104 protein-coding genes and 20 pseudogenes (1 of these 124 only partly in view) are annotated in these 114,139 nt (G+C 59.5%); 59 read left to right on the top strand and 65 right to left on the bottom strand.

Annotated features, from left to right (window positions below; genetic code table 11):
- The 4 genes and pseudogenes from C0Z16_RS04220 to C0Z16_RS04205 all read right to left on the bottom strand — a co-directional run.
- Positions 1-108 (bottom strand): annotated as a pseudogene (locus C0Z16_RS04220) (nitroreductase family protein) (it extends 495 nt beyond the left edge of the window).
- 150 nt (positions 109-258) lie between these two features.
- The gene (locus C0Z16_RS04215; protein ID WP_102630910.1) at positions 259-1,176 is read right to left on the bottom strand and encodes a LysR substrate-binding domain-containing protein; all 918 of its coding nucleotides are present in this window, start codon (positions 1,174-1,176) and stop codon (positions 259-261) included.
- A 199-nt stretch (positions 1,177-1,375) separates the two neighbouring features.
- Complete coding sequence (locus tag C0Z16_RS04210) at positions 1,376-1,876, bottom strand: flavin reductase family protein (protein WP_102630909.1); 501 nt, start codon at positions 1,874-1,876, stop codon at positions 1,376-1,378.
- 27 nt (positions 1,877-1,903) lie between these two features.
- Positions 1,904-3,229, bottom strand: coding sequence for an LLM class flavin-dependent oxidoreductase (locus tag C0Z16_RS04205; protein WP_102631013.1), 1,326 nt, complete (start codon positions 3,227-3,229; stop codon positions 1,904-1,906).
- 270 nt (positions 3,230-3,499) lie between these two features.
- Here C0Z16_RS04205 and C0Z16_RS04200 point away from each other — a divergent pair, with 270 nt between their 5' ends.
- The 3 genes and pseudogenes from C0Z16_RS04200 to C0Z16_RS04190 all read left to right on the top strand — a co-directional run.
- Positions 3,500-5,092, top strand: a complete 1,593-nt coding sequence (locus tag C0Z16_RS04200) for an MFS transporter (RefSeq protein ID WP_244201161.1) — start codon at positions 3,500-3,502, stop codon at positions 5,090-5,092.
- 17 nt (positions 5,093-5,109) lie between these two features.
- Positions 5,110-6,399, top strand: coding sequence for an NAD(P)/FAD-dependent oxidoreductase (locus C0Z16_RS04195; protein WP_102630907.1), 1,290 nt, complete (start codon positions 5,110-5,112; stop codon positions 6,397-6,399).
- Positions 6,400-6,515: 116 nt separating this feature from the next.
- Positions 6,516-6,869: pseudogene (locus tag C0Z16_RS04190) on the top strand (transposase); the annotation flags it as partial.
- A 278-nt stretch (positions 6,870-7,147) separates the two neighbouring features.
- Here the strand turns inward: C0Z16_RS04190 and C0Z16_RS04185 are convergent.
- The 4 genes and pseudogenes from C0Z16_RS04185 to C0Z16_RS04170 form a co-directional block, all read right to left on the bottom strand.
- A pseudogene (locus C0Z16_RS04185) lies at positions 7,148-8,226 on the bottom strand (gamma-glutamyl-gamma-aminobutyrate hydrolase family protein).
- Between the two features lie 248 nt (positions 8,227-8,474).
- Complete coding sequence (locus C0Z16_RS04180; RefSeq protein ID WP_102630906.1) at positions 8,475-9,626, bottom strand: porin; 1,152 nt, start codon at positions 9,624-9,626, stop codon at positions 8,475-8,477.
- A 447-nt stretch (positions 9,627-10,073) separates the two neighbouring features.
- Entirely contained in the window at positions 10,074-11,495 is a 1,422-nt protein-coding gene (locus C0Z16_RS04175) for an amidohydrolase (RefSeq protein ID WP_102630905.1), read from the bottom strand.
- A 67-nt stretch (positions 11,496-11,562) separates the two neighbouring features.
- Entirely contained in the window at positions 11,563-12,891 is a 1,329-nt protein-coding gene (locus C0Z16_RS04170; protein WP_102630904.1) for an MFS transporter, read from the bottom strand.
- Between the two features lie 305 nt (positions 12,892-13,196).
- On the opposite strand from C0Z16_RS04170, the pseudogene C0Z16_RS04165 reads away from it, so the two are divergent.
- A pseudogene (locus tag C0Z16_RS04165) lies at positions 13,197-13,477 on the top strand (IS3 family transposase); the annotation flags it as partial.
- Positions 13,478-13,646: 169 nt separating this feature from the next.
- Here C0Z16_RS04165 and C0Z16_RS04160 read toward each other — a convergent pair.
- Positions 13,647-15,239, bottom strand: coding sequence for an FAD-dependent oxidoreductase (locus tag C0Z16_RS04160; protein ID WP_102630903.1), 1,593 nt, complete (start codon positions 15,237-15,239; stop codon positions 13,647-13,649).
- 1,390 nt (positions 15,240-16,629) lie between these two features.
- Between C0Z16_RS04160 and C0Z16_RS04155 the strand changes: the two genes are divergently transcribed.
- The 5 genes from C0Z16_RS04155 (at position 16,630) to C0Z16_RS04135 (ending at position 23,657) form a co-directional block, all read left to right on the top strand.
- Positions 16,630-18,039: an amidase gene (locus tag C0Z16_RS04155; RefSeq protein ID WP_102630902.1), complete on the top strand. Its 1,410-nt coding sequence runs from the start codon at positions 16,630-16,632 to the stop codon at positions 18,037-18,039.
- 272 nt (positions 18,040-18,311) lie between these two features.
- Positions 18,312-19,283, top strand: coding sequence for an ABC transporter permease (locus tag C0Z16_RS04150; protein ID WP_102631012.1), 972 nt, complete (start codon positions 18,312-18,314; stop codon positions 19,281-19,283).
- A 3-nt stretch (positions 19,284-19,286) separates the two neighbouring features.
- Positions 19,287-20,204, top strand: coding sequence for an ABC transporter permease (locus C0Z16_RS04145; RefSeq protein WP_102630901.1), 918 nt, complete (start codon positions 19,287-19,289; stop codon positions 20,202-20,204).
- On the top strand, positions 20,201-21,856 hold the full coding sequence (locus C0Z16_RS04140; protein ID WP_102630900.1) for an ABC transporter ATP-binding protein: 1,656 nt from the start codon (positions 20,201-20,203) through the stop codon (positions 21,854-21,856). Before C0Z16_RS04145 ends, C0Z16_RS04140 begins: the two co-directional genes overlap by 4 nt.
- Positions 21,857-22,052: 196 nt before the next feature.
- A complete protein-coding gene (locus C0Z16_RS04135; RefSeq protein WP_208638622.1) occupies positions 22,053-23,657 on the top strand; it encodes an ABC transporter substrate-binding protein in 1,605 nt (534 codons plus the stop codon).
- A 14-nt stretch (positions 23,658-23,671) separates the two neighbouring features.
- Here C0Z16_RS04135 and C0Z16_RS04130 read toward each other — a convergent pair.
- Positions 23,672-24,124: pseudogene (locus tag C0Z16_RS04130) on the bottom strand (transposase); the annotation flags it as partial.
- A gap of 88 nt (positions 24,125-24,212) precedes the next feature.
- Complete coding sequence (locus tag C0Z16_RS37330; RefSeq protein ID WP_146014278.1) at positions 24,213-24,677, bottom strand: hypothetical protein; 465 nt, start codon at positions 24,675-24,677, stop codon at positions 24,213-24,215.
- A 58-nt stretch (positions 24,678-24,735) separates the two neighbouring features.
- On the opposite strand from C0Z16_RS37330, the gene C0Z16_RS04125 reads away from it, so the two are divergent.
- Positions 24,736-26,133 (top strand): IS30 family transposase, encoded by a 1,398-nt coding sequence (locus C0Z16_RS04125; RefSeq protein ID WP_167403483.1) that lies wholly within the window; start codon positions 24,736-24,738, stop codon positions 26,131-26,133.
- Between the two features lie 7 nt (positions 26,134-26,140).
- Here C0Z16_RS04125 and C0Z16_RS38605 read toward each other — a convergent pair.
- The 10 genes and pseudogenes from C0Z16_RS38605 to C0Z16_RS04070 form a co-directional block, all read right to left on the bottom strand.
- Positions 26,141-27,018: pseudogene (locus C0Z16_RS38605) on the bottom strand (IS3 family transposase); the annotation flags it as partial.
- A 21-nt stretch (positions 27,019-27,039) separates the two neighbouring features.
- Positions 27,040-28,023 (bottom strand): IS630 family transposase, encoded by a 984-nt coding sequence (locus C0Z16_RS04110; protein WP_102630898.1) that lies wholly within the window; start codon positions 28,021-28,023, stop codon positions 27,040-27,042.
- A gap of 132 nt (positions 28,024-28,155) precedes the next feature.
- Entirely contained in the window at positions 28,156-29,151 is a 996-nt protein-coding gene (locus C0Z16_RS04105) for an aldo/keto reductase (protein WP_102630897.1), read from the bottom strand.
- Between the two features lie 54 nt (positions 29,152-29,205).
- Complete coding sequence (locus C0Z16_RS04100; protein WP_027196563.1) at positions 29,206-30,378, bottom strand: pyridoxal phosphate-dependent aminotransferase; 1,173 nt, start codon at positions 30,376-30,378, stop codon at positions 29,206-29,208.
- A 145-nt stretch (positions 30,379-30,523) separates the two neighbouring features.
- Positions 30,524-31,780 (bottom strand): ATP-grasp domain-containing protein, encoded by a 1,257-nt coding sequence (locus C0Z16_RS04095; RefSeq protein WP_102630896.1) that lies wholly within the window; start codon positions 31,778-31,780, stop codon positions 30,524-30,526.
- Positions 31,756-32,856, bottom strand: a complete 1,101-nt coding sequence (locus C0Z16_RS04090; protein WP_102630895.1) for a saccharopine dehydrogenase — start codon at positions 32,854-32,856, stop codon at positions 31,756-31,758. The genes C0Z16_RS04095 and C0Z16_RS04090 overlap by 25 nt, the downstream gene beginning before the upstream one ends.
- Before the next feature lie 75 nt (positions 32,857-32,931).
- Positions 32,932-33,963 (bottom strand): annotated as a pseudogene (locus tag C0Z16_RS04085) (nitrogenase component 1); the annotation flags it as partial.
- Positions 33,964-34,495: 532 nt separating this feature from the next.
- On the bottom strand, positions 34,496-34,855 hold the full coding sequence (locus tag C0Z16_RS04080; protein WP_102630894.1) for a hypothetical protein: 360 nt from the start codon (positions 34,853-34,855) through the stop codon (positions 34,496-34,498).
- Positions 34,852-35,205, bottom strand: coding sequence for an ATP-binding protein (locus C0Z16_RS38600; RefSeq protein ID WP_244201159.1), 354 nt, complete (start codon positions 35,203-35,205; stop codon positions 34,852-34,854). The genes C0Z16_RS04080 and C0Z16_RS38600 overlap by 4 nt, the downstream gene beginning before the upstream one ends.
- A 470-nt stretch (positions 35,206-35,675) precedes the next feature.
- Positions 35,676-36,087, bottom strand: a pseudogene (locus C0Z16_RS04070) (tyrosine-type recombinase/integrase); the annotation flags it as partial.
- A gap of 1 nt (position 36,088) precedes the next feature.
- Between C0Z16_RS04070 and C0Z16_RS04065 the strand changes: the two are divergent.
- From C0Z16_RS04065 to C0Z16_RS04045, 5 genes and pseudogenes are all read left to right on the top strand, one after another.
- Positions 36,089-36,331 (top strand): annotated as a pseudogene (locus tag C0Z16_RS04065) (transposase); the annotation flags it as partial.
- Between the two features lie 693 nt (positions 36,332-37,024).
- Positions 37,025-37,648 (top strand): polysaccharide deacetylase family protein, encoded by a 624-nt coding sequence (locus C0Z16_RS04060; protein ID WP_244201158.1) that lies wholly within the window; start codon positions 37,025-37,027, stop codon positions 37,646-37,648.
- A gap of 53 nt (positions 37,649-37,701) precedes the next feature.
- Positions 37,702-39,060, top strand: coding sequence for a chitooligosaccharide synthase NodC (gene nodC / locus C0Z16_RS04055; protein WP_102630893.1), 1,359 nt, complete (start codon positions 37,702-37,704; stop codon positions 39,058-39,060).
- 272 nt (positions 39,061-39,332) lie between these two features.
- Positions 39,333-40,247, top strand: a complete 915-nt coding sequence (nodI, locus tag C0Z16_RS04050) for a nodulation factor ABC transporter ATP-binding protein NodI (protein ID WP_102630892.1) — start codon at positions 39,333-39,335, stop codon at positions 40,245-40,247.
- Positions 40,248-40,250: 3 nt separating this feature from the next.
- On the top strand, positions 40,251-41,039 hold the full coding sequence (locus C0Z16_RS04045) for an ABC transporter permease (RefSeq protein ID WP_071336654.1): 789 nt from the start codon (positions 40,251-40,253) through the stop codon (positions 41,037-41,039).
- Positions 41,040-41,461: 422 nt separating this feature from the next.
- On the opposite strand, the gene C0Z16_RS04035 is transcribed toward C0Z16_RS04045, so the two are convergent.
- The 15 genes from C0Z16_RS04035 to nifH all read right to left on the bottom strand — a co-directional run bounded on the left by C0Z16_RS04035 (position 41,462) and on the right by nifH (position 54,297).
- Positions 41,462-41,950 carry a DUF2325 domain-containing protein gene (locus tag C0Z16_RS04035; RefSeq protein ID WP_146014276.1) on the bottom strand — a complete coding sequence of 163 codons (489 nt, stop codon included), beginning with the start codon at positions 41,948-41,950 and terminating at the stop codon, positions 41,462-41,464.
- 53 nt (positions 41,951-42,003) lie between these two features.
- A complete protein-coding gene (locus C0Z16_RS04030; RefSeq protein ID WP_322786927.1) occupies positions 42,004-42,255 on the bottom strand; it encodes a hypothetical protein in 252 nt (83 codons plus the stop codon).
- 130 nt (positions 42,256-42,385) lie between these two features.
- Entirely contained in the window at positions 42,386-42,946 is a 561-nt protein-coding gene (locus C0Z16_RS04025) for a nitrogen fixation protein NifQ (RefSeq protein WP_102630890.1), read from the bottom strand.
- 11 nt (positions 42,947-42,957) lie between these two features.
- Complete coding sequence (gene fdxB, locus C0Z16_RS04020; RefSeq protein WP_102630889.1) at positions 42,958-43,269, bottom strand: ferredoxin III, nif-specific; 312 nt, start codon at positions 43,267-43,269, stop codon at positions 42,958-42,960.
- 25 nt (positions 43,270-43,294) lie between these two features.
- Positions 43,295-43,495, bottom strand: coding sequence for a CCE_0567 family metalloprotein (locus C0Z16_RS04015; RefSeq protein WP_018423155.1), 201 nt, complete (start codon positions 43,493-43,495; stop codon positions 43,295-43,297).
- A gap of 24 nt (positions 43,496-43,519) precedes the next feature.
- Positions 43,520-44,005, bottom strand: coding sequence for a NifX-associated nitrogen fixation protein (locus C0Z16_RS04010; protein ID WP_027193738.1), 486 nt, complete (start codon positions 44,003-44,005; stop codon positions 43,520-43,522).
- Positions 43,998-44,411: a nitrogen fixation protein NifX gene (nifX, locus tag C0Z16_RS04005; protein ID WP_027193739.1), complete on the bottom strand. Its 414-nt coding sequence runs from the start codon at positions 44,409-44,411 to the stop codon at positions 43,998-44,000. The genes C0Z16_RS04010 and nifX overlap by 8 nt, the downstream gene beginning before the upstream one ends.
- Before the next feature lie 22 nt (positions 44,412-44,433).
- Positions 44,434-45,825, bottom strand: a complete 1,392-nt coding sequence (gene nifN / locus C0Z16_RS04000; RefSeq protein ID WP_102630888.1) for a nitrogenase iron-molybdenum cofactor biosynthesis protein NifN — start codon at positions 45,823-45,825, stop codon at positions 44,434-44,436.
- 52 nt (positions 45,826-45,877) lie between these two features.
- Positions 45,878-47,335, bottom strand: a complete 1,458-nt coding sequence (gene nifE / locus C0Z16_RS03995; protein ID WP_102631009.1) for a nitrogenase iron-molybdenum cofactor biosynthesis protein NifE — start codon at positions 47,333-47,335, stop codon at positions 45,878-45,880.
- Positions 47,336-47,835: 500 nt separating this feature from the next.
- Entirely contained in the window at positions 47,836-47,997 is a 162-nt protein-coding gene (locus C0Z16_RS37710; RefSeq protein WP_158244471.1) for a hypothetical protein, read from the bottom strand.
- A 318-nt stretch (positions 47,998-48,315) separates the two neighbouring features.
- Positions 48,316-49,734, bottom strand: a complete 1,419-nt coding sequence (locus C0Z16_RS03985; protein ID WP_102630886.1) for an AAA family ATPase — start codon at positions 49,732-49,734, stop codon at positions 48,316-48,318.
- A gap of 248 nt (positions 49,735-49,982) precedes the next feature.
- Positions 49,983-50,198 (bottom strand): hypothetical protein, encoded by a 216-nt coding sequence (locus C0Z16_RS38595; protein ID WP_244201157.1) that lies wholly within the window; start codon positions 50,196-50,198, stop codon positions 49,983-49,985.
- A 16-nt stretch (positions 50,199-50,214) separates the two neighbouring features.
- The gene (gene nifK, locus C0Z16_RS03975) at positions 50,215-51,774 is read right to left on the bottom strand and encodes a nitrogenase molybdenum-iron protein subunit beta (RefSeq protein ID WP_102630885.1); all 1,560 of its coding nucleotides are present in this window, start codon (positions 51,772-51,774) and stop codon (positions 50,215-50,217) included.
- A 74-nt stretch (positions 51,775-51,848) separates the two neighbouring features.
- On the bottom strand, positions 51,849-53,312 hold the full coding sequence (gene nifD / locus C0Z16_RS03970; RefSeq protein ID WP_102630884.1) for a nitrogenase molybdenum-iron protein alpha chain: 1,464 nt from the start codon (positions 53,310-53,312) through the stop codon (positions 51,849-51,851).
- Between the two features lie 103 nt (positions 53,313-53,415).
- Positions 53,416-54,297, bottom strand: coding sequence for a nitrogenase iron protein (gene nifH, locus C0Z16_RS03965; RefSeq protein ID WP_102630883.1), 882 nt, complete (start codon positions 54,295-54,297; stop codon positions 53,416-53,418).
- Between the two features lie 379 nt (positions 54,298-54,676).
- On the opposite strand from nifH, the gene C0Z16_RS03955 reads away from it, so the two are divergent.
- The 3 genes from C0Z16_RS03955 to C0Z16_RS03945 all read left to right on the top strand — a co-directional run bounded on the left by C0Z16_RS03955 (position 54,677) and on the right by C0Z16_RS03945 (position 56,330).
- On the top strand, positions 54,677-55,096 hold the full coding sequence (locus tag C0Z16_RS03955; RefSeq protein WP_102630881.1) for a group II truncated hemoglobin: 420 nt from the start codon (positions 54,677-54,679) through the stop codon (positions 55,094-55,096).
- 36 nt (positions 55,097-55,132) lie between these two features.
- Entirely contained in the window at positions 55,133-55,741 is a 609-nt protein-coding gene (locus C0Z16_RS03950; protein WP_102630880.1) for a hypothetical protein, read from the top strand.
- Between the two features lie 76 nt (positions 55,742-55,817).
- On the top strand, positions 55,818-56,330 hold the full coding sequence (locus C0Z16_RS03945; RefSeq protein WP_244201156.1) for an ankyrin repeat domain-containing protein: 513 nt from the start codon (positions 55,818-55,820) through the stop codon (positions 56,328-56,330).
- 9 nt (positions 56,331-56,339) lie between these two features.
- Here C0Z16_RS03945 and C0Z16_RS03940 read toward each other — a convergent pair whose 3' ends face one another.
- The 6 genes from C0Z16_RS03940 to hemN form a co-directional block, all read right to left on the bottom strand.
- The gene (locus C0Z16_RS03940; protein WP_244201155.1) at positions 56,340-57,422 is read right to left on the bottom strand and encodes a fatty acid desaturase; all 1,083 of its coding nucleotides are present in this window, start codon (positions 57,420-57,422) and stop codon (positions 56,340-56,342) included.
- A 103-nt stretch (positions 57,423-57,525) separates the two neighbouring features.
- A complete protein-coding gene (gene cyoD, locus C0Z16_RS03935; RefSeq protein WP_102630877.1) occupies positions 57,526-57,858 on the bottom strand; it encodes a cytochrome o ubiquinol oxidase subunit IV in 333 nt (110 codons plus the stop codon).
- A complete protein-coding gene (cyoC, locus tag C0Z16_RS03930) occupies positions 57,859-58,467 on the bottom strand; it encodes a cytochrome o ubiquinol oxidase subunit III (RefSeq protein WP_102630876.1) in 609 nt (202 codons plus the stop codon). It lies immediately after the preceding gene.
- 3 nt (positions 58,468-58,470) lie between these two features.
- Positions 58,471-60,477: a cytochrome o ubiquinol oxidase subunit I gene (cyoB, locus tag C0Z16_RS03925; RefSeq protein WP_102630875.1), complete on the bottom strand. Its 2,007-nt coding sequence runs from the start codon at positions 60,475-60,477 to the stop codon at positions 58,471-58,473.
- Positions 60,478-60,480: 3 nt separating this feature from the next.
- Positions 60,481-61,377, bottom strand: coding sequence for a ubiquinol oxidase subunit II (gene cyoA, locus C0Z16_RS03920; RefSeq protein ID WP_167403482.1), 897 nt, complete (start codon positions 61,375-61,377; stop codon positions 60,481-60,483).
- A gap of 477 nt (positions 61,378-61,854) precedes the next feature.
- Entirely contained in the window at positions 61,855-63,258 is a 1,404-nt protein-coding gene (hemN, locus tag C0Z16_RS03910) for an oxygen-independent coproporphyrinogen III oxidase (protein ID WP_102631007.1), read from the bottom strand.
- Positions 63,259-63,713: 455 nt separating this feature from the next.
- Here hemN and C0Z16_RS39535 point away from each other — a divergent pair, with 455 nt between their 5' ends.
- Complete coding sequence (locus C0Z16_RS39535; RefSeq protein WP_146014283.1) at positions 63,714-63,941, top strand: aldehyde dehydrogenase family protein; 228 nt, start codon at positions 63,714-63,716, stop codon at positions 63,939-63,941.
- Positions 63,942-64,119: 178 nt separating this feature from the next.
- Here the strand turns inward: C0Z16_RS39535 and C0Z16_RS03905 are convergent.
- Positions 64,120-65,126: pseudogene (locus C0Z16_RS03905) on the bottom strand (IS110 family RNA-guided transposase).
- Between the two features lie 211 nt (positions 65,127-65,337).
- On the opposite strand from C0Z16_RS03905, the gene C0Z16_RS03900 reads away from it, so the two are divergent.
- From C0Z16_RS03900 to C0Z16_RS38350, 4 genes are all read left to right on the top strand, one after another.
- Complete coding sequence (locus C0Z16_RS03900; protein WP_102630873.1) at positions 65,338-66,012, top strand: OmpW/AlkL family protein; 675 nt, start codon at positions 65,338-65,340, stop codon at positions 66,010-66,012.
- A 290-nt stretch (positions 66,013-66,302) separates the two neighbouring features.
- Entirely contained in the window at positions 66,303-66,440 is a 138-nt protein-coding gene (locus C0Z16_RS38585) for a thioredoxin domain-containing protein (protein ID WP_244201152.1), read from the top strand.
- Between the two features lie 185 nt (positions 66,441-66,625).
- Complete coding sequence (locus C0Z16_RS03890) at positions 66,626-66,862, top strand: FmdB family zinc ribbon protein (RefSeq protein ID WP_018423182.1); 237 nt, start codon at positions 66,626-66,628, stop codon at positions 66,860-66,862.
- A gap of 30 nt (positions 66,863-66,892) precedes the next feature.
- Positions 66,893-67,234: an OsmC family protein gene (locus tag C0Z16_RS38350; protein WP_175130653.1), complete on the top strand. Its 342-nt coding sequence runs from the start codon at positions 66,893-66,895 to the stop codon at positions 67,232-67,234.
- Positions 67,235-67,432: 198 nt separating this feature from the next.
- On the opposite strand, the gene C0Z16_RS38580 is transcribed toward C0Z16_RS38350, so the two are convergent.
- The 16 genes and pseudogenes from C0Z16_RS38580 to C0Z16_RS38575 all read right to left on the bottom strand — a co-directional run bounded on the left by C0Z16_RS38580 (position 67,433) and on the right by C0Z16_RS38575 (position 76,758).
- On the bottom strand, positions 67,433-67,894 hold the full coding sequence (locus tag C0Z16_RS38580; RefSeq protein ID WP_146014275.1) for an NAD(P)/FAD-dependent oxidoreductase: 462 nt from the start codon (positions 67,892-67,894) through the stop codon (positions 67,433-67,435).
- A 16-nt stretch (positions 67,895-67,910) separates the two neighbouring features.
- Positions 67,911-68,198: pseudogene (locus tag C0Z16_RS03875) on the bottom strand (2Fe-2S iron-sulfur cluster-binding protein); the annotation flags it as partial.
- A gap of 55 nt (positions 68,199-68,253) precedes the next feature.
- Positions 68,254-69,096: an SIR2 family NAD-dependent protein deacylase gene (locus C0Z16_RS03870; protein ID WP_102630870.1), complete on the bottom strand. Its 843-nt coding sequence runs from the start codon at positions 69,094-69,096 to the stop codon at positions 68,254-68,256.
- A gap of 10 nt (positions 69,097-69,106) precedes the next feature.
- Positions 69,107-70,270 carry a DegT/DnrJ/EryC1/StrS family aminotransferase gene (locus C0Z16_RS03865; protein ID WP_102630869.1) on the bottom strand — a complete coding sequence of 388 codons (1,164 nt, stop codon included), beginning with the start codon at positions 70,268-70,270 and terminating at the stop codon, positions 69,107-69,109.
- Positions 70,257-70,535: a hypothetical protein gene (locus tag C0Z16_RS03860; RefSeq protein ID WP_102630868.1), complete on the bottom strand. Its 279-nt coding sequence runs from the start codon at positions 70,533-70,535 to the stop codon at positions 70,257-70,259. The genes C0Z16_RS03865 and C0Z16_RS03860 overlap by 14 nt, the downstream gene beginning before the upstream one ends.
- A 1-nt stretch (position 70,536) precedes the next feature.
- Complete coding sequence (nifT, locus tag C0Z16_RS03855) at positions 70,537-70,755, bottom strand: putative nitrogen fixation protein NifT (RefSeq protein WP_007177241.1); 219 nt, start codon at positions 70,753-70,755, stop codon at positions 70,537-70,539.
- Between the two features lie 30 nt (positions 70,756-70,785).
- Complete coding sequence (locus C0Z16_RS03850) at positions 70,786-71,175, bottom strand: aminotransferase class V-fold PLP-dependent enzyme (RefSeq protein ID WP_244201151.1); 390 nt, start codon at positions 71,173-71,175, stop codon at positions 70,786-70,788.
- Between the two features lie 77 nt (positions 71,176-71,252).
- A complete protein-coding gene (locus C0Z16_RS03845; RefSeq protein ID WP_102630867.1) occupies positions 71,253-71,624 on the bottom strand; it encodes a DUF3024 domain-containing protein in 372 nt (123 codons plus the stop codon).
- The gene (locus C0Z16_RS03840) at positions 71,621-71,896 is read right to left on the bottom strand and encodes a nitrogen fixation protein NifZ (RefSeq protein ID WP_102630866.1); all 276 of its coding nucleotides are present in this window, start codon (positions 71,894-71,896) and stop codon (positions 71,621-71,623) included. The genes C0Z16_RS03845 and C0Z16_RS03840 overlap by 4 nt, the downstream gene beginning before the upstream one ends.
- The gene (locus tag C0Z16_RS03835) at positions 71,893-72,273 is read right to left on the bottom strand and encodes a nitrogen fixation protein NifZ (protein WP_102630865.1); all 381 of its coding nucleotides are present in this window, start codon (positions 72,271-72,273) and stop codon (positions 71,893-71,895) included. Before C0Z16_RS03835 ends, C0Z16_RS03840 begins: the two co-directional genes overlap by 4 nt.
- On the bottom strand, positions 72,266-73,102 hold the full coding sequence (locus C0Z16_RS03830; RefSeq protein ID WP_102630864.1) for a 4Fe4S-binding leucine-rich repeat protein: 837 nt from the start codon (positions 73,100-73,102) through the stop codon (positions 72,266-72,268). The genes C0Z16_RS03835 and C0Z16_RS03830 overlap by 8 nt, the downstream gene beginning before the upstream one ends.
- Positions 73,099-73,680 (bottom strand): hypothetical protein, encoded by a 582-nt coding sequence (locus C0Z16_RS03825; protein WP_102630863.1) that lies wholly within the window; start codon positions 73,678-73,680, stop codon positions 73,099-73,101. The genes C0Z16_RS03830 and C0Z16_RS03825 overlap by 4 nt, the downstream gene beginning before the upstream one ends.
- Positions 73,681-73,695: 15 nt before the next feature.
- Positions 73,696-74,100: a HesB/IscA family protein gene (locus C0Z16_RS03820; protein ID WP_102630862.1), complete on the bottom strand. Its 405-nt coding sequence runs from the start codon at positions 74,098-74,100 to the stop codon at positions 73,696-73,698.
- A 50-nt stretch (positions 74,101-74,150) separates the two neighbouring features.
- The gene (locus tag C0Z16_RS03815; protein WP_102630861.1) at positions 74,151-74,345 is read right to left on the bottom strand and encodes a 4Fe-4S binding protein; all 195 of its coding nucleotides are present in this window, start codon (positions 74,343-74,345) and stop codon (positions 74,151-74,153) included.
- A 41-nt stretch (positions 74,346-74,386) separates the two neighbouring features.
- The gene (nifB, locus tag C0Z16_RS03810) at positions 74,387-75,982 is read right to left on the bottom strand and encodes a nitrogenase cofactor biosynthesis protein NifB (protein WP_102630860.1); all 1,596 of its coding nucleotides are present in this window, start codon (positions 75,980-75,982) and stop codon (positions 74,387-74,389) included.
- Between the two features lie 554 nt (positions 75,983-76,536).
- On the bottom strand, positions 76,537-76,758 hold the full coding sequence (locus C0Z16_RS38575; RefSeq protein ID WP_244201150.1) for a hypothetical protein: 222 nt from the start codon (positions 76,756-76,758) through the stop codon (positions 76,537-76,539).
- Between the two features lie 563 nt (positions 76,759-77,321).
- Between C0Z16_RS38575 and C0Z16_RS03800 the strand changes: the two are divergent.
- The 12 genes and pseudogenes from C0Z16_RS03800 to C0Z16_RS03745 all read left to right on the top strand — a co-directional run.
- Positions 77,322-78,105: pseudogene (locus C0Z16_RS03800) on the top strand (aminotransferase class V-fold PLP-dependent enzyme); the annotation flags it as partial.
- 191 nt (positions 78,106-78,296) lie between these two features.
- A complete protein-coding gene (gene erpA / locus C0Z16_RS03795) occupies positions 78,297-78,671 on the top strand; it encodes an iron-sulfur cluster insertion protein ErpA (protein WP_102630859.1) in 375 nt (124 codons plus the stop codon).
- A gap of 23 nt (positions 78,672-78,694) precedes the next feature.
- Positions 78,695-78,845, top strand: a pseudogene (locus tag C0Z16_RS38570) (2Fe-2S ferredoxin); the annotation flags it as partial.
- A gap of 396 nt (positions 78,846-79,241) precedes the next feature.
- Positions 79,242-80,522, top strand: a complete 1,281-nt coding sequence (gene nifV / locus C0Z16_RS03785) for a homocitrate synthase (RefSeq protein WP_244201149.1) — start codon at positions 79,242-79,244, stop codon at positions 80,520-80,522.
- A 5-nt stretch (positions 80,523-80,527) separates the two neighbouring features.
- Positions 80,528-80,866, top strand: a complete 339-nt coding sequence (gene nifW, locus C0Z16_RS03780) for a nitrogenase stabilizing/protective protein NifW (protein WP_102630858.1) — start codon at positions 80,528-80,530, stop codon at positions 80,864-80,866.
- 34 nt (positions 80,867-80,900) lie between these two features.
- The gene (locus C0Z16_RS03775) at positions 80,901-81,749 is read left to right on the top strand and encodes an electron transfer flavoprotein subunit beta/FixA family protein (RefSeq protein WP_102631006.1); all 849 of its coding nucleotides are present in this window, start codon (positions 80,901-80,903) and stop codon (positions 81,747-81,749) included.
- Positions 81,746-82,849: an electron transfer flavoprotein subunit alpha/FixB family protein gene (locus C0Z16_RS03770; RefSeq protein WP_102630857.1), complete on the top strand. Its 1,104-nt coding sequence runs from the start codon at positions 81,746-81,748 to the stop codon at positions 82,847-82,849. Before C0Z16_RS03775 ends, C0Z16_RS03770 begins: the two co-directional genes overlap by 4 nt.
- Positions 82,850-82,860: 11 nt before the next feature.
- On the top strand, positions 82,861-84,171 hold the full coding sequence (locus tag C0Z16_RS03765; RefSeq protein ID WP_102630856.1) for an FAD-dependent oxidoreductase: 1,311 nt from the start codon (positions 82,861-82,863) through the stop codon (positions 84,169-84,171).
- Positions 84,168-84,467 carry a ferredoxin family protein gene (locus tag C0Z16_RS03760; protein ID WP_102630855.1) on the top strand — a complete coding sequence of 100 codons (300 nt, stop codon included), beginning with the start codon at positions 84,168-84,170 and terminating at the stop codon, positions 84,465-84,467. The genes C0Z16_RS03765 and C0Z16_RS03760 overlap by 4 nt, the downstream gene beginning before the upstream one ends.
- 11 nt (positions 84,468-84,478) lie before the next feature.
- Positions 84,479-84,805: a (2Fe-2S) ferredoxin domain-containing protein gene (locus tag C0Z16_RS03755; RefSeq protein ID WP_102630854.1), complete on the top strand. Its 327-nt coding sequence runs from the start codon at positions 84,479-84,481 to the stop codon at positions 84,803-84,805.
- A complete protein-coding gene (locus C0Z16_RS03750) occupies positions 84,802-85,281 on the top strand; it encodes a hypothetical protein (RefSeq protein WP_102631005.1) in 480 nt (159 codons plus the stop codon). The genes C0Z16_RS03755 and C0Z16_RS03750 overlap by 4 nt, the downstream gene beginning before the upstream one ends.
- Before the next feature lie 11 nt (positions 85,282-85,292).
- Positions 85,293-86,074, top strand: a pseudogene (locus tag C0Z16_RS03745) (IclR family transcriptional regulator).
- Positions 86,075-86,859: 785 nt separating this feature from the next.
- Here C0Z16_RS03745 and nifA read toward each other — a convergent pair.
- Positions 86,860-88,755 carry a nif-specific transcriptional activator NifA gene (gene nifA, locus C0Z16_RS03740; protein WP_208638621.1) on the bottom strand — a complete coding sequence of 632 codons (1,896 nt, stop codon included), beginning with the start codon at positions 88,753-88,755 and terminating at the stop codon, positions 86,860-86,862.
- Between the two features lie 145 nt (positions 88,756-88,900).
- Between nifA and C0Z16_RS38345 the strand changes: the two genes are divergently transcribed.
- The 3 genes and pseudogenes from C0Z16_RS38345 to C0Z16_RS37705 all read left to right on the top strand — a co-directional run.
- The gene (locus tag C0Z16_RS38345; protein WP_175130654.1) at positions 88,901-89,050 is read left to right on the top strand and encodes a hypothetical protein; all 150 of its coding nucleotides are present in this window, start codon (positions 88,901-88,903) and stop codon (positions 89,048-89,050) included.
- A 124-nt stretch (positions 89,051-89,174) separates the two neighbouring features.
- On the top strand, positions 89,175-89,468 hold the full coding sequence (locus tag C0Z16_RS39450) for a group II intron maturase-specific domain-containing protein (RefSeq protein WP_175130655.1): 294 nt from the start codon (positions 89,175-89,177) through the stop codon (positions 89,466-89,468).
- A gap of 143 nt (positions 89,469-89,611) precedes the next feature.
- Positions 89,612-90,082: pseudogene (locus tag C0Z16_RS37705) on the top strand (transposase); the annotation flags it as partial.
- Between the two features lie 279 nt (positions 90,083-90,361).
- On the opposite strand, the gene C0Z16_RS03725 reads toward C0Z16_RS37705, so the two are convergent.
- On the bottom strand, positions 90,362-90,637 hold the full coding sequence (locus tag C0Z16_RS03725) for a hypothetical protein (RefSeq protein ID WP_146014274.1): 276 nt from the start codon (positions 90,635-90,637) through the stop codon (positions 90,362-90,364).
- Positions 90,638-90,650: 13 nt separating this feature from the next.
- Positions 90,651-91,598: a LysR family transcriptional regulator gene (locus C0Z16_RS03720; protein ID WP_102630851.1), complete on the bottom strand. Its 948-nt coding sequence runs from the start codon at positions 91,596-91,598 to the stop codon at positions 90,651-90,653.
- Positions 91,599-92,096: 498 nt separating this feature from the next.
- On the opposite strand from C0Z16_RS03720, the gene C0Z16_RS03715 reads away from it, so the two are divergent.
- The 9 genes and pseudogenes from C0Z16_RS03715 to C0Z16_RS03675 all read left to right on the top strand — a co-directional run bounded on the left by C0Z16_RS03715 (position 92,097) and on the right by C0Z16_RS03675 (position 98,288).
- The gene (locus C0Z16_RS03715; RefSeq protein WP_146014273.1) at positions 92,097-92,744 is read left to right on the top strand and encodes a response regulator; all 648 of its coding nucleotides are present in this window, start codon (positions 92,097-92,099) and stop codon (positions 92,742-92,744) included.
- Positions 92,741-93,373: a NodA family N-acyltransferase gene (locus C0Z16_RS03710; protein WP_102630849.1), complete on the top strand. Its 633-nt coding sequence runs from the start codon at positions 92,741-92,743 to the stop codon at positions 93,371-93,373. The genes C0Z16_RS03715 and C0Z16_RS03710 overlap by 4 nt, the downstream gene beginning before the upstream one ends.
- Positions 93,370-94,062: a chitooligosaccharide deacetylase NodB gene (gene nodB, locus C0Z16_RS03705; RefSeq protein WP_102630848.1), complete on the top strand. Its 693-nt coding sequence runs from the start codon at positions 93,370-93,372 to the stop codon at positions 94,060-94,062. The genes C0Z16_RS03710 and nodB overlap by 4 nt, the downstream gene beginning before the upstream one ends.
- Before the next feature lie 250 nt (positions 94,063-94,312).
- Positions 94,313-95,050 carry a glycosyltransferase family 2 protein gene (locus C0Z16_RS03700; RefSeq protein ID WP_244201148.1) on the top strand — a complete coding sequence of 246 codons (738 nt, stop codon included), beginning with the start codon at positions 94,313-94,315 and terminating at the stop codon, positions 95,048-95,050.
- Between the two features lie 164 nt (positions 95,051-95,214).
- Positions 95,215-95,655, top strand: a complete 441-nt coding sequence (locus C0Z16_RS03695; RefSeq protein WP_244201147.1) for a glutamine synthetase — start codon at positions 95,215-95,217, stop codon at positions 95,653-95,655.
- A 249-nt stretch (positions 95,656-95,904) separates the two neighbouring features.
- Positions 95,905-97,041, top strand: a complete 1,137-nt coding sequence (gene nifV / locus C0Z16_RS03690) for a homocitrate synthase (protein WP_102630847.1) — start codon at positions 95,905-95,907, stop codon at positions 97,039-97,041.
- A 42-nt stretch (positions 97,042-97,083) separates the two neighbouring features.
- A complete protein-coding gene (locus tag C0Z16_RS03685; RefSeq protein ID WP_102630846.1) occupies positions 97,084-97,431 on the top strand; it encodes a nitrogenase-stabilizing/protective protein NifW in 348 nt (115 codons plus the stop codon).
- A pseudogene (locus tag C0Z16_RS03680) lies at positions 97,428-97,725 on the top strand (ferredoxin family protein). Before C0Z16_RS03685 ends, C0Z16_RS03680 begins: the two are co-directional and overlap by 4 nt.
- A gap of 77 nt (positions 97,726-97,802) precedes the next feature.
- Positions 97,803-98,288, top strand: a complete 486-nt coding sequence (locus C0Z16_RS03675) for a hypothetical protein (RefSeq protein ID WP_102630845.1) — start codon at positions 97,803-97,805, stop codon at positions 98,286-98,288.
- A 379-nt stretch (positions 98,289-98,667) separates the two neighbouring features.
- On the opposite strand, the pseudogene C0Z16_RS03665 reads toward C0Z16_RS03675, so the two are convergent.
- A pseudogene (locus tag C0Z16_RS03665) lies at positions 98,668-99,066 on the bottom strand (LysR family transcriptional regulator); the annotation flags it as partial.
- A gap of 513 nt (positions 99,067-99,579) precedes the next feature.
- On the opposite strand from C0Z16_RS03665, the gene C0Z16_RS03655 reads away from it, so the two are divergent.
- The 8 genes from C0Z16_RS03655 to C0Z16_RS39530 all read left to right on the top strand — a co-directional run bounded on the left by C0Z16_RS03655 (position 99,580) and on the right by C0Z16_RS39530 (position 108,590).
- On the top strand, positions 99,580-101,616 hold the full coding sequence (locus C0Z16_RS03655) for a carbamoyltransferase family protein (RefSeq protein ID WP_102630844.1): 2,037 nt from the start codon (positions 99,580-99,582) through the stop codon (positions 101,614-101,616).
- 167 nt (positions 101,617-101,783) lie between these two features.
- Positions 101,784-102,413: a nodulation methyltransferase NodS gene (nodS, locus tag C0Z16_RS03650; RefSeq protein WP_102630843.1), complete on the top strand. Its 630-nt coding sequence runs from the start codon at positions 101,784-101,786 to the stop codon at positions 102,411-102,413.
- A 13-nt stretch (positions 102,414-102,426) separates the two neighbouring features.
- Complete coding sequence (nodU, locus tag C0Z16_RS03645; RefSeq protein WP_102630842.1) at positions 102,427-104,148, top strand: nodulation protein NodU; 1,722 nt, start codon at positions 102,427-102,429, stop codon at positions 104,146-104,148.
- A 214-nt stretch (positions 104,149-104,362) separates the two neighbouring features.
- On the top strand, positions 104,363-104,662 hold the full coding sequence (locus C0Z16_RS37310) for a hypothetical protein (protein ID WP_146014272.1): 300 nt from the start codon (positions 104,363-104,365) through the stop codon (positions 104,660-104,662).
- A 1,721-nt stretch (positions 104,663-106,383) separates the two neighbouring features.
- Complete coding sequence (locus tag C0Z16_RS03635) at positions 106,384-107,682, top strand: cytochrome P450 (RefSeq protein ID WP_102630841.1); 1,299 nt, start codon at positions 106,384-106,386, stop codon at positions 107,680-107,682.
- Between the two features lie 239 nt (positions 107,683-107,921).
- A complete protein-coding gene (locus C0Z16_RS03630; protein ID WP_279635047.1) occupies positions 107,922-108,209 on the top strand; it encodes a cytochrome-c peroxidase in 288 nt (95 codons plus the stop codon).
- Positions 108,182-108,394: a hypothetical protein gene (locus tag C0Z16_RS39300; RefSeq protein ID WP_279635049.1), complete on the top strand. Its 213-nt coding sequence runs from the start codon at positions 108,182-108,184 to the stop codon at positions 108,392-108,394. Before C0Z16_RS03630 ends, C0Z16_RS39300 begins: the two co-directional genes overlap by 28 nt.
- A gap of 79 nt (positions 108,395-108,473) precedes the next feature.
- The gene (locus C0Z16_RS39530; protein WP_102631002.1) at positions 108,474-108,590 is read left to right on the top strand and encodes a helix-turn-helix domain-containing protein; all 117 of its coding nucleotides are present in this window, start codon (positions 108,474-108,476) and stop codon (positions 108,588-108,590) included.
- Positions 108,591-108,765: 175 nt separating this feature from the next.
- On the opposite strand, the pseudogene pdxR reads toward C0Z16_RS39530, so the two are convergent.
- Positions 108,766-109,901, bottom strand: a pseudogene (gene pdxR, locus C0Z16_RS03620) (MocR-like pyridoxine biosynthesis transcription factor PdxR); the annotation flags it as partial.
- A gap of 50 nt (positions 109,902-109,951) precedes the next feature.
- A pseudogene (locus tag C0Z16_RS03615) lies at positions 109,952-110,173 on the bottom strand (aldehyde dehydrogenase family protein); the annotation flags it as partial.
- A gap of 107 nt (positions 110,174-110,280) precedes the next feature.
- Here C0Z16_RS03615 and C0Z16_RS03610 point away from each other — a divergent pair.
- The 4 genes and pseudogenes from C0Z16_RS03610 (at position 110,281) to C0Z16_RS37305 (ending at position 113,401) form a co-directional block, all read left to right on the top strand.
- Positions 110,281-111,224 (top strand): annotated as a pseudogene (locus tag C0Z16_RS03610) (LysR family transcriptional regulator).
- Between the two features lie 459 nt (positions 111,225-111,683).
- A complete protein-coding gene (locus C0Z16_RS03605) occupies positions 111,684-112,262 on the top strand; it encodes an FAD-dependent oxidoreductase (protein WP_102630840.1) in 579 nt (192 codons plus the stop codon).
- Between the two features lie 192 nt (positions 112,263-112,454).
- Complete coding sequence (locus tag C0Z16_RS03600; protein ID WP_244201146.1) at positions 112,455-112,913, top strand: hypothetical protein; 459 nt, start codon at positions 112,455-112,457, stop codon at positions 112,911-112,913.
- A gap of 164 nt (positions 112,914-113,077) precedes the next feature.
- A complete protein-coding gene (locus tag C0Z16_RS37305) occupies positions 113,078-113,401 on the top strand; it encodes a hypothetical protein (protein WP_146014270.1) in 324 nt (107 codons plus the stop codon).
- Positions 113,402-114,139 lie beyond the last annotated feature (738 nt).

The raw sequence follows: 114,139 nt of genomic DNA, 5'->3' as shown, positions 1-114,139 counted from the left end.
AACGGTACCCTCATCGATAGGATCCAATGTGAAGGCGCGAGGTGACCAGCGCTCGACGAACTGCGTATCGATTGGATAGCTAGGTATGCGAAGCGTTTTGATAGCCATAGTCAGAGCTCGATAACGATCTATTCGAAACCAAAAATAGACGCAACATTTGAGACGGATGTCTCAGGAGTCACGCCTGAGTCTTAACCTATTCAAGAAATCAATCGACACCGCCGGTGCCACCCCGGGGTTAGAAGAGTCTCTGCGGAGTCATACAGGAGGTCTGCAAGCTGCGGCCACCTCAGCGAACCATCGGTCACGACACTCCTTCATAAACAAAACAAATGTTCGCCCTACTTTCGACAACGGGCGAGACCTTGGGTATAGCAGTCCAACCCTGAAGGTAATGCAAGGGTCTACGAGACGAACATCGACCCGATCAAGGTATCCGTGAACACTGAATGGATCGATAAGACCGACACCCATTCCCAGTGCGGCCAACTCGCATGTTGAGTGGGAGAACGAGGTATCGACGCGCATGACACGGTGTACGTCTCGCGATTCGAAAAGGCGATCAACATGCGGCCGGGCTTGATAGTGCGCCGTGGTGGAAATAAACGTACGCCCTTCGAAATCCGTCGGTGAAAGCATCGACTTTTCCGCGAGCTGGTCCCCCTTCTTCATGACGGCGTAGTAGGGAACATTACAGAATTCGTCTACTGAAAGGTCCTCGCGGTCGTAAGGTACTTCTGCAAGGCCAAGATCGATTCGTTCCGTCGCAATCCAGTCTTCCACCTTCGTGGAGCTTTGAACATCCAGTGAGATATCAACGTCTGGATGAGCTTCACAAAACCGGGCTATGACTGCCGGCAAAAAAGTTATTCCTAGGGCCGGCATGCATGCGATCGAGACGCTGCCTACGCGAAGTTTCCTCACATCAGCGGCAAGTTCCCCGATCTTTTGGTACGCACGAAATGTGTTCTCTACTTGCTCGTGGATCATCCTTCCTTCAGGCGTCGGCACCAGCCTGCCAGCAGCGCGGTTGAACAATGTCACGCCGAGCTCCTTTTCGAGCTCGGTGATCAAGCGACTCACCGATGGCTGAGACAGCCCCAGTAAGTCCGCAGCACCGTTTACAGTGCCGACCATCATAGTCGTGCGGAATGCTTCAAGTTGCCGGATGTTCATAGTTTCCCAGTTGATAGCCCACTTTCAACAGCCATCATCTATGTTTCGGACCAGCGTCGCAAGGATGTACCGACCATGGTGTTCTGACGGTCGGGCCTTCCTGGTGCTTCGCGGCTGGCACCACTCAATAAAGATTCGGTCACGATGAGCGATTACACTGGCCGACAATCCGTTCGACTTGAAGCACCGGCGTCCGCAGTCAAATAGTCAGAGGTGCGCTCCGTGCAAAACCGCGTTCGTGCCACAGAAGGCATCCCGCATCAGCGGTCTCATTAAATGCAATCTCTCTGATCACTCCAACGATGATGGAGTGGGTGAATCCGTCATGCTGATCACTGATTTCACAGTCCAATGCAACCGTTGCATCAGCCAGGACCGGTGCACCGGTCACGAGAGATGCCCATTGGTTGGAAGTGAAGCGGGCTTGCCCTTTAGTTTTGCGAAATGTGTCAACGACCCCGCAGTGCGCTGTCGAAAGGAGATTTACGGCAAAACTACCTGCCCTCAGGATCGCGTCGTGGGACGAAGCGCTCTTGTTCACGCAGACGATGACCGACGGCGGTTCGTCGGATAGACTGCATACCGATGTAGCGATGAGGCCGACCGGCTTTGCGTCGTGCATTGCGGTAATAACTGTAACGCCGGCAGCGAACAACGACATCGCCTGCTGGAAGTTAGCTCTTGAATCGATGGTTTGCATTTGGTCACCTGCCTGGACTATGACGGATCACGCAAGCTTGAAGATGCTGGGTTTGAGGCCAAGGTTCTCGCGCAGAGTTCGTCCTTCATAGCGATCCCTGAACAACCCGCGGCGGCGCAGTTCCGGGATGAGGAGATCACTAATGTCTTCCATGCCGCCCGGAAGGATGGCCGGGCAAAAATTGAAGCCGTCGGCGCCATCATTCTTGAACCACTCTTCCATCTCATCAACGATGTCGCTCGCAGTTCCAATCGCGAGGCGTACCCAGAAAGTCGATGCGACGCGCTGGTAGAGTTGCCGAATTGAGAGTTTCTCGGTACGAGCCATCTCCAAGAGGTTTGATGCGATGCTCCTGAGTTTCTGACCACCGATGTCCGGCACCGGCCCGTCAAGCGGATACCCAGACAGGTCGCCCAGTGCGTTATAGAGCGAGGCCAGACCACTCAGCGGGTGGATAAGCTCCTGAAGCTGGTCGAACCTGTCTTGCGCCTCTTGCCTGGTCTTACCTACGAACGGTGTAATGCCCGGCATGATTAGCAACTCTTCGGGCTCGCGACCATACTTCGCAAGCCGCGCCTTAAGATCGCCGTAGTAATCTTGCGCATGTTTCAGGTCGTGCGAGTTACTGTAAACCACATCCGCGCATCTAGCAGCAAGTTCACGTCCGGCCTCGGAAGCTCCGGCCTGCACGATGATCGGCTCTCCCTGCGGTGTGCGCGCCGAATTCAGTGGACCCCGCACCTGGAAGTGCTTGCCCTTGTGATCAGGAACGTGCAACTTGTCTTCGTGGTAGAAAAGTCCGCTTTCCTTGTCTCGGACGAACGCGTCATCCTCCCAGCTTCGCCAAAGGGATTTGACGACATCGACGAACTCGTCGGCTCGTTCGTACCGGTCCTCATAAGCAAGGTTCTCGTTCCTGTTGAAGTTTTGAGCTTCCTCATCTGACCATGATGTGACGACATTCCATCCGGCGCGGCCACCGCTGATGTGATCGATCGAAGCGTATTTGCGCGCGATGTGAAATGGTTCGTTGTACGTGGTCGAAGCGGTTGCCACCAGGCCGATATTTGACGTCGTCGCGCCCAATGCGGCGAGGAGTGTGATCGGTTCCAACTCAGCATTCCGCATGTCACGCGCAAGAGATCCTTTCGGATTGTCATTGGCGCGGATCCCGAGACCGTCAGCAAAGAAAACCATGTCGAGATGCGCTGCTTCCGCCTTGCGGGCCGTGCTCAGGAAGTACTCGAAACTGAGCGCGCCGTCCGCGGGCACGTCCGGATGCCTCCAGGCGGCCACGTGATAGCCGAGATATCGCATCGAGAGGCCGAGCCTCATTTTTCCGTCTTTGGTCATTGCAAGCGCTCCCATTCGTGGACTGTTCCGCCCGAAACATGGCGGTATGGGTGAATATTCGCGCTTCACCGTCCGATAAACAATGTCGCCAAAAGCGGCCGACTATTTGAAAAGTGGATAAGGGTATCCCCTTATTCTTCGGGTAAAGGCTAGACGGATCCGGTGTACTGCCTGCAACGCAGCCCTGCATCTCCGGCGGTCTGTGCAGTGCGCACCGGTAGCCGCGCTTATCGACATCGACGTTGGAGATCGACGGCCAAGAAATGCTCGGTGCGCGAGGCAATGAGTTTGCCGAGTGAAGTCTGTCCGTATCCGGGGAAACCCTCTATACGAATTTCAAATACCAGACCCTTTTTGACGGCATTGTGTCGTTCACGTCGACGGCACACCATCCTACTCATGCCACCCGTGCATGGCCCGGCGGCGCAACGAATAACCACCGCAACTGAAAGACACCGATTTCGGCGGCGAATGCCAAGAAGCGATGTCTCTCTCTGCCGCTGCTGTCGCGACGCGACGCGCGGCGATACACCCGTTGGGCTGCTCGCCAGCACCGACTGCAAAGGAAACAAGATGCCGAACAGAGCCAACACCCTTGACCCCATCGTCTGCCCGAAGCCAGCAACAAGTTGGATGCGCGATGTTATCGCCGCAAACTTTGGCACATTTTTCGAATGGTTCGACCTGCTCGTCTACGCAATGTTCGCAATCACTGTGTCGAAGCTATTTTTTCCGACCGGCGACGAACAATCGGCGCTGTTGCTTAGTCTGCTCACTTTCGCAAGCTCATTCCTCATCCGTCCGGTCGGTGCGATCATCCTGGGCGTGGTCGCCGACAAACATGGCCGGCGTTTCACGTTAAGCCTCACGGCGTTTCTGATGCTGTGCGGCACTGCCTCGATCACACTTGTGCCCACATACGACAAGATCGGCGTGTTCGCGCCGGTAATTCTAGTCGCGGGACGCCTGCTCCAAGGCTTCTCAGCAGGCGGCGAATTTGGAGCGGCCAATTCATTTTTGACCGAACAGGATGCGAAGCGCAGGGGGTTTTTTGGAAGCCTGCAATGGTCGACGTCAGGTCTCGCCGTACTGGTGGCGTCGCTCTTCGCCTACTGCGTGAATCGCTATCTGTCGCCGCAACAGGTCGAATCGTGGGGCTGGCGTCTGCCATTCGCCTTTGGCTGTCTGATAGGACCGATTGGTCTCTATATCCGACGAAAGGTGAACGAGACGGTAGCGTTCGCGCAGGCAAGTGCAGCGGTTCGCAAGCCGTTGCGCGAAACGGCGCAATCCCATATGTCGAGCGTGCTCATGGGGGCGGTCATTTCAGGCGCCGGTGGCCTCGCTAGCTTTATGAACATCTACATGCCGACGTTCGCAATTCATAATCTGGGAGTCAGCAAGGACGCAGCCTTCCTGTCGTCGACGCTCAGCGGCCTCGTATCCGTCGTTTTCCCGATAATCGGCGGCATCGCAGCGGACCGGCTCGGCACCGTCAAGGTGATGCGTGCCGCGCTACTGTGCGGCATGGTGCTCATCCTGCCGCTCTTTTACATGCTCACGCGTGCGCCGAGCACCGCAACGTTGATCACATTCCAGTGCACCCTTTCACTGGTGTTCTACAGCTTCTACTACGCGCCGGTCGGCTCGTTGCTCTCACAACTGTTTCCTACGTCCTGCCGTACCACCGGCTCGTCGCTCGCCTACGTAATCGCGATGACGCTGTTCGGCGGACTCACGCCTGTCGTGACCAACCTTCTCGTGAAATTGACGGGCAGCATCATGTCGCCGGCCTATTACCTGATAGTGATTTCGACTCTGGCGCTCGTGGCTCTGATCGCCAGCCGCAAGCGCGTCAACTGACATATCTCCGAGCTAACATGCTGCCCATTCAAGAAATCACATTGAAACCCGAATTGCCCAAGCAGGTCTCCGTCGCAATTATTGGCGGCGGAATCATTGGAATCAGTTGCGCGCTTGCGCTGGCGCGCAAAGGTGTCGACGTCGCGGTGTTCGAAAAAGGCGCGATCGGTTGCGAACAGTCTTCACGCAACTGGGGCTGGGTGCGCTCCATCGGACGCGACATTAAGGAACTGCAACTGTCTGTCCTCGCTAACGAATTGTGGCAGTCAATCCAGTCGCAAATCGACGTGGGCTACCGGATGACGGGACTCGCATATCTTGCGAAAGACGAGTCGGAGATGGCGCTGCATCAAAAATGGATCGATGCATCCGGCGCCAGCGGTGTCCGCGTCAGCCTTCTCGGCAGGGCCGAACTCGCGAGCTTTCTCCCACAGTCGAGCCGCACATGGGACGGGGCGCTGTATAGCGCGACCGACGGTGTCGCCGAACCCACGATGGCCACACGCGGCATCGCCGAACTCGCTCGCGCGAGCGGAGCATCCATCTTCGAGCACTGCGCGGTGCGCGGCATCGACGTGTCGGCGGGGCGCGTGTCGGGGGTCGTGACCGAGCACGGCGTCGTGAAATGCGCCGACGTGGTACTGGCAGGCGGCGCATGGTCGCGGCTATTCTGCGGCAACCATGCAATTGAGTTTCCGCAACTCAAGGTCCATGCCTCCGTGCTGCAAACCGCACCTATCGACGCTAAACTGAATGTCGCAATCAACGGGGGCGACTTCACATGCCGCAAACGCTGCGACGGCGGGTACACAGTGTCGAAACTCGGTGCCTCGGTCGCCGACCTCACGCCCGACAGCATTCGCCTGAGCACGAAATACCTGCGGGCCTGGCTCAAAGAGCGCAAGTATCTGCGACTCCGTTTCGGACGCCCCTTTTTTGATGAACTGAAGATTCCGCGCCGCTTCAGCATTGACCGCCCGACGCCGTTCGAATCGTACCGCGTGCTCGATCCTGAGGCGAACAACGGAATGCTCAACGACGCAATGAATTGCCTGAAGCAGACCTTTCCGTCGTTCGCCAATGCGACGATTGCACGTACGTGGGCAGGTATGATTGACGTCACGCCCGATGCGCTGCCGGTTATCTCGAAGGTCGAGCAGATACCGGGTTTCTATCTCGGTTCCGGCTTTTCAGGCCATGGCTTCGGCATAGGACCGGCCGCAGGCGCTGTGCTCGCCGATCTGGTGACAGGCGATCGCACACAGGTCGGCATCGAAGACTTCGCCCTAAGCCGTTTTTGCTCGTAGGGATGGAGGTTCCTCCTTTGACGGCGGGACCCATAGCTCGCACGGCTATATACATCCGCCACCGAGACGCCTTCGAGCCCAATGGAGCTCGGTGTGCGCTCAGCGGAGCGGCGGAAATGCTTGGGTGCGGGTTCGAGACCCGACGCAAACGCACGCGACGCAACGAGTTTCTTGACACGATGAACACGATCGTTCCGTGGGCCGAACTGTGTGCGCGGTAGTCGAACTGTATTACCGGAAACGCGGGGTCGCCCGCCGATTCGTTCGGAGCCGATGCTGTGGATTCTCTTCGTGCAGCGCTGCTTCAATCTGGCCGAGCTCGCTTGCAAAGAGGCCCTGTATGACACCACCAGCCTGCGTCGCTTTGTGGGCATTGATCTGGGCTGGGAAGCCGTACCGGATGTGACAACGCCGTCAAGTCCGACGCCTGCTTAAAGCACCAACTCTGCGAACGGCTCTTCGCCGAGGTACGGGGAGTGTATCGACGCCACTGCCGTTGTCTGCGCGGTGCCGGCACCGCAGGACGGGCCGGGCCACCCGCGTACGTGCACACGGCCAACACCGACGACACGTCATATATCGCGCGGCGTGCAGCAACGACCTTTCGGAAGATTGCGTCGGACTCCGGCGGTCGAGTCGGAGACAGCCGGAGATCGTAAAAAGCAGCGTCGCCCCGGGTTCACCCCCTAGGGTGCTGCGATTCCCGATAACCCTTCACCGCCTGCGAGACGGGTAGCTCAGACACGGGTCACAGCCTCATATCGCGCGCCGCACGCAAAAACGTATCGAGCAGCGGCACGCAGTCGAGCAACTCAGGGCCGCCTGCGCGGTGGAACTCCGGGTGCCACTGCACGCCGACGACGAACGCCGCGCGCCTATAGCGGATTCCTTCGATGATCCCGTCGTCGGACGACACGGCCTCGATGTTAAGATCGCGACCGAGCTCACGGATCGCCTGACGGTGGATCGAGTTCGCGATCACTTCCCTGCGCCCCGGCAACATGCTCGCCAGCGTCGAGCGTTCCGGAAAGCGGATCGCATAACGGTGCTGGCTGTAGCGCTCACTCACGTGCGCGTTCGCGGTCGGCACCTCGGTCGCGATGTCCTGATACAGCGATCCGCCGAATGCGACGTTGATGAGTTGACAACCGCGGCACACACCGAGCACCGGCTTGCCCGACTCTACGAACTCGTGCAGCACTCGAGCGCGTACATGTCGTGCACCCGATCGCCCGGCCATTCCGGCCGTGCGTCGGATGCGGCGTAGGTTTGCGGCGACACGTCCGCGCCGCCTTGCAGCAGCCCATTGAGATGCTTCGCGTAGTCGCGCAGCCGGATGTTGCTCGGATGCAGCGTCCCTTGGTGCCCGACGGTCGGGATCATGAACACGAGGACGTCGCGCGACATCACACGGTGCGCAATCGATTCCTCCACATACTGCAGAGTCTTACCACGCAACCCCGGCGCGCCGGGCTTCGGATGGAAGATCCGTGCTGACACGCCGATGCGCAGCGTGCGCTGCGAGCTTCGCTGGCCAGCACGATCGAACACGCGCAGCGCGCGCCGCAATGATCCGGCCGAGCGCCGACCATCGCCTGTCGCTACGACGCAGGTACGTGCTGGTGCCGCCGACGCCGCGCCGGCCGGCGGTGGCCGCAATGATTCGAAATCCGGCTGCGCCGCGAAGCCCGGCGGCATGCTCGCCTTGGCCGCGGCGGCGGCCCCCGATCTGGCGAATAGCGCGGCGGCGGGTGATCCGGCGTTGGGCGGCGAAGTAGCCGAATCGGTAGTTGAACCGGCCGACGAAGCATCGGGGGCAGTAGCCAATGAATCTTCGGCGTCGGGTGCAACCAGCGCGGCGAAGTCGCCACCTGTCGCACACCGGCGTCAGTGGCATCGTGCGCGGGCACGGTCTGGACCGGTGATGCGGCGGACAAAGGCGTGGTATCGCTCATGACGAGGGTCTGGCTCGTCCTTTACGCGAATAAAGAGACCAGAGATATATATCTTTCAAAAGTACCACAGGTAGACGGAGCGCCGTCCACCCGTGGACCATTGTTCTGCATCTTTGGATGTCAGAATCGGTGACGCATACCGACAACCACCAGTGTCTGGGAGTTACCGTTTCCAGTCAGCCCATATGAACCGACCGACGCGACTGCATCAACGAGCCCTCCTGCGGCCGTCCGCTGCGTTCCGCTCGCATGCTGGTAAGCGGCAACCGCGTAGAAGTCCGTGCGCTTCGACAAGGCGTAGGTAGCGCCCGCCGTCACCTGGTTATACGTTGCAGACGTGTCACCTCCAGCGCGGGTGTAGATGTATCCGAGTCCGCCGAGGACACTGGGACTAATCTGATAGAGGGCATACACTTTTCCCGAATTGAAGTGCTGCTGCGATTTGAACGTCGACTGCGCGTCCGCGTTAAACGCCGCGTAGCTATACACAGCTCCGAGCGTCAGCGCAGAAAGCTGATAGCGGGCCGCTGCATGCGCTATTCCGATCGTTGCAGCAGTTTGATAGCCGTTGCTGATGGGTCCGTCAAAGATCGAATCCATCGTACCACTCCACGTGGTCCGAAGCTGTCCCGAGGCGGCCGCAGTATTACTTCCATGAAGATAGCCTGCCGCGATGCTCAATGCTCCGCCAGTGTAACTGGCTGCCGCAGAGTAGGTATTTCCTGACCCAGGCTGCCCAGCCACACCATTCAGTGCGTACAGTCCTTCAAACTGGATACCTCCAAACAAGGGGCTAACGTATTTGATTGCGTTCGAGATGCGCGCACTGTTGTCGTTGTTATCGACGTCTCCGGGAGTTGTGGCTGGAGATCCGAAGACGCTTTCGAGTGTCAACCCTTGAACCTTGTCAACCACCGGATCATACTGCCGCCCCAGCTTAAGAGTACCGACACTGGCGCTCGTGATACCGACCCACGACTGCCGGCCAAATTCGCGCCCACCTTGACCAAATGCGCCGGTGCCGACATTAAAACCATTTTCAATCTGAAAAATTGCCGCCAACCCACCACCCAGGTCTTCTACGCCTTTCAACCCCCATCGATCACCATTGAGATTACCGTTCATCATCACATAGCGGCTGCCTTGATTGGTGTTGACGTAGCCAAAACCTGCGTCAATCAAACCGTACAAGGTAACGCTCGATTGCGCATGAGCCACGCCGACGAGTGCGGTTGACGCCAACACAATAGCAGCAGACTTTTTCTTGTGCATTTGATCTCCATCGATCATTGAAGAATGACTGTGCAGACTGCGACACAGTGACATGTTTTTATATGTTGTACTAAGTTAATAGTCTTCGACCAATCCCCCCGATACCCATTTGAATTTGAACTGACACGGTCGACAGCGCATCCGAATCAAGGTGACTTCGCCGCAACCACGTTACGGCTGGATCGCGTCAAGGTCGAGCGTCGCTAACAGTCGTTGATCCATACAACGACGCCTGTTCCTGCGAACAACCCGCGACCCTGGTCGGCGCGCAGACACCGGTGCCGTATCAGCGACGTTCGTCCCCCACTCCGGAAGCCGAGCCGACGCATGGTAGACAGCTCGCCTCCAAGGAAGGAGCGTCAGACGCGGCGCGGCATCGGGGGGCCTGCAAAGAGCACTCCCGCACTGTGATTCGCCAGGCCGTCCGGGACTGCGACGGACTCCTTCTCAGTCGGCCTGTTGCGGCAAGCGGGGGCCCAGTTCGGGGGGCATCAGGCAGGTGAATGGGTCAAGTGCGCTTTGCCGCTGGAACTCATCCTTGACGGCCGTGCGGAGCCTATCGTCCGTCAAGACGTCCGCTCCGGTTGCCGCCATGACCTTCGCAGCGTAGGCCAAACCCTTGCGCGCCGGATCCGAATTGCTCTGGGCGGTCCATTGCCAAGTGTGGGACGGCGGACCAATGACATGGGTCGCCGCCAGAAGCTGCACTGTTGGCACCGTGCGACTCACATCACCAACGTCCGTCGATCCCATGACCGGCTCAGTGACGTCGCGCAACGGCCAGACTTCGTCACACAGCACCGTGTGCTCGCGCGGCGCGAGCTGCCACAACTCGTAGGAAGCAGCGATCGCTTTCGCCGAACAGGACGCCTGATAAGGCGCCGCGATTGCGCGGTCACGTTTGTCGAAGCCAGTAGGCCCCAACTTCGTCAAATTGGCGTGGAGCGCTTCTTCCAAGGGACGATTGCGAAGCAAGCTTGCGACCGCAGCGTGCACGTCTTCGCTCACCTCGGTCTCTGTCATCAACGCTGCGCCTTTGGCTACCTTGCGGACCCGTTCGGCTAGTTCGACCAATTCCGTCTGTTGGGCGGCGCGGATCGAATAACGTACCGTAGCGTGGCTCTGCACGACATTCGGCGCGATGCCGCCTGCATCGATGATGGCATAGTGTATGCGGGCATGGCTCGACATGTGCTCGCGCATATAGTTGACGCCGACGTTCATGAGTTCGACGGCGTCCAGCGCGCTGCGGCCGAGATGCGGCGTAGCTGCAGCATGGGCGGTGCGCCCCGTAAAGCTGAAGTCGATTCCGAGAGTGGCGAGAGAGCCAGAGTCCCATACCATGTTAAAAAAGGCTGGATGCCACGTGATGGCGGCGTCGACGTCGTCGAAGGCGCCTGCGCGCGCCATAAAAGCCTTGCCCGCTCCACCCTCCTCTGCTGGACAGCCGTAGTAACGCACGCGGCCTTTCAATCCGTTAGCCGCGAGATAGTCCTTCACGGCCGTCGCCGCCAAGAGAGCCGCGGCGCCAAGAAGGTTGTGCCCACACCCGTGTCCGTGTCCGTCCTTTTCGACCGGCGAGAACTCGGCCAGTCCGGCCGCCTGGCTCAGTCCGGGGAGCGCGTCGTATTCGCCCAGGAACGCGATGATGGGTCCGCCTTCGCCGGCCTCGCCCATAACGGCGGTCGGAATGCCGGCGACATTCCGGACAATACGAAACCCCTCCTGCTCCAGCATCGCCACATGCTGGGTAACCGATCTGAACTCGTTATAGGACAGTTCCGGCGTTGCCCATACCTTGTCACTGAGCACGAAGAAGTCTTCCTTTTTTGCTTCGACGAGGTTCCAGATTTCTTTCGCGACTGCCATTGATATGCCTCTCTGCATCAGTTGAAAACAGGTTTGAAACTCTAGTCTTCCGAGGGACAGGCCGCCTTCAATCCAACACAACTCCATTCGCGTGACCGAACCGGTCAAGACCTTTTGGAAAGGCCATGATGGCAAAAAGCATGACCGCGCTTGCCATAACCGCATAGAACGCTGGAGAAGCGGGATTGCCGGTGTGTTTCAGCAACCAGGTGACGACAACCTGTGCGGTGCCACCGAAGATAGTGATCGGAACGGCATAAGTGACACTGAGGCCGAGAGCTCGCACGCGCGCCGGCAACGCTTCGCCAATCAGCATCAGAACCGAAGGTCCCGCTACGGCCGGCATGGCACTCATCAATACGGTGGCGATGAGCAAGGTCGGCACGCTATGCGAGAGAATAAGAAGGTGGTATGCCGGGTAGATTCCCGCGAGCAGGACCGTGTATGGAAGCGCCACTATGACCCGGACGTTATAGCGATCACAGAGCCACCCACCAAGCAGACCGAACACGATCAGCGACGCACCCAACACTATCGCCGAAAACATGCCGATATGCGGCGGCATTTTCAGTACCGCGATGGAGTATGTGGTCATGTAGAGCGCCACGTAGAAAACCGCGGTGCTACCTCCGAGCATGGCCATGCCGGGCAAAATGGCTCGGCGATGGCGCCACAAATCGCGCCATGGAGTGGCCGTCGTATTCGCCTCACGGCTACGGCCATCGAAGGTCTCGGGCATCTGTTTGCGCAAGTAGAGCGCAACCGGGACGAGTAGGAGCCCAAGGGCGAACGCTAATCGCCATCCCCAACTCTGCATGTTCTCCGGCGCCAGTAGCGATGTGAACGTGACGCCGACAATCCCTGCGGCGAAACCCGAAATGCCCTGGCTGGCGGTCGACCAACTCGTATAGAAACCGCGTCGCCCCTCGGGGGCAGCTTCCATAAGGAATGCTACGGCCGGCCCGACTTCGCCGCCCAAGCCGAACCCTTGGATGAGCCGGCTGATGACCACGATGATCGGAGCGGCGACGCCGATGGTAGCCTGATCGGGAGTCAAGGCCAGTCCCATAGTGCCGACAATGATCAGCGCGATGGTAAGAAGCAAGGCCGGCTTGCGTCCGAGGCGGTCGCCGAGCCGGCCGATAAACAGCGCACCAAGAGGGCGAGTCACGAAACCCACCCCAAAAACTGCGACCGAAGCAAGAATTCCTGTCAGTCCGTCCAAGGATGGAAAGAAAGCCCGTGCTGCGTAGACCGCGAAGAACGAGTAGATCCCAAAATCATAGAACTCAAGAGCGTTGCCCGCGATCGCCGCAACAACCGCTCTCGTAGGCACTCGTCGTTCCGATTGCGCGAATCGCGAGTGTGGCGGCCGGCGCTCATCAAGCACAGTCATCTTCTGTCTCCATTGGGCGAATTCTTCGTTCGCGGTTCGTGATTCGTGATTCGTTGCTGTCCGCCACTAACGAATGCAGTGGCATCGATAGAAGTCTGCCTCGCTGATGTGAACGACACAATCCGGCCAAAATAGGTCAGGTATTTGAAACCCGTATAGGGTGCGCCTCGATACCGATTCTGGATCGACACGCCAGCATCCGGTGCTTCACTAGGGTAGACTTGATACGTCCTTTGAAGTAATTCTCACAAAAGACCGTACCGACATTCGAACTGGCGAGCCACGTGAACACACCAGACGGAGCGTGTCACTACGTCAGCATTCAATACAGCCAACGACTGACTGAGGCTGGAATCGACCCGTCGGTCAGAAGCCGGCCGACGAGCGTGACAACGCGCTGCCTGAACCGATGAACGGCATCTACAAGACGGAACTGTTTCATCGCCGCGCCCCTTGGAAAACGAGGGAATCCGTCGAATAAGCAACGCTGGAATGTGTGGGCTGGCAAAACCATCATCGTCTGATGGAATCGCTCGGCTATCTCCCGCACGCTGGGGCTGAAGCAAGCTATTACAGGCAAGTCTGACGTGCCTGCATGTAGTTAAACCAACCAGCCTGCGGTTCAGCTCGCTTGCACGCATCCGCAACACAGCGATGATCGGACTCTTGGATCGGAGCGACAATGACTGTGCGTGGAAAGCACATTCAGCGGATCCTCACATCGGCCACACAAACGGCTGTTAGCTTACTCAAAGCTATCCGGAATCATCTCCGTCTTTCCCTGCAATCGTACTCGTGAATGAGTCTTGTGAAGAACGTCGTCCGAAAAGCCTCTCACATTCGATTTTGAACGCCTCGATCTCTCGCCACTTCTCCGCAGAGGACAGGCCGCGCTCCGTCGCTAGCACGGACGCTGCTTGATCGATCTCAGCCTCGCTGAATTGATGCCGCCAACCAAGTCCGGTGCGCCGAAAAAGAAGATCCATGAGGGTCACGGCATGTTCTTTCTGTATGCCATGCTGGAGATCTGAAAGTCGTGTTGACAGTCCCGATACCAATGCGGGTGAACTGTCGCTTGCGGGCGGCTGCTTTGGCGCATAGTCTGGTCGTTGCCGTCGGTGCTGGGGTCTTAGCCGCTTTGCAACCGCCTTAGCCAAGAGGCGGCCGGCCGAACGATGGCTCAACACGGGCCCGGCGGTCATCGCGAGTACATTTGGCATACCGTCCTCAGTAAGGTCGTGGAGTTGCCGGGAACGATTCCCGAAAGGAACGGCTTTGTCATACGTCAGCGGCCTGACGCCTGCCCAGGTCAGCCGAACCTCCTTCTCCGAAAGCCCTATGCCTGGCATAAGACGGTTAGCTTCTTTGAGCAGCCAGGCCTGTTCCTCGTTAGTGACATGGATGTCCTCTTTGTTTCCCTCGTAGAGGGTCTCTGTCGGCCCGAAATAATGCAGGTCGTGCCAGGGAATACAGTAAAACGGTTCGCGCTTACTGTTCAGCGTTGCGACGCCGTAACCGGCGCAGGAGTTCGGGAGCTTGACAACAATATGCGTTCCCTTGGTCCCGAGCACGCGGCGTTTAGCGTTTGGCTCAGGCGTGGCGTTGACCTCGTCGATCCAAATGCCTGCTAGGTTAAGCACGATAGAAGCACTGACTTCTACGGTCGCACCGTCCAATTGATCCCTAAGCACGACTGGCCAGACGCCGCCGTCGCGACGCCGTCCGAGCGTGGCCAGGGTGTAATTGCGAACGACCGCCCCCATGCGTTCCGCGTCGAGGATACAATCCATGCATACTCGCTCGGGCCAGTCGAACTCGTACTCACGATACACCGCGACTGAATGGATACGGTCAAGATCACGCAATTCGTTCATCAGCGGCATATTACGCGCTTCGGCACCAGAGATACGGTGGTAATCAAGAGGCGGGTTGCGAGGACCGAGCAGTTTCAGAATAAGGAATGCAATATCCACTTGCCAGGCGCGATAGGGACCTTCCTGATAAATCGGGAAGGCGAACTGGAGCGGTCGAGTGCGCAACGATGACGTCTCGACGAACTCGGCCCGCGCCTCCATCGCTTGTTTCGCCATTTTCATCGCTGTCATAAAGCGCGTGGGATGCACAACAAAGTCCCAGATCGAACGACCTGGCGCCAAATAGCGCAGACCACAATGCAAAAGACGACTGGAGCGACTCGAAGTCCCCGAACCGAAGTCACCTTTATCGACGAGAAGGACGCTGTGACCCTGCCCAATGATTTCCTGGGCGGCGGCGGCGCCGTTAATGCCTCCGCCAATAATGACAACGTCGAAGGTCTCGTGGTCGAGAAATTTAAGCGGTGGTCGCACGACTTCTCTCCTTAGTCGCTCGTTAAACGCATGCATCACCCCAGCCGACCTCCCTTCTTAAATGGCGAGATACGATTGGCGAGATGGCTGCGTCGCGCCCGCAATCGCGGACAAACTTCTCAGTAAGTTCATCGGCAGTGACACGGCTACGAGACGGCAACGGCGAAATGATCGTCAGCCGTGAACGCAGGGCTCTGGCGCTAACGGAATTTCGCATTGAACTTATGGATGGAATGGTAGGCCGTGGATACATTTGAAACAATGTAGCCAATAACGGTTAGCTATTTGCAAAACAGATAGGCTTGGCCGCGCATCGTCAGCGACGACGCGCCTCCGGCGCAGTACGCGCCAGCGTGGTATCAACCGTGTGAGACGTCCGGGGTCGGTGTCCGGTTCAACTGCGCGACTTGGTCGAGCATGATCTTGCCCGGCAGGCCCAGCAGAGGTTTTCCTATCCGCCCTTTCAGCGCGACGATTGATCAATATGGCTTGTCCTCGCGTTGCGAGTGGCATGGAGTTTTTCACGTTTTGCCGGAACCGATGAGATGATGAACGGTGGCGCATAGCGCAGAATCGACCGCATTCCTATGCCGTAGATCCGTGCGCAAGCGCGAGCATCATCGCACAACGTGCTGACGAAATTTAGCAGGACACGTGCGGGGAGTAAGAGGTCCAAAGAAGACCGAAAGCATATCGCGGTTTGATACCGACTAATCGAATCCCGTCGTTTACATCGTCTGGAATGTATGAAGGATACTGCTCAGAACTCCCACGCTTCGTTGAGCGGACCTTAGGCGCACACCACGCGTCCGTACTGGGCAGACAATTTTGAGGCGAACAATACGAATAGGGAATACCCTTATCCACTATTCGAATACCTAACCGTTATTGGCCACATTGCTTCGGCCGCATCGCAGTCCTACCATCCGTCCCATAACACCTTCGCCAGAAACATGGGCCTACGGGACGGCTACTTGTTGGCAGTGGACAGTATTGAGAATCGTATGACATAGGTGCAAAACAGAAGAGAACCGTTCGGATCTGATTCAAGGATGGCCTGCGGATATGCTCCATGGCACCGACAGATTCATCGCGGAGTGCTCCGACATCGCTGCGGATTTCAACATGGTTGCGGTCATCGAACGGGGCGGCAATATCAATTAGTGATTAGGGGGGAGCATGGTGCGATGCGAGACATTAAGCGACTTGAGATATCTCCTGGAGAAACAGGATCTCACAATTACGGACCATGACCTAAAAGTGTTGTGGGAAGCGGTGCCTCATGTGCTGCGCATTTGTGAATACTCCGGCGCCATTGAAAACAACGAAGCCGTCGAGCATTCCCATATTTTTACAGTGCTCGACAATTTAGCTGCATAGGGATCTTTTGATGCAAATACCTACGATTGCTGAAGCGTCGAACCTGATACACAAGCGCAAACTATCACCGGTCGAACTTATCGACGCGTGTTTAACGAGGATCGAGTCTGTCGACGCCAGCTTGAATGCATTCATTACAGTAACGGTGGACAGGGCGCGCCAAGAAGCGATTGAGGCCGAACACCGGATGATGAAAGGCGAGCTACGTGGAAGGCTGGACGGCATTCCAATCGGCCACAAAGATATTCTCTTCACGAAGGGCGTCCAGACTAGTGCGCATTCGAAACATCTCAAAGGTTGGGTGCCGGAAGGTGATGCTCACGTCGTGCGTTCGCTCGCGGATGCAGGCGCGATATCGTTGGGCAAACTGGCGATGCACGAATTTGCGCTAGGTGGACCGTCATTCGATCTGCCGTGGCCGCCAGCCCGGAACCCGTGGGATACACGGCGCTTCACGTCCGGTTCATCGAGCGGTACTGCCGCTGCCGTTGCGGCCGGCCTTATTTTAGGCGGTACAGGCACTGATACAGCGGGCTCAATCGCTGCGCCGGCGGCCCTATGCGGCGTTGTGGGGCTGAAGCCGACATACGGTCTATGCAGCAAACGGGGCATCTTACCGCTCGCGCCCTCCTTGGATCATGTTGGACCCTTGTGCTGGACCGCCGAAGATTGTGCGTTGCTTCTTGAGGAAATGGCCGGATATGACCGCGAGGATCCGGCCAGCGCAAAGCGAGCGCCTGCGGATCTCGCTGTGCGGGCTGAAGAAAACGTGCGAGGGATTCGTATTGGTATTGCGTCAGACTGGCATGAAACAGAACACCCCGTTACGCCCGCTGTCAAGGAAGGTCTGGATCGCGCAATCTCAGTTTGGACGGAACAGGGCGCACATGTAGACCAGGTGACGATGCCGCGGCTAGAAGAGTATCGGGCAACGTGTTTCGTGATCTTGACAGCAGAGGCTTATTCCGTTCACGAGAAGGCGTTGCGCTCCAACCCATCTGACTTCGGCGAGCAGCTAAGACTTCGACTATTGCTAGGCGCAACACTCAGTGCCGCCGATTATGTCAACGCAGTCAGGCAGCGCAGACGGTTATGTATGGCAACGGCTGCCGCAACTGCCGACGTGGACGTGATTGTTACCGCGGGTGCAGCCAATGGAGCTCCATTCATGACGGATGTGCCCAGGTGGGGTGATCTGGAAAAACCAGGGTTTTACGAACCGTTCAATATCACTGGTTGGCCAAGCATCGTCTTCTGCTCCGGATTCGGGATAGACCACATGCCAGTGTCCGTTCAGATAGCAGCAAAACCGTTTATGGAACACAAACTTATCCAATTAGCGGCGGCCTTCGAGAAGGCTACAAACTTTCGCAACATCCGCCCGCGCATCACTAACGGACAAGCACGCGCTTTCTGTTGATCATTTTCCGCTATCCGCGGAGTGCCTTGATGGAATGAACCAAAAACGAAATTCAATCACGGATCCGAGGCTCACCCTCATTCGCGATACCTCTCGGAACGGCTTCGAACGTCTCGACCGGAAGCCGTCGTATGCCATGGGAAGTTGGTTCCAAGGGCCACTCGGAGCCCAGAGCCGACGAGGGTCCAACTTCGCACGCAGCAAAACAGGCCATTTACCGACTATCTCGCGGGCAAATGGCGACAGGTTGGAACAGGATAAAGGACAGTGACGTGAGAAAACTCTCGATCTTGTTACTGCAACGAATCGTGCTAGGCGTGGTGACAGCACTTGCAGTTTCGATGGTCATATTTTTTTCTGTGCAAATGCTGCCGGGAGATTTCGCTAGTGCCATACTCGGACAATCGGCCACTCCAGAAACAGTGTCAGCGCTGCGAACGCAACTTGGACTTGCTCAGCCATCGCCGTTGCGGTACGTGCATTGGATCGAACACCTCTGCCGCGGGGACCTCGGATTCTCTTTCTCAGGATGGTCGCCAACGGGCGGTCGATCGGTTTCTGGAATCGTGCTTCCTCGTCTCGGCAACACCCTGTTCCTCGCATGTCTAACCGCTCTCATAGCCGTTCCGGTTTCATTGGTTCTTGGGATCACGGCCGCGATCTACCGAAATTCCTGGTACGACAGAGTAGTGAATTTGATAACACTCGGCGCCATCTCGTTTCCGGAGTTCTTTATCGCGTATCTCATGATTCTTTTCATGAGCTCGAAGCTCGGGATTTTTCCGTCAATAGCGTCAATTGGCCCCGACTCCTCGCTCGTACATAGGTTTTATGTCACTCTCCTTCCAGCGCTCACACTGACGCTCATTGTGACGGCTCACATGATGAGAATGACGCGTACTGCAATTGTTTCGCTCTTGACGCAATCATACGTCGAGATGGCCAACCTGAAGGGTCTCCGGCGCACGCGGATCATTGCATTGCACATTCTTCCAAATGCAGTTGCGGCGATCGCCAACGTCATCGCGTTCAATCTCGCCTATCTGGTAGTTGGCGTTGTCATCATTGAAGTGATTTTTGTTTACCCCGGCATGGGCCAGTTAATGGTGGACTCTGTGGCCAGCCGCGACATTCCCGTGGTTCAAGCTTGCGCGCTTCTTTTTGGTGGTATCTATATCGTCCTAAACCTGTTCGCTGACGTCGCTTCAATACTATGCAATCCTAGGCTCCTGCATCCGAGATAACTCATGAATACAATCCATCACGCGTCAACCCAGCCGGATTCGTCGGGTGGTCTCGATCAGAACTCTCGTACTGACCGAATTATCGCTTTGATGTGTTCGTCGCCGGCGAACGTAAAGATCGCCACGACGATACTTCTATTGGTTTTCTCGGCAGCAGCCCTTGCCCCGATAATTGCACCCTACAGCCAAACCCAAACGTTTGATGCCGTTTTAGCACCTTGGAGCAGCCAGTTCTGGTTAGGTACAGATCAGTTGGGACGAGACGTCTTTAGCCGCCTTCTTTTCGGTGGTCGAAACAGCATCCTCATCGCAGTAGCAACCACAACGCTTTCCTTTTCCGTTGGGGCGACGGCCGGTTCCCTTTCTGCGATCCGCGGTGGCTGGACAGATCAGATCATGAGTCGCGTGAACGACATCCTAATGGCAATCCCGACTTTGATCTTCGCCCTGATGCTCCTGTCCGTATTCGGTACAAAAGTACTCAACCTTGTGCTGATCATTGCTTTTCTCGATGCCACCCGGGTCTATCGTCTTACTCGGGCCGTTTCAGTCAACGTTGTAGCAATGGAATTTGTCGAGGTTGCCCGTCTGCGGGGGGAAGGCTGGATTTGGGTCATGCGGCGAGAAATTCTACCCAACATCATCCCGACTCTTGTAGCAGAGTTTGGAATACGCTTTTGCTACGTTTTTCTCACCGTCGCTGCGCTCTCATTTTTAGGTGTCGGTATTCAACCGCCAACCGCGGACTGGGGATCAATGGTCCGGGAAAATGCTTCATTGGTGGGATTCCTGGATAGCGATCCCATGCTTGCGCTAACGCCGCTCATTCCGGCGTTCGCGATAGGCATGGTGACTATCTCGATGAATTTGATAATAGATTGGACTCTTCAACTCGTTGGCGGATTGAAGGAAACGCGATGACCAATAGGAACCTGAGTGAAAGCGATGTGATTCTTCACGTGGAAGGCCTTGTGATTGACGGTTTCAGCAAAGGTCAATGGCATAGGATTATCGACGACATTGATCTTCGTGTACATCGCGGTGAAGTCGTAGGTCTGATAGGTGAATCGGGCTCAGGCAAGTCGACGCTGGGGCTGGCAGCCATGGGTTATGTGCGGCCGGGGTGCAGAATTGTGAGCGGAAAGGTCGAGTTCTTGAACAGAAACCTTGTCACCGCGTCGGAGTCGGAGCGACTGAACATCCGCGGATCACAAATCACCTATGTCGCCCAGAGCGCCGCAGCTTCCTTCAATCCATCGCAGAGACTCATACGGCAGACAGTGGAAAGTGCTGTGGTCCATGGCATCAAGACCCGTCGCAATGCGGCCCGGGATGCCAAGGATATGTTTCGCGCGTTACTGCTTCCTGAACCCGAACAGATAGGCAGGCGCTATCCACACCAGGTATCCGGCGGTCAACTGCAGCGAGTGATGACAGCGATGGCTATGTCGCCGGAACCGAATCTGATCATCTTTGATGAACCCACAACCGCTCTCGACGTGACGACGCAGATTGAGGTATTGGCCGCGATCAAGGATGTCGTTGAACGTTATCACGTGGCCGCTATTTTCGTCACGCATGACCTCGCGATAGTGTCCCAAATGGCTACACGTCTTATGGTTCTTCACAAGGGAAAATGCGTAGAGGAAGCGCCCACGAGAGAGATGATAGATGAGCCGAAACACGAGTACACACGCTCATTGTGGGCTGTACGGTCGCTGGAAAAACCGTTCGTTGCCAATCAATCTCGAGAGGTTTTTCTCAAACTAGAAGGCGTTTCGGCGCATTACGGCAGCGTCAAGGTTCTTGATCAAATAACCATGACTATCCCCAAAGGGAGGACTGTTGCAATCGTCGGTGAAAGCGGATCGGGTAAAAGCACGATAGCTCGGGTGATTGCAGGTTTACTGATTCCAAGTAGTGGTGAGGTTGTGCTCGAAGACCGAATTCTTCCTAGTTCTTATGTGAATCGCTCCCGCGAGCAGCTCCGCCGCGTACAGATGATTTATCAAATGGCCGATACTGCACTGAATCCGCATCACACCGTGCGGGATATCCTTGCTCGTCCGCTCGCGTTCTATTCAAAAATCACCGATCCCGAGCTATCCAGACGAGTGTCAGATCTACTCAAGAAAATTGAACTCGATGATAGCTTCGCCTCGCGTCGGCCATCTGAGCTTTCTGGTGGCCAGAGGCAGCGCGTAAGCATCGCCCGTGCTCTTGCGGCTAGTCCTGAGCTCATCATCTGCGACGAAATCACCTCAGCCCTCGACCAGGTCGTGCAGGAGGGCGTACTTAAGTTGCTGATGAAACTGCAGAGGGAGTTCGGTGTCACGTATATCTTCATTACACATGATCTCGGCGTAGTAAAAGCCATCAGTGACGAAGTGGTGGTAATGCAGAATGGGCGAATAGTTGACCAGGGAAGCAAGGAGGCCATTATGGCCCCACCATATGCTCCCTACACCGAATTGCTTCTTTCATCAGTTCCGCAAACTGACCCTGGATGGCTTGACTCGACGATCAGTCAAAGGCGGCCGAAGGGTTCCACAAGACTTAAGTCTTCGGTTTAACCGTCGCGGGTCATACAGACCATAGGCGTGGTTCAACCAGAGGGAGCTGCGCAAGTTGGGAAATTTCATCGCTAATTGGAGCGAAACGGCATGAGCAATCCGCTCGGCGCTTGACCGGACGTAAGAGACGGTTGTTTTTCACTTTAGCTCGCACATTCCAAAAACCCGCAATCCAGTCTACGCACAACGAGGAAATATGAATAACGAAATGGGCTATAAACTGGAGCTTCTCTTGCGAGACGTCTCCAGATCCCAAGTTTCCCGCAGACAATTTTTGCAAACATCCGGGGCGTTCGGGCTAGGTGCGACTGCCCCTTCTTTGTGGGCACAAACTGCATACGCCACGCCGAAAAAAGGAGGGACCTTCCGCGCGGGGCTAAGCGACGGCAGCACGACCGATTCGCTTGATCCGGCAACGACAGCCAGTCTGTACATGATCCAGTTGGGGTATGCATTTAGAACATACCTGACTGAGATCACTCCGTCCAACCAGGTAGGGCCGGACTCGGCTCAATCATGGGAGTCGTCGCCCGATGCCAAGGTATGGAAGTTCAAGCTCTTTCGCGGCCAGCAATTTCATAACGGCAAGACATTAACTGCGAGCGACGTCGTAGCCTCAATTAACTACCATCGACGGCCAGGTTCCACATCTGGCGCTAAGACCCTCCTGAAGGACATCGCGGACATTAGCGCTGATGGTGTTGGTGTTGTCGTTATCAAGCTGAGCGCCGGCATGGCAGACCTACCTTATCTCATGGCAGACTACCACTTCCCGATCATGCCCGGAGACGGTAATGGCGGGATTGACTGGGGATCGGGAATAGGCGCTGGACCGTACAAAATTATCCGCTTCCAGCCCGGTATAGGCGCAGAACTAACACGTCATGACAGGTATCACAGACCTGACCAGGCGTACTTTGATGCGCTTCACCTGATGGTATTGAACGACGTCAACGCTAGGCAGACGGCGCTGCTCAACAACGAGGCCGATGCCATCGTAAGCCTTGACCTGAGAATCTTACCTCTTCTGAGTCGCAATCGGTCAGTCGCAATCGACGAGGTCGCGGGCGGTAGCTACAACGGGATGCCGATGAATTGTCTGTCATCGCCGTTCAAGGATCCGAATGTCCGACTCGCGCTGAAATATGCGTTAAATCGCGAAGAAATCGTCGCGAAGATTATGAACGGTCACGCGACGGTGGGAAACGATCAACCAGTGAGCCCGATCATGCCCTACGCCGCGAAAATTCCGCAACGTCACTACGATCCCGACAAGGCTAAGTTCTATCTTCGAAAAGCAGGACTCGATTCGCTTAAGGTTCAACTTTCGACAAGTGATGCTGCAGGCGCTAGCGCCGTAGACATGGCAGTTCTGTTCGCGCAGGGCGCATCGAAGGCAGGGATCGACATCGGAGTGGTCCGGGAATCTGCTGACGGTTATTGGTCAAATGTGTGGTTAAAAAAGCCGTTCGTCGTTGTCAACGCCGGGCAAAGACCAACACCGGACGTTGTGTTCTCGCAGTTCTTTGAGGATGGCGCTGCGTGGAATGATACGCACTGGCACAATGACAGGTTTCAGTCGCTTCTTCTGACGGCGAAGTCAATGCTCGATCAGAAAAGGCGTTCTGAGATATACGCAGAGATGCAAGCCATCTGTAGCGACGACGGAGGTTATTTGATTCCGTTCTTCGCAAACAAGGTTAGCGCACGCAGAAGCAACGTGAAGCATACCAAAACAATTTCCAGCGCATGGGAGCTTGACGGCGGGCGAGCATATCAACGATGGTGGTTCGGGGATTGATGATCTCTTCCACGTTAGCAGGATGGTTGTACGGGTGAGTTTGCGCGATGAAGGAGATAAGATCGCTTTATCACGGCCACTAGCCGACTGCGTCGTTGAAATGGCACTGATCGAACTCGCCGCGATGGATCGTCGTACTTCCATTTAATCGGCCTGGGATTCTTGTTGTGCTCGCGGATATAGCGCATCAGCTTGCGCTCCAGATCCTTTACCGTGGTGAAGATGCCTCGCGCAAACACGTCGCGCTGGATGCGCGAGAATCAGTTCTCCACCTGATTTAGCCAGGAGGTATAGGTCGGCGTGTAATGCAACCGCACGTTTCGGTGTTGCCGCAGGAAATCTTGCACGCGCGGGGTCTTGTGACTGCTGACGTTGTCGCAGATCACATGGATCTCTTGTTTGGGCCGCTGGCTGGCTACAACGTCGGTGAGGAAGGCCACGAACTGCTCGCTGGTATGGCGCGGCGCCATCTCGTGCGGGCACGGGGCACGGTTGTTACGACTGCAGGGCCGACCGTCGTGTCGACTGTGACCTCAGCCGCGTTTCCGTTGTCCGTCATGCCGACGTACCTGTCTTCACGCCTGCCGCTGCATCCGCCCGCACCACCAGTTTGGCTGGGCGCTGCAGCACCAGGTTCTGGAACTGCTGTGCCTGGGCGCCTCGCTGCGGCGTACCGCCGCGACTTTCGCGCTTGCTAGCTACCACCCTGAGCGGCGCTGGTGTCAGCTGGCAAAGTGGATAGATGGCATGAACGCCGCCCTCCGCTCGGGGAAAGAAAGGGCGTGCTGAAGTCGCAGGAGCCAAGTCTGTACCGATGCGACCTTCCTCGATATGCCAAAGTGACGCGGCTAGCTCCCGTTTTTGAAGCGAGGAACGACCAGGGCTACCACGACCTACGGGCTCGACATCTCGAAGCGCGTATTTCAGATGTGCTGGATCGAAGACGAAACCGGTGAATTTGATAGCCGGCGCTTTGACGGAGCCCGGCTGTTCAATGCCGCCGTTGCTTCGGGCGTCCATGTATCGCGGAGGCGGATTCAACCGGTCCTCGCAACACCTTTAACTGAGGAGGTGTTGCATGGTGCGAAGTGCAAAGCAGGTGTATCGGTTGACCGGTCGAGCAGCGATGTACTCGCCGGGCGCGCCATCGCTTGGAAACGGGATCGAGCGTCGCTTTTGGCAACAGATCGCGACTGGCATTACAAGCGAGAAGGCAGCGGAGGCGGTAGGCGCATCCCAAGCAGTGGGCTCGCGCTGGTTCCGCTATCGTGGCGGCATGCCCCTATTCATGTCCAAACCTATCGCTGGTCGATACTTGTCGTTCCCTGAGCGAGAAGAGATAGCATTGCTCTCTGTCCAAGGCCTCGGAGTGCGCGAAATCGCTCGGCGTATCGAACGCAGTCCATCTACCGTTTCGCGAGAACTCACTCGCAATGCTGCAACGCGCAGTGGGTCTCTCGAGTATCGTGCCTCTGTTGCGCAGTGGAAGGCGGATCGATTCGCGAAACGACCGAAGCCAGCGAAGCTGGCGACTAATGAACGACTGCGTCAATATGTACAGGAGCGCCTGGAAGGCAAAGTTCATGACGCTAATGGCCGTGCAATTGCTGGGCCTAGGCAGGCACCGTTTAAGGGTCGAAATAAGCCCCATCGCGGCGATCGAACTTGGGTCAATGGCTGGTCACCCGAACAAATTGCCAATCGGTTGCAGGTAGATTTCCCGGATGATGAATCGATGCGCATCTCCCACGAAGCCATATATCAAGCGCTTTATATTCAAGGGCGCGGCGCACTCAAGCGAGAGCTGGTGGGCTGCCTGCGCACCGGGCGCGCGTTGCGCGTTCCTCGAGCGAGAGCGCGTGCTAAGGCGTGGGCGCATGTCAGTGAGCAGGTGATGATTTCTAGTCGGCCTGCTGAGGCGGAAGATCGTGCGGTGCCGGGCCATTGGGAAGGCGACCTCCTAATTGGCCTGAATCGATCCGCCATCGGTACGCTAGTGGAAAGATCAAGCCGTTTCACGATGCTTGTGCATTTACCTCGAGAGAAAGGCTACGGGTTGATTCCGCGCACGAAGAACGGGCCTGCGCTAGCCGGCTACGGGGCCGTCACGATGGCCGACGCACTCAAGAGGACTGTGACTGACCTGCCTGCTGAGTTATGGCGGTCATTGACATGGGATCGTGGCAAGGAGCTTTCCGATCATGCCCGCTTCACTATCGAGTCTGGCGTGAAAGTATTCTTCGCCGACCCGCAAAGCCCGTGGCAGCGTGGTACAAATGAAAACACTAATGGCCTTCTACGACAGTACTTTCCAAAAGGCACAGACCTGTCCCGGTGGAGTGCCCGGGAGATCCAGGCCGTTGCTAATACGTTGAACTCAAGGCCGCGAAAAACTCTTGGATGGAAGACACCTGCGGAAGCCCTGGACGACTACCTAAAATCTGTTCAACAATGCAGTGTTGCGAGGACCGGTTGAATCCGCCTTGACTGCCCCTGTCCGAATGCAGGACCAGGCCCGGCGCTGGCCGGCGTTGCTGCAGCGCCATTGTCAGTGCCGACATGACCAGTCCGGCCGGCATGGTGGGCGACATGGCCCAGCCGACGACTTTGCGTGAATACAGGTCCAGCACGACCGCCAGATACAGCCAGCCCTGCGCCGTGCGGATATACGTGATGTCTGAAACCCACGCTCGATTCGGCTCGGCCACGTCAAACTGCCGGTCGAGCACGTTCTCCGCAACAGGTAGCGTATGCCTGCTGTCGGTCGTCGCGACGAACTTGCGCTTCCAGCTCGTGCGCAGGCCCGCTTCGCGCATCAGTGCACGCACCCGATAGCGACCAATATGCAGCCCTTGCTGCCGCAGCGCATGCATCACACGCCGGCTGCCATAGCTCGCGCCGCTGGCGGCGAATGCTGCCTTGACATGGGTCCGCTCCTGCAGACTCTTTGCACTCGGCTTTGCGCGCCGGTGTGCATAGTAGCCAGAGCGGCTCACCTGCAAAACCCGGCAGGCGTGACTGACCGATACGGCCTCCTGTTGCAAGTGATTTACCACGCGGTAAGTCACTTCAGTTCCCGGGCAAAGAAGGCCGACGCTTTTTTTAGCAGCGCGTTGTCCTCTCGCAATTGCCGGTTCTCAGCTTCAAGTTGCCGGATGCGCTGCTGTTCCGCCGTCAGCGGTTTGCCCTCACCGGGGCCGCCGGCACGTTCCGCATCGTACTGCGCCACCCACCGCCGTACGGCTGTCTCAACAAGGTCCATCGACCGGCTGACTTCACTGACCGATAAACCCTGGTCTCGTACCATCCGTACCACTTCCAGCTTGAAGCTGGCGTCAAATTGTCGGCGCCTTCTTGTCATCTATCGTTTTTCCTCGTCGATTCAGGATTGTCCTCCTATCGACCTGTCCGAGGAAATTAGACCATCACACTGCTTAAGATTCCCGGGACCTTTGATAGCAAGCTTGCCGATCTTGTGATGTTTGAGATAACCCCACACGAGCTCATCCGGATTCAGATCCGGCGAGTAAGCAGGCAGGAAGAAAAGACAAATGCGTCCATCTGATGCTGCGGCAAGCTGGCGGATCGCTTTGCAACGATGAACTGGATGACCATCTGCAATCAGGAAGACGGGGGCATCGGCATTGAGTACCAGTCGCCTGACGAAATCGACGTACGCCGCAATCTTGAAGCTGCCTTCAAAACACAAGAAACGGAATTGACCGCGCGGACTGATCGCCGAGATCAGGCTCACTTTGAAGCGAGCGCCAGTGGTTCCGACAACGGGTGTCTGGCCGATCGGTGCCCAGTTCGTGCCGCTGTGATAGTCCGAGCGCACCGTCGATTCGTCGACGAAGAAAATCTGTGCCCCACAGCGTTTGGCCTGCCTGACAATCGCCGGATATTCGTCTCGCATCCATGACTCGACCAGTTCAGGGTCACGTTGGTAAGCACGCGCCAGCGGCCGCTGCGGTGAAAGTCCGAGCTTCCTGAGCAGCCGGCCGACCGATACTTCAGAGAGCCGGACGTTGAAATGTTCGCGAATCAACTCCCGCACCATGTCTCGTGTCCACAACGCCAACTCGAACTTCATCTGCATTGGATTCTTCGTTGTGACCGTCCGATAGACAAAGCGGATAGCCTCGGACGACAGCTTCGTCGGCCGGCCCGGAACAGGCTCGGCCCGTAAGGCTTCAATACCTCCTTCGCGCCAGGCCGCCAACCACTCGTAAATACGCGCTCTCGAGAATCCCAATGTCCGGATCACGTCCTCAGGCGACTCGCCAGCTTCGACACGCTTGACCGCGCGAATGCGGATCTCTTCAAGTGTTGCGTGTGAAAGCTGTCGACCGTCGTCCTCGCGCATCACGTCTCTCCTCAAGACCCTTTCTCAAGACCCTTTAAGCTTAGATGATGGCGTCGATTTACGTTCGCCTACTTATGCACTGGTTAGTAACTGGTCAAATTCAACACATCTGATCGTACAGACGCACAGCGCTCAGCACCCTATCACTTTTAAGATCGCTTCGGGCAATCGGTTGCCCTTCACCTGGATCTTCGATGCCTGCTCACTGATCTGGCTCACCTCCTCCTCAGTAAAGGCGAGGTCGAGGGCGCCTAGATTCTCCTCCAAGCGGTGCAGCCTGGTTGTGCCGGGAATCGGCACGATCCATGGCTTTCGCGACAGCAGCCACGCCAGCGCAACCTGGGCCGGCGTGGCGTTCTTACGTGCGGCGAAAGCCTTGAGCACGTCGACCAGCTCTAAGTTCGTCTTGCGCGCCTGCGGGGAGAACCGCGGGACGGTATTGCGAAAGTCCGTCGGATGGAACCGGGTGTACTCGTCGATCCTGCCAGTCAGAAAGCCGGCGCCTAGAGGACTGAACGACACGAAGCCAATACCGAGTTCTTCCAGAGTCGACAACAGCCCCGCTTCAGGCCCGCGCCAAAACAGCGAATACTCGCTCTGGACGGCTGTCATCGGTTGCACGGCATGGGCGCGACGGATGGTCTGCTCGCCCGCCTCAGATAGCCCGAAGTGTTTGACCTTGCCATGAGCCATGAGGTCTTTGACCGCACCGGCTACATCCTCAATCGGAACCTCAGGGTCGGCGCGATGTTGATAAAACAGGTCGATCCGGTCGGTGCGGAGACGCTTCAGGCAGGCTTCCGCCACCGTCTTCACATGTTCTGGGCGACTGTTCGTACCGCCCCCGCGCTCACCTGTCGCCATGTCGATGTCGAAGCCGAATTTCGTGGCGATAACCACCTGATCGCGAATCGGTTGCAACGCCTCCCCGACAAGCTCTTCGTTGACAAAGGGCCCATAGGATTCGGCCGTGTCGAACAGCGTAACGCCGCGCTCATGAGCTGCTCGAATGAGCTTGATCATTTCGTGCTTGTCGCTCGGCGGCCCGTATACTGCGCTCATGCTCATACAGCCAAGGCCGAGGGCAGAGACTTCCAGATTGCTCTTTCCGAGTTTGCGGATCTTCATAGTTTTGCCTCCTTGCGGGCATGACCGCCACTATCAGTAGGTCGGAGCGAATTGTTAGCGACGTCGCCGAACGAAATCCTCGATCCGATTGCAGGCCTCATTCAGCTTCGGCTCATCCACCACTAGTGCCAGCCTCACGAAACCGTTTGCAGTCGGACCGAATCGACTAGCATCGAGCAGAGAGACGCCTTTCTCTCGGAGCAGTTGCCACGTGAAGTCGTGTGTGCCTATTCCCGTTCCCCGAATGTCGATCATCATGAAGATGCCCGCCTCTGGAAGCAGGCATTGAAGATTCTGAACGGCATTCAGGCGCTGAAACACGGCATCACGCCGCCGGCGATACACGTCTCTCATCTGCGCGATCACGGAACGACGGTGTTCGAGCGCCGCCAATCCAGCTTGCTGGATGAAACCCGGTAGTCCATACAACATGCAAAGTGCCAGTCGACCCAGATGATCGATCGCTGCCTCCGGCCCGATTACCCAGCCTAGCCGCCAGCCGGTCATTGCATGCGACTTTGAAAAGCTGCCTAACGTCAACGTTCGGCTCGCCATGCCTTCCAAAGACGCGATGCTAATGTGGTCGCGCTCAAAAGTGAGGTCCGCGTATACCTCGTCAGAGACGACCCATAAGTCGCGCTCGCGCGCCAACGCGGCGATCTGTTCAAGATGTTCGCGCGGCATGACCACGCCAGTGGGATTGCAGGGCGTCGCAAAGAAGATTGCGCGTGTGCGCGCGGTAACTGCGGCTCTAAGCGCCTCGCAGTCGAGATGGAAGCCATTCGCGGCGTCCACCGCTACGGGCACGAGGGTGGCGCCGGAGGCGCGAATTGCAGCTTCGTACGTCAGATACATCGGCTCTGGCACGAGCACTTCGTCGCCGGCCTCGCAGACGCAGAGCGACGACGCGAACAGTCCGTTCTGCGCGCCGGCACAGACGATTACATTCGCCTTGGTGACGGCACGGCCGCTGTCGGCCTGATGTTCAGCCGCGATCGCCTCACGCAGGTTATCCCGACCGGCGCCGCCGGTGTAATGTGTATCGTCTTCGTGCAGGGCCGAGATGGCACGTTCAACGACGGGAGCGGGAGTCGGGAAATCCGGATCGCCGACGCTGAGCACGATCACATCTTCGCCTTGAACGGCCGCCAGCCTAGCCGCCCTGTGAATGTCCCACGCCGACGTTCGCTCGCCCTGCAAGCGCTCGACGAGATTCGCAAATTTCAAGTCTATCTCCCTCTTCGGAATGCTAGGCGAACTCCGCTCGCTTGTTGAACATGCATCTTTCTGTGCTCCTGGCGAAAAGTTAACAATTTGCATACGGTCCCGAAATGTCAGTCAATCTATCGGCCCGGTCGTTGGGGGAGGTTGCCTATGCCTCCAATACATGCTGAAACATTTTTGCCTCGAGTTCCCGGAAGCGGACATAGTCCATGTCCAAGGTTTGATTATCACTGGACAAGAGGAACGCATATCCCGGTCGCCCTAGGCTGCCGTTTGTCTTTGTCAGATAATCGCCGATTTTCGGGAATACAATCATCCGGTCCAGTGTCGCCAATTCGCCAAATCGACTGAGATCGGGATTGTTCACAACATATCCTTCCCGATTCGAACACATGTAAACAAACCTTAGGCCTTTTTGTCTTGACCCACGCAATGCGTTCACTCGTCTTTGAAACTGTCCGGAATTCAATACCGTCTCAACCATCACAGAAAGTTGACTGTATCCCTGCGCCTCCTCGACGGCCGCGAAGAGTTGAGCGCCGGTCAGACGCGCGCCGCACTCGATAAGCCGCGGTCCATTGACTGTCAGCATCACCTCACTGTGTGCCGCGCCGTTGCAAATTCCAAGCGCGTCCAGCGTCTCAAGAACATATTTCTCGACCCTCTCGAAAATTTCCGTCCGCCGCATTACGAGTTGCGCATACTCGTCTGTCGAGATTGTGTCCACCAAGCCACCAACGCCAATCCACATATCGGTCACAAAATGATGGCCCTCGCAACTGACACTATTTACCATCAACTCTTGGCCTTGAAGACGTTCTTGAATTACGAATTCCGTATTGATTACTCCTGTCACGTTCGGTTTACCATGAGTGGCCACGAAGGCAGCTTCTATGTCCTTCGCATTCGAACAAAGTGCGACACCATCCGACTTGGCTCCCATTGTCGGCTTCAATATGACCGTATCCAACTCAGATTCACCGTACCAGGCGAGAAGCTCGCAGAGCGACCGCGAAGCGAACTGCCTCATACTGGATACACCAGCCTTCTTAAGTGCTGCGATCATATGAAATTTGTTTCTGCGAGCCTGCGTTGTTCTGGCGTCATTTCGCGGAACAGCGAAATTATCTGCTAATAAATCTGCTAGTACGACACCGGACTCACTACCGGGCATGATTGCTTTGACTGAATACCCGCGGAGATTTTCAAGTATTTCCGACATGGCGGTCGATTCGAGATGAAAGTTGGCAATGTAGTCAACCGGCTTGTAGCCAAACCGCGACGTTTTTTCTGTTGAGCTAATGTGTATGCACTCGTATCCATGGCCGATGAAAGCCGGTGCCAAATATCGCCCCGACGACCATCCATCAACAATCACAATCACGTTTTTGCTTCTGGTTTGCATTTTTGCGTCCTCGCAAGACTCGCGGCGAAATTGAGATATGCAGTCCCCCACGCTGAGTCGATGGAGTAGCCTCCGCTTATAACAAGCTCACAAAGGAAAGGGAATAACTCTCTACTTATGGCCGAACTCGCGTCCACAGGTAACAGCGAGGCAACATTGTCCAACGCGACTACATCAACGGCGTTTTCCCCTGAACCACACGTCTGTACTGGTTTGGAAAAATCGGTCGACTCTCGATAAATACGTAGTGGGTTGTACGGACTGGCCGCGTCGCAACTTACGTCGCCAATCATCGAAAGCCGATGTGGCTTTTCGAGCATTTTTGGGTGAAGCAGTATCGTTGTTGTCTCGTCTGACCGTATGCAGTTGAAAAGGATGTCGAAATCTAGAAGCTCATGACGTAAGTCTGAGGCAGTCTCCGCCCTTCCCCAACATTCGTGACCGAGGCCAACGGTCTCCAACAGGTAGCGCACTCCCGATCCAGTCACTCCCCGTGCACCAGCTATGAGGATCCTCGCGTTTCTTACTTTTTCAATCTTCCGCTGCAGAAACTCTACTAGCTCTTCAAAGCTACTATGGAACGTTTTCTCGAGCGATACTTCTGCCGCATCACTCATCTTTCGTTCCATAAGTTCCAGCGTCACGGCCGCCCCACACACGCCCGCCCAGAAACTTACTCCCCGACTCACAAGCTCCAAACCCCGAAAGTCTCGGAGGTACTCAAGATCGAGCAGCGTGCCTCCGCCTCGGCGGAACCGGTCTAGCACCTCAACCGCGGCCGTCTGTTGCTTGAAAACATGGCCAAAATAGATGTGAGTATGGCGGACCTCGTTGACGTCTTCACTTAGCTCTTTCAGTCCTAGAATGTACGCATCGGAAGGCGCGTTTTTCCAAGAATGCGACTTGACGATCTCACACCCGACTTTTTCGTATTGCTCGTCCGGGAAGCACCGCATGGGCGAATGCTCTACGGTCACTACGATACCTTTCTTGGCCAACATCGCAGCATGAGCCGGTACAAGGGGCGTGCGGCGCTCAAAACGTTTGCTTTCGCATCGAAGCCAGATGTGATTCATGAAGCCCTCTTCAGCCAGTAAGAAACGTACCTCGATCGCTTCGCGCGACCGCGGAATACCTGTGCCATGTTGCCGTCATCGGACGATGTCATAGCAGTAATCGGTCTTCGACACAGAAATCGTGCTCGCGTGCAGTGCTTCGAAAAGTTCTTCGACCAGTGCCAGCAGTATCCGCAATCCGCCGCCCCCCAAGTCGGGTAGCGGTGGTAGTGGTGACGGTCAAATATAGGGAATACAAGCGCACGAGGGATGTCCGGTGTGGCGCTCCAGATACTTGCCATGTGTGTTGCCGATCCGGAACTGCACCGGCTCTATGAATAGAAGCGAGCGAAGGTGCCAAAGGTCGCGCTTTGGGTAGACCTTGCATTGTGCACCGTATGGCGACGCGTCCCAAAGCGGCCGCACTTTCGACGCGCAGCGATCGGTACCGTTGGTGGACAGAACGTGCGCCGGCTCCTCGCTAAGTTCCCGCAGAAATTGAGTGAATGCGAGCATCTGGTCGGCATCGCCATAGAGTGCATAGCGCTTGCCGTGTAGATTCGGCTGACTGTCCGCCATGGCATCGACGAGTTGGCGCAGCTCCATTTCAAGCTTTGCAGGAATCCGCCTTCCCGTCATAAGGAAATGGTCGGTACCTACGACGCCGATGGGCGCGTTCAACGCGATAATCTCCTGGTCATGCTCGGCGGTGAACCTCCTCGTCTTCTCGCAACAATATTCGTGGAACACAAATGTCGCTTTTGCGTTCAGCACGCACCCGACTTCCTCCTGTGTCGCTTCCCCGTTGCACATCCGGAAGTCGCCATCGGTCGATGCGTTCCATGTCTCGGATGGATCGCAGATGATGTTGACCGTCACGCCGAATAGATCGAATTTTCGCCGAATCTCCCTCATGTTGCCGACGACGAAGTCGTCGAATCCGCCGATAAAGTTCACGCTGTCGTCCGGCACGCGTGCAAGCGGGGTGGCAGTTCCCGCCCTACCGCCCCAAAAGTGCTTCAGAATGCCCGGTAGCGCATTGTCACAACTGGTCACGTGGTTTCCGAAAAACGCGGGCGTGTGTGCGAACGGCACATCGTAGTCTTCCCGTACGCTACCCTTCTGCTTGCCGATCCGACCTTTTTCGTAGAAGGTAATCTGCCGAAGTTGAGACATTGTCGTACTCCACAATGAGATAGAAGGTGAAAGCCAGGGTGCGAGTTTGGGCTGCAAAGCCGCGACGATGTCCTCAGCCAGCGGTTCGTCCCGTCTGGTCTTCTTCTGTCGAGTCACGCGTCGGTCGGATTGTGTCCGCGCGGATCGCTCTCACGCAGCTATCGTGCCATGTGCGCACGAGGCGTCCAGAGCCCAGCCGAATAGGACTTCTCGCAAGTTTCCGGAATTGCGGCTTGCGACGTTCGCGACGTCAGCTTCCCGACAAACCCGCGCGTCTTTGTCGCAAATGCAACTCGCAGCACGAGCTCACCTCCATGCTTTGGCGTCTTCGCCATCGCCAAAACCCGATTCGGCGCTGGTATGAACGTTGCAAAACCGCTTGGCCGTTTGCCGTTTGCCGTTTGCCGATGATGCACGAACCGTCGTCCTTTTTGCGAGTGCTCGGTTCTTTATTAGGCATACTAATGGCCTATGTGTTCATCCGCTACGAACTCGATAGAAACCCGTTGTCCCGTTTGCAGCACGATCGGCGTGTCGTTGCCGTCGTCTTCAAGGGACGCACAAGCACTTGTTCACGGCAGTGCAAATCCGACACCAGACGGTGGCGCAAGGACGAGTGCACGATTCGGCCATGCCCCGCAGGCATCGCCGCCCGCGAGGTGAGGAAGACAGACTCAGAACCCGCCCCCGCTGTCGTCGATGTCGGCATCGCTGGGTGGTAACGCTGCTCGCGGATCAGCTCGTGCAACTCGACGCAGTAACGTATCCAGATGCGCGCGCGCAGATCGCTGAGCAGTTCGAAGACCGCGAACGCCTGCTGCGGCGACCCGTTGGCATCGATCATAAAGTCCAGTCCGCCAGACAGGCCCGATGGCAGGTGCGGTGCAGCGGCTCATGGCTTTTTCTCCTGGCGCGCGGCGTTACGCCTGCTGGCGCGCTGCTCGGCCGGCTCGCGCGGTCCTTGACGCGATACGACTCGCCGTCGATGAGGATGACCTCGGCGCGAAGCACGAGGCGGTCGACCAGCGAGACGACGCAGGCCGCATTCGGGAACACCTCCGACCATGCCTTGAACGGTTTGTTTAATGCAAGATCAGTTTTTACGCAGAGTCTCTGTCCCAGAAGCCTGCGAATCGGTAGTTCTCGACGCCTGTTCTCCGCATAATGATGACGTATTTCGTGGCCGATCGCCACTACAGGAGTGGCATCATTTTGGCAGCATCTTTTGTTTCGTGACAGCGGTCGCAGGAGCTTCGAGATCGACGCGGTGGCGCTCCGCTATAGCGCTACTCCCATGCTTCAAAAGAGTGTGGCTACGCTGAGATCAAGCAAACCTACAGTACCATATCAGCGCCGGGTTGCCGGGCGCTGGTGAGTTGACTGAGCAGGACTTCGGTCGGGTGATCGAAGTCCGTAAGGCCATATGGGTCGTGTCGTTCACAATTTCCACCTGTTCAGAAATCGTGGACATGCAACCATATGAACGACGTGCACGACATGTTCAGCCTTTTTGACTTGTTCAATACTTTATGACGACCCCATCTGAACACGCCTAACATTCCCGCGCCACGTCCGGGCGTTGGGGAACCACGGCGTGAAACACCCATCACTCTGACGTCGATTCAGCGTTTAAAAAAATTGCGCAATTTCAAGGGAGCCGCAGCTGAGAGGATAAATTCCGACTTGCGCACCATTGTGAGCAGCAGGAACTTGATAGCCAGATGCCGCGTTGGCAACGTAGGCGTCCGTTCCAGCGCCTTGAAGAAAACATGGATTTCGGTGGGCGTCAGTGCCCGGTCGCGAGGCTTGAACCGCGCGATGGCTGACGGCCAGATGGCTTCTGCCGGGTTGTCCACCTTCAGCCCCCTGGCCTGCACGAAACGGTAGGCCTGCAGCACGATATCGTGTGCCTGCACGGGCGAGAGCGGCGGCTCTCCGTTCCTTGATCTTTTTGCACTTGGCCATCAGGCGCGACCGTGTGATCTCTTCAAGTTTCAGATGCGCAAACTCCGTCGCGAGATTTCGGTTGTAGACAGACTTTCTCATGGCATGCGTCGACTCCGCGAGGCTGACTTTCACCAATCAGCGTATACGCCGTGCGGGCGGAGACGTCGACGAGGTGCAGCGCCGCAAGAACCGCAACAAGTCGAAGATCCGGGCGCGTGTCGAACATGTCTTCGCGGTCGTGAAGCGACTGTGGGGCTTTACGAAGGTACGCTATCGCGGGCTGGCAAAGAACGCTAATCGGGCGTTCGTCGCGCTCGCGCTAGCCAACGTCTACCTGTCGCGCAGGCAATTGATGGCATCGATACGCCCATAGTGGGCGAAAAGCGGGCAAAGTGCCCGCCCACAAGGCCCGAAAGGGTCGAAACCACACGGCTCGAAATGGGCTTCATGACTTCGAGACGTTCAAATCGCTAACACGTCGCTAATTTGGCGCCTTGTTCAGCCCAGCCCCAGGCATTGCGAGCAACGCACGCGCGCCATGGCCACTGCTTGATGCGCTGACCGGCCAGGACGATATCCATGCGGATAGTCATGAAACACCGGCTCCGCGATGGGTTCCAGATATGGTTTGATCATCTTCTGCGATTCTGTCCGACATCGTCAGGATGGGTCGTCTCGAACCGCACACGCGCTCAACGATCATTTGGGCGGGCAAGATCTGCCACCCACTGCATCTACCTACTGTAAAACGCATTTCTCAACGTATCCACGCTATAGATGAAAGGCATCGATACAATCGATTTTACAAATCGCTTCTTGTGTTGCACAGTGGGACCCGTCGTTGCGGAAATGTGAATTGAGCTGATTGATCGAACACTTCATATTTATACACCTAAGTAGTACGACACATATTTAGGCATGTCTCCATGATGCCCACACTTTTGGATTTACCTCCCGACACGCCGCCTGAGCTTACCGAAACCGTGCCCGTCGCGGCCTTCCGGATCGGACGATCGGCTGTGGAGCAGCTTACTGGCTCGATAATTGAACGAAACGGGCCAGAGCTGTGAAGGTACTCGATTGCGCATCCGAGGCGCGCGACGAGTGCCACGATCGCGCCGGACGTCGCGACGTCTATTTGACGTTTGACGACGGTCCTAATCCACTTTGCACACCGGACGTCCTCGATGTGCTGGCAGAACACCGGGTGCCAGCAACGTTCTGCGTCATCGGCGCGTACGTAGAGGACCAGCCGAAGCTGATCCAGCGAATGATCGCCGAGGGACACGAGATTGCCACTCACACGATGACTCATCCGGATTTGTCCAGATGCGAACCTGATGAAGTACGACGCGAAATATTGGACGCGAACAGGATCATCCGGATGGCGTGTGCCCAAGCCACAGTTCGGCATATACGTGCCCCTTACGGAACATGGACGGACGAAGTGGTCGCTGAAGCGGCAAAGGCGGGGCTGGCGGCTCTTGACTGGTCGGTAGACCCTTGGCGTCAGACTAGTCTCGCCCGGCGTCGATGCGATTGTCAGCGCGGTGCTGGCCTCTGTCCGGACTGGCGCAATTGTGCTCTTGCACAACGGACGTCCTCCCGGCGAGTCAGGACGGTGCTGTCATGCTGGGCTGCGCGACCAGACGCTCATGGTGCTTTCCCGCCTGATTCCAGCACTGCATGACTGCGGATTTGTAATCAGCTCGCTACCCAACCATCCTGAACAAACCGACATCTATGAATGCCATTGCCACAATCAGCACTGCCCCGGTTTTGTTGTATGCACTACTCTCGACTGTTTACAAAAGCGTACAGGCCCTCCATGGCCTACCGACGAGTGGTCCGCCGAATTCGCCCAATGCCGCCGACCCCAACTTTCTGCCGGACGTGGACGTCATCGTGCCGTGCTTTAACGAGCAACCGCGCACGCTCTCGGCGTGCCTGGAGTCCATTGCAAACCAGGACTACGCCGGTAAACTGCGCGTCTATTTGGTCGATGATGGTTCTGCGAATCTCGACGCCGTGAGGCCGGTATACGATGCCCACGCGCGCGACCCCAGATTCAACTTCATTACGCTTCCCCAAAATATGGGAAAGCGCAAGGCACAGATCGCCGCGATACGCTGTTCATCCGGGGAACTGGTACTCAACGTCGACTCGGACACGACGCTGGCGCCCGATGTCGTCAAGAAGCTCGTATTGAGAATGCGAGACACGACGATAGGCGCCGCCATGGGTCAGTTGATCGCCAGCAACCGCAACGATACCTGGTTGACCCGTCTGATCGATATGGAGTACTGGTTGGCTTGCAACGAAGAGCGCGCCGCACAGGCTCGCTTCGGCGCTGTTATGTGTTGTTGTGGTCCGTGTGCCATGTACCGCCGGTCCGCCCTCCTTTTGCTGCTCGATCAGTACGAGACGCAACTTTTTCGCGGGAAACCGAGCGACTTCGGCGAGGACCGCCATCTCACGATTCTCATGCTGACGGCAGGTTATCGGACCGAGTACGTTCCGGATGCCATTGCGGCGACAGTCGTTCCGGACAGACTGGGGGCGTATCTGCGCCAGCAACTGCGCTGGGCGCGCAGTACTTATCGGGACACGTTGCTTTCGCTGCGCCTGCTGCCCTGTCTAGATCGCTACCTTACGCTGGACGTGATCGGACTGAATCTGGGCTCGCTATTTCTCGCCTTATCGCTTCTAGCGGCGCTCGCGCAGCTCGCATTAACAGCGACAGTGCCGTGGTGGACTGCCCTGATAATCGCATCATGGACCATGATCCGCTGTAGCGTGGCATCGGTTCGCGCTCGCCAGATTCGATTTCTTGGCTTTTTTCTTCACACACCCATCAACCTCTTTCTCTTACTTCCCCTGAAAGCCTATGCGCTGTGTACATTGAGCAATAGCGATTGGCTGTCCCGTGGCTCTGCAGGCAACGTATCGAACGTTCGTGAAAAACAGGTCGATACTTCGAATCCGGTTACAAAGCCGAACGCGACTTCAGCGTCAAGATCTGCGACTCCGCACCGTCGGGAGGATCACGCGTGTGAGTCTTCAACATTAGCGACGTCCGACGAAGCATTCGATGGCGATTAGTTAATCGTACATATAGATCTCGAGTATTGCGCCAACCCAGAACCGCCCACCATTGTCACTGGTCCGCTTGAGTGCGATCGTCTCACGCAAAGGCTCGATTGTCGTCTTCCCAACGCCAGTGCATTCACCGAAATCCTGGTACTCCATTGTCAGTAACTCTCCCGCGTGGCAGGCAAGGATCGTCTATCGACCAGGGCGTTTTCAATCGCGCCGCAGCAGCAGAACGGCTTCTTTTTCTCTAAGACAAGTGCGTAATTTCCCTTCTTATCTCCATGTCCAAAGCAGCAATCAGCTTCACCGGCGTAAGGAAGTCATATGGCGACAAGATCGTAGTCGACGGATTGTCGTTTAGCGTCGCGCCTGGAGAGTGCTTCGGTCTGCTAGGGCCAAATGGCGCGGGCAAGAGCACGACGGTGCGTATGGTTCTCGGCATGGCGCCGCCCGACGCAGGCAAGATCATCGTGCTCGGGGAGCCAGTGCCGGCGCGCGCTCGCTCGGCACGTATGAGCATTGGCGTGGTGCCGCAATTCGACAACCTCGAGCCCGGGTTCACCGTGCGCGAGAACCTTCTGGTGTTTGGGCGCTACTTCGGCATGAGCACACGTGAAATTGAAGCGGTCGTGCCGTCGCTGCTCGAATTTGCCCGCCTCGAAAGCAAGGTCGATGCGCGCGTCACCGAACTATCCGGTGGCATGAAGCGGCGGCTGATGCTGGCACGCGCGCTGATCAACGATCCACAGTTGTTGGTCATGGACGAGCCTACAACGGGTCTCGACCCGCATGCGCGCCACCTGATCTGGGAACGCCTGCGTTCCCTGTTGGCGCGCGGCAAGACGATCCTCTTGACCACCCATTTCATGGAAGAGGCCGAGCGGTTGTGCGACCGACTGTGTGTGCTGGAGGAGGGGCGAAAGATCGCCGAAGGCGGGCCTCGCGCGCTGATCGCAGAACAGATCGGGAGCCACGTGGTCGAGATCCGCGGCGGCAATCCGCATGAGCTGCGCACGTTGATCGCGCCGCACGCGCAGCGTATCGAGGTCAGTGGCGGGACCGTCTTCTGCTATGTGTCCGATCCGGAACGGGTGTGTGTACAGTTGCGCGGGCGCGCGGCGCTGCGCCTTTTACAGCGTCCAGCAAATCTCGAGGATGTCTTTTTGCAGTTAACCGGGCGCGGGATGAAGGAGTGAACGATGAGAGAGTTTTATGCAGCGGCCCTGCCCGCGAACGTGTGGAACTGGGTTGCAGTGTGGCGCCACAACTATCTGGCATGGAAAAAAGTCGCGTTTGCCTCGATTCTCGGTAACCTTGCCGATCCTATGATTTATCTGTTCGGCCTCGGCTTTGGTTTCGGGATAATGGTAGGTCGCGTCGATGGCGCATCTTATATCGCGTTTCTCGCGGCGGGCATGGTCGCCACGAGCGCGATGACCTCCGCGACCTTCGAAACGATTTACGCAGCTTTCTCTCGTATGCATGTTCAGCGCATGTGGGAAGCGATCCTGTGTACACAGCTCACGCTCGGCGATATCGTTCTCGGTGAACTCGCATGGGCCGCCACTAAGGCCTTTTTTGCCGGCATCGCCGTCATGGTGGTAGCCACCGTGCTGGGTTATTCAGCGTGGTCATCCATTCTCTATGCATCGCCTGCCATCGCCCTGACTGGCCTCGCCTTCGCGAGTCTGGCGATGATCCTCGCGGCGCTTGCACCCAGTCACGATTACTTCGTGTTCTATCAAACGCTCGTTCTCACGCCCATGGTGCTCCTGAGCGGCGTGATCTTCCCGATCAGTAAGCTACCTGCCGTATTTTGCGACGTAGCGCGCTTCTTACCGCTCGCACATTCCGTCGACCTTATCCGTCCCGCGATGCTCGGACGCCCGGTGGGCAGTGTTGCCCTGCATATTGGCGCTCTCTGCATTTGCACGGTGTTGCCGTTCTTCCTGTCGGTGGCGGTGTTACGTCGACGCCTCATGTCTTAATGTTAGCTATGGCCTGTACGAGTGACTAGGAAAAACACCATGTCGTGTCAACGCGAACGCTTCGTGCATCCGCGCACGCGCCTCATCCGCCGACGGTATCCCTACAGCCCGATATAGCACCGGAAACGAGTCGCGGTGTGGGCAAACAGCAGCGTCAGCGCGCTGCTGATCGCGTACGACCTGTAGTGATGGTCGGCGAGCCACACGTCGTGGCAGCCGAACGTTTGGGCGGCCGGCGCATTACGCACGGTTTGCGTCAGCGCATCGCGCGCGTCGCCGTCGGGGTTCTCGACGTTGAGGAAAAGGCCGTAGCGTTGTGCGGAATCCTACATGGCAGGCCCTCTCGTGGAAAGACCACATCAAAGGCAAGTTTTGCGCCCACATCTCGCGGTATGTAAAGTCATGACGACGTCAGCCATGCCTCAGGCAGAAGCGCGACGCTGCGACCACGCCGCGGCTGGGCAGGCCGAGCCCGCAACACGCCGCGATGAGCTCGTCACGCTCGACGAACGCAAAGCGGACCACGGCGCGCGGTGACGCGCGCACAACCGCCGCAGCGCGACCAGCGAGTCCGGGTCGATCAGACCCAATGGGCACAGCACCCGGTAGGCGCCTGACAGCAAAGCCTCGAAGCCTTCGGCACGGCTATCGTCGTCGATGGTCCCGGTGTGATGAACGAACTCGCCTCCGGCCGCCTCCACCAGCGCACGCAGCACGGCGTTGATGCTTGGCCGCCCGCCCACATAAACCCATCGACGCCCGCTCAATGCGCGCGTCAATCCGCGGTCGTCGAGCAGCGCCTGCTCAACCGCGAACAACTCGTGCTGCAGGCTCGCGACATGTGCCCGCGCGCGCTCCAGCGACAGGCTCGCACTGCTGTCGGGAAGGCATGTGCCGCGGGTCTGATTCATGACGGGCTGCGCTTCGGATCGCACCGTTACGGCAACGGCAGGCGGCATGGGTCTCATGGAGAGCGCCTCGTGACATGGCCCGCGAACCGTTCGCCTGCTGCCGGGGTGAGAAACCAGCTACGCACCGCGTCGTTCGTGTAGCGCATCCGGCCGGCATGACGCGCGTGCGGCGCCAGCCGATGCTCGGACAGCGGCTTCGCCAAGCCCCAGAAGTCGGCGCGCAGCGCGGGCGGGAAACCGACGTCGTCGAACGCGTGCCAAAGTTGAATCAGCCAAGGTTCGCGGCCCTCTTCGTCAAACAGCAACGGCGGCCCGAAAGGCCGCCTGCAGATGCGCATGCCGCTCGCCGTAATACAGCAGCCCGCCGCAGGACTCGACCACGACGTCGGCCACCCGCGACGCGACACAATCGAAGCGGTGACCGACGCGTGCTGCCTACTCCGCTCTAAAGCAAAGCGCATGGTCCGAACACACGCCACAACTCGGCGCCTTGCAGATGAACAGGCCCTCGCGCTCGCACAGTTGCTTGTAGAGGAACTTCTTCCACTTCATGTCATGCGTATTCTTCGCGGCCAGCCGCGGAAACCAGCGGCTGATCAATGCGGACAACTCGCGCCGCGACGGCAGAAGCAGGTCTTGCCAAAGGTGTTTTTGCCCGAGGCTCGCGCAGGCCAATGCATGGGCCACGCAGTTCGCCTCGTCTGCCGGGCCGGCGCGCGGATCGGCATGGTGATTGAGCAACGCCACCAGGTCTTCCAGTTCGTCGTCACGCGGCATCGTGGCGGGCGACAAGACGCACGTAAGACCGAGCGCCGGCCCGGCACCTGGGAACCAGCGCGCGAGCATTCGGTGCGTCTGGTCGGCGTCCAGTCCGGGCATCGGCAGCACATCGACGCCGTGGTGCTCGAACCCGCTCGACAGCACGCCGGCGAGTGCCAGCACGGTGGGATCGCCCGCTTCCACCGCGCACGCCATCAGGGTTGCATAGGCGTTCATCGCGGCATCGCTCAGAGAACGGCGGCCGCGTGCGTGTAGCACTTTTTCGGGCAGATCTTCGCGCACGCGGTGCAGCCGACGCACAGTTCCCGATGCACGATAGTCATCACCTTCTTCTCGTACTCGTCGTCTTCGTCTTCGTCGTCGCCGTCCAGTGCGATGTGCGCGCCGTCCTCGTTAAGCCCGACGAGTTGCAGCACGCCACGCGGACAGACACGGAAACAACGTCCGCAACCAATGCATTTTTCTTCGTCGAGCCTGTTGACGAAGGTCGGCGTCCAGCTGGCGCCGCTCGGCAGCGTAACGCTGAAGGTATCGCTCATGATGTGGCTCCGTGGCTTCGCTGGTTCAGGCAGCTGCCTCAGCGGCAGCCTTGCGGGCTGCCATCAGCGCGGCGTGGGCGTCATGGCAGCGCTGGGCGACAGCGAGAATGTTCTCCCAATTGGTCGGGAGTTCCTCTGAGAGGTCGTGCAGGTCCAACTTCGCCTGGGTCGCTTGCGCGTTGAGTTTCTTCAGGTGCGCCTTGAGTTCATCGGCATCGGTGCTCATCGTCTCGGTCCCCTCACGATTCCTTCAGGCTCCGTACTGTGCGACGGCGGGGTACGTCCGGATCACCTCGACCGCTTCGTCGAGAAGCTTTGCGCCCGCCTCGGCGAGCTTCTCCAGCGAAGCGAAGCCGAACCGGTGTACGTCGCGCAACTGCTTGTTGACGACAACGAGCCGCCCCGAGAGCAACACCATGCGCCCGAAGCCCTCGTGGCTCATCTTCATCATCGGCGAAACCATTTGGCCGGTCTCACGCTCGATCGCCACCGCAATCGCGCTATAGAAAAGCTCGAGCCGCCACAGCGTTTCGGGGTCGGGGTCGCCCATGATCGGAATCGCGCGGCGTTCCTCCGGCGTGTGGATGTACGGCTTGAGCAGTTGCAGGTCGGTCTTTCCGTCCCACACGCCGCGGGCGTCCTGCGCGCGCAACTGCCTGACGAGCTGCTGCACAAACGGTGCGACCAGCAGCATTTCATCGCTGGCCTTGGACGGAATTGCGGATGATTCAGCCATGGGATACCTCATCGTCTTCAAAGTCGTATACACGTTCGCCACCCTTCACCAGCGCCTTGCGCAGCCACGGCGGCGGCGTGCCCTTCAGCACCTGTTGCAACTTGCCGAGAGTCTCCTCGATGGACTCGGGCCGCGGCACCTTGATCGGGTGAATCTTCAGCGCAACCACTCGCGCCGCGGCCGAGCCGCCGATTGCGGCGACGTACAGGATCGCGCAATCCTTGACGGCTTCGAGCTTGGGCACGAGCTTGTCCTCGTCGCCGTCCTCTTCGAGCTTGCCACCAAAGTCGAACGCCTCGACGAACTGGTAGCCGTCCGGTGTGACGTTGTAGGTGACGATGCTCCTCGCCCAGCCAAAATGCGCATCGACGAACTGCCTGTCCTGGGTGGCGAACGCGATCTTCATGCTGTGTGCTCCTTTAGGTGGGTCAAGCACCGGCCGCGACGACAGGAATGTTCGCTTCCCGCGCCGGATCGCGCGCGGCCAGATCGATAGCGGCCTGCGGCAGCGGCCAGTCGGCCGGATCGTGATGCGGAATCCGTTCGATCATCAGGTTGGCGATCTCAAAGATCAGGTTCATCGTGCCGCGGTAGCCGACGTAGCGTCGATGTGAGTTCCCAACCCGGTCGAAGACCGGAAAACCGATCCGGAAGAGCGGCTTTTGCAGGTGCTCGGCCATCTGCCTGCCGTGCGAATGCGTGATCAGCAGGTCGCAGTCCGCCGCGGAGCGCTCCATGTCTTCGAGATCGCCGATCACGACCTGATCAGCGGGCAGCAACGCGTGCGCGGGCGATCGCGTCGTGCTGATGCAGCAGCGCAACTGCGCGCCCATCTCGTGCAGCACGCTGCCGACCGCGAACAGCAGATCGGGCTCTGCGCCGATCGCGACCTTGATGCCTCCAGTGTAGAAATGGCCGTCTAGCATCGCATCGAGCAATTGGCTGCGCTGACGCCGGTATTTCGCGGGAACGGGTCGTCCGGAGCGCTGCGCGAGCAATTGCAGCAGACGATCGTTGGGTTCCAGTCCGGTGAGCCGCCCGAACACTTCGAACGGCGTGCCAGCGATAGCATGCAATGCCTCCGCGCCGTCGCGCGTCTGCTCGCCCACGCCGATCGTAAATGCCGATGCACCCGCGGCCCGGATCTCCGCGAGCGTGGTACCGCCCAGTGTGGTGCCGCGCCAGTCCGGTGCGATATGGCCGTCGAGCGAGCCGGAAATGTCGGGCAGCACAATGACATCGAAGCCGAACGCTTCGATGATCTCGCGCAGTTCGTCGATGTCGCCAGGCGACAGATGGCTGCCGGGCAGCAGCGTCACCTGATTGGCCACCGTTGGCAACGCCTTGACCAGCGCGTTGACGATGCCGGTAATCGCATGCCGGTAGCCGTCTTCGAATGCGCCGACATAGTCGGGGGTCGACACATAGACGATCTCAGTGTCGTTGAGTTCGGGCTTGCGCTTGCGCACGGTAACGAGATAGCCGGCCACGTCGTCGCCCTCGGTCTCGGTGAGACCTGTTGAACAGATCGCGATGACCTTCGGCGCAGCGCGCTTGCGGATGTTGAGCAGCGCGGCCTCGATGTTCTCGTAGCCGCCGAGCACCGCGGTGACTTCGTCCATGGCTGTCGTCTGCAGCGGGATCGCCTCCCTGAAGTGGCGCACCAGCAGCACGAGGCCGAACGACGTGCAGCCCTGCGAGCCGTGCATCACGGGCATGCAGGCATCGAGCCCAAGGAACGCGAGGCTCGCGCCCAGCGGCTGGCTCATCTTGAGCGGATTGACCGCACAGGCTTTCATAGATTCGACGACATCGGCCATGGCATGTTCTCGAGTTCGGGGGCGTCAGGTCGGTGTATACCGGGTTCGAGGCTCATCGCCCCCACCCCGGGGCGCTCGACGGCGGGCGCGCGGCTTGCGCTTGGACCACACCGAGCGCTCCCCCGTCGTCGCCCCACGGAGCAGGGATCCGCACCTGTTGCCACACCGGGCTGTAGATCGCGCGGTCGATCTCATGCACCAGCTCGACGATTCCCTCGTAGCCGCCATAAGGGTGGTGGCGTTCCTGATTGATGTCGAGCCACGGTATGCGGGCCTTCAGTGCGACGAACTGTGAGCGGCCACCCGACAGCATGATGTCGGCCCGCGCGTCCCTGAGCATCGCGTACATCTCGCGCGGAGTCATGCCGTCGATCATGTGGGCGTCGTCGCCCATGATCTCCTTGATCTTGTCCTTGTCTTCCTTGGTGCTCTTCTTGACGCTGGTGCCGACGATTTCGAGCCCTGCTTCCTGCAGCGCGGAAACCACCGACCAAGACTTCACGCCACCTGTGATGAGCAACACCCGCTTGCCGGTAAGGCGCGCTTTGTACTGCGCGATGCGCTCCCACGCGCGCGCTTCCTCGACGGCGATCAGGCGCTCGGTCCGCTCGAGCAGATCGTCCGGTGCGCCCTGCTGCACGAGCAGGCTGGCGATATGGCGCAGCGTGTCGCTCATGTCGCCGATCCCATAGAACGAGCCCTCGAAGTAAGGGATGCCGTAGCGCCGCTGCATCTTTGTCGCGATGTTGATCATCGACTTCGAGCAGACCATCATGTTGACCTTGGCGCGATGCGAACTTGCGATCTCGTTGTAGCGCCCGTCGCCGGAGATGCACGAGAGGATACGGATGCCTAGCGCGTCGAGCAGCGGCTTGGTCTGCCAGAGTTCGCCCGACAGGTTGTATTCGCCAATGACGTTGATGTCATACGGCGTCGTGTACTCGGGCTCGCGCGTGCCGATCACATAGTTGAGGATCGCCTCGCCGCCAAGCTTGTTGCCCAGATTCTTCGGCCCTGCGAAACCGGGGGAAATGACCGGAATCACCGGCTTGCCAAATTGTTCGGTGGCGCGCTTGCAGACTGCCTCGATGTCGTCGCCGATCAGCGCAGTGACGCAGGTCTGGTAGACGAACACTGCGGGCGGATCGTATTTCTCGATGATTTCGCGCACGCTCCTGAACAGGCGCTTCTCGCCGCCGTACACCACGTCGAGTTCGTTGATATCGGTGGTGAAGCCCGTGCGATAGAGTTGCGAACCGGACGAAGCGGCGTGCCGGTTGTCCCACGAGTTACCTTCACAAGCAATCGGCCCGTGCACGAGGTGTGCGACGTCCACCACCGGCTGCAAAGCGATCTTCGCGCCGTCGAACGCGCACCCGCCTGCGGCCGAACCCGGCGAAAGCTGCTTCGTGCAGCCCCTTTTGCGTTCCTTCTCGCTCTTGCCTTGATTCTTGTCGCAACCCGGCTCGTCGAAAACTTCGGCGATTTGGGCATTGAGCGAAGCAGACATGATGTGCTCCTGATGGATGGACGTTTCTCTAGTGGCAAGTTCCATACCACCGGGAAACGCCTTGAAAACGTGCCAATTGGCGCTGAAGCAGTCGCTCGCGCGCACCGTCATGGCGAGTTTGAACGGTTTGCGACAGACGGTTCGCGACACAGAAAACGACAACACACGTTCACTGCCTGCCTTGCCGTTCCGTATTGAGCAGGACCCGCGCGATCGCATTCGCGCGCGCCTCCGGCAACGCATCCGGCCTCAAGGGTTCGCGAACCGCCAGGTAAGCAGTCAGCGCGCGGCGCATCCGTGGAGCTTTCGCGTAGTCCGTCTACCATGACCGGGATACGCCGCAAAGTCGCAGAGACAGACTTCCAGCAAGCGCTCGAAGCGCTCAGGCCTGATCTCGGCCGGTACGCGTTCGAGCAATGCACCGAGCGCGCCTGCGCGCATATCCCGAACGCTCTTCCAGTGTGTATGCGCCATTCGCGCCGCCTGCCCCGCTGGGCGGCTCAGTCGTCGTCGACCAGCGCGAGCAGTTCGCGCGGCGTTACCTCGTCATTGATCTCCGCGAGGCTCAACGGGTCGGACGCCGCCACCTTGCGCTCAAAATCGTCGTAGGCGAACCACGCACGCAGCGGCACTGAGTCAGACTGCTCGACTACATAAATCATGCCCCGCTCCCTCGCTGAGGTTCGTGACGCAGGCTAGCTGTAGCGGCTCGATAACATAAATCTCCAAGGCCCGATAACAGCGCCTTTTCGGGATTACATTGGCTGAGAATATCGGCGCGTCCAGGTCCACATTAAGTGAGAACGGGGTCACGTTAACTGAGAACGGCTCGATAACATCGGCCAGGATCCACAATCAGTGAGAATGCTCGACGGGCACGCCGGTAGCCAGCAGATGAAATGGTCAGTCAGGGGCGGCATATGGGCCGCCGGCCCTTTCCGATCATTCTTCCGGACCGGACCCCCCGCTCCCTGCAACGCTCAGAAGCACTGGTCACCCACGATTCGTACTTGCGGTTTTTCCCGTGCGGGTGCGCAGCCAAGGAGCGCCTGACTCAGGTATCCGCTGCGCACCAGCATGTCCTGCAACGCGTTTTCAGCATCCTCCATGCTCACTTCGCCCTGTGCCTTACGCGCAATACTTTGCTGGGCCAACCGGCGCACCAGTTCCTTGATGAATGCAGCGCTGACGCCTTCAGTCCGCTCCACTGCAAACGCTGCGACGTCTGCCGGGATGCTCATCCTCGAACCGTAGAGCCGGAGCAGGCGCGCCCGGCAATCCGCATCAGGTGCCGGTATTTCAATGGCCTGATCAACCCGGCCTGGACGGGCCGCGAGCGCCTCCTCGATTTCCTCCGGCCGGTTGGTGGTAAGCACGAACAGGATCTCGGCGTCCTGATGAAGTCCGTCCATTTCGTTGAGCAAGCGGTTGAGCAGACTCTCTTCCTTCGGGCCGCGCATCTCGGTGCGATGTCTCCCGATCAGATCGACGTCCTCGATGACCACCATGCTTGGCTGTAGCAACCGGGCCAGCAGCGTATAGTTGTCGAGTTGCCCCACTTGATTGGCGCTGATCAGAAGGGTGGTATGCGCTGGCAGATTGCTGGCGAGGTACTTGATCGTATGGGTTTTGCCCGTTCCGGGCGGCCCGTACAGCAGGACACCCTTTTGCAACGACTGGCGTAAGATCTTTAATCCTTCTCTGGTGCGTGCGAATTCAAAAATATTGCGATCAAGCAGCTCCATGGTTTGCGGTGACACGATGACGTCCTGACGCTCCACGGCAGGCAGACGGTGCACGACGATGCTGCGGGGCTGGCCTGAATAATCCTCGGTTACCTCGAGGGAAAGAACTTTGCCCCGGTACAGACGGGACTCGCGAATTGCCTGCTCCAGCCCCGCATACACCTCGCTGCCGAAGGTCAGCCCGCGCGCGTTGGGCAGACTGACAATCTCCACGCTCGCGATAGACGTGTTCATTCCTTCCATGTGCTGCTCGAACAGCACAGCGGCTCTCAGCTCGCCATCGGTGATCAGCCACAAGCCGTTGTCGAGTACCGCGACCGGTGTTTCTTCTCCGACATCGACATCCCGGTATTTCACAGGAGCAAGGGACACCGTGGTAGACATCGGGCCGGTACTCTGCACAAACAGCGAGGAAATTGTCAACGGAAACCGCTCATGAACCTGATTGAGGCCGAGAAGGCGCGGAGCGAACGGCGTCAGCAGGCGGGAGAGCGTCTGTTGAAGCTCGGGGCGCGTGTGATGGGGAAACTGCCGCTGCGAGGAGGTGAGCTCTTCCGGGGACCGATCATCAAAATGCGCAGCTAGCGCTTCCCATGCAAATTGCTGCCTTACCGGGTCAAGGTTCTTGTGATCAATATCGGTGAACTGGTTCATGAACGGACTCTTTGATATTAGATGGCGGCGCCAAGTACCGATGCGAACGCGCAACAACGAGTCGCTACAGCTAGCTACATACAGCGCAGCAATTTCGTTTTCAGCGGTGCCCCGCTACTCGACACCCTCCGCCGCAATCTTCGCCCACACCGCACGAGGTAACCGCGGCGCGATGCCCGCCGGGCTCGCGTCGAACTGCCGTCGAGCCGCCGACATCGCACCCTGTGCAATCGCAATCTCCTCGTGCGTCAATGGCAACCGGCCGGCCACATGCGCGGGCCCCCGGGCAGCACGTGGGCGATCATCTGCGGGTTCCGGTGTTCGGGCAGCGGGACGCGGTGGTCGGCCTCGCCCACACCGGCCAGGCAAACCTGGCCGCTGATGACCTCGACGTTACGGCCGTCCTGCGTCATCTTGACCAGAACTGCATCTGCCGCGCCCGATGCCTCTGCTGTGTCTGCCATGGCCGCGCTCTCCTCGTCAGCGAATGATGTCGTAGCTGTAGTCGGTCTTCGCCACGTCGATCGTGTTGGCGTCGAGCGCTTCGAAGAACTCGTCCAGCAGCGTGACCAACACCCGCAACCCACCTTCATAGCCCCAGGTCGGGAAGCGATGGTAATGGTGGCGATCGAAGATCGGGAACACCATGCGTATCAGCGGCGTTTTGGTATCGCGCTCGAGATATTTGCCGTAGGTGTTGCCGATCAGGAAATCCACCGGCTCGGTAAACAGCAGTGAGCGCATGTGCCACAGATCGCGTTTCGGATACACCTTGCAGCCGGCGCCGTAGGGCGACGCGTCGAACAGCGCCTGCACCTTCGCAGCCCAGGTTTCGTTGCCGTTGGTCGCCAGCACGTGAGCCGGCTCGGCGCCGAGTTCCAGCAGGAACTGCGTGTAGCCCAGCATCTGGTCCGGGTCGCCGTAGAGTGCAAAGCGCTTGCCATGCAAGTGAGCCTGGCTGTCGGCCATCGCATCGACGAGCTGGCCTCGCTCCTTCTCCAGTTGCGCCGGAATCGGCTTGCCGGTCACGCGCGAGATTTCCATCAGGAACTGATCGGTGCCCGCGACGCCAACCGGCGAGTTCAGCACCACCACTTCCTGGCCATGCTCGCCAATGAACTTGCTGGTCTTCTCGCAGCAGTATTCCTGGAACACGAAGGTCGCCTTCGCGTTCAACGCGCGCTCGACTTCCTCCTTGGTCGTGCCGCCTTCGTACATCCGGAACTCGCCGTCGGTCGGCGTATTCCACGTTTCGGATGGGTCGCAGATGATATTCACCGTCACGCCGAACAGATCGAAGATGCGGCGAATTTCCTTCATGTTGCCGACCACGTAGCCGTCGAAGCCGCCGATGAAGTTGACGCTGTCGTCGGGCACGCGCTCAAGCGCCGTCGCTGTACCGGCCTTGCCGTCCCAGAAGTGCTTGAGGATGCCGAGGAGCGCGTTGTCGTAGCCGGTCACGTGGCTGCCGACGAAGGCCGGCGTGTGCGCGAACGGCACGTCGTAGTCTTCCGGCACGCTGCCCTTCTGCTTGCTGCTCTTGATGAGCGCGTCGAGGTCGTCGCCGATCACTTCCGCCATGCAGGTCGTGGAGACCGCGATCATGTCGGGCTTGTACAGGTTGTACGCATTTGCGAGGCCGTCGATCATGTTGTTCATGCCGCCGAACACCGCCGCGTCCTCGGTCATCGACGAGCTGACGCACGAGGTCGGCTCCTTGAAGTGACGCGAGAAGTGCGAGCGGTAAAACGCTACACAGCCCTGCGAGCCATGCACAAAGCTGAGCGTCTTGTGAAAGCCGTTGGCCACGTACACTGCGCCGAGCGGTTGGCAGGCCTTGGCCGGGTTGATGGTGAGCGAGTCGCGTGCAAAGTTCTTTTGCCGGTAGTCTTCGCTCTTGGTCCACTCGACGATCTGCTTGACCTGCTCGTCTGAATGGTTGAACTCGAAATTTTCCTTTTTCGCCCGGAAAATTTTCTGGTACTCGGGCTCGCGGAACAGGAGTTCCTGATCGAGAATCTGGTCTGCGGATTGGGGCACGGGATGCTCCTGATATTCAATTCAAAGGCCTGCCGGCCGGCGATCAGTCCGGTGATCGGTGCGGTGGCCGGCGCTTAGGGGTTTTTCTTCCAGGGTGCCTTGGCGAGCCCCCACACCGGGCTGGAAATGGCCATGTCCATGTCGCGCGCGAAAATGGCGTAGCCGTCGTAGCCATGATATGGACCGGAATAGTCCCAGCTGTGCATCTGGCGAAACGGCACGCCCATCTTCTGGAACACGTACTTTTCCTTGATGCCGGAGCCGACCAGATCGGGCTGGACCTGTTCGACGAACCTCTCAAATTCGTAGCCGGTCACGTCGTCGTAAATCAGCGTGCCGTCCTTCACGTAGTGCGTGGTGCGCTGATAGTCGTCGTTGTGGCCGAATTCGTAGCCGGTGCCGACCACGTTCATGCCGAGGTCTTCGTAGGCGCCGATCACGTGGCGCGGGCGCAGGCCGCCAACGAACAGCATCACGGTCTTATCCTGCAGGCGCGCTCTGAACTTCGCGTTCACCGCATCGACCAGCGGACGATATTTGACGATCACCCTCTCCGCGTTGGCTTTGATGGTGTCGTCGAAGTGGCTGGCGATCTCGCGCAGGCTCTTCTCGATCATCGACGGGCCGAAGAAGTTGTATTCCGCCCACGGAATGCAGTACTTCTCTTCCATGTGCCGGCTGATATAGTTCATCGAGCGGTAGCAATGCAGCAAATTGAGCTTGGCCTTGGGCGTGTTCTCGAGCTCGGCGATCGAGCCGTCGCCCGACCATTGCGCGATCACGCGCAGGCCGATCTCTTCGAGCAGAATCCGGCTCGACCAGGCATCGCCGCCGATGTTGTAATCGCCGATGATCGCAACATCATAAGGCGTCGAAACAAATTCGGGCCGCTTGTCCGGATCGGCCTTGTCGAATATCCAGTCTCGAATCGCATCGTTAGCCAGATGGTGGCCCAGCGACTGGCTGACGCCGCGAAAACCTTCGCAGCGCACCGGCAAAATGGTGTGCCCTTCATACTGCGCACTCTTCTTCTTCGAGACGGCCTCGATGTCGTCGCCGATCAGGCCGATCGGGCATTCACTTTGGATCGAGATGCCCTTGTTCAGCGGAAACAGTTCCTGAATCTCGTCGATGATCTTGTCGAGCTTCTTGTCGCCGCCGAAGACGATGTCCTTTTCCTGGAAGTCCGACGTGAACTGCATCGTCACGAAGGTGTCGATACCAGTAGTCCCGATGTAGTAGTTGCGACGCGCGGCCCACGAGTACTGGCCGCAACCGACCGGACCATGACTGATGTGGATCATGTCCTTGATGGGCCCCCAGACCACGCCCTTCGAGCCGGCGTACGCGCAACCGCGAATCGTCATCACGCCCGGCAACGACTTGATGTTCGATTTCACACCACAGTCGGGCTTGCCGTCCTCGAAGGTGCCCAAATGCTTGGCGCGCCGTTTGGCCATCTTCTCCGGATAGGCCCTCAGCACTTCATCGATCAGGGCCTTGTTCGCGGCCTTGCGCTCTTCAACAGTGACGCTCATGGGAATGCTCCATAGGGTGAGTATCAAGCCTGGCAGCGGGTGGCCGGCATGGCCCGGTTCATCGCGTGAAGGAGAACACCGGGCCGCGCGCAGCGGCGCTCGCTTAGGCGGTCAGTTCCGCTGCAGGCCTGCCGACTTGCGATTCGTCGATGGACGTCATGATTCCGTGCTCCATTAACAGGTCTTCCAGTTGATCCATCGTGATCGGAGTCGGGATCGTGCCGTTGCCCGCGTTGTTGTGCACCTTGGTGGCGAGCTGGCGATACTCTTCCGCCTGTTTGGATTCGGGCGCGAACTCGATCACCGTCATGCGGCGCAGCTCGGCGTGCTGCACGATGTTGTCGCGCGGCACGAAGTGGATCAGCCTCGAACCGAGCATCTTCGCCAGCGCTTCGGCGAGTTCGAGTTCCTTGTCGGTTTGACGCTCGTTGCACACGAGCCCGCCGATCCGCACACCGCCGCTGTTCGCGTACTTCAGAATGCCCTTTGAAATGTTGTTGGCCGCATACATGGCCATCATTTCGCCGGACATCACAATGTAGATTTCCTGCGCCTTGTTCTCACGAATCGGCATTGCGAAACCGCCGCACACCACGTCGCCAAGCACGTCGTACGACACGTAGTCCACGCCGTCATAGGCGCCGTTTTCTTCGAGGAAGTTAATCGACGTGATGACGCCACGGCCCGCGCAGCCGACGCCCGGTTCCGGACCGCCGGACTCCACGCAACGGATGTTGCGGTAGCCGATCTTCATCACGTCCTCGAGTTCGAGGTCCTCCACCGAGCCGGCTTCGGCCGCTAGCGACAGGATCGTGTCCTGCGCCTTTGCATGCAGGATCAGACGGGTAGAGTCCGCTTTGGGATCGCAGCCGACGATCAGGATCTTCTGCCCGAGTTCAGTCAGGGCAGCCAGGGTGTTCTGCGAGGTGGTCGACTTGCCGATACCGCCTTTACCGTAGAAAGCGATTTGCCGAAGTTTAGACATTGCATTTCTCCATTCAGGAAGAAGGGTTGAAACCAGGGTTGCGTAACCGCGACCATGTCAGCCTGTCGTGCCTGTATGGGTCTTCTTATATCGAGTCACGCATCGGCCGGACCTGTGTCCGCGCTGGACTCCAAACGCAGCTTCTGTGCCACGTCACCAGCGGTACTGCGACGCGTCCGCCCCGCCGCGCTGCGGCGGTTGGTTCGGGACTTTTGCGGACTCCTCTTCTGTCTTGTCGATTTCGCGACAAACCACGCGAACTTCGTCGCCAATGAAACCATTCGGGCGCGTTTGTCGTGCGATTTCTGTCGTATTGGCCTGCGTGCAGCCGGACAATCGCCGGGTTGCGGCCTGGTTCGGTTATTGCATTGATCGCGCCATGGACACACCAGCCTCCCAAGCTTCGCGACCCGTGCCGCGCGAGACGCACTTCGACCGTCTAGGCGGCGAGACCGCCGTCATCCGCCTGGTCGATGCGTTCTATCGGCACATGGATACGCGGGCCGACGCGCAGCGCATTCGCGCGATGCATCACCCGGACCTGTCTTCGACGAAGGCCGTGCTGGTGCTGTATCTGTGCGAATGGCTCGGCGCCGACAAGCGGTACTCGGCACAGCGCGGCCAACCACGGCTGCGCACGCGTCATGCCGCATTCGCGATCGGCACCGCCGAACGGGATGCGTGGCTAGCTTGCATGCGCGCCGCGTTCGACGAGACGGGTGTCGATCCGGTGCTACGCGATGAACTGATGCAGGCCTTTTTCAAAATCGCCGACCGGATGCGCAATACGCAGACGTGAATCCCTCTTCAACGCTGTTTAACCCAAGGATCTGTGATGACCGAAACGCTCGCGCACAAGGAGATCGACGACACCGCGTTCGCCCGTCTCGAACATGAAGGCCGTCTGCTCAACCCGGTTCTCAAGGGGCTGACGAGCAGGCTCGACCGGGTCGGCTTCCGCGGCGAACTTGCTCTGCGGTTTGCCCCGAAGCTCGCCGACGAAGCGCGGCCGCCGGAGCTGACCTGCGATCAGGTGATGGCATGCGCGACGATCGGCCATAAGCACTTGCCGTTCTTCGCCGGGTATCTGTTGAGCTTCGAGCATCTGAAGGACGTGGCCGGGGTGCTCAGCGACACGCTCTCGGCGGGTGGCAAGTACTTTCTTTTTTGCGACAACATGGACCTGAGCAAGCGATATCAGGTGCCATACAAGGACGCGATGTTCTATGTGTTGCCGATTTTCGAGTCCACCGTCTACAACGAGATGCTCCAACTGCTGCACCTCGAAAAGAACGAATTGAAGAAGAAGGACTCAGGCGGCAAGCTGGATGCGGTAGCGGACGCGGCCATCAAGTTCGACGTGACCTTCGAGACGATCACCTACAGCGAAGGGCTTGAATTGATGGGGCCGGTGCGCAACCCCAACGAGAACCGGCCTGTCTGAAGCGCGGGGCCCAACGGCTGCCGCCCGCGCGGCTGCGCCAACCGATGTTCCCTTGCACCCGAACGCGACCATGATCATGCACACTGACACTGCTTTCGTCGTCCGCGAACGCCTGGCCTCGCGCGTTGTCCGGAACCCCGATGCACAACTCGAAACGATCGTGCCCGCCGCACTTTCCACTTGGCTGGCGTACCACGGCTTCCCTGCTCCCCATTCGCGCTGCCTGAACGGCGAAACCCCGTTGATGCGCGCCGCGCAGCATGGCGAGGACGCGGTGGTCGAAGCGTTGCTCGCACTCGGCGCACGCGCCGACGCGCTCGATGACGACGGCAACCATGCGCTCTGGTACGCGTGCCTGCACGGCGGCCCCGCGACCATCCTGCGGCTGATCGACGCCGGCGCGCCGATCGACCATGTGAACGACGACGACATCACATGCCCGATGCAGGCAGCCGCGAGCGGTCGCCTCGACGTCCTGCAGATGCTGCTTGCGCATGGGGCGAACGCAGAACTGTGCGCACCGGATGGCCGCAGCGCGCTCGACATGGCAGCCGACCTCGGGCTGCAACTGCTGCTTGCTTTCGGATGACAGGCTTTGTTAGCGAGTCTTAAGAGGGACGTGCGTCGCGCGACCAGCGAAATCGGTCCACTGATCAGTCGAAAAATCGTATAGTTTGCAGCCTCGTGCGGTGTCGAAGTACCAACGCCATGAAAACCGCTGCACGACGATCCGTTCCGGAAGCATCGCTTCGAGGGTTCGCTGAGCACCGACGAGCCCGTATAGAGGGAGACTCATGTCGATGTGATGCGCGGTGTGCTCCATGATGTGATGAAACAGCGCGCCAAAACGCCAGCGAAAGGTCAAGTGCACCGTCGTGGATACGAACGGATCTGAACGCCCCCATTTCGCGCGATCGTCGTACCAGCGGATTTGCGGATGCGTGTGGTGCGCGTACACGACGAAACCCACCATCGCGCACCAGAACAGGAACGGCACCCCGAACCCGCATGCGATTGACGGGACTACCCCCCGCTGCGTCGCGCGAGCGATCCACGCGAGCGCGCCGATCCACAGCAGTGCGAACACCGATACCAGCGTGCAGTCACGGAAGAACACGGGGCGCCGCGTCGGCATTGCGGCTCGCGACGGGAAAAACATCTTCGTCCACCAAATTTCGATCATGTAGTAGAGACCGGGCGCCCAGCCGCTGCGATAGATACGTTCCAGTGCGCGCCGTGGCCCACTCAAGGCGCGATATTCCTGGATCGTCAGCGGTGCCCACACAAAATCGACGCCTTTCAGGTTCGTGTAGCCGTGATGCACCACGTTGTGACCCACTTGCCATAGGCTGTACGGCGTGAGCGACGGCAGGAAGGCGATCCGGCCCAGCCAGCGGTTGAGCGTGCGGTGCCGGGTCAGGCTCTCATGACATGCGTCGTGACCGATGACGAAGAGCCGTCCGATGACGAAGCCCGCCATGCATCCGAATACGGTCTTCAGCACGAACCCGTGCGCGAACACGCTCGCGGCGAGCGCACACAATAGCAAAACGTAGTCGAACACGAGCAGCAGAAGCGCGTAGGCGGTGCGGCGTTCGGCGAACGGCGTCAGCCACGAGCGGATGACCTTGCGATGGGGCAATGGCTCATTGGCGGGAACGGGGTGATTCGGACTGTTCATGAAGAAGACCGGTAGAGCGGTGCAGCACAACACCACGCACGCGCCGACGGCTGCATGCCGTGTCCGCGATGATGTGACCAGACCGTTTCGCGCTGGTGGCGAGTCAGCGCGACATCATGTTCATGCTGACATTGTGCATCACCCAGATCGTGCCGAAGATCAGGAACAGCGCGGCGAGCGCGGTGTAGCATAACGCCAGCACGTTCCAGCGCTGGCCGCGCGACAGGTCGAGATGCAGGAACGTTACCAGTTGCACGACGATCTGCACGAACGCCAGCAACGCGAGCGCCACAATCGCGGAACCGGACGGCAGCAACCGTTGCGTGACGATCGAGAATGAGCCAGCAGTCAGCGCCACGGCAAGCACGAAACCGGTGATATAACTAGCGACGTCACCACGCGAGGCGGTCGTGGACGTCGAGTGTGAATGGACCATTTAGAGCACGCTCCCGAGATAGACAAACGAAAACACGCAGATCCACACGATGTCGAGGAAGTGCCAGAAGAGGCTCAGGCATGTCAGACTCGTGAGGTCGCGACCGGACAGTTCAGGCGAGCGGACGACATGCACGACGAGCACGGCCATCCAGACGAGGCCGGCTGTCACGTGCAGGCCGTGGGTGCCAACCAGCGTGAAGAACGACGACAGGAAGGCGCTGCGACTGGGCCCAGCACCGTCGGCGACCAGGTGCGAGAACTCGCGCAGCTCTAACGAGAGGAACAGCGCGCCAAGCACGAACGTCACGAGGAGCCAGCTGATCACGGCACCACGCCCCTGGCGCTGCGCGCCGACCATCGCGAAGCCGTAGGTGGTGCTGCTCAGCAGCAGCGCGCCGGTTTCAAGTGCGACACCCGGGATGTCGAACAGGTCCCGTCCGGACGCACCACCCGCGAACTGGTGCGCCATTACGGCGAACACGGCGAACAGCGACGCGAACAGCACGCAGTCGGTCATCAGGTACAGCCAGAAGCCGAACACGGTGGGCGTTGGGCCGTGGTCAGCGCTCAACCTGCCGTGATGGACGAGTAATGCAGATTGCGACATGGATCAGGTCTCCGCGGATTCGGGTAGTTCAAGGGCGGCCGGGGTGCGTGCGCTGCCGCGACGTGCTTCGATTTCGCGCACGCGCGAGGCCGGAATCACGTAGCCATGGTCGTCGCGGAAGCTACGCGCGATCAGCGCGGCCACGATCGCGACGAAGGCCAGCACGGCGAGCCACGTGATGTGCCAGACGCCGGCGAAGCCGAGCACGAGGCTGAATGCGCCGATCAGGAACCCGTCCGCGGTGTTCGACGGTAGGTGGATGTCCTCGTAATGCGCCAGTGCGGCATTTGCTGCGCCGCTTTCCTTCATGTGCGCGAACGCGTCGAGCTGGTGGACGACCGGTATGCGCGCGAAATTGTAGACAGCGGGCGGCGACGCGGTGGCCCATTCGAGCGTGCGGCCGTTCCACGGGTCGCCCGTCAGGTCGCCGTATTCCGGCTCGTTGCGATGGATCACGCTCACGACGACCTGGGCGATCTGGTGCACGACACCGAGTGCGATCAGCACTACGCCGCATGCGGCGACGAACAGCCAGGGATGCCAGGTCGGGTTGTCGTAGTGATTCAGGCGCCGGGTCATGCCCATGAAGCCGAGCACGTAGAGCGGCACGAACGACACGTAGAAGCCGACGAACCAGCACCAGAACGCCCGCTTGCCGAGCTTCTCGTTAAGCCTGAAGCCGAACGCCTTCGGGAACCAGTAGTGGAAGCCTGCGAGATAGCCGAACACGACGCCGCCTATGATCGCGTTGTGAAAGTGCGCGATCAGGAACAGGCTGTTGTGCAGCACGAAGTCCACGCCCGGGATCGCCATCATCACGCCCGTCATGCCGCCGATCGTGAACGTGACCATGAAGCCGATCGTCCACAGCACGGGTGCGGTGAACTCGATGCGACCGCGGTACATCGTGAACAGCCAGTTGAAGATTTTCACGCCCGTGGGAATCGCGATGACCATCGTCATAATGCCGAAGAACGCGTTAACGTCCGCGCCGGAACCCATCGTGAAGAAGTGGTGCGCCCACACGAGGAATGCGAGCACCGTGATCGCGCACGACGCGTAGACCATCGTTCTGTAGCCAAACAGCGGTTTCTTCGCGAAGGTCGCTATCACTTCCGAGTAGATGCCGAACGCGGGCAGCACGAGGATGTACACCTCCGGGTGGCCCCACGCCCAGATCAGGTTCAGGTACAGCATCGCGTTGCCGCCGAGCTCATTTGTGAAAAAGTGCATGCCTGCGTAGCGGTCGAGGCCGAGCAGTGCGAGCGTCACGGTTAGGATCGGGAACGTTGCCATGATCAGCACGTTCGAGCACAGCGCGGTCCACGTGAACACCGGCATCTTCATCAGCGTCATGCCGGGGGCGCGCAGCTTGACTATCGTCACGAAGAAGTTGATCGCGGTAATCAGCGTACCGACGCCGGAGAGCTGCAGACTCCAGATGTAGTAGTCGACCCCGACGCCCGGACTGAACTGCAGCTCCGACAGCGGTGGATACGCGAGCCAGCCGACCTGCGCGAACTCGCCGATCACGAGCGACAGATTGATCAGGATCGCGCTGATCGCCGTCATCCAGAAGCTCAGCGAATTCAGGAACGGAAAGGCGACGTCGCGCGCGCCGATCTGCAGCGGCACGACAAGATTGAAGAGGCCGACCATCAGCGCCATCGCCATGAAGAAAATCATGATGACACCGTGCGCGGTGAATATCTGGTCGTAGTGGTGCGGCGGCAGGTAACCGGGGCCGTGAAACGCGATCGCGAGCTGAAGCCGCATCATTACGGCGTCGACAAAACCGCGCACGAGCATCAGCACCGCGACGATGATGTACATGATGCCGATCTTCTTGTGATCGACGCTTGTCAGCCACTCGGTCCAGAGCCACTTCCAGCGGCCGAGCTTCGTGAGCGTGGCGATGACCGCCAGCACGATGAGCGCCATGAACGCGGCCGCGCCCATGATGATCGGCTGATCGAACGGAATCGCGCCGGGCGTGAGTTTTCCAAACATGGCTTACTCCGTGGTCTGCGTGCGACAGGCGGCGTCGCGGAAGGCCGTGACGTTGCCGTTGTTGTATCGGGCAACGATGTTGCGGAACAGGTGCTGGTCAATCGATGAGAAGTAGCGTACCGACTGCTTCTCGCTCGGCTTCGCGACTTCGGCGTATTCGTCCATGCTCAGGCGGTCCGGCGAAGCCTTGACCTTCCGCACCCATGCGTCGAAGTCGGTGAGGCTCGTCGCGAGCGTGCGGAACTTCATGTCGGCGAATCCCTTGCCGCTGAAGTTGGCGGACATGCCTTCGAAATTTCCCGGTGCATCCGCGATCAGGTGCAGACGGGTCTGCATGCCGATCATTGCATATACCTGGGTGCCGAGTTGCGGGATGAAGAATGAGTTCATCACCGAGTCCGACGTGATCCGGAAGTTCACCGGCGTATCGACTGGCACGGCGAGCTGGTTCACCGACGCAATGCCGAGGTCCGGGTAGATGAAGAGCCACTTCCAGTCGAGCGCGACCACCTCGACGTCGATCGGTTTCACGCTCGACTGCAGCGGCCGGTACGGGTCGAGCTCATGCGTGGTGCGCCACGTCAGAATACCGAGGTACAGGATGATCAGGGCGGGGATCGTCCAGACGACGATCTCGATCGCCGTCGAGTGCGCCCATTTGGGTGCATAGACCGCGTGACGGTTCGACGCACGGTAGCGCCATGCGAAGAACAGCGTCAGCAGGATCACCGGGATCACGACGATCAGCATCGCCCACGTGGCAGTGGCAATCAGCGACTTCTCGGCCGCGCCGACGCTCCCTTTTGGATCAAGCACAGTCAGATCACATCCCGATAGACAGGCGCTCAATGTCGTGACGATGGCTATCGACCGTTTCCTTAAGGCTTTTCTGTCTGTCATAGTGGTTACGTTCGGGTTGTGGCACATTTGACCTGAAGCTGGCTTGACGCATGCGGCATCACACTCGCAGCGTCATGGTCCGACAACTGGCCAGCTTTGTGATTGATGTCGATCAAGAATGAATAAAGCGGCGGGGTGCGGTGCACTGACGCAGTGCGCGGGCTATATCAGGCGATCGCCCATGTCTTCATGGCTGAACTGAAGCAGAGCCAGGCTGCGAGGGATGGCCTCGATCTGGCAATCGAGGGTCGTAACGGGGACGTGGCGCGGAACGAAGGACAGACTTTACGGCGCCCCTGTGAACAGGGGAACACCTTGCTGACGGTGCGGTTTGCGGGTAATGCAACGCTCGCAGCATTCTCGATGCGCGGGACAATCTGATCCGGATCAGCGAATACGCACCTTGGCGTTGCTATTTCGGAGTTCGACGAACACGTCTCGTCGCGTTGTTTGCGCGAGCCACCGGCGGTCGTGCCGCTAGATCAGTTTTGACCAGGACGCGCTCGAGGGGCGCTCAAGATAACCGTCGAACACCATGGCCACTGCGCGCACGAAGAACCGGCCTTTCGGGGGAATCGAGATGCCGTTTCCATCGATGCTCACCAGTCCCGCCTCCCGGTATGGTTCCAGGGCGGTAAGCTCACTTGAGAAATAGCGGACGAAGTCGATCTGATGGGCTAGCGAGATCGCCGCGAAATTCAGCGGCACGCTGCACATGAGCGTCATGATCACCTCCCGACGCAACGCATCGTCAGGCGATAGGGCAATTCCGCGTTCGACCGGCAGCCGGCCTTCGTCGAGTGATCGGTAGTAGCTTTGCAACGAGCTCGTCGACTGACTGTAAGCGCTGCCGATCTTGCCGATGGCCGACACACCGAAGCCGACCAGATCGCACTCCGCGTACGTCGTGTAGCCTTGGAAATTGCGATGGAGGCTACCGTTGCGCAACGCAATGCTCAGCTCGTCGTCGGGTCTGGCGAAATGGTCGAGACCGATGTAGATGTATCCGGCATCGAGAAAGCGCTGGGCCGAGAGCAAAAATATGCGCAGGCGCTCCTCGGTCGATGGCAATCGGGCTGCGTCAATTAATCGCTGGGCCTTGAAGCGGTCTGGCAAGTGCGCGTAGTTGTAGAGAGCGACGCGATCAGGCGCCAGCCGGATCACCTCGTCCAGTGTGCGGGCAAAGCTGGCGGCAGTCTGCTGCGGCAAACCGTAGATCAGGTCGACGTTAATTGAGGGAAATCCCGCATCGCGTGCGCCGCTGAGTGCGCGTTCCACCACATCGAGTGGCTGGATGCGATTGACGGCCTGCTGAACGTCGGTAGCAAAGTCCTGTACGCCGAAGCTCGCTCGGTTGAAGCCAAGGCGCGCGAGTGGTGAAAGCGTTTTGTTGCTGACGGTTCGCGGATCAATTTCGATGGCAAGTTCTGCGTCGATCGAGAACGCGAAGCGGTTCTGCAGTTGCTGGACAAGGTCTTCGAGCTCGGCAACAGGGAAGAAGGTCGGCGTTCCACCTCCCAGATGCAGCTGCACGGTTCGCCGGTCAGGTCCGAGATGTGACGCGACCAGGTCCATCTCACGAACGAGGTAGCTCAGATATCTAGCGCTGCAGCCATGGTCGTGCGTAATGACCTTGTTGCATGCGCAGAAGTAGCAGAGTGATCTGCAAAACGGCAGATGAACATATAGGGAGAGCGGCGGATTATTCTCGGCAGTAGCACGAGCGGCAAGCTGACGTTTGTATGCCCGCTCCTCGAACCCGGGATGAAATCGATCTGCGGTGGGATATGAGGTATAGCGAGGCCCCGAACGGTCGAAGTGGCGAACCACCTCCGCGGGAATCTTCGGACTGTCAGGCGCTCGGGATGCTGCTTCCCGCATCCGCGTGCTCTGCTTCGGCTGATAGTCTGCTTCGCGGTGTATTCGTTTCTTCATCTCCATCTCCAGAACCTTCCGCGCGGACAGCGCGGCGAACACGGCTGCCCCGATTGTCCTGCATGGAGCCCGGAAAGCGCTGATCTGTATCAATACGAGGTGTCGTGAGCGCGGTAGTCCTGTGTAGGTGAGAGGTGAGGCGCGGGACGTGTTCGTGATATGCACGGACGTTCGTTCTGGGATAGCGCTACGCTCAGGCGCGCAATCTCGCGAAGCCGGCCGCCTGAAATTACGTGCCTGCGACCGGGCAACGGGACGTCACGCCCCGGCGAGCTCGTGTTGATGGTGACGGCAGAGCCTGCGGCCGAGCGTCCGGAAGGGCATCCAGGACGGGAAAGCGTCAGATACGGGCGGGTCGGGTGCGCTAGATAGCCTTGACAACGGCTTCTTCGGGAAGCTGACTGGCTTCGGCAGCGGCACGAATTGCCAACGATCTGCCGTACAGCCTGAGTGGTCGGGCACTGGGTACGACGCGTGCCGCGCGGCGTTTTCGCACCCGCCAAATTGATCTCAACTGCGGAGCATCGCGCATGGCTGTGGCGTTCGGCGGCTGCAGGCAGTCCGGTAATGGCTGCGAAATCGGTGTCTCCCGGTGCGAGAAACATCTTGGTACCAGTCAATGCGGTTGAAGGCCAATAGCCGTACATGGACTCCCGCCTATGAGCAAGATTGGTTTGCATTTTGAGGGTCACGACTGCGTCCGTGCATTCGGCTTCTGATGTGCTTGCTGCTGCACGAGCCAGCATGGAAATTTGCGCGCTTGCTCCTCATCGGCCTTCTGGCTTCGTACCACAGCCGCCGGATATATCAGGATCTGCAAGCGCCGGTCCGACCGGTTCGCCATGCTTGCCGCTTCTTGCGCAATCGCGAAAGAAATAAAGCAATACTCACGTGGCGGCGTTGCATCACAGCCTTGATCCAGCGACTGTGCCGATCGTCGCGACGGTTCACGAAGTGCATGACCGCGCGGGCGCCCTCTACAAGCAGGGTTCGGAGATAAGTGTCGCCGCGCTTTGTGATACCGCCTAACCTGGTTTTGCCTCCGCTGGATTTTTGCCTCGGCGTCAGCCCCAGCCAGGCCGCAAATTGCCGGCCGTTCCTGAACTGGGACGGATCACCGACACTGCTGATGAGCGCGGTCGCGATCACGGGCCCGATTCCTGGAACGGTAGCGAGCTGTTGGCAGCCTTCATTGCTCTTGAAGATCTCGCTATCTCGGCAGCAAGTTCGTCGAGCCATTGCTGCAGTGCCTTCAGTTGCTCGAGGTACATCGAGCCAAGCCGTCTGAGCAAAGCGGTAATGGGGGAATCGGGATTGTTGACGAGTTCAACCACTCCCTTTCTCAATTGCGGAAGTCCGACCGGGAAGATCACACCCTCTTCAGCAAACATGCTCCGGATCTGATTCGATTTCGCTGTCCGCTCCTGGATGAGCCGTTGGCGCATGCGATGAACCGACTGCAGCGACTGCTGTTCAGCGCTCTTGATCGCAACGAAGTGAATGCCTGAGCGCGTCACTGCCGCGCAAATCGCCGCCGCGTCATTCGCGTCGTTCTTGCCACCGAGCAGAAACGGCTTCACATATTGTGTCGGCAGCAGGCGGACCGTGTGTCCCAACGAGGTTAGCTCACGGGCCCAGAAATGGGAGCCGTGACAGGCCTCGATACCAACCAGACTGGATTCCAGTTTTGCGAAGAACTTCAACACCTCAGCTCGGCGAAGTTTCCGCTGTACTACCGTTTTGCTATGGCGATCGACGCCATGAATCTGAAACACGTTTTTCGCGACATCCAGGCCAATGGTAAGTGCAGGCATTAACGTTCTCCCGGGAATTGGTGAGGTAAGTGTCGCCCAGAAGGGGGCGGGAGTTCATGCCATCAGGCTCAAGGCTCCCGCAATCTCGACGTTCCGACGCGTGACCCAATGTCGCATCTTGACTTCGGGCTCGGGATCGGTTGATCCTACGCAAGGGCAGCCCTGATTTGCGCGTCGACAATTCCCCGCATACATCAACAAGGGGAAAGCGATGAAGCACATGATTAAGGCCGTGATGATCGTGGCAAGCCTGTGCGCTACCGGTTTGTTCGAAGTGCGGGCATACGCGGATGACGTAAGCGCGAACGGAAGCACGATGGCAGGCGAGGTGCCGGCGGATGGGATCCACGCCGGTGACGTGCTCGTGCGTCTGCGTGCCATCTCTATCGAGCCGGAAGTACACACCAGCGGCACGTTGTCGTCGCTCGGCGTGGGTGTCAATAACGCACTCGTGCCGGAGTTGGACCTGACCTACATGATCCGCGACGCGATCGGCATCGAGCTGATTCTCGGCACCTCGCGGCACCACGTGACGTCTGGCCTCGGCGATCTGGGTGGCGTGAACGTGCTGCCACCGACGCTGCTGCTGCAATATCACTTCAACCTTGCCGGCATGATCCGACCGTATGTCGGCGCGGGGGTCAACTACACGTACTTCTACAACGACGGCCTGAGCGTGGGCTCCGAAGGCATCCAGGTGTCACGCAGCAGCTTCGGTCCGGCGGTGCAGGCTGGCGTCGACGTGCAGATCACGAAGACCGTCTTTCTCAACGCGGATATCAAGAAGATCTGGATGCACACGGACGCCTCGGTCGGCGGCAGTTCATTGGGCCGACTGGACATCGACCCACTGGTACTGGGAATAGGCGTCGGGATGAAGTTCTAGCGAGCGCAGCGAGTGTCCCATTCCGTTGTTAAGTGCGCACGCTGCTCAGGCTGGTCGCCGATCCGGCTGTGCATTACCAGGACGACTTCACTGCCCTCGACATGGCGGCCAGCCTCGACTGCCTGCAACTGCTGCGTCAAAACTGAAAACCCCGGCAATGGCCCACCTCACCCAAAAACCCGGCTGCTCCGGCAATGCGCGCCAGAAAGCCCTGCTGCGCATAGCCGGCCACACACTCGACGGGCGCAACTACTGAGCTGGCTCTGGATCGCCGCACGCTGCGGGCCTTCATGGCGCCGCGGCCGGTCAGCGAGAGGTTCTACCGCGCGGCACCGCGCATCAAGTCGAGCGAAGTGGTGCCGGAAACGATCGACGCCAACGTCGCGCTGGCGCTGTTGCTGGCCGAGCCGCTGCTCGCCGGCTACTGATGCAATGCGACGAGCGCCGCATGGTCGGCTTCAATGCGGCCTTGGTACACACCTGGATCGGGCTCGGCGCGCACGCACCGGCCCCGGACATGCCGCACGAAGGCTGCGCCGCAATGACGGACCACAGCTCGCACCAACGGGCGATCCGCTGCGCCCCATCCACCTGAAACGGAGATCTGATCACTATGCCCCTGTACGACTACCGTTGCGCGGCCTGCGGCCACGCATTCGAAACGCTGGTACGCGCTGGCCACACGCCCGTCTGCCCGCAATGCGGCGGCACCGCGCTGGACAAGCAGGTCAGCGCGCCGGCCTCGCCCGGCAAGAGCCGCGCGATCATTTCCTGCGCGCGGCGTCAGGCGGCGCGCGAAGGGCACCTCAGCAACTATTCGCCCGCCGAGCGCCGCAAGCTGCTGCGCTGAGCCGAACGGGGAATCGCGCTGTCGATGTATATGAACCTCGAGGGCGCCTACGGGATGGCACTCAGTCTCACCGTCTTCATGGCCGGCACGCTGGAACAGGCCACCGCCGACAGCCTGCTGGAACGCGCGAAGGGCATCTGCCCGCATCTCGACGCTACCCGGATCCCCGCCTTCGGTCAGGATCATCGCCGCCGTGCCGGCCTGCTCGATGATCGCCAGCCGCGCGCTGGTTTCGATAGCGGCGCTGCGGGTCATGCCGGCACGGCCGCAGGATCGTTGTCCGGACAGGCATGCACGAGACGCGCGTTCAATTCGAGCGCGATCGCACGTAGCAGCGCCGCGTCCGGGTGGTGCTCGCCAGGGAAGTTCTGACAACGCGCAGGACGTGTTGTTGAACGCCAGCGCCGCGCTCAGCAGGGTCAGTGTGGCCGCGAGCGCGTCAGCAAGCAGCGCGGGCAGCGGCGGATCGAACCTGACATGCGCCGCGACCAGCCGCTGCGGCAACGCGAGTACCGCCCGGCGGGCACGCAGCACGCGTGTCGCAGCGCTACTTCCGGTTTGCAGTTCAAGCTAGGCGCCGCGGTCACGCAGCATCAGCAACGCGCTGCCGGTCCGCACGCAGGCTGCCAGAAGCGCGGCAGCCTGCGTATCGACCAGACGCGCCGTCCCGCCTGCGATGTGGCGCGCCCCCGGCATGCGTCCCAAGCGGCCCCTCGCGCCGCTGCGGTTCGCGGTTAAGGTCGAGAGCCAACGCGCATCGCCGGGGTCGTGCTGCCGCACGCTCGGCATACCCAGTTCGAGTTCGTCGAGCAGCGCGGTGATGGGCGGCTCCGCATCGGGCCAGAACCAGCCGGAACGAGGCCCAGCGTCTCGCCGGTGGCTTCGCAACATTGCGTCAGCACGGCCGCCCTCGCGCGCTTCGATGACCACGACGGAAACGTCGTGCGCATGCAGTACGCGCGCCAGCGCGAGGCCGCCTAGACGCGCGCCGACGATGGCCACGTCGACCACCAGCGATTCGACCGCGGTCATCTCGCCGCTCAGACGAAGTCAGCAGTTCGATGGTCACCGGCTCTGCGGCCAGCACGGCTTGACAGGCGAGGCGCAACCTGGAGCCGATGTCCACGAGCCTATCGAGCTTGTCGTTTTCGAGCCGCTGGATCTTCGACAGGCTCGTGCGCCCTTCCTGTACGAACAGGTGGCAAGTTCCGCAGTCGGCCTTGCCGTTGCACTTGTGCTCGATGCTCTCGCCTACGGCGAGCAGTGCCTGCAGCAGGGTCGCGCCGGCGGCAACGTCGTAGGTCTTGCCCGAAGGCAGTACGGTCAGTGTGGTCATGATGGCGATCTTGATAAAAGGCTACGGATGAAGAACGATGAATAGCGGCCACGCTTCACGCGGCCAGTGCGGGTTGCAAGGCATCCACCAACGCTTCGGCGAACCCGTCCAGCGGCATCGCGATGCATGTGATGCTCTGCTCTTCGAGGAAGCGCGCCTCCATACGCGTCGGTTCGTCGGGCAGCACGGCCCAGTGCATGTCGGAGGAGCGCTTCATGATCTGGCGCGCGAAACTGCGTGTGAGCTGGTCGTCGAAACGGCAGCCCAGAAACAAAAAACTGCGACCGCTGCGCCACGCCTGCACGGCGGGCGGAATGGGCGTCTGGATATCGATCTCGGTCATGACTTCGACGAAGTCGCTGTCAGAGACCAGGTAGTTAGAGGCCGGCGCACGGCCGCCAATCGGCTTGTAGAGCAGCGCGCCCGAGGCCGGCACGTCATCCAGCAACGCGCCGTCTGCGCTATAGGCCGCGAACCAATGGCCGAAATGCTCGGCCTGCGACAGCCCCTGCAACTGCGCCCAGCCGCCCTGCGGCCGCGCCTGCGCCAGCGCGCAGGCGAAGGTGTCGTCGTACCAGCTGTCGACAACCAGCCCGGCGCCGATCGCCGCCAGCGCGCAATGCAGTGCCGACGGCGTCGGCGTCATTGCGAAGGCCTCATTCATGACGCTCACCAGCGACTTGCGATGCTTGAAGTTCTCGATGAACTGCGCCGCCTGGGTCAGCCGGGTGCGGATCTTCTGCAGCACGCTGACCTTGGCCGTGATGATTTCGGCGAGCGCGAGCGGCGTGGCAGGGACGGCCGTATCGGGGCACAGCGCGAGCAGCGCTGGTCCCAGGTACGGAATGACGCCGCCCGCACACAGGCGTTCGGCGATGGTCTGGACTGAAACGGTCATGGAGTGCGCCTCACAGATAAATGGCGGCGCCGGCGCCCACGTTGGTCGCGGTGTCTTTCAGCGTCTTGACGATGTACTTGACCCGGTCGGTGTCGAGCAGCGTGTGCAGCGGCAGCGCCAGCGCGCGATCGCCGATGCGCTCGGTGTCGGGCAACAGGCCGCTCTTGCGGCCGATCGCATCGCCCGCGTTCATGTAGTGAAACTGCTGATGCAGCGGATGGCTGTAGGCCACCGTCTCAATGCCGCAAGATTTCATGTCGTCGATCATCTGGGCGCGCGCGCTCTGCGTAAAACGCTTGCCCAAATGCACAACGTAAAGCATCCAGTGCACTTCTTCGACGTCCTCGGCCACGTAGGCCGGCTTGATCCCTTCGAAGCTTTGCATCTCTTCGTGATACCAGGTCTCGACCTGCTTTCGCTGCGCGAGGCGCGTGTCGAGTTCGGCCAGTTGCGCGAGACCGAGCGCGGCGGTCAGATCACTGATGCCCGCCTGCAGCGGCACCCACGAGCCGACCGAGACGGACGCGCGGTCCGTCACGCGCCGCTCGCGCAGATAGCGCAGTTCATGGACGAGTTCGTCATCGTCGGTGACAAGCATGCCGCCCGCTCCTGTGCACAGCGCGGACGGGCTGGAGAAGTCGAACACAGATACGTCGCCGAAACAGCCCACGTTGCGGCCCCGGTAGCGCGAGCCCAACGCCTCAGTACTGTCTTCGATCAGCCGCAGGCGCTGCGCGTCGGCCAGTTCGCGCAGCAGCGCCCACGCAGCCGGGTGGCCGTTGGTGTTGCCGGCGAGGATCGCGCGCGTGCGAGGGCCGATCTTCTGCGCGGCTTTTTCGGCGCTCAGACAACCGCTCCAGTAGTCGATGTCGGCGAACACCGGCACGGCTCCCGCCAGCGTGATCGCCTGCGCCACCTGATGCCAGGCGTGCGACGCGCAGACCACCTCGTCTCCCGGGCCGATCCCCATCGCGCGCAACGCAATCCAGGTGGCGAGCGTGCCGCTCGCGACCGCGACCGCATACTCCCGGCCAACCCAGCCCGCAAACGCGCGCTCGAATGAATCAAGTATCGGCCCGTCGCTCCAACGCGAGGATTGCAGCACCGCGTTGACGAGATCGATCTCGCGCGCGGCGCAGGCCGGTTCGCTCAGCGCGATCTCATCGATTTCCATGTGCCTTCTCCTCGGTCAGGATCAACGCATCGGCCTCTTCAGGCCGCTGCGTGATGGACCTGCAATGCCCGGCCGACATCGCGAAATAGATACTGCGCACACCGAACCGAAGCGCTGCTGTCTCGTCGCGCATCACCGTTGCGCTGACATGCATTGTGCGCACCTCGGGATAACGTTCGTGCCATTGCGCGGCGGCGTCGCGTAGCGTCGGTGCCGTGCGGAGCAGGTCCGCCGCGAAGTCCAATTGCTCGGCGTTCAGGCTCATCTCACTCCTCCACGCCAGCAATGCGCCGCGCTTCGACCGTGATCGGCAGCGGCGTATCGTCGGCCATCGCGGGCAATTCGAGTTGCCAGCCGTTCGCGAGCGTGACGAGACCGCCCCACATCCCGGGCTGCGCCATCGCGACAATGGGCTCTTCCAGGTCCTTCTTTGGCACGTAGGCGCTCAGCGCGCCCTTGCTGTCCTTGCGGATCATGACTTTCATGGTTGCGGACTCCGGAGATTGATGACAGGTTCAAGCGGAATGCGCTGCTTCCTCCAGCAGTGGACGAAGCAACGGTGGCAGATGGGCGAGCACGTACTCAATGTCCTGCGCCGTAGTGATTTCGCCGAGCGCAGCCGCACCGCCGCGTGCAGCCAGCGCACGCGCCAGCTTCAGGTGCACTGCATGTTCGATCGCGCTGGATACGCCACGGTGCCGGCCCTCCGGCGCCGCCGCGCGCAGCCCGCACACGGCCAGGTGATTGGCTTCGGTGGCGCCGCTGGTGAAGATCAACTCTGCGGGCTTGCAACCGAGCGCTCGCGCGATCGTCGCGCGGGCCGCAGCGAGCGTGCCCTTCACCTTCTGCCCGCCGGCATGCTGCGACGACGCGTTGCCCCGCACATCCGTCAAGATGGACAGCATCGCCTGCCACGGCGGAGGCTGGCGGCATGGTCGCGTTGTGATCGAGATAGATCGTCGCCCGGCTCCGTTAGTTTGCTTCACGGCCAGAACACGCATTCGCGATCGATGCACAGCGTATCCAGCAGCTCGGCCAGATTGGTGCTCTCATGCTGGGGCATCCATCGGTGCGACGCATGATCGCGCGCGCTCAGGTGCCACATACCGTCTTCATCGCGCGTGAGCCAGGCTATGTCGATCAGCCCGCCATTCGCGTCGACATTGTGGGAGCAGCACGGGCTCTCGACACGGAACCCCTGCCCATCGCGCAGCACGCGCGGCACCACATAGCGGTAGCGGGTACGCTCGCGCAACGCTTGCTCGATCTGGCGCTGGGTCAGGTCGAACGGGCGGCCCGCGCGCAAACCGTCGCGCGCCGGCGCCGCTTCTGGCGCGCTCGCCTGAACCGTCATGACATGGCTCCTTCTTCGGGTAGCAGGCCGGCGGGTGCGGGCGCAATTTCATTCTCCGTGCATCCGACGACACAGTTGCCGAACTCCACCATATAGACCGGCTCGCCGCTCTCAACCACCCGGCCGACGTTGACGATTTCGCCGACCGTACCCGCCTCGGCCAGACAATCGTCCTGGCCGCGCTCCGGAAAGCTGCCGTCGTTGCACAGGTCATCCAGCGCGATCACGCGCATGCCCCACTGATAAGCAGGCTGAACCGGTTCGATACTCATGCTGACGGCTCCTGCGGTTGCGACGTTTCCAGCTGGACCCGTGTGCCGATCTTGTGCAGCGCTTCGGCCCGCTCGCCCAAGCCTTGCAGCACAACGTCCGGCAGGTTGTCGAGCGTGCATAGCTCTTTCGCGCGCATGCCGACACGGTGGCCGCTCTCGACGAACTCCACTGCGTAGATATAGAACCGCTGAAGGAAGGTGTCGATGCTGGTGACGTAGCCGAACTCGCCCTTGTTCACCAGCACTTCGCCGATGTCCTTGCCGTTGTAGGTGCCGTCGTTTCGGATCACCGCGCGTGCGATCACGCGCTCGCCGTAGTTGAAGCGCGGGGGAAACGCGACCTCGATCAGGTCGTCGTCGCGGTTGATGTCAGCCATGCTTCACTCCCGCTGATCGTTGCGTCTGTCCAGTGGTCATCAGGTTCGCGACCTCGCCCGACTGCCGGCGCTGCCGCGCGAGCGCGCGCACCTCTTCGTCCGCGTCGTCCACCCGCGACGCCACGATTTCGCCAGCGGCGCGCCCCGCGACTTCCCAGCGCACTCGCCAATCGGGATCGAACGCGAGGCGCGATAGCAGCGTCGCGGGCAGACGCTCCGCGACGCTGCGGCGTACCTCGGCCTCGCTGTCGTCGCCAATACGCAGCAGCGCGGGCATCTCAAGACGCTCGGCCAGTCGCATCCGGACTACGCGATCAGGGTCGCCGATCATCTGCGGCAGCAGCGCGAGCGGCAGACGCTGAGCCACCCATTCGCGCACGCCGTAGTCGGAATCGCCCCGCATGCCGACCAATGCAGCAGACGACAGGCGCTGCGCCACGCGAATCCGCACCTCGCGATGCGGATCGTGGATCAGGCGCGCCAGTTGCGCCTGCGGCAATCGCAACGCGAGCTGCAGCCGGACCATCTCGTCCGGGTCGCCGAGCAATGCGGGCAGACAAAAGACATCGGCGTGACTCGCGGCGATTGGGCGCACCTCGAAGTACGGATGCGCAAGCTGCTCGTTGGCCAGTTCAGGATGCCAGTGAAGGAAACGCTCGATGCGGCGCGCGTACGCATCCTGCATGCACGCGTGACCTGGCCCGCGACCGTGCTCCGCCGGCAACTCGCGGAACCGCACATACCCGCAGCCGGCGCAGTCGAGCGGGCCGCCCTGCCAGCGACGCGGTGTAAAGTCGCCGCCTGGTACGCGCACGTTCTGTACGCTCATGGTTGCGTCCCCGTCCAGCCGCGCGTCGGATACTCACTCAGCGCATCCATTGCATCGTCGGACCCGACGCCGGTCTCATGACGATCCAAGACCTGCGAAAGCAGCGCGCCGCCCACCCGGTCTTCGGGATCGAGCCGGCGCAATTCGCGCAGTAGCATGCGCGCTTCTTCAAAGTCGCCGAGACGCATGTTGAGGTACGCGAGGCCTTTCAGCGTGAACAGATAAAAACGCGCGGCCGCGTCATAAGGCGTGGTCACGATCGCAGCCGCAAGCGGTTCGTCGCCGAAATTTGAGCCCAGCGCGGTGCGAGCGACCGCCACCGCGTCTTCGCCGATCGCACGCGCCTGCGCCAATTGATGGCCGTAGAAGTAAAAGCGGTACAGCGCGATCAACGGCACCGGATGGCGCGGCGCGGCGGCTCGGGCGCGTTGCAACAGCGCGAGCGCCTCGTCGGGGCGCTCGCGCAGCCGACCCGCCTCGGCGATCAATGCATTGACGCCTGACGGCAAGCCGCCGCCAATCGCGCTCTGCGCAAACGCGGTCATTGCGTCGTCGAGGGCACGGTCGCCAGACTCCATCGCCATCGCTCCTCTTCAGGAGAACTGACGCGGCAGCGGCGGCCGCCCGCGGCCAATCGCGCTGACATCGATGGTCGCCACGCCCGGCGGCGCCGACTCCGCACTGCTGCAACCACAAGCGGCCTGGTTCGGATTGAAGAAGATCAAGCCGGACTGGGTTGGCGTGTCGGCGAAATCGATCGTTATGCCTTCGAGCATCAGCCGGCTTTCAGCCGGCAGGAATACGCGCAGGCCGTTGATGTCGAGTTCCTGTTCGCCTGGTTGCAGCGCCGGCTCGGCGGTGAATTTCGCGGTATAGCCGGAACAGCCGCCGGCGCTCACCACCAGACGAAAGCCGGCGCCAGCCGGCAGGCCCGAAAAGCGCACGATACGACGCATGAACTTCTCGGCGGCGCTCGTAACAGTTACGTTGGACAGCATGATGCGTAGTCTCCTGATGGATGAATGGCCGGCCCGGCCACGAGCCAGACTCAAACCTGAACGATGCAGCCGTCCACGGGACACACGGCGACGCACTGCGGGTCGTCAAAGTGCCCTTCGCATCCGGTACATTTCTTGGGGTCGATCGCGAACACGCCGCCTTTCTCGCTGATCGCGACATTGGGGCATTCCGGTTCGCAGGCCGAGCATCCCGTACAGGTGGACCCAATAATCTTCAGAGGCATGGAGGCTCTCCTGTTGTCCTGTCTGAAAGGGTGTGGGGGTGTCACGCCGCTGAGGCTGACGAGGTGTAAGCGCCCTGGCGGATCGAAGCATCGCCGCGGTCCCGGTGCACGATGGCGCCGCTGGCGATGCGACTGCGGTAGTCGTTGAACCAGGCAAGCACCGCTTTTTCGATAAATTCGCCGACGTACTGATCGACCGGCTCGATGCCCGCTTGCGCCAGTTCGTCTTTCGGGCAGGCGCCGATCTTCGCGACCAGCACCGCGTGGCAGTCGTGGAGCGCGTGCACGACCAACGGTAGTTGCTCGTCGTCGCCGTAACCGCCCCGGCAATACAGCTCCACCCGGCGATGGCCGACGAACAGCGCGTCGGCTGCCGAGACCTCGAAGATCTGAAACTCCGTGACGTGGCCGAAGTGCTCGTTGACCCGGCCGCCGCCCTTCGTTGCGACCGCGACCAGCACCTTCATGTCGTCGGCGACGTCGATCTCGCGAGAGACAGCCAGCGCTTCTTGCTTCGCGTCGTGCTGCGCCTGACGCTCGGCTTCGACGCGCTGCTGATATTCACGGCGGCGGTCGAGATCGTAGACCACTTCCATCTGCTCGATCTTGTCGAGCGTGAAATCCTCGCTGCGGTCCTCGCCCAGCAGGCCAACCGCATCCGCGCGGCACTGGCGGCAATGACGCATCAGGTTGGCGCCGCCCATGCAGGCGTCCTGCACGGCCTTGAGTTCCTGCGCAGTCGGTCCGCGCTGGCCGCTCAGGCCAAAGTGAGTGCCGTGCTCGGGCTCCGAGATCAGCGGCATGATGTTATGCAGGAACGCGCCGCGTTTCTTGACGTCGCGGTTGACCTCGATCAGGTGCTCCTCGTTGATGCCGGGAATCAGCACCGAGTTGATCTTGGTCAGCACGCCGCGTGCGGTGAGCATCTCGAGACCCTTCATCTGCCGGTCATGAAGGATGCGGGCTGCTTCGTAACCGGTCACGCGCTTGTGCTTCCAGAAAATCCACGGATAGATTTTCTCGCCCACCGCTGGGTCGACCATGTTGATGGTAATTGTCACGTGGTCGATGTTGTACTTGCAGATTTCGTCCACGAGGTCGGGCAACGCCAAGCCATTGGTCGACAGGCACAGCTTGATGTCCGGCGCCTGTTCCTGCAGCATCCGGAACGTCTCGAAGGTCTTCTTCGGGCTCGCCAGCGCATCACCGGGACCGGCGATGCCAAGCACCGTCATCTGGGGAATCTCGCTTGCAACGGCCACGACCTTCTTCACTGCCTGTTGCGGCGTTAGCTTCTGAGAGACCACGCCGGGACGCGACTCGTTCGCGCAGTCGTATTTGCGGTTGCAGTAGTTGCACTGAACGTTGCAAGCCGGCGCCACCGCCACATGCATGCGCGCATAGTGATGATGGGCTTCTTCCGAGTAGCACGGGTGATTCTTGACCTTCTCCCAGATGTCCGGCGGCAAGTCGCCGAGACTACCCGGCGCGCCGCAACTGGCCTTACCCTCGCCACCGTGCGTGCCGCAGCCGCCACCGGTGGACGGGTCTTCGATCTTCGCGCCGAGAGGTTTAATCTGCCCGATGCTGATATAGGCGGTTGCGGCCAAGTCGCTCGCATTTGAACTCGCTTGCATGGATATCTCCTCGCAACCAACGGCGGCCGCGCGCAAGCCATAGAGCCAGATCCATGCCACTCGACAAGAACGCCAGGAATCAACGAGTTAGGATATATTTCGCAGTTCTGTTTGATCCGGCGCGCGACGTATCCCTACAATTTCGTTGCGTCGTGTCGGTGTTGCGACAAATCTCACACGACCCGGACAGCATGCTCTGAACCAGCGAGATGGACCCGCACAAACTGGGCAGGCGAAGCATTCTCTATCCTGGCCAGATCCGGCGAACCTCAACAGAGCATTTATGCAGCGCATAGCCCATCCGCCGGGGTGTGATCCCCAGCAAGCGCGCCGCCTTCCTGGACCGAGCCGCAGCGTTCCATCGCCCAGATCAATCGTTCGCGTTCACCCCTGGCTTCCCCGGCTTGCGATGTCGCGAACGTGTGGTCGTCCGCCCCTGAGCGAACACCGCGCCTGCATCGCCGCCGACACACCGACACCTGATCGATCTGTTAAGTGGGCTTGATCGCCTTTCGCATGCGCCCGACGTCATCCTGCATGCTGTCGTGCACCGCTCATACGCTGCGCTGGATTAGCAACGCCTGCCCCGTCAGGGTCGCGACAATCATCACCGGATGCAGGTCGTCCGCAAACAGCCGGCTTGCATCGGGGTTCACGCAATCGACAGCGAGCACGCCGAGAGTGCGCCGGTCGGCGTGGATTGGCGTCGCGAGCATGGCGATGCAGGCCCCGGTATCTGGTCCGCGCCACCCATGCAAACAGTAGAGCCGGTTCATCGTTCACGTTGCGCACGATCACCCCCATGCCGCTCCTTCGCGCGCGGCCGCCGGTGCGTTCGCCGGGCCGGAACTGAAGACGCTGCTGCTCGTCACGCGAAAGACCCGTAGCGCTCAGGCCGCGCAGTTGCCCGTCCGGTTCGGCCAGCACCACGAAGGCGCGCCGCCACTCCATCGTCTGCACAAGATAGTTCAGGGACTCGCGGAAGGCTTTCGCCACGTCGACCGACGAAACCAGCGTCTTCTCACCTCGTAGACGCCGTCGAGCGCTTGCCGGGCAACGCTTGCCTGAATGTTCACCATTGTCTTCACCTTCGTGCGCTGCGCGCTTTCGATGTACCAGTGCAAGGCGCACGATTGATGCAAAGACACATGTGAATCCCGCGCGCGTAACGACAAATCAGACAAAAAGAACGGCGGCAATCTTCGCTCGTCGGGCGCATCGACACAAAAACAACAGCGAAACAACAGCGGCCCAGCTGAAAGAGGCCACTAGAGCGTGAAAATCCACTGGCATGGAAGTTGCCATGAAGGTCGCGTTACCCCGCTTTCAGGAGCCTGCGATGTCGGATTTCCAACGCGTCAGTACCGGCCTGCATCCGCGCGGCGCCAACCTGGTGCATCTGGATCATGTCGCCACCACGCCGGTCGATCCGCGCGTGATCAGACGCATGCTGCCTTACCGGACCGAGATGTACGGCAATTCCGCCAGCCGTTCGCATGCCTACGGCTGGGTCGGCGAAGAAGCTGTGGAACCGGCCCGCGAGCAGGTCGGCTCGCTCGTCAACGGGGACCCACACGAGATTGTCTGGACCTCTGGAGCGACGGAATCGAATAACCTCGCGATCAAGGGTGCTGCGCACCTTCATCGCGCCAAAGGCAATCCCCTGGTGACGCTCACGACCGAGCACCAGTCGGTGCTCGGCGCGATGCTCGAACTTGATCGCGATGGCTTGGAGGTCACAGTGTTGCCGGTGCAAGAAAGCGGTCTCGTGGACCTCGCCGTGTTCGAAGCAACGCTCCAGCCGGGCGCCGTGCTTGCGTCGGTGATGTTCGTCAACAACGAGACGGGCGTGATCCAGGACATCGCCGCAATCGGCGCGCTCTGCCGCGCCCGGGGCATCCTGCCGCACGTGTGCCGCGCAGGCCGCCAGCAAGGTGCCGATCGATCTCGCCGCTTTGCCGGTCGATCTGATGTCGCTCTCGGCTCACTAGATCGACGGCCCCAAAGGCATTGGCGCGCTGTACGCGGAGCTCCGGCCGCGCATGCGGATCGCGTGCCAAATGCACGGCGGCGTTTACGAGCGCAGCATGCGCTCGGGGACGTTGTACACGCACCAGATCGTCGAGGAACTGCCATTGCCGCCGGTCGAGATCCAATGGTCGGTTCTCGCCGAGGACGCGATCAAGGCGGCGTGCCTGACTTTCGCTCGCGCCAGACGGTTCGAGGCGCAGCACCCGACGACCTGTAACTCGCCGAGCAACCGACCTGCTCGTCTAACCCGAAGTGAGTCCATTCAAGCCTGAGAGGAACCTCCATGGAAACGCTCACCCAACCGGCTTCCGCCACACCCGGCGTCATGCCCGGCCTACTCGAATTGACGCCTCAGGCCGCTGCGAAAGTGGCCTCGCTGATCGAGGAAGAAGGCAATCCCAACCTGAAGCTGCGGCTGTACGTGTCCGGCGGCGGCTGTTCGGGCTTGCAGTACGGCTTCGCGTTCGACGACCAGGTGGCGGACGACGACATGCAGACCGTCACGGACGGCGTCACGTTGCTGGTCGATTCGATGAGCCAGCAATACCTGCCCGGCGCGCGCGTCGACTACGAAGACGGCCTCGAAGGTTCGCGCTTCGTCATTCACAACCCCAATGCGCAGAGCGCCTGTGGCTGCGGCAATTCGTTTTCCGTCTAAGGCAATCATGAAAATCTCACTGACTGGCGCCTCCCGACGACGAGGAGAACAACCAGTTCGACAATGCGTGGGGCGTTGACGTGCAATCGCGTCTCGCGTGCTGCGTGAAGCTGCGACGCCGACCTGACGATCGAACTGCCGCCACATACGCGCGACCTCGCGCGTGAGCATTGAGGGCATGCGTCCTTAGCGCTGTGCGGCCTCTTCAAGCGCCATAGCGGTCAATCGCCGCGAGCGCATAGCCGCGCGGATAGCCGCCGCCTGTGTTTATCTTCCCGCATCGCGGTCGCTATGGATAGCCAATCCCTACAGCGTTTGCATCGCGCCGACCGCATCCGCACATCCTGGCTGACCACGCCCGTCGCATCGCGCATCGCTTTCTGCAGCGCCGCGTTGATCGCTACACCTGGTTGTTCGAAACAGGACATTCGCGACAGGTCTTCGTTGGAACCGCTTCATCACAGCGCCAGCGAACACCGGAAAGCCCCGCAGCAAGCGGCTATTCGCACTAACCGTGCATGGCGCAGTACTTGCAAACCGTATGATCAAATGCCTAATGGAGAACTTTCCGTGTCGAATCCGATCATCAACGACACCACACTGCGCGACGGCGAACAGACCGCTGGCGTCGCATTCACGGTTGCCGAAAAATGCGCGATTGCCGAGGCGCTCTCAAGCGCCGGCGTACCCGAACTGGAAATCGGTATCCCCGCGATGGGTGCCGAGGAAATCGATTGCATCCAGACCATCGTCGCGCTGAATCTCGACGCCGATCTGATGGTCTGGGGCCGTCTCACCGACGCGGACCTGGCGTCGGCCTTGTGCTGCAATCCCGACATCATTCACCTGTCGATTCCCGTGTCCGATATCCACCTTCAACACAAATTGCACCAGCCGCGCTCGTGGGTGCTCGCGCAGGTGAATCGCGTGATCAGCGCCGCCGTCAAAAGCGGCCGCAAGGTTTCGCTGGGCGCGGAGGATGCCTCGCGCGCGGACCCCTCGTTCCTCGCCGACGTGGCGCGGCACGCGCAACAGTGCGGTGCGCAACGCATCCGCTTTGCGGACACGCTCGGCGTCCTCGATCCTTTTTCGACCTATGAAGCGATTGCGCGATTGCACGACGCGGTCGATCTGGAAATCGAAATCCACGCGCACAACGACCTCGGGCTCGCGACCGCGAACACCCTTGCCGCACTGCGCGCCGGCGCAACCCACGCCAACACCACTGTCAATGGTCTCGGCGAACGCGCCGGAAACGCCGCGCTGGAGGAGATTGTGATGGGCGTGCGCCATATCATGGGTCGCAACACCGGCGTCGACACGACCGCGCTATTGAGCATCTCGCGGCTTGTCGAACGGGCTTCAGGACGCCCGGTCGCGCTTAACAAAAGCATTGTCGGCGCCAGCGTATTCACGCACGAGTCCGGCATCCACACAGACGGGCTCGCGAAGAATGCATCGACCTACGAGAGCTTCGATCCCGCCGAACTCGGTCGCGAACGCTCGGTCGTGCTCGGCAAGCATTCGGGTTCGCAAAGCGTGCGCCGGGCTTATGACGCGCTCGGCCTGGCCGTCAGTGAAAAGCTGCTCGTGCTGCTGCTGACCCGTATCCGCCACCACGCCACCCAGCACAAGCAAACGCCCAGCGCCGCCGACCTGTATCGCTTCCTGATCGAGTTGCGCTACACGGTCGGAGAATTGAGCGGCGCTGTGGTCGGCTTCACGAAGTGCGTCGCGAAACCCGAACAGTCGGGCACGACGACGCCGTGCGCCACCAGCGGCGCCTGCGACAAGTACTTCGCCGAGTCGACGTTCTGTCCACACCTATCCTCATCCGCTTGCCAGGAGTAAACGCGATGGAAAGCTTTATCCAGCAACTCAAGGCGCTGTCCTCAGCCGAGGACTTCCTGCAGTTCTTCGGCATTCCGTTCGACCAGAAGGTCGTCAACGTGAGTCGACTGCACATCCTCAAGCGCTTCTTTCAGTACATCCAGCAACAGGACGCGCTGCCGGAAGGCGGCGAACCCGCCCTGTTCGCGTCATATCACGCGCTGCTGCTGAAGGCTTACGGCGACTTCCTCACCTCCACGCCGGCGCAGGAAAAAGTGTTCAAGGTGTTCCGGGACACAAATGGGCGGCAGCACGTTTCACTCGACAGTCTGCGCGCGTCGCTGCCCGCGCGCACCCTTGCCTGACAGGTGGAGCAAGACCATGCACATCGTTAAGACCATGCACATTGTCGTCTGCATCAAGCAGGTCCCGGACTCGACGCAGATCCGCGTTCATCCGGTCACCAACACGATCATGCGCCAGGGGGTTCCGGCGATCGTCAACCCGTATGACCTGTTTTCACTCGAAGAGGCGCTGCGACTGAAGGACCGCTTCGGCGGCAAGGTCACGTTGCTTTGCATGGGCCCGCCGCAGGCCGAAGAAGCGCTGCGCAAGTGCATCAGCTTCGGCGCGGACGACGCCGTGCTGCTCACCGACCGAGCATTCGCTGGCGCGGATACGCTCGCTACGTCGTACGCGCTGGCAGCGGGTATCCAGCAGATCGCGAAGGAGCAGGCGGTGGACATCGTGTTCACTGGCAAGCAGACGATCGACGGCGACACCGCGCAAGTCGGCCCCGGTATCGCCAAACGCCTCGGGCTGCAACTGCTGACCTACGTGTCGCGCATCGTCGAGACCGCTCTCGATGCGCGCACGATCACCGTCGAGCGACGCGCCGAGGGCGGCGTGCAGGTGCTCAGGACTGCGCTGCCGTGCCTGATCACAATGCTGGAGAACACCAACGAACTGCGTTTTGCGACGCTGCCTGCGATGATTCATGCGGCCGGCTATCCGGTGCGCAAATGGAACTGCGAACAGGCCGGCATCGAAGACCTCAGCAAGATCGGCCTGAAGGGCTCGCCGACAGCGGTCAGAAAAGTCTTTGGACCGACGCCGCGCAGCGAGAAAGCGGAGATGCTCGACCTCGACGCATCGAGTCTGTGCGACGTGTCGGTGAACCTGCTGCAAAAGATCTTCACGCGCCATCCTACCCTGGAAGCTGACCTGCTGATGAAGGAGGGGTCATGAACGCACCCGCCGCCCCCGCGAAGAAACCCGCCGGCCGCGCAGGACGCAACCTCGAACTGCCGGAACACCTGAAGGCCTACAAAGGCGTCTGGGTCTTTATCGAGCACGACCGTGGACACGTGCACAGCGTCTCGTGGGAACTGCTCGGTGAAGCACGCAAATTGGCCGACACGCTCGGCAGCCGAGTGGGCATCGCGGTGCTCGGCGGCGCGAATGAACCGCTCGAACAGTTCGCCGCAGAAGCCTTCACTTACGGCGCGGACGATGCATACATCGTCCACGACCCGGTCTTGCAAGGCTATCGCAACGAGCCGTTCACGAAAGGGCTGACCGACCTCGTCAACCGGCATCAGCCCGAGATCCTGCTGCTGGGTGCGACGTCGATGGGCCGGGACCTCGCCGGCTCCGTAGCGACGACCCTGCTGACCGGGCTGACCGCCGATTGCACCGAACTCAACATCGATCCCGCGTCGCGGGCGCTGGCGGCGACGCGCCCCACCTTCGGCGGCTCGCTGTTGTGCACGATCATGACGCTCGCGTACCGTCCGCAGATGGCGACGGTGCGCCCACGCGTGATGCCGATGCCGCTGCGCGACGCCGAACGCACCGGCAACATCGTCCATGGAACGCTGGGGATGATCGAGACGGACATCGTCACGAGGCTGCTCGACTTTATCCCGGATGCGAGCAGCAACCGGATCAACCTGCCCTATGCCGATGTGATCGTGAGCGGCGGCAAGGGGTTGAAGAGCCCGGAGAACTTCCAGCTGGCGTTCGATCTGGCGAACGTGCTCGGCGGCGAAGTGGGTGCGACCCGGCCATGCGTGCAGGCCGGCTGGGTCGAGGGGGAGCGCCAGGTGGGACAGACCGGCAAGACGGTGCGGCCCAAGCTCTACATCGCCGCCGGCATATCCGGCGCAATCCAGCACCGCGTGGGCATGGAAAGCGCAGACGTGATCGTGGCGATCAACACCGACCCGAACGCACCCATCTTCGATTTTGCACACTACGGGATTGTCGGCAATGCGTTGCAAGTGTTGCCCGCGCTGAAGCAGGCTTTTGTGGAGCATTTGACCCGGCGCCGCGAGCAGGCTGCCTGAGGAGAATCACTATGAGAAAATCTTCACAGTTCGATGTGATTGTGGTCGGCGCCGGTCCGTCCGGCAACGCTGCCGCTTACACGATGGCCAAGGCAGGTCTGGAAGTGCTGCAGATCGAGCGCGGCGAATATCCGGGCAGCAAAAACGTTCAGGGTGCGATCCTGTACGCGAAGGCGCTCGAAGAGATCATCCCGGACTTCCGCGACGATGCGCCGCTGGAGCGCCACGTCATCGAGCAGCGGATGTGGATGCTCGACGATACGTCGTTTGTCGGTACACATGTGCGCAGCGAGGATTACAACAAGCCGCCCTACAACCGCTACACGATCATCCGCGCGCAGTTCGACAGGTGGTTTTCATCGAAAGTGCGCGAAGCCGGCGCACTGCTGCTCTGCGAGACCACGGTGAAGGAACTGATCATGGATGGCGACCGGGTGGTCGGCGTGCAGTGCGACCGCGAGGACGGCGATGTCTATGCCGACGTGGTGGTGCTCGCCGACGGCGTGAATTCGACGCTCGCGCGCAAGGCGGGCTTTCATGGAGAGATCGGGGCCGGCAACGTTGCGCTCGCCGTCAAGGAGATTCTCTTCATGCCAGAGGAGACGATCCGCCAGCGCTTCAACGTCGGCGAGGACGACGGCGTCGTGATCGAGATGGTCGGCAGGATCACCGACGGCATGATGGGCACTGGCTTCCTCTATACCAACAAGGAATCGCTCACCATAGGCGTGGGCTGCATGCTGAGCGACTTCAAGAAAAACCCCAACCGCACGAGCCCCTACGTGCTCCTCGAAAAGATGAAGCAGCACCCGTCGATCGCACCGCTGATTGCGGGCGGCGAGATGAAGGAGTATTGCGCGCATCTGATTCCCGAAGGCGGTTTTCACGCAATCCCGCAGGTCTACGGCAACGGCTGGATGATCGTTGGCGACTCAGGCGGTTTCGTGAACGCCGCGCACCGAGAAGGATCGAACCTCGCGATGACCACGGGACGCCTCGCCGCCGAAACGGTGATCCACGCGAAAGCCGCGGGCCACGGCTACCGCGCCCGCACGCTCAAGGCCTACAAGGCCGCGCTTGATCAGAGCTTCGTGATGAAAGACCTGCACAAGTACCGCGACATGCCGGCCGTGCTGCACCAGAATCCGCAGTTCTTCACGACCTACCCCGACCTCATGGCGCGCGCCGCGCGCACGATGATCACGGTCGACGGTAAGGACAAGAAAAGCAAGGAGCGCGAGATTTTTTCGAGTTTCCGCACAGCCCGTTCGCTTTCCGGCATCGTGAGTGATGCCTACAAACTCCTGAGGGCCTTCCGATGAGCACCCTACCCGTCAACGTAGAGGAAAAGCTGTTCCAGAACCGTTACCGCGTCGATGCAGGACGGCCGCACGTCCACATCAAGGATGCCGACGTCTGCCAGAGCGAATGCAGCACGAAGAGTTGCACCTTCGTCTGCCCGGCCTCGTGCTACAAGGCCGAAGGCAACGGCGCGGTGACGCTGATCACCGACGGCTGCCTCGAATGCGGCAGCTGCCGCATCCTCTGTACCGACCACCAGAATATCGAGTGGGACTACCCGCGCGGTGGTCACGGCATCCTGTTCAAGTTCGGTTGAGGAACATCGTCATGGCCAGAGCAGAACGACATGTGTTTGCTTGCACCCAGAATTGGCCGCCGCAGCATCCACGCGTCGCCTGCGCAGGCGGCAAGGGCTCGACCGCGCTGCTGAAGGCATTCTGGGCGGACCAGCAGAAACGCCAGGCGCCCGATACCGTCGCGATCACGAATTCGGGCTGTCTCGGCCGGTGCGATCAGGGCGCGACCGTGCTCATCTATCCCGACGCGGTGCTACACAGCGGCGTGACGATGGCCGACATGGAGAAAAACTTCACGCGTCAACTCGAAGGCGGCGAACCGGTGCAGCGCCTCATCGTCGCGGAGACGGTGTGGTGAACCTGCTGACCGGGGTCGAGTCGAACGAACTGTTCGGAGGCGAGGTGTCGGCCTCCGTGCGGCGTCTCATCGAAGGCCTGCATGGCGCGCCGGCCGAGCAGATCGTCGCAGTCCTGTGGAGCGTCACGCTGACCTCTCCGCAAAGCCTTGCCGCCTACTATCTGCTCTACAAATTCCATGCCGGACGCCGCGAACTCGATGAGGCAGAGCACGCGGCCCATCTGGGACTAAAAGCAGCTGCGCATGCCGCCGGATTGAATCAGGACTGGCAGATGGTACAAGCCGGCGATGCGAACTTCCACGCGCCCGGTCCCGCCCGCTTCTGGCTGTTCACGCTAAAGGCGCTCGCCTTCATCGGCCTGCGGCGCGGCGAACGCGAAACCGCCACACAGTTGATCACACAACTACGGCAGCTCGATCCGGCGGATCACCTCGGCTTCGGCGTAGTGGAAGCGTTGCTGCAACGGTCCGGCTGAGGAGAGGTACGATGTCCAAACAGCCCGCCATCGCATCGATGGCCGAGGACAATCTGGCAGCCGGCGGCGTGGCAGCAGTCGACCGTGCGCTGACCCTGCTGGCTGCCTTCGGCAACGGCACGCCCGTGCTGTCATTGAGCGCGCTCGCGGAACGCACGCGCCTGTACAAGAGCACCGTGCTGCGCCTGCTCGCGTCGCTGGAACATGCGCATCTCGTGGTGCGCCGCGCCGATGGCTGCTACGTGCTGGGGTCCGGCGTCGCAAGGCTGCATGCCGTCTATGCGCAATCGTCCTCCAGCGAGTCGCTGGTGATGCCCGTGCTGCACGAACTGGTGGCCGCAACCCGTGAGAGCGCCGCGTTTCACGTACGTCAAGGTTCGCGACGGATATGCCTTTATCGCGTCGACTCGCCACAGCCTGTGCGAGACCACATCCGCGCGGGCGAGCTACTGCCGCTGGATCGTGGCACAGGAGGCCGGGTGTTGCAGCCTACTGCCACGAGGGCGACGAGGCACTCGGTCAACACATCCGCCGCCCGCAGGTCATCGCGCTAGCAGGAGACCGCGATCCTCAATTGGCAGGCATCGCCGCGCCGGTGTTCGGCCCGTCCGGGCAACTCGCCGGTGTCGTTACGCTGACCATGCCCCGCGAGAGACTGGACCCCGCTTGGGCGGAGATAGTGAGGAATTCTGGGCGAATTCTCACACGATACCTTGGCGGAATCGAGCCGGGGCCGGGCAGACGGGTAGTGATGCGTGAGGAACGAACTTGGGTTGTCACTTGCTTCTACTGATGTCTTAATGTTGGCCATTGCGGCCAGCCGCGGTCAGTCCCAACTTCGACTCAACGAATGTCAGTACATGGGCACCTTCAGTTTGCCAAGTTTTCAATCGGTGATGATGGCTCGGTAGATTGCAAGCTGTACATTGGGACTTTCAATGTGGCTGTGCCGCTGTGCCTGACGGGGTTCGCTGATCGGTTCCCCGTCGCTTTCGCGCACTCGACGGTGCTCGGACCGGACAATCCCGGGCTTTGCCGAGCACGCTCCAAGCTGTCGTGCCATCACGTCATGATGACTTGGGCAATCGGTCGACTCTTCTCGTCTTGTCAGCGTTTTGTCTTGCTATCAGGCCGGCTGACTACGCAACCGCGGCGGCAGATGTCTTCTGCCCGGAACTCGCCTTGATCTGCGCACAGCCCCCAGACGACGCGCAATCCTGTTGGCGCGCGACAAAATCGCCTCTCTGATATGACCCCGGGCGCGCCTCCACAAATGCAACGCGATCGAACAGCACCGCTTGTGTCGCCGATCGCATCCAGTGTGAGCTGATGGTCGAGCGCGACACGGCCGGCGAACCGGCGATGACAGCGCCGCGTTCGCACCACCTTCGTCGAGGTACTGACCGCCCCTGAGGTCGGCCGGACTGTTCTCGACGATTACCGAATTGGCGCCGACGCGGGGCCGCTTCCGATCGTGATCATGCCATGGTCCGCGCCAAACCCTGGCTTGACTTGTCTGAGCTATTCGCATCAGTCGCGATGTCGCGGCCCCGACACGCCGCAAGTCCGACAGTGCTTTCAGAAACGCTTGATCTCGACACCGTATTTCCTCAGCGCGTAGCCAATCTGGCGCGGCGTCAGTCCGAGCAGTCGCGCCGCCCTTGCCTGCACCCAGCCGGACCTTTCCATGGCGGCGATGAGACGCTCGCGGTTGGAAATCTTCGCACCGCTTCCGAAGGCTGCGCCGCCAGGCGCTAGCGAGGCCTGCTCGCTGCCGACAGGCGGGACCGCAACTGCGCCAGACGTAGCAGCCTCAGCCTGAGGCGTACCCGGTTTCACTTGCACTGGTACGATCGGCCCGGCCTGCAGCGCCATCTCGTCCGGTCCGCTCTTCCATAGCATCGCGGAAAGGCACTGGCCGTGGGAGCAGGCAAAGTCGTTTCTCACGATCGATAGTCCCGGCGCCAGGGTCGCAGTCCGCTGCACGCAATTCTCGAGCTCACGGACATTGCCGGGAAAACCGCAGTTCATCAATACTTCAATCGCACTCGCATCGAAGGTCAGCGTACGGCCGTTCTCTCTGTTGAAGTTCTTGAGAAATTCAACGGCGAGCAGCGGGATATCACTGCGCCTTTCGCGCAACGGCGGCAGCAGCAAGGGAACCACGCTGATGCGATAATAAAGGTCAGCGCGGAACTCGTTCCTTTCCACCGCGTCTTCCAGGTTCTTATTCGTGGCGGCAACCACGCGAACATCGACCTTAATGGTCTGGTTGCTGCCGACACGCTCGAATTCTTGCTCCTGCAGGACGCGCAGCAGCTTTGCCTGGAACGAGGCCGAGATCTCGCCGATTTCGTCAAGAAACAGCGTCCCCTTGTCGGCGAGCTCGAAGCGCCCCTTGCGCGAATTGAAGGCGCTGGTAAAGGCACCCTTCTCATGACCGAACAATTCGGATTCCAGCACCGTCTCAGGGAGCGCCGCGCAATTGAGCTTGATGAAGGGCCGCTTGGCTCGCGGCGACAGCTCGTGAAGGGCCTTGGCGACCAGCTCCTTCCCGGTACCGGATTCGCCGCGCAACAGAACTGTGCTGTTCGATTTGGCTACCACCGCGATCTTCTCGAGCAGGCCGCGCAGCGCCGGGCTGTCGCCAATGATCCCCTCGACCTGAAACTTCTTACGGTCCTGCGCAGGGTGCTTGAGCTCGGACAATTGTTTTTGCAGCCCGTCCCTCCCCGCCATCAGGCGCTCGCGGTCGCTCTTGAGTAAGCGGTGCAGCTTCACCGTCTGCCCCACCAGGTTGGCGACCATGGTAAGCAGCCGCACATCGCAATCGAGCCGGAAGTTCGACCCATTGTCCACGACGCGGTCGATGGTCAGCGTGCCCACGACCTTCGCGTCGATGCGAATAGGAACGCCGATGAACGACACTCGCATGTCGTCGGAAGCACCGAGCACGCCCATGTCGGCGGCACTGAAGCCCGAATGCACCGCCACGTTCTCGGCGACGAGCGGGCTGTCCGTCGCCACGATCTGGTCAATTGCCTTCTGCGGCAGGCGCATCCGGTAGCGCTCATCGGTGCCTTCGCTCCAGCCGGCGCCAACGGTAATGTCCGGTACGCCATCATCGTCGAAGAGAGAGACGATCCCGAGCCGCATCTGCACAAACGATTGCAGGAGATCGACGACGTTGGCCAGCATGACTTCGAGCCCGCAGGGGCCGGTAAGCACCTTCGATATTTCCAAGGTGCCGGTAAGCGCGCTCTCGTACCACTGCACAATAGGGACCGCGTGGTCCGTCTCGGACTTTGAGCTAGGCCTTTCCCGTACGGAAGCGATATGCAGCATGACGACGTCTCCGTTGTTGTGACCATCCTCCCTGTCACCGTGTTCGGATTTACGAGTATTGTGTTGCATATCATCCTCGATTTCGCGCCCAATTTCATGGGCTGACTTCAAGAGATAACGCCTTTTCATGGCAGGACCGTGAAACTATAGTGCCTGGATTTACTTATTTTCTCCTTTTGCGATCTCACCGTGCGTATTCCGCCGGGAACGCGACTTCCGTTGACGTGGCTCAAATCAACTACGATTTGTCTACTCCAGGTACAGCCGATTACGGGTGTCGTCCATCATTGATTGCTACCTCAGTCTGGTGAGCTATGCCGATGACTTTGTGATCACCGGTTACTCGAAAGAGTTGCTGGAAGACGAGGTCGGGCCACCGGTCGGGGTCTTTCTGCAGGAGCGCGGACTGACGCTCTCCCCCTGAAAAGACCGCAATCACGCACATCTCGCAAGGGTTCGACTTCCTCGGGAAGAACATCCGGAAATATCCGAACGCCAAGCTACTCACCAAGCCATCAAAAAAGAATCTTCAAACGTTTCTGACGAAAGTGCGCGCAGTCATCAAGGACAATGCATCGGCCAGACAGGTCAATCTCATCGGCCTGCTCAACCCGATCGTCGATGTCTGGTCGAACTATCATCGATACGTGGTCTCGAAAGAAGTCTACAGCGCAGTCGACACTGCAATCTGGCAGGCGTTGTGGAAGTGGTGCTGCCGACGGCATCCGTGCAAGGGCGCACGATGGATCAGAGCGCGATACCTCCATCGTGAAGGCACGCGGCACTGGGTATTGGCCGGGATACTGGTAAACCAACGGCAGAAGGGAACCCAGGACGATTGAGGCTGCCCGAAGCATTCGTCGTGTGGACGGAGGATCGAGTGCGCGGGCCAATCTGGTCATGGTCCATCTCCTCTGCCACCAACAGATCCATAGTCGTGGTCTAACGGTGACGAAACCGCCTCCCCAAATCGGGTGCTTAAGGATTGAGCTGTGTATTAAAGGTACATGCACGGCTACCCGACATGACGTCAAGAGGTCTCGCGACCACGGCGAAACAAGGACTGGTCGTCGGCGCACGGGCATTCGCATGCAACCCATACGACGGCCACACGCTGGCGGAGCAACTCGAACAGAGCCCCTTTCTGTTGCAGCATCTGCCGGGTACACCGCAACCGAAGGCCGTGCTGGTCGATCACGGGGTTCGGGGCGTCAATGCCAAAGTATCACCAGTACAACTGATTCATCGCGGCAAACGGAAGACCCTGACCAGCACGCAGCGACGCTGGCTCAAGCGACGATACACGAACGAACCGGTCATCGGCGATGTGAAGAACGACCACGGCATGCGGCGTTGCTGGCTCAAAGGGCAAACCGGCGATGCGCCATCCGCGGTACTGTGCGCTGCCGGTTACAACCTGCGCTGGTTGCTGCGCGCCATCGTCCGTCTGGGCCTGGGGCCTGATTTTTTCATCCTCGCGGTGCTGCATGGACCCGCCAATGTCACGCTGCAGCCGAGCGCTTGCTCGGCACAACCGCTTTCGACGATCTGATTCCTGTTCGCCGACAGGCGCACCCTTGGCTTGGCTCGCTACCGCAAACTGAATTTTTCAGGATCGACTATCTCCCCGCACTATGTCTTTGATTCGTGGATAGAGCGATGGCGGCGTCACCGCGCGCAGCAGGGGCCCGGCTTGAGGCGGAGATACTGCCGCACATCGGCGCTCCCGCGAGAGTTATGGGGCCGAACACCTGCAAGGCACCTCGTAGCGCATGGCTTGCACGTCGGCGTACATTCGATAAAGGGACTGCGTCGCAATCAAAGGTTGCGTTGCAACCAGAAACGCAAATTCAAGGTAATAACCAAATTGACACACGGCTTGCCGGTCGCGCCGAACCTGCTCGATCAGGCGTTTGCCGTCACTGCGCCGAATCAGGCCTGGCGTGGCGATATAGATATCGCCAAAAAATCCTCGAAACCCCGAAAGTCCATGCCGCAAAAACCTGCTCAAGGATCCCAGTTTCCTAACTTGGGTGGGTCGGTCTTCGCGTGGTCTTACGCGGAGCAACCATGCGTGACGCCTCCTGCAATATTATCTCCCGCATCCAGTTGCTTGCCGGATCACCGCTGTGAAGGGCAGACCATTGGACGGCCTCGGTGAATCCGGGAAGTGGCAGCGGAAGTTCGACGATCCGCAGAGGCATCGTTTCTTCGAAATGCTTGGCCAGCCTTAAAGGCATCGTCCCTATACGGTCAGTGTTTAATAGCATAGGCGGGATCATGCTAAAGCTCTGCACGATGACCTCGTTCCGTCTCTTGAGACCGTGCTCAAGCAAAAACCACTCCTCGATGGAGGGCCGCCGCGTACGCCCGAACCTGACCGAAACGTGCCCCATCGACATGTATCTCTCGAATGTAAGCGGCCCTGATAGCTGCTTGTTCGTGCGGCAGCCTACGCAAACGAGTTTCTCCTCGAACAGCTTCGCTTTAGGATGCACGCTCGACATGAACAATTCCGGCAAGATAAGAAAATCGGCTTCGCCGCGCCGGAGAACCTCATCGGGGTCATCGGCAAGTGGTAGCAATTCGAAGCCCACGGCGGGAGCTTCGCGTGCAATACGCTCCACGATCGTTCGGAAAAATACGACTGCCATGAAATCGGAAAGGATGATCCTGAAGCGGCGATCCGATTTGGCCGGGTCGAAGACGTCCCGGGAAATAACGGAGAGCTGGATGTGCACCAGAGCCTCGCGGATCGGGGCGGCGAGCCCTTCCGCACGCGGTGTTGGGACAAGTTCCCGGCCCCTCATCGTAAATAGTTCATCGCAGAAATAGGCGCGCAGCCGGGCGACGGCCGCGCTCATGGCCGGCTGGCTCAGGTTGATGCTGCGTGCCGCCGCGGTGAGGTTACGCTCGGTCATCAGAGCATCGAGCGCGACGAGGAGATTTAGATCGAGGCCCTTGAAACGCATGATCCCAGCTTATCCATAGTGTGGATGTATTCCATCAAAACAATCGATTTTACGAATTGTACAGCATGGAGCATAGTGTTCCTGGCACACCCGATTGAATTTCGCCAACCTGCTGGCGCCTTCGCGGTGCCGGCGGTAGCGGATGAAGTGTGTCGTAGAACTTGAGCGAAGCCGAGGAAATGACGTTGCAGCAGTTGTCAATCAACACATGCATCGGGACACGCGCACGCAAGCGCGACCCTGCCGCTGCTCGGACAAGGACCAAGCCCAAGCTCATCGCCGAGCAATCCGACGTGAGCGGGCAGTCGGTCTGTGACTGGCTCACGCATGGCGCAACAGCGACGTGTACGGCCCGACGGGCGGCCATAACGGTGGGAACATGAAGCACCACTGGCGACGCTTCATCACCTGCACGAAGGAAACGGCGATGCCGAGCTCGCTGAACGTTCTCGGAAGCCACGGCACCAAATTTCAGGTCAATTTCTCGTGGACGCTCTCATGAATACTGTAGCAACACGTCGGGCCGGAGAAATGGAATTTAGGCATATCAGGATGGTTGTCGATCTTTGCCCCGACTCCGAGAAAAATCCTCGGTTGTACGCAGAGCATCAACTGAGGCGCATGTTCAATGCGGCCACAGTCTTCGGCGGCATGGGCAAGCTGGATCGCGCCGACACGACGCGACACGTGTCTGGCATGACGCGCAGGCGTTTACTACCGGCAAACCTTCGCATAGTTGTCCAAATCGTTTCCGTATCGGCCGCTTACCTTCGTACAGTTGAACCAATGCTCGACTTCGCCGTGGCTTCGCGACGAATCGGTAGCAGCCGATTGCAGATGCCAAATGCTTCAGCGACCCAGCCAAATGGATCACGTGTTGACCGCAGTCAGATCGAGCGGAAGATGCGGGAGAAGTCTTTTGTAGATCCGGTGCGAAAGGCACGCGCACTCGATGTAATTTCCGTTGTGGATGAGGTTCGATCGGTCCGTGAAACGTTGACGGTAATGCTCTTTTCTTCGGGCTTCATTCCAGAACTGTTCCAGAGTGCAGACGATTTCTTGCAATCGCACCGCTTTCCCAGCAAGTCCTTCGCGTGCGTCAGGTCCACCCTCAAAGGCCGGACGGCGCATAGGAGGCAGTCATGAACCTGGCCGTGTCCACAGCTGGAGGACCTCTCTCCCTGCGCTCTCAGGTCCGGTGGAGGCTGGCTTGGGAAAACGAGTTGCGACTCGTCGACCACATCGAACTGTCCGAGTTCTTCCGAAAGACCTACGGACCGACCGGGGCGTTTAACGCAAAACCATTCGAAGGCAATCACAGTTGGGCTGGTGCGAGGCCAGAGGTGCGTGCAATCGGCTACGACGCACGCGGCGTAGCGGCTCATATCGGCATACTGCGCCGTTTCATCAAGGTTGGCGCAGTCGATCTACTGGTGGCCGAACTAGGATTGTACGCGGTACGTCCGGATCTTGAGGGGCTCGGAATCCCTCACTTAATGCGCGTGATGTATCCCGTGTTGCAGGAACTAGGCGTTCCATTCGGCTTCGGCACGGTTCGACACGCAATGCGGCAACATATTGCAAGGCTGCTCGGCCGACACGGTCTGGCGACTATTGTGTCTGGAGTTCGCGTGAGGTCGACCCTTCGAGAAGTGCATCTCGATACGCCGCCCACGCGCATCGAGGACGTACTCGTTGTCGTCTTACCGATTGGACGGTCAATGAGCGAGTGGCCGACCGGAACGATAATTGATCGGAACGGGCCAGAGCTGTGAGGCACTGCTTATCCGAAGCGCGTAGCAAGTGCGCTGACACCACCGGGCGTCGCAGCGTTTATTTGACGTTTGACGACGGCCCTAATCCACTTTGCACACCGGACGTCCTCGATGTGCTGGCGGAACACCGAGTGCCAGCGACTTTCTGCGTCATCGGTGCGTACGCAGCGGACCAGCCGAAGCTGATCCGACGGATGATCGCAGAAGGGCACGAGGTCGCAAACCACACGATGACTCATCCGGACCTGTCCAGATGCGAACCCACCGAAGTACAACAGGAAATACTAACGGCAAGCAGCGTCATCAGGATGGCGTGCCCCCAGGCTTCGCTGCGGTATATGCGTGCCCCGTACGGCATGTGGACCGAAGCAGTGCTCACTACGTCAGCGAGTACTGGTCTGGCGCCCCTCCACTGGTCGGTAGACCCGCGAGACTGGTCTCGTCCCGGCGTGGACGCGATTGTCAGCGCAGTGCTGGCCTCTGTCCGGCCTGGCGCAATTGTTCTCTTGCACGACGGGTCCCCTCCCGATGAGTCGGAACGATGCACTCACGCTGCTCTGCGCGAACAGACCCTCATGGCGCTGTCCCTCATGATTCCAGCATTGCATGACCGGGGGTTTGCAATCCGATCGCTTCCTCAACCTCACCGGACGAACCAGACGCCCTATGAACATGCTTGCCACAACTAGCACTGTCCCTGTCTCGTTTTATGCGCTGCTCTCGACTGTCTATAAATGGACCTAGGCGCCTTATGCCCAGCCGACAAACATGTCATCGCTGTCGGACGGCGTGTCGACTCCGACACTCATCTCGACGCCGTGAGGCCGAGGTGTACGATGCGTACACGCGCAACTCCAGATTCAGGGTGATTGCGTTCCCCCAAATATGGGAAGCGCAAGGCACAGATCGCCGCGATACGCCCGCTCGCTTGGAGATTTGTTGCGCAACGTCGACTCCGACACGATAATCGGCTCAGACGTGGTCACGAAGCTTGCATTGAAAATGCCAGTTGACCGCCAGCAACCGGAGCGACACCTGGTTGACCGGGCTGATCGATATGGAGTACTGGCTGCCTTGCAACGAAGAGCGCGCGCACAGGCTCGATTCGGTGCCGTTACGTGCTGCGGCGGTCCATGTGCCATGTACCGCCGGTCCGCGCCCCTTTTGCTGCTAAATCAGTACGAGACACAGTTTTTTCGGAGGAAGCCGAGCGACTTCGGCGAGGACCGCCATCTCACGATTCTCATGCTGACCGCAGGTTATCGGACCGAGTACGTTCCGGACGCCATTGCGGCGACAGTCGTTCCCGACAGATTGGGGGCGTATCTGCGCCAACAACTGCGCTGGGCGCGCTGTACTTATCGGGACACGCTGCTTTCGCTGCGCCTGCTGCCCTGTTTCGATCGTTACCTTACGCCGGACGTGATCGGACTGAATCTGGGCTCGCTATTTCTCGCCTTATCGCTCCTAGCGGGGCTCGCGCAGCTCGCATTAACAGCGACAGTGCCGTGGTGGACTGCCCTGACAATCGCATCATTGACGATGATCCGCCGTAGCATGGCATCGGTTCGCGCTCGCCAGATTCGATTTCTTGGCTTTTCTCTTCACACACCCATTAACCTCTTTCTCCTGCTCCCGCTGAAAGCCTATGCACTGCGTATGTATATTAAGCAATAGGATTGGCTGTCACGGAGCGCTGCTGCCACGTACCACACGGGAGTGGAAACAGGCCGTCACCTCAAACCCGAAGGCGGCACCGGACGCTACAGTACTTTCGATAATCGCGGTGGCGCTTCGCAGAGCGGATCTCACGCGCGGTTCTTCGACGCTGGTGGTGGCATATGACGGCGTTTGTAGCGGGACGAGCGATCGGGCACGCCACTTATCTTGGATGCTATGGGACGGCCGGGTCAGTCGCATCCATTTTGCGCGCTCCTTTGGAGAAAAACGGCAAAGCGTTTGTACCGCATCTGCACATAAAACGTCTCAATCTGATGCACCTTTACCGTGGGGGCCTGCTGAAATATTCGGAGGACATCACTCTCTTTCTGGTGCCCCACATCAACTCCCACAAGCGATTCCATCTCGGTACGTTCGTGCCGACCAGGGTCGCATGGCGCCACGACAATCGGACGGTCGGTTTCCGCCTTCGCGGCGAAGGCTCGGACGCCGTGCGCGTGAAGTGCCGCGTCGGCGGTGCGGATCTGAATCCGTATATCGCTTTTGCGGCCCTGATCGCGGCGGGTCTCTCGACCGGTTTATGTCAACATTGCTTTGTTTAACTAATTGTTTTGAGTATGCATCAAGCGAACAAGTTCGACATTCTGTCCACTAGCGGATGGAACCGATCGAGCCAACTGCAGGGCGGCTGCATTGTCCGGAACGTAACATTCGCGACACGAACAATCGGATGATGCACCGCCATAACCCGACATTGGGCCGGTCAACGTCCCGCAAATTAAGCTCCGACTGCAGATGCGCGTTTGGCACAATGCTTGCGGTCCATCGGCGACAACTCAAGAGACCCTGACATGCTCTATCCGATCATCAATGACACGACACTTCGCGACGGCGAGCAGACCGCCGGCGTCGCGTTTCGCACCGAGGAAAAATGCGCAATCGCCGCCGCACTGTCGCAAGCCGGCGTGGCCGAACTCGAAATCGGAATTCCTGCCATGGGCGAAGACGAAATGGCGTGCATCGCTGCAATCGTCGACCTGAACCTCGACGCCCGCCTGATGGTTTGGGGGCGACTCACCGACGAGGATCTCACGGCGGCATTGCGCTGCGATGCCGATATCGTTCATCTCTCCGTTCCCGTTTCGGATATTCATTTGCAACACAAGCTGCGGCAGTCGCGCAGTTGGGTACTGGCGCAGATCGCGCGCGTCGTCGACGAGGCGGCGAAAAACCATCCCAGGATTTCCCTCGGCATGGAAGACGCCTCGCGCGCGGATCCCTCATTTCTCATAGAAGTGGCTCAATGCGCGCAGCAGCACGGCGCCCAGCGCGTGCGCTTTGCCGACACTGTCGGTATCCTGGACCCCTTTAAGACCTTCTACGCCATTGCAGCGCTGCGCGTTGCCGTCGATCTGGAGATCGAAATTCATGCGCACGACGACCTCGGACTCGCCACAGCCAACACATTGGCCGCCCTTGGGGCCGGCGCGACCCATGCAAGCACCACCGTTAACGGGCTGGGCGAGCGCGCCGGCAATGCAGCGCTGGAAGAAGTCGTGATGGGCGCACGGCACCTGCTGCGACGAGACACCGGCGTCGACACGAGAGCGCTGCCCGACATTTCGTCGCTGGTCGAACAAGCCTCAGGCCGCGTAGTTTCATTCAACAAGAGCATCATCGGTAGGAACATCTTTACCCACGAGTCAGGCATTCACACTGACGGCCTCGCGGAGCACCCCGCGACCTACGAGGGATTCGATCCGGCAGAGCTCGGCCGGCAACGGTCGACGATACTCGGGAAACATTCTGGATCTCAAAGTGTGCGTGAGGCCTACGACGCTCTAGGCGTGAGGGTGCCGGAGCGGCTCATCCCGCTGCTGCTTGCGCGCATCCGCTCCTTCGCCACGCAGCACAAGCAGGCGCCGAGTGCGGGCGATTTGCGCCGTTTCCTGACCCAAACCCGCAGCACGCGGTTGAAAGTGTCGTGAACGGGGTTATGGCGGCCAGACATCTCGAATAGAAATAACGACATGCAAAAAGTTATCGAACAACTGCGTCGTCTGTCGTCGGCCGAGGATTGCCCGCGATTCTTCGACATCGCACTCGACGAGAAAGTGGTGAACGTGAGCCACCTGCACACCCTCAAGCGCTTCTTTCAGCACGTCGAGCAACAGAAAGAACTGCCGTGTAACAACGCGACGGCCGTGCTCGCCGTCTATCGATGCTTACTGCAGAAGGCCGACAACCACTTCATTGTACCCACGCCCGCGGAGCAGAAAGAGAAGACCAAAAAGCACGAGGTCACGGCCAGTCTCCGCAAAAGTCGCTCGCTGACCGGGCTGGTTGGCGACGTACAAGTTCGGAGAGCATTCCGATGAAAACGGTCACTGTCAATATCGAGGAAAACCTGTTTCACAACCTCTACAGCGTGGACGTCGGGCGACGCACGTACACATCAAAATCCTCGAAGTCTGCACCAACGACTGTTCCCAAAAAACTGCACATTCGTGTGCCCGGTCTCCTGTTATCGGAAGGAGAGCAAGGGCTCGGTCAAGCTGATTACCGGCGGCTGCCTAAAATGCCGTAGTTATCGCATTCTGTGCATGGACCATCACAACCTCGAATGGGCGTATCCGCGCGGCGGGCATGGCATCCAGCTCAAGTTCGGGTAGACAAACACATCCATCGTCACATCGGCTTCCGCGCGCCGCAAAAGCGGCCGGACGCCTCACCATATCGGAGCAAATTGATGGATCTCATTACTGGTATCGAATCGACCGCTCTGTTCGGCGGCAACGTCCCCGCCCCCGTCCTACAGTTGATCGAGAGGACCCGCGGGGGCAGCAATGACGATGTGGCCGGCGCGTTGTGGACTGCGGTCCTGTCGTACCCGCGCTGCCTGCCACCCTACTATCTGCTGTATAAGTTCCATGCGAACCGGGGCGAACTTGGCGAGGCGCAGGAGGTCGCGACCAAGGCTTTGGCGGTCGCCGCCCAGCAAGCGTCGCTCGACAGCGACTGGTGTGCGGTACAGCCGGGCGACACCGACTTCACCATTCCTGGTCCGGGCCGCTTCTGGCTCTTCACACTGAAGGCGCTTGCGTTCATTAGCGTGCGGCGCGGTGAGCGCGCCGTTGCATTGAAGCTGATCGCCAAGCTGCGCAGGCTGGACCCGATCGATTGCGTAGGCTTGGACGTCGTGGAAGTCTTGCTCGCACAGTCCGCGTCCCGATAATCGCCGCCGGAAGGTCAACTGACTGATTGACGCTATCTCCCCGGCACGGCTATGGCAAAACTCCACTGCAGTTCATGGCGATCGTTTCAGTATCGCTTCATTAGTCAAAGCTGACGCTCGCCGCACACTTCGCCGGGTGGGCACGCTGGGCTACCTGGACCAGCCAGATCTTCATTCTGGCCCGAAGCAAACCGCGAAATCGCCACAGTTTGAAGCCTTGCAGATAATCAACGCCTCGCGCTCGCACACCTGATTGTAGAGGAGTTTTCTCGACTTCATGCCGTGGACGTTTTTTCAGCGAGCCGTGGAAACCGATTGGCGACAGCCGGTCGATGCAGCCCGATCCTGCAGTGCTTTGTAAACTCATCGGGGTCATCGGAAGTGGTAGCAATTCGAAGCCCACGGCGGGAGCTTCCCGTGCAATACGCTCCACGATCGTTCGGAAAAATACGACTGCCATGAAATCGGAAAGGATGATCCTGAAGCGGCGATCCGATTTGGCCGGGTCGAAGACGTCCCGGGAAATAACGGAGAGCTGGATGTGCACCAGAGCCTCGCGGATCGGGGCGGCGAGCCCTTCCGCACGCGGTGTTGGGACAAGTTCCCGGCCCCTCATCGTAAATAGTTCATCGCAGAAATAGGCGCGCAGCCGGGCGACGGCCACGCTCATCGCCGGCTGGCTCAGGTTGATGCTGCGTGCCGCCGCGGTGAGGTTACGCTCGGTCATCAGAGCATCGAGCGCGACGAGGAGATTTAGATCGAGGCCCTTGAAACGCATGATCCCAGCTTATCCATAGCGTGGATGTGTTCCATCAAAACAATCGATTTTACGAATTGTACAGCATGGAGCATAGTGTTCCTGGCACACCCGATTGAATTTCGCCAACCTGCTGGCGCCTTCGCGGTGCCGGCGGTAGCGGATGAAGTGTGTCGTAGAACTGAGCGAAGCCGAGGAAATGACGTTGCAGGAGTTGTCGATCAATCACATGCATCGGGAGTCTTCGCGGACCCGTCGCATGCTCGCCAATGATTTGGGATTTCCTTGAGGCTCCAACACTTCAGCTTTTTGGTCGCGCCATCGTTCAGTACCAGGAAACGCGACCACTGAACCAAACGGTACAGAATGCTCATGAACTGCGGCGCCATTTGCAGATGGAACCTACGCGAGATTTTCTGGGCGTGGCGACGTCTGACAGGCGTTAGCAGCGGCGAGCGATAACCCACCTTACTTAGATGATAAGGGTTTGAGTCTTGTCAATAGGGCCTTCCTACTACGATGAAGGAGAGAGACATGCTGTGCTTAGGAGTGAGCGGCGGGCTAGACAAAGTTCATGAAAATCCACTCGAACTGCCGAACACATTTCTGCACGATGGCGCTGCGGTGCTTATCCGGGACGGACGCGTAATAGCGGCCGTCGAAGAGGAGCGCCTCAACCGGATCAAGCACTCTAACAAGTTCCCGAGCAGTTCGATTCAATACTGCCTTGCATCCGCAGGGATTCAGCTAAGCGACATCGACCACATAGCGTTCTACGCTACGGAGGCCTATTGCAACGTCATGCTCGAACGCCTGTTCCTGTCCCAGCCGAACATCTCCATTCCGGTGGATGCCAAGCTGTTTCTGCTTAAGTTACTCATGCAGGAATTCGGTACCGAGGTCGATCCTTCGCGAGTCTCATTCGTGAGTCACCATCTCGCGCATGCCGTGAGCGCGTTTGCGATGTCTGGATTTGAGCAAAGTCTGATCCTCGCGGTCGATGGCGGTGGTGATTTCCTCTCGGGGATTTTGGCGCTCGGTTCTGGAACAGAAGTTACGCAACTCGCGACTTTCGCAGAGCATAATTCTTTGGGGCTGTTTTATCTCGAAACAATCCGGTATCTCGGTTACGGCTTGTTCGACGAATACAAGGTCATGGGGCTTGCACCTTATGGGGATCCCGCTCCCTATCGCGGGCTCTTCGAGCAGTTCTATCAACTCTCCGCCAACGGTGAGTACCGCGTCTACCTGGACCGCATCGGTCCGACGTTGCTCCGCAGCATCGAGGTCCGCCGAAAGGGAATGCCATTCACACAGCAGCATCGGGATGTGGGTGCTTCATTGCAGGAAGCGCTGGAGCGGATCGTGTTTCACATTCTCCGCCATTATCGCGAGGTCACCGGTATGAAGCGACTGTGTATAGCCGGAGGAGTAGCTCATAACTGCACCATGAACGGTAAGCTGCTGTATTCCGGACTTTTCGAAGACATCTTTGTGCAGCCCGCAGCGCATGACGCCGGTTGCGCTTTAGGCGCCGCCCTCATGATTTCAAACGACTTCGGTCGGCCCGCGCCGCGTGAGCGATTGCGGGAGGTCTATTGGGGGCCCGACCTTGGGAGCGATCTGGTCGTGGAGCAAGAATTGAAGGCGTGGGCCGGACACCTCGACGTTGAACGCAGTGATGACGTGGCAGGCAGAGCGGCGGACTGGATGGCCAATGGCGCCGTGATCGGGTGGGTGCAGGGTCGGTCGGAGTTCGGGCCACGCGCGCTTGGCAACCGCAGCATTCTTGCCGATCCCAGGCCGGCCGCAAACAAGGACCGAATCAACGCCATGGTCAAGAAGCGCGAGGGTTATCGACCGTTCGCGCCATCCGTGCTCGAGGACGATGCACACGAATTTTTTGACCTTCCAGAGGGCACCCGCGAATTCCCTTTTATGAATTTTGTAGTTCGCGTTCGCGACTCCAAGCGTGCCTTGCTCGGCGCCGTCACGCACATTGACGGTACAGCGCGGCTGCAAACAGTATCGCGCAAGACCAATCCCGCCTACTGGGAGGTTATCAATGCGTTCAAGAGGCGCACAGGAATCCCAATCCTGCTCAATACTTCCTTTAATAACAACGCTGAGCCGATCGTAGATTCGGTTGCAGACGCGATTGCCACATTTCTGACGACAGAGCTGGATGGACTCGTGGTCGGGCCGTTCCTCGTCAAAAAGCGGCCCACAAGTCAGGAACATTGGACTGCGCTTGCGGTTTCACTGCCGCCCTATGCATCGCTCTATCGAGTCCGCGCTCACACCGCGCTGGATCGTCAGGAGACGGTATGCGAAATTCGCACCGGCGGCTCCAACTGTGACAGTGTGCGGATTTCACACGAGTTGTTCGATCTGCTGATGAGGATCGAAGGTGAAGCCGTGCTCGGCCATCTTCTCGATACGATTACGCCTGAGCAGACTCGACGTGTAGCCCTCGTTAAGGAGCTGCGCGGATTGTGGGAACAGCGTCGGGTTCGGCTACATCCATCACGGCGTTGTAACGGTAACGACGCCCTTCCAATGAGTGACTGAAGGTCTGAAGCGAGGTAACGGCACTAGCGAGCTATTCTTCTAGAACGTTAAACGATAGCGTTTGGCCGCCGTGCAGTTCTTGTACCAACACACCGGTTTCCAACGGAGCACCAATCCCGGCCGATGGTCCGGACACTTGCAGCGGCGCACCATAAAGGTAGGCGGAATTGACACATCAAACGAACTTCGAATTGCTGCGCAGGGAAATGGACGCAGACGATCCATGGCGGCTCGACAGCAATCCCTTTGAGCACGAGCGCCACAGGCAAATGCTTCGGATGGCACTTTCGCAGGGACCCGTCACAAATGCGCTCGAAGTCGGATGCGCAGGCGGAGCCTTCACGGAAAAATTGGCACCACACTGCCAACGGCTCACCGTAATCGATATCGTGCCACGCGCAATTGCAAGGACGCGAGAACGGATGATGAGTCCACCACACATCAATTGGATCGTCGCCGATGTCCAGAATTTTTCGACTGAGCAACAGTTCGATCTGGTCGTAGTGGCGGAGGTTCTCTATTACCTCGACGGTAGCGCCGAGGTGCGCGCCGCTGTTCGCAATTTAGCACGGATGCTTGCGCCCGGTGGACAGCTGGTTTTCGGATCGGCACGTGACGCCAATTGCCGGCGATGGGGCCACATTGCCGGAGCCGAGACGGTCATAGCCATCCTGGAAGAAGAGTTGGTTGAAATCGATCGTTTGAGGTGCGTCGGTCAGTCGTTGAATGAAGACTGTCTGCTCGCCTGCTTTCGGAGCGCGACTTCGCCTTCGTGTGGACCAACTTACCAGCGTTAGGCCGGGAGATATTATGCGCATCTGTGGGATCAAACTGACGCACGACGGAGCGATCGCCCTTGTCGAGGATGGAAAACTGGTTTTTTGCGTGGAGCAGGAAAAGCGAGACAACAATCCGCGGTATCAGGCGATCGACGACCTCGACGCGATCGCGACCGCATTGGCCGAGCATGGTTTCCGTGCCCACGATATCGACCAGTTTGTCATCGACGGCTGGGACGGGGCAGTCGAGTCGCAATTTCGCGTCGTCAGTGGGTCGATTCCCGTCAGCCTGAAAGGGGCCCCTTATGCCGAACGCCGAGCCGATGATCTTCTCGCTTCGCTCGACGGCTCCGGACTGCTTGTCGGCGGCCAGTCCTTTCCTTATAAAAGCTATCCTCACGTGTCTGGCCATGTGGCCTCCGCGTACTGCACCAGTCCCTTTGCCCAAAGCGGGCAACCTGCATTCTGTTTGGTGTGGGACGGTGGCATCGTCCCACGCCTTTATCATGTAGAACGCCACCACGCCCGCCATGTTGACTGCCTGTTCCCCGTGATAGGTCACATCTACGCTGCGGCGGGTCATCACTTTGGTCCTTATAAGAAGCCGGGCGGCGCCGGGTGGGATTTGGGTGTGGCCGGCAAGCTGATGGCTTACATCGCGCTGGGCTCCGTTGACGAAGATATCGTTGAGATATTTCGCGGGCTTTATCAGGCACGCTTTGCTGGCGACACGGAGTGTGCGCAAGCTTATCGCGAGAACATCCACAGCGCGGACGCGTCACTAGCGGCTGTAGGAGAGTTCTTCGAAGCAAGTGCGCTGCGACTAGAAGCCAAGCCGCCCGAAGACGTACTCGCCTCGTTCCATGTTTTCCTCGAGCGTCTTCTCGTTCATGAAACGGGTATCGCGCTGCAGCGCCATTCGACTGCGGGGCCGAAAAATTTGTGCATCGCTGGCGGATGCGGGCTCAATATCAAATGGAACAGCGCCCTGCGCGCGAGCGGTTTGTTCGACGCAATCTGGGTGCCGCCGTTTCCCAACGATAGCGGGTCGGCAATTGGCGCCGCTTGTTGCGCGCTGGCAGATGAGAAGGGCTTCGTGCCACTGGAGTGGTCGGTATATAGCGGACCGGCCTTAAAAAGTTGCCAAGTACCGCCCGGATGGACGGCGTCTAATTGCTCCATTGCAGAACTCGCCGGCATACTCGCCAGTAGCAAGCCCGTCGTTTTCCTTGCCGGCCGGGCCGAGCTCGGACCACGAGCATTGGGGGGCCGAAGCATTCTGGCCGCCGCGACTTTGCCCACAATGAAGGATCATCTCAACGACATCAAGTTTCGAGAGCACTTCCGTCCCGTGGCGCCAATTTGCCTTGAGGATCGTGCGCCGGACCTTTTTAACCCGGGCAGCCCTGATTCCTATATGTTGTTCGATCATCAGACGCGCGCGGAATGGCGAGAGAAAATCCCTGCCGTCGTGCATCTTGACGGATCAGCCCGATTGCAGACTATTTCAAGAACTTCCGAGCATCCGGTGGCGCAACTTCTGATCGAGTACGAAAAGCTGACGGGTATTCCGTTGCTCTGCAACACGAGCGCCAACTATCACGGACGAGGTTTCTTCCCGGACGCTGCTTCAGCCTGTTCGTGGGGACGCGTCGAACGTGTGTGGTGCGATGGTTTGTTACTGATCAGGACTGGTCTGTCGCCGTCAGTCGACGAAACACCTTTCGCTACGTCGCCGTTCAAAGATTGCTGACGTTGCTGCCCAGTGGTCAGTACGACGCGGTCAATCGTCCCGGCCGCTCGCTCTATCGCTACGGTCCGAAGACGATCAGCAGGCCGCCCCTGGCTCGATTTTCGCAAGCACTTATCCCGGGCGGAGGTTGCTCATCGACCCACGAAACCTCGATGCCATCTTCTGGAATTTTCAACGTAGTTGTCGCCTCAACGTTTAGGGTTCGGACGGCCATTTGCTCCTGCTTATCGCGCTGGGGAGTGCCTGGCAGGTTGTTGGTTCGATCCGGGTTCAGAAGCACAGCACTTACGTGCTGCCAGTTGCGCGTGCGACCTTTTCATCGCAGCGGATTGCGTTGCCTGGCAGTCTTGAAGAGCGCCATGCGCCGATCCAGAATGTCTGGATCAAGGTTGGCATGACGCTGCGGCGGCGTCACGAACTGGATCGCGCTGTGACGATGTTCGTCGATGTACTCGCACACCAGTGCGCCCACCAGCTGCGCGCGGCGAACGGGTATCGAACGCCTTGCGGGTAAGCGGGCCGGTACTTTAGGGGCTTGAACAGCGACTCGGAACAGGGGTTGTCGTTGCGCACGCCCGGGCGACTCAACGACGGCATGACACCCAGCGTCTGGAGTGTGGCGAGCATCGCGGCGCCTTTCATCGGGCCGCCGTTATCCGAATGCAGAATCACCCGGTCAGGCTGTATCGCTTCACGCGGGCAGAGGTCCCTGAGAACCACGCTGGCCAGCGCGCTGCTTTCCTCCGCACAGATCTGTCAACCCACGATCTTGCGACTGAATACATCCATAAACAGGTACAGATAAAAGTACTGCCCACGGATCGTCGTCGGCAAATACGTAATCGCAGGAATGCAACTGCTTCGGCGCGTCGGCGCGAACCGAACCGGGTTTGCTGCGTGTGTGCGACGGCCGTTCGCTGCGCCGGAGGGCGAGTTGTTTCTCGGCCTTCGGTATCCGGTAGAACGTCGATTCGGAGGCGATAGCGTTGCTGGTCTGCCAGTCGCGGCGCGATCTGGCCTGGCGGCAGATGAACCAATTCGGCCGAGTTCGCGACCACCAGCAACTCGGCGCGTTCGTCGGCAGAAAGCTTGTGGGACATGGCTCGTGGTGCCGTAAGGAGCGCCCGTCCACCGCGTCAGGTTTGCCGCGTCGCCAGCGCTGAACTGTCCGGGCACGACCAATCCGCAGAATGTTGCACGCGTCTGCCTGGCGAGCCCCGGCTAGGGTCGCCTCGCTGATCAATGCCGTGCGCTCTTCAGGAGTCGTCATTCGGCCTCGCGCTCGAACAGCGCACGGTACTTTATTTGCAACACCAGTAGCGCTGCGGCTTCAGCCAGCGCCATCTCCTTACGGTTCAGCTCACGCTGAAGCTGACATTGGCCTGCGTGAGACCCCGTACTTCCGGGGCGCTTTCGCGCCGGCTACCGGCGGCGCTGACAGTGCGAAAGATCCGCTCGCCACTGCGCGAGATGATGCGCAAACAGCCCGCGCTCACGACACCAGCCCTTCAACGCTTCGTCGACCAACCCGTGGTTCTCCTGCAAGGCCATCAGCCGTTACTCCAGCGACCAGTCATCCAGACGCTTTGCATGCCCCGAACCCGAGCTCCGGTTCGCGTTGGCCGCACCTCCCATCCGTTTCGTCAATGTCAAAACGTTCACGTTCAATTCGTCCGCTACAGTTCCAACCGTTCCGTTGCCCCGCTGGAGGACTTTCGAGAGCGCCTGCTTCCTGAACTCGACAAAATACCTCTGTTTCGCCTTCAACTTTTCTTGATAAAGAAATACAGAGGCGACAACTATGACGCCGCGGGATTGTTGCGCACTGGCCCGACAAACAGTAGCCCTCAAGGACCACCTGAGTGATCACTTAACAACAAGAATTGACCTAGATTAAGGCTACACAGGGAGACAGCGAATAGTATGAAGGAATACGACGGGCGGATATCGACGTCCGTCACGCTAGTTCACACACAACATTACCGTTGCGAACGCTGCAGTGCCTGCGCCAACGGGAGACCAGTTTGCAGATATCGGACGACAGGAAGCTCTATACATGAATGCTACTTCAAAGCCCGTGGAAAGGGTCTCAGTACACGCGAGCGATCGACCGTCAAAGTCGAGACCAGTCATTGAGTCCGCGGAGAGCCCAATAGCGGAATGGGACGGGAAGAGGCGCCCTTCTCTTGCCTAGATCGTGCCGCCCGCCCACCAACAAACCGGACTATCAATATCATGAGCATGCCAAATTACGACCTGCCGAAAGACATAGCAAACCATTTGGTTGATCCGCAGTTCTATACCGACCTCAATCGCCTCCATGAAACCTATAGTTGGGCGCGTGCAAACAACCCTGTCGGGCGCGCATTGGCCGATGGACATGATCCGTTCTGGGTGGTCACGAAACACGCCGACGTTTCCATGATTTCAAGAGAAAACGCCTTGTTTCACAACGGCGACTATTCTGTCGTCTGCAGGCCAAGAGCGTCGATTGAGCATGTAATTTCCACCACTGGTAGTCCAAACATCGTCCGATCACTCGTGCACGTCGACGGCGACGAGCACAGGAGTCTACGTGCGCTGACACAGTCGTGGTTCATGCCTAACAGCATTCTGGAGCTTGACGACCGCATTCGATCGCTGGCAAATATAACGATCGCGAAGCTGTTGCATCACAGCGGGCAAGTGATCGATGTTGCGAATGACTTTGCATTGCATTTCCCACTGAGCGTGATCATGGATATTCTCGGCGTTCCGCAGGAAGATTCCCTGCACATGCTGACGCTGACTCAGGAGATGTTCGGAAGCGAGGATCCCGAATACAAGCGCGAAGTGCAGCGCCAAGGCGATGCGAGCAGTGCGATGGGCAAGGCTTTGCTGTCCATTGTGGCCGACTTCAAGGATTATTTCGACCGCCTGACCGAAGACCGCCGAAAGAATCCACGTAACGATATCGCAAGCTTGCTGGCCAACGCGGTGATCAACGGACAGCCTATCGATGAAGCGACCCGTCTTGGCTATTATGTGATCATCGCCTCAGCAGGACACGATACGGTTTCGTCGTCCATATCGGTAGCAATGTGGGCGTTGAGCCGTTTCCCTAAGCTACTGCCGCGACTACAGGCGGATCGTTCGCTGATTCCGCAGTTTATCGACGAAACCCTTCGCTACGCATCGCCGGTGCGTCATTTCATGCGTACAGCGACTGCCGACACCAACGTTCGGGGCCGGACAATCCGAAAGGGCGACTGGCTGATGCTCTGCTATGGCTCGGCAAATCGTGACGAGGAAGTCTTCCCTGAGCCGTTCGCATTCGATATCGACCGCAAACCGAACAGGCATCTCGCTTTCGGCGTCGGCGCCCACGTGTGCCCGGGTCAGCATCTCGCGAACATGGAAATGCGCATCCTGTTTGAGGAACTGGTCCCGAGGTTGCGGCTTATTGAGCCGGCGGGAGAAATCGAATTCGTTGCGTCCAGCTTCGTGAGCGGCCCGAAGCATCTTCCAGTTCGTTGCGTGCTGCATCCGCATTGACCCACCGGAGTCTGTAGTTGGAGTGAACCCTTGAGGCTCCGCCTTCACTGCGGAAGTTACCAGGCGCCTACGTACGGGTCCCGGCATGAAGCCGCATTTGAGCTCAGGCTTGACGACGAACCGAGCGTCCTCTTTCCGCACCTCTGCATGCGGCGAGGGTTTTGGCGGCTTCCCGAGTGCGACCGTACACTGCGCTGCCTCCGGCTGGCTGACGTACTGCTGGCCGAAATCGCCATGCTGTGCGGCCGCAGCTTTTCAACGATGTCAGACTATCGGCGGACAACACGATATCGTGTGCGAGCTGCCACACGCTACCGATCGGTGGCGTAGATGGAAACAAGGTTTCGTCCGGCGTGGGAGGCCAGTTGGGTGCAGTCAACGCACCGACAGTGTTCAGCTCGGCACCCAACCGCAAGCACTTGTGGGACAGTCGCGCCGCCATGCTGCAGGAACAGGCCGGCGGCCCACCGCTGAATCCGGTCGAAATGGCGTCCACGTCATGGAATGCGATCTCATCGATAAGCTGAAACAGGACTCATCGCTGACGCAACAGTTCTTGCGGATGTACCTGGACGGTTGGTCGGGCGAGAACATCGCAGACGCGGTCGCCGAATACGACTCCGGACAATGTTCGACAGCTCGAAGGAGTGTTGCTCAGGCTGCTGATGACAGAAAAAGTTGTGTTACCGGCATCGTCCGGCTAGGACGCTGATCGATTTATCGTCTGACACCGTGTTGGTGACGACGACGTGAATCTGCACCACTGACTCGCGCGCGAGAAGCAACGACTTATCGCGGAGGCGCTCGAGCGCTGCGGCCAACATGGCGCGTTGGCAGCCGCACTTCTCGGTATCAGTCGGGCATCGCTCTATCGCGACCTTCAGGCTGCGATGCGGTCGCGGGTATAGGCGGTCCATTTCGCTCAACCGGCACTCAGGCGCTCCCGGAGCCTGCCAGGCGAGCACCGCAGGACGCTTTGTCAGAGGCTAGCGCCGGTTTTGGGCACGGACGTGCATCGCGAAGTCGAATGGGCCGCTCAAAACCACACCGCCCGCATTCCACGCTGAACTTTGTCGGGCTGCCTCACGCCCGTCTGGCAGCGCGAGACCTGGCGAGCTTATTGACGACTGCGGCAAGTCGCTCGGCAGCCGTCTTCATTTGCTCGCGACTATAGCCCCCGAAACCGAGAACAAGGCCCGGGCAGCCAGTTCCCGGCGCGAACGTCGTCGATACGGGGCGCACAGAGACGCCCGCCTTGGCGGCCAGATCAACGACTAGTCGATCATCGATGCTCTGGGCCAGCCACAGGACGAGGTGCATGCCTTGATCGCCCGGCTCTATCCATGCAACGTCCCGTGGAAGCATCGCGGTGAGCGCCTCAATGAGGAGCGCGCGGTGATCGGCGTAGACATTGCGCACCCGGCGGATATGGCGTTCGAGATGCCCGTCAGCCATAGACGCGGCCAGGACGTGCTGGTCGGCGTTCGGCGGATGACGGTCCATCAATATGCGGGCACCGCAGAAGGCGTCGACGAGATCGTCGGGAGCAATGACATAACCCAATCGCAACGATGGAAACAGGACCTTGCTGAACGTACCGAGATAAATCACTCGCTCCGGATCGAGCCCCTGGAGCGAGGGAAACGGGTAACCTTCGTACCGGAGTTCGCTGTCGTAATCGTCTTCGACGACCCATCCATTGTTGCCTCGCGCCCAGGCCAGCAACGCGTTGCGTCGGCTCATGCTCATCGGCATGCCCAACGGATACTGACGTGACGGCGTGACGAATGCACCACGCGCGTGAGGCGCCATTCGGATCCCCGCCTGAACATCGATGCCCTCCGAATCGACCGGTACGCGAACCATCGAATCGCGATGACCAGTGCTCTCCAGAACGGCCGTCAAGCCACGATAGGCCGGATTTTCCACCCAGACGTGATCGTCCGGGCCCAGCAAGACCTGACTGGAAAGAAAAAGTCCCTGCTGCGTTCCGCTCGTCACGATGACCTGCCTCGGTTCGCAGTGTACGGACCTAGATTTGCGCACGTAGGCGGCGATCGCTTCGCGCAGCGGCAGTGCACCAAGCGGATCGGTGTAACCCGCTGGTGCACCAGCACCTTTTGCGCGCAAGCGTTGCCAAGCCGGCGCCAGATATCGGCCGGCGCGGTAAGACCGACAGGGACGGAGATGGCGAACGGTACCGGCGAAAGCGGCCTGTACGGCCCTCTCGATGTGTCGTACCTGGATGCACCCGCACCGTTCAACAACACACGCGGGCACGGCGGATCGGAGGCGTGTTGCTCCACTTTGGAAATGCGGCCTTCGCACTTGCGACCGCCGTGCCGACATCGGCAACCTCGCCCAACAACAACTGACGCGGACGCTCGCCCGTCGCAGGATTGAAGATGGGCTGGGTTCGCTGCCCCGAACCACGGACTACTTCACCGGGAATGAAATGGGCCACATCGGTCGTATCATTAAACGCTTGCATGTCGACTCCTCTAGTTTTGATTTCGGTGAAGCAGCGTATGAAAAACCATCGATCCCGCAAAGGCGCTAAGATTGAAATGACTGTTTTGAATAGCGAACAATACACTCATGGATATCGAAAAGGTCGAGGGCCTCTGGATGCATTTGCACTGGCTGACTGTGCTTGCGGAACAAGGAAGCTATACTGCCGCCGCGGCTCGCCTCGGGTTAGCAAGGCGGCGATGAGCCAGCGCATCGCGGAGCTGGAACGGGTCGCGGGCGTTTCACTGGTACAGCGAACTACGCGTAGCGTGCGCTTCACCGAAGCCGGACAGCGGCTCGTTGAAAACATACGGGGAGAGTACGAACACATCGCGACCAGCTTCGCGACGGTCCGGGAAATGGCCGGCGTGGCACGCGGATCGATCCGGGGGACAGCGCCTGTGGCATTTGCCCGACAGCAACTAGTGCCGAAAGTGTCGGACTTTCTGCGGGCGAATCCTCAAGTCCGCCTGCAACTCGAAGTGTCCGACCGACTCAGTTCGATTGCCATTGAAGAATTCGATCTCGCAATCAGGCATAGCGCACAGGTACCGGAAACACATGTCGCCTGGAAACTGTGCGAGACACGCTCTGTGATCGTTGCAACGCGTGCTTACGTCAAGCGGCGAGGCCTTCCAGAATCCCCCGCGGACCTGGCGTCTCACAGTTGCCTGTTTTACCCCCGTGCGCTAGGTGCAGGAATCTGGTCATTTGATCGCAAGACGGCACGCAAATCAGATGCCGGACCAGTCACGGTCACGGTAAACGGGCAGTTTTCAGCCAACAACAGCGAGGCTTTGCGAGACGCCGCGCTTGATGATATGGGCATCGCACTTCTCCCTGACTTTACCGCCGAGACGGCCATTCGAGCAGGCAAACTAGTCGTCCTTTTGCCAGATTGGCGCCCCGTTGGGGCCTTCGCCGAACAGCTCTATGTCGTACGACCCTACGCGACTGACGTGCCGCGTGCCGTCGCACTGTTCGTCAAGTATCTTCGCGAAACGTTTGCTGGGGGCTTTTCAGTCCAATAGCGGCGCCAACGACAACGGCAACGGCGTTCATTAATTCTCTGGAGGAGGCTAAAATTTGGCGGAGGACGGCCGCCTGCACAACTTTTTCGGAACGCGCGTCGACTGACCCGCCCACAACAGCATAGGCGAAGGTTCGGCCATCGACAGACCAGCGCCGACAATACGTCAGCGCTTCGCGAAGCGTCTATGTCTGCACTTCTCCGCCATCTTTGACAACGCTGTGTCCGGTGATATGCCCGGCATCATCACCGGCGAGATTCACGACGGCTCACGCGACCTCGCGGTTGTTGCCCGCTCGTCGAAGAGGAAACATCTCGACCCCGCCTGCGAGGCCCATTGTGCTGCTGTATACGGGCGGGTTGCGGCGCGGCGAACTGCTGACGAGCGCCTGCCCCAACCCCGCGCCCAAACAGCGCCCAGAGGGAAACTCCACATAACCGCGCGAAGCTCGACCGACTCATGCAGCGGCATCACCGCATCACGCTCAAGGGAGAGTCGCTTCGAAAGGTCGCTCCGAATACGATGACGGAGCCTCTCTCATCTGCTCAACTCGCCTTCCTGGGCGACTCCCCTGAATGGGGCCTAATTCCTGCGAGCAGACTTGGCTCTACGATTCGCCGTACGCAGGACGGTCGATTCCTTGTTCGTTCGGCGTTTTCGTATGAACGCGAACTCAAGGACGACTCGATTGAGCGCCTTTTGAGTGACAACTTCGCACGTCGATACCCCCAGCTTGCGTCTCACAAGTTTCAATACGTATGGGGTGGTGTCACCGCCCTCACCCGTAACGGCGCATCTTACTTTGGGGAACTACGTCCAGGCCTGTTCGTATCGGTTGGTTGCAACGGAGCCGGCGCGCTGAAAGGTACCGTCTTCGGCAAGCTTTTGGGTGAACTTGTTGTCGGCAAACAATCGCAAGACCTTCATGACGTCCTTGCAATGGAAAAACCGACGTGGCTTCCTCCGGAGCCGTTCCGCAAGATAGCTGTGGTCTCGAGCATCATGTATCAGAAGGCACTGGCATTGACGGAGTGCTGATGCGCTCCCGAACCAAGGCATCACTCGTCTGTGACCTGTTGACGCCGAGGAAACTGTGTTATCGCGGCTTTTTGCGGACACACTCGCTTTCCAATACCTCGACGAATAAGCCCCTGGAGCGACCATCGAAATTTATCCGGCAAACAGCTTCGCTATAATCGGGCTAACCTCCACACCACCCTGCTTCAGTAGATGTCCGCCAAACGAAAACCGTCTTGGACCGGCCGGTCGCGCCGGCCGCTGACAAAGGCGCTGCTATTACCGATGGATCGTGCGTCCGCTAACGAACAGTCCATGCGGCTGCATCTGGCGCTGGTCGCATGTCGTGAGTGCTGCGCCAATAGTCACCTGATCAACGAACTGATGCGCGCCGTCTATCTTGCTTATTTTTTGCAACGCGCGGGCTACGGAAGGCATCCCGCCGCGCACTTCAAGATCGCCGAGTGTGCTGTGGAGATGACGCTGGCGCACGCGCATGAGACCGGCGAGTGGCGCCTGACGCCAGACGTCGTCGGTGACTTCGAACAACTGATAGCTCTGTATGACGCGCAACTTGCCCGCGCACCACTGCATGCGGTACATCACGCTGAAGAGCAACTCAGGGAGTTTCTCGCCGGAACGGAACGCTCGCCTATCGTAGTGAAGGAATAACTCTCGCGCCGCTGCACTAAGTTGCAGGCGTATGAGTTCAACCTGCGACATTCCAAATGTTTGAGCGGTGATCTCCGGCAGCGCGAAGCCACGCTCACGACGTTCAGACGCCCGCGAGGCGGAGCGTTAACGTCGTTGAACACTCGTCGCGGAAAGCTCCGACTATGACCAAAGCGATTGACGGTCTTTCAGGTCTCGACGAAAAGTGTAAGCGTCAACTGCTCGCTTCGCTCGTCGGTCGGGCGACGCATACGCATATTCCGGCGCGCGACGGACTGATCGTTAAGCTTCAGTCTGCACTGCCTGTCAGTATTGGTCGCGCTGAATTGGCCAGCGTGCTGAGAATACTCCGAGGCCCACAAAAGCAGTTGAGCGACGCTGCTCCGTGGATACTTCGCGACATGCTCGTGGCGTTGATTGAGTCAGGCCCTGGATGTCGAAATAATCGCGTCGGCTTGGATTACGGGTCTCGTCGACACATGGGATGAAACAGAAAAAAGCAAAGTGTTTTTTCCCGGACCGATAGCAATCGGTGCATTCACATATGAACTCTCACGCTTGCTTGGGGCAGCCACATCGGCTATGCAAAAACGTCTTCCCAACGAGTTGGAAAAGCAACTGAAAAGCTTCTTCTCTTGGGCGAGGTTCGACTCGACACGCCAGCCGATGTCGCCGACTCCATGCCCCAACCTCCTCCAGCGCTTTTGGAATGCCTTCCCCCGTCTGCGCATGACGTTCGACACTGGCCGAACGCCGTTTCTGATGCAGGCGATGAGGCGGGGATAAATCGATAGACCGTCTTCGCTGGCGAACACCCGGAGCAGGCGCCTCACTTTGCGGACCTCGCCGACCGTGTGCATTTGCGCAGCCGACTACCATGTGCCGTCCTTCTCGATCACACCGCGGAAGGGAGTGAGCGGCATGCAAGGGCATCGACGACTTGCGGACGGTGTACGCGCGCGCGGCGCAGCAGCTAACGACCTTGCAGGACAACGGTAGGTAGATCCCAAACCTGACACAGACATATGAGCAGGCGTCTTGGCAAGGCTGGTTCTCGGCCATAGCCGACGTTGGCATGTCGGCCACTGTGAGGCAACTCATGCGCGTTTTGCCGCCGTTCGCGCCATCGTAGCCTCGAATGTCAGGTAGCGCCATGAGTGAACAAGTCTTTGCGACCTGGAAGAGACCGTCGTGGAAAGCCGAAGCGGACACTCGCGCCTTCAACT

The sequence above is a fragment of the Paraburkholderia rhynchosiae genome (assembly GCF_002879865.1).
GTDB lineage: Bacteria > Pseudomonadota > Gammaproteobacteria > Burkholderiales > Burkholderiaceae > Paraburkholderia > Paraburkholderia rhynchosiae.
This window is presented reverse-complemented; position numbering and strand designations above follow the sequence as displayed.

What these genes read in the sequence shown, in the direction of transcription:
- C0Z16_RS04215 (WP_102630910.1), bottom strand. Translation starts at nt 1,176, where the DNA reads ATGAACATCCGGCAACTTGAAGCATTCCGCACGACTATGATGGTCGGC.
- C0Z16_RS04210 (WP_102630909.1), bottom strand. Translation starts at nt 1,876, where the DNA reads ATGCAAACCATCGATTCAAGAGCTAACTTCCAGCAGGCGATGTCGTTG.
- C0Z16_RS04205 (WP_102631013.1), bottom strand. Translation starts at nt 3,229, where the DNA reads ATGACCAAAGACGGAAAAATGAGGCTCGGCCTCTCGATGCGATATCTC.
- C0Z16_RS04195 (WP_102630907.1), top strand. Translation starts at nt 5,110, where the DNA reads ATGCTGCCCATTCAAGAAATCACATTGAAACCCGAATTGCCCAAGCAG.
- C0Z16_RS04180 (WP_102630906.1), bottom strand. Translation starts at nt 9,626, where the DNA reads ATGCACAAGAAAAAGTCTGCTGCTATTGTGTTGGCGTCAACCGCACTC.
- C0Z16_RS04175 (WP_102630905.1), bottom strand. Translation starts at nt 11,495, where the DNA reads ATGGCAGTCGCGAAAGAAATCTGGAACCTCGTCGAAGCAAAAAAGGAA.
- C0Z16_RS04170 (WP_102630904.1), bottom strand. Translation starts at nt 12,891, where the DNA reads ATGACTGTGCTTGATGAGCGCCGGCCGCCACACTCGCGATTCGCGCAA.
- C0Z16_RS04155 (WP_102630902.1), top strand. Translation starts at nt 16,630, where the DNA reads ATGCAAATACCTACGATTGCTGAAGCGTCGAACCTGATACACAAGCGC.
- C0Z16_RS04145 (WP_102630901.1), top strand. Translation starts at nt 19,287, where the DNA reads ATGAATACAATCCATCACGCGTCAACCCAGCCGGATTCGTCGGGTGGT.
- C0Z16_RS04140 (WP_102630900.1), top strand. Translation starts at nt 20,201, where the DNA reads ATGACCAATAGGAACCTGAGTGAAAGCGATGTGATTCTTCACGTGGAA.
- C0Z16_RS04135 (WP_208638622.1), top strand. Translation starts at nt 22,053, where the DNA reads ATGAATAACGAAATGGGCTATAAACTGGAGCTTCTCTTGCGAGACGTC.
- C0Z16_RS37330 (WP_146014278.1), bottom strand. Translation starts at nt 24,677, where the DNA reads ATGGACGCCCGAAGCAACGGCGGCATTGAACAGCCGGGCTCCGTCAAA.
- C0Z16_RS04125 (WP_167403483.1), top strand. Translation starts at nt 24,736, where the DNA reads ATGGTGCGAAGTGCAAAGCAGGTGTATCGGTTGACCGGTCGAGCAGCG.
- C0Z16_RS04110 (WP_102630898.1), bottom strand. Translation starts at nt 28,023, where the DNA reads ATGCGCGAGGACGACGGTCGACAGCTTTCACACGCAACACTTGAAGAG.
- C0Z16_RS04105 (WP_102630897.1), bottom strand. Translation starts at nt 29,151, where the DNA reads ATGAAGATCCGCAAACTCGGAAAGAGCAATCTGGAAGTCTCTGCCCTC.
- C0Z16_RS04095 (WP_102630896.1), bottom strand. Translation starts at nt 31,780, where the DNA reads ATGCAAACCAGAAGCAAAAACGTGATTGTGATTGTTGATGGATGGTCG.
- C0Z16_RS04090 (WP_102630895.1), bottom strand. Translation starts at nt 32,856, where the DNA reads ATGAATCACATCTGGCTTCGATGCGAAAGCAAACGTTTTGAGCGCCGC.
- C0Z16_RS04080 (WP_102630894.1), bottom strand. Translation starts at nt 34,855, where the DNA reads ATGATCGATGCCAACGGGTCGCCGCAGCAGGCGTTCGCGGTCTTCGAA.
- nodC (WP_102630893.1), top strand. Translation starts at nt 37,702, where the DNA reads ATGAATGCCATTGCCACAATCAGCACTGCCCCGGTTTTGTTGTATGCA.
- nodI (WP_102630892.1), top strand. Translation starts at nt 39,333, where the DNA reads ATGTCCAAAGCAGCAATCAGCTTCACCGGCGTAAGGAAGTCATATGGC.
- C0Z16_RS04045 (WP_071336654.1), top strand. Translation starts at nt 40,251, where the DNA reads ATGAGAGAGTTTTATGCAGCGGCCCTGCCCGCGAACGTGTGGAACTGG.
- C0Z16_RS04035 (WP_146014276.1), bottom strand. Translation starts at nt 41,950, where the DNA reads ATGAATCAGACCCGCGGCACATGCCTTCCCGACAGCAGTGCGAGCCTG.
- C0Z16_RS04025 (WP_102630890.1), bottom strand. Translation starts at nt 42,946, where the DNA reads ATGAACGCCTATGCAACCCTGATGGCGTGCGCGGTGGAAGCGGGCGAT.
- fdxB (WP_102630889.1), bottom strand. Translation starts at nt 43,269, where the DNA reads ATGAGCGATACCTTCAGCGTTACGCTGCCGAGCGGCGCCAGCTGGACG.
- C0Z16_RS04015 (WP_018423155.1), bottom strand. Translation starts at nt 43,495, where the DNA reads ATGAGCACCGATGCCGATGAACTCAAGGCGCACCTGAAGAAACTCAAC.
- C0Z16_RS04010 (WP_027193738.1), bottom strand. Translation starts at nt 44,005, where the DNA reads ATGGCTGAATCATCCGCAATTCCGTCCAAGGCCAGCGATGAAATGCTG.
- nifX (WP_027193739.1), bottom strand. Translation starts at nt 44,411, where the DNA reads ATGAAGATCGCGTTCGCCACCCAGGACAGGCAGTTCGTCGATGCGCAT.
- nifN (WP_102630888.1), bottom strand. Translation starts at nt 45,825, where the DNA reads ATGGCCGATGTCGTCGAATCTATGAAAGCCTGTGCGGTCAATCCGCTC.
- nifE (WP_102631009.1), bottom strand. Translation starts at nt 47,335, where the DNA reads ATGTCTGCTTCGCTCAATGCCCAAATCGCCGAAGTTTTCGACGAGCCG.
- C0Z16_RS37710 (WP_158244471.1), bottom strand. Translation starts at nt 47,997, where the DNA reads ATGATTTATGTAGTCGAGCAGTCTGACTCAGTGCCGCTGCGTGCGTGG.
- C0Z16_RS03985 (WP_102630886.1), bottom strand. Translation starts at nt 49,734, where the DNA reads ATGAACCAGTTCACCGATATTGATCACAAGAACCTTGACCCGGTAAGG.
- C0Z16_RS38595 (WP_244201157.1), bottom strand. Translation starts at nt 50,198, where the DNA reads ATGGCAGACACAGCAGAGGCATCGGGCGCGGCAGATGCAGTTCTGGTC.
- nifD (WP_102630884.1), bottom strand. Translation starts at nt 53,312, where the DNA reads ATGAGCGTCACTGTTGAAGAGCGCAAGGCCGCGAACAAGGCCCTGATC.
- nifH (WP_102630883.1), bottom strand. Translation starts at nt 54,297, where the DNA reads ATGTCTAAACTTCGGCAAATCGCTTTCTACGGTAAAGGCGGTATCGGC.
- C0Z16_RS03955 (WP_102630881.1), top strand. Translation starts at nt 54,677, where the DNA reads ATGGACACACCAGCCTCCCAAGCTTCGCGACCCGTGCCGCGCGAGACG.
- C0Z16_RS03950 (WP_102630880.1), top strand. Translation starts at nt 55,133, where the DNA reads ATGACCGAAACGCTCGCGCACAAGGAGATCGACGACACCGCGTTCGCC.
- C0Z16_RS03945 (WP_244201156.1), top strand. Translation starts at nt 55,818, where the DNA reads ATGCACACTGACACTGCTTTCGTCGTCCGCGAACGCCTGGCCTCGCGC.
- C0Z16_RS03940 (WP_244201155.1), bottom strand. Translation starts at nt 57,422, where the DNA reads ATGAACAGTCCGAATCACCCCGTTCCCGCCAATGAGCCATTGCCCCAT.
- cyoD (WP_102630877.1), bottom strand. Translation starts at nt 57,858, where the DNA reads ATGGTCCATTCACACTCGACGTCCACGACCGCCTCGCGTGGTGACGTC.
- cyoC (WP_102630876.1), bottom strand. Translation starts at nt 58,467, where the DNA reads ATGTCGCAATCTGCATTACTCGTCCATCACGGCAGGTTGAGCGCTGAC.
- cyoB (WP_102630875.1), bottom strand. Translation starts at nt 60,477, where the DNA reads ATGTTTGGAAAACTCACGCCCGGCGCGATTCCGTTCGATCAGCCGATC.
- cyoA (WP_167403482.1), bottom strand. Translation starts at nt 61,377, where the DNA reads ATGACAGACAGAAAAGCCTTAAGGAAACGGTCGATAGCCATCGTCACG.
- hemN (WP_102631007.1), bottom strand. Translation starts at nt 63,258, where the DNA reads ATGCGGGAAGCAGCATCCCGAGCGCCTGACAGTCCGAAGATTCCCGCG.
- C0Z16_RS03900 (WP_102630873.1), top strand. Translation starts at nt 65,338, where the DNA reads ATGAAGCACATGATTAAGGCCGTGATGATCGTGGCAAGCCTGTGCGCT.
- C0Z16_RS38585 (WP_244201152.1), top strand. Translation starts at nt 66,303, where the DNA reads ATGGCGCCGCGGCCGGTCAGCGAGAGGTTCTACCGCGCGGCACCGCGC.
- C0Z16_RS03890 (WP_018423182.1), top strand. Translation starts at nt 66,626, where the DNA reads ATGCCCCTGTACGACTACCGTTGCGCGGCCTGCGGCCACGCATTCGAA.
- C0Z16_RS38350 (WP_175130653.1), top strand. Translation starts at nt 66,893, where the DNA reads ATGAACCTCGAGGGCGCCTACGGGATGGCACTCAGTCTCACCGTCTTC.
- C0Z16_RS38580 (WP_146014275.1), bottom strand. Translation starts at nt 67,894, where the DNA reads ATGACCGCGGTCGAATCGCTGGTGGTCGACGTGGCCATCGTCGGCGCG.
- C0Z16_RS03870 (WP_102630870.1), bottom strand. Translation starts at nt 69,096, where the DNA reads ATGACCGTTTCAGTCCAGACCATCGCCGAACGCCTGTGTGCGGGCGGC.
- C0Z16_RS03865 (WP_102630869.1), bottom strand. Translation starts at nt 70,270, where the DNA reads ATGGAAATCGATGAGATCGCGCTGAGCGAACCGGCCTGCGCCGCGCGC.
- C0Z16_RS03860 (WP_102630868.1), bottom strand. Translation starts at nt 70,535, where the DNA reads ATGAGCCTGAACGCCGAGCAATTGGACTTCGCGGCGGACCTGCTCCGC.
- nifT (WP_007177241.1), bottom strand. Translation starts at nt 70,755, where the DNA reads ATGAAAGTCATGATCCGCAAGGACAGCAAGGGCGCGCTGAGCGCCTAC.
- C0Z16_RS03850 (WP_244201151.1), bottom strand. Translation starts at nt 71,175, where the DNA reads ATGCTGTCCATCTTGACGGATGTGCGGGGCAACGCGTCGTCGCAGCAT.
- C0Z16_RS03845 (WP_102630867.1), bottom strand. Translation starts at nt 71,624, where the DNA reads ATGACGGTTCAGGCGAGCGCGCCAGAAGCGGCGCCGGCGCGCGACGGT.
- C0Z16_RS03840 (WP_102630866.1), bottom strand. Translation starts at nt 71,896, where the DNA reads ATGAGTATCGAACCGGTTCAGCCTGCTTATCAGTGGGGCATGCGCGTG.
- C0Z16_RS03835 (WP_102630865.1), bottom strand. Translation starts at nt 72,273, where the DNA reads ATGGCTGACATCAACCGCGACGACGACCTGATCGAGGTCGCGTTTCCC.
- C0Z16_RS03830 (WP_102630864.1), bottom strand. Translation starts at nt 73,102, where the DNA reads ATGAGCGTACAGAACGTGCGCGTACCAGGCGGCGACTTTACACCGCGT.
- C0Z16_RS03825 (WP_102630863.1), bottom strand. Translation starts at nt 73,680, where the DNA reads ATGGAGTCTGGCGACCGTGCCCTCGACGACGCAATGACCGCGTTTGCG.
- C0Z16_RS03820 (WP_102630862.1), bottom strand. Translation starts at nt 74,100, where the DNA reads ATGCTGTCCAACGTAACTGTTACGAGCGCCGCCGAGAAGTTCATGCGT.
- C0Z16_RS03815 (WP_102630861.1), bottom strand. Translation starts at nt 74,345, where the DNA reads ATGCCTCTGAAGATTATTGGGTCCACCTGTACGGGATGCTCGGCCTGC.
- nifB (WP_102630860.1), bottom strand. Translation starts at nt 75,982, where the DNA reads ATGCAAGCGAGTTCAAATGCGAGCGACTTGGCCGCAACCGCCTATATC.
- C0Z16_RS38575 (WP_244201150.1), bottom strand. Translation starts at nt 76,758, where the DNA reads ATGAACCGGCTCTACTGTTTGCATGGGTGGCGCGGACCAGATACCGGG.
- erpA (WP_102630859.1), top strand. Translation starts at nt 78,297, where the DNA reads ATGGAAACGCTCACCCAACCGGCTTCCGCCACACCCGGCGTCATGCCC.
- nifW (WP_102630858.1), top strand. Translation starts at nt 80,528, where the DNA reads ATGGAAAGCTTTATCCAGCAACTCAAGGCGCTGTCCTCAGCCGAGGAC.
- C0Z16_RS03775 (WP_102631006.1), top strand. Translation starts at nt 80,901, where the DNA reads ATGCACATTGTCGTCTGCATCAAGCAGGTCCCGGACTCGACGCAGATC.
- C0Z16_RS03770 (WP_102630857.1), top strand. Translation starts at nt 81,746, where the DNA reads ATGAACGCACCCGCCGCCCCCGCGAAGAAACCCGCCGGCCGCGCAGGA.
- C0Z16_RS03765 (WP_102630856.1), top strand. Translation starts at nt 82,861, where the DNA reads ATGAGAAAATCTTCACAGTTCGATGTGATTGTGGTCGGCGCCGGTCCG.
- C0Z16_RS03760 (WP_102630855.1), top strand. Translation starts at nt 84,168, where the DNA reads ATGAGCACCCTACCCGTCAACGTAGAGGAAAAGCTGTTCCAGAACCGT.
- C0Z16_RS03755 (WP_102630854.1), top strand. Translation starts at nt 84,479, where the DNA reads ATGGCCAGAGCAGAACGACATGTGTTTGCTTGCACCCAGAATTGGCCG.
- nifA (WP_208638621.1), bottom strand. Translation starts at nt 88,755, where the DNA reads ATGAAAAGGCGTTATCTCTTGAAGTCAGCCCATGAAATTGGGCGCGAA.
- C0Z16_RS03720 (WP_102630851.1), bottom strand. Translation starts at nt 91,598, where the DNA reads ATGCGTTTCAAGGGCCTCGATCTAAATCTCCTCGTCGCGCTCGATGCT.
- C0Z16_RS03715 (WP_146014273.1), top strand. Translation starts at nt 92,097, where the DNA reads ATGAATACTGTAGCAACACGTCGGGCCGGAGAAATGGAATTTAGGCAT.
- C0Z16_RS03710 (WP_102630849.1), top strand. Translation starts at nt 92,741, where the DNA reads ATGAACCTGGCCGTGTCCACAGCTGGAGGACCTCTCTCCCTGCGCTCT.
- C0Z16_RS03695 (WP_244201147.1), top strand. Translation starts at nt 95,215, where the DNA reads ATGACGGCGTTTGTAGCGGGACGAGCGATCGGGCACGCCACTTATCTT.
- nifV (WP_102630847.1), top strand. Translation starts at nt 95,905, where the DNA reads ATGCTCTATCCGATCATCAATGACACGACACTTCGCGACGGCGAGCAG.
- C0Z16_RS03685 (WP_102630846.1), top strand. Translation starts at nt 97,084, where the DNA reads ATGCAAAAAGTTATCGAACAACTGCGTCGTCTGTCGTCGGCCGAGGAT.
- C0Z16_RS03675 (WP_102630845.1), top strand. Translation starts at nt 97,803, where the DNA reads ATGGATCTCATTACTGGTATCGAATCGACCGCTCTGTTCGGCGGCAAC.
- C0Z16_RS03655 (WP_102630844.1), top strand. Translation starts at nt 99,580, where the DNA reads ATGCTGTGCTTAGGAGTGAGCGGCGGGCTAGACAAAGTTCATGAAAAT.
- nodU (WP_102630842.1), top strand. Translation starts at nt 102,427, where the DNA reads ATGCGCATCTGTGGGATCAAACTGACGCACGACGGAGCGATCGCCCTT.
- C0Z16_RS03635 (WP_102630841.1), top strand. Translation starts at nt 106,384, where the DNA reads ATGAGCATGCCAAATTACGACCTGCCGAAAGACATAGCAAACCATTTG.
- C0Z16_RS39300 (WP_279635049.1), top strand. Translation starts at nt 108,182, where the DNA reads ATGGAATGCGATCTCATCGATAAGCTGAAACAGGACTCATCGCTGACG.
- C0Z16_RS03605 (WP_102630840.1), top strand. Translation starts at nt 111,684, where the DNA reads ATGCAGCGGCATCACCGCATCACGCTCAAGGGAGAGTCGCTTCGAAAG.
- C0Z16_RS03600 (WP_244201146.1), top strand. Translation starts at nt 112,455, where the DNA reads ATGTCCGCCAAACGAAAACCGTCTTGGACCGGCCGGTCGCGCCGGCCG.
- C0Z16_RS37305 (WP_146014270.1), top strand. Translation starts at nt 113,078, where the DNA reads ATGACCAAAGCGATTGACGGTCTTTCAGGTCTCGACGAAAAGTGTAAG.